The following is a 114622-nucleotide window of genomic DNA, read 5'->3' as shown; positions in this document are numbered from 1 at the left end:
GGAGATCGCCGCCGACCGGGCGGGCAGCGCCCAGGTCGATGTCGCGGTCCACCATCTCGCCGCCCAGGACCGGGCGTCGGCCCTCGCCGACCGGCTGCGGGGGCGGTTGCCCGGGCTCGCGGATCTGCATGTCAGCGAGGTCGGGGCGGTGATCGGGGCGCATACGGGGCCCGGGCTGCTGGGGGTCGTGGTTTCGCCGCGGTGAACGTTGCGGCGGGGGTGTTCCGCCGGGGTGACGCGGGATGAAGGCGCTCCTCTGAGGCGTGCCGGTGCTCCTGCGGTCACCCGTGTGAGTGGCGGAGTTGTCCACAAGCGGGGGGTTGTCCCCGGGAATCGACCAAGATCATCGCGGGTGGGGCGGAGTGTCCGATCCTCGTCGCATGGCACTTCGATCACGTTCACGCACAGCTACCGCGACCAGTGGGCCGGGCCGGGGGCCCGCGTCCGACGGACGCGTCCGTCACCGCCGCCACCGGCCGGTGAACCGTGGCCGGGGCCGGCATCCCTCCGGGGACGAGCTCCGCCGTCGGGCGGAGGCGATGTTCGGCGACCGCGTCGAGCACCTGGGGCGGTCCGGCCTCGGCGAACGGGTGGGGGAACGGCGGGAGTCGGGAGGAGAGCGGCGGGAGTCGGGGCAGGGGCCGCCCGGTCGTGGGGGCGGTGCCGGGGCCGGGCCGGAGCCCGGCGGCCATGGAGCGGTCGCGGAGACGCCCGCCGTCGCGCGGGTGGATGACGTGGGCTCCGCTGGAAGTCGCTCCGGGGGAGTCGGCTCCGGCGACGGCCTCGCGGCGGCAGCGGAGCGCGGTGACGGCCGTTCGGTGGAGGGGGACTGGCGGGAGCGGGCCGGGCTCGCGCTGCGGGAGCGCATGCCGCTGTGGCTGCAGACGAGGTGCGGCCTGGAGCGGCGGAACGTGCTCGCCCTGACGGTCGTGCTGGTCGTCGCCGCGGCCTTCGCCGTGCAGCACTTCTGGGCGGGCCGTACCCAGCCCGTGCGGCCGCCCGAGGTGGTGCGCGCGGCGACGCCGTACGGGGCGGAGCCTGCGCAGGACGACCGGGGCGGGGACGACCCGGGGGCGGCGGGGGCGGCGGGGGCGGCCACGACCGCCGGTACGGCCGGCGCGGCCGGAACCGCGGGTGCCTCGGGAGCGGCCGCCGAGATCGTCGTGGACGTCGGGGGCGAGGTCCGTGATCCCGGGATCCACCGGTTGCCCGCCGGTTCGCGTGTCGCGGACGCGCTGCGAGCGGCGGGCGGTGTGAAGCCCGGCACGGACACCGACGGTCTCAACCGGGCGCGCTTCCTGGTGGACGGCGAGCAGGTGATCGTCGGCGGCCCCGCTCCCGTCGCGGGGGCCGGAGCGGGCGGTCCGGGCGGAGCGGGCGGTGCGGCTTTGGCGGGCCCGGCCGGCGGGGCCGTGGGCGGAGGGGTGCCGGCAGGTCCCGTCTCCCTGAACACGGCCACCCTCGACCAGCTCGACACGCTGCCCGGTGTCGGACCCGTGCTGGCACAGCACATCGTCGACTACCGCACGCAGCACGGCGGTTTCCGTTCCGTGGACGAACTGCGCGAGGTGAACGGCATCGGCGACCGCCGCTTCGCCGACCTGCGCGACCTCGTACGGCCATGAGCAGCGCTCCCGGCACTCCGGCGCGACCCGACGAGACCGCTCCCGGACACCACCCCGCCCGGTCGCCCGTGCACGTCTCGTCCGGCAAACGGCTGGGCCTCGCCCGGCCACGGCAGGAGGGGCCCGCCGATCTGCGGCTCGTACCGCCCGCCCTCGCGGCCTGGGGCACGGCGGCCCTGGTGCCGGCCGTGCCGGCGGGCTGGGCCGTATGCCTGGTGACCGCCTGCCTCGCCGCGGTCGGGCTTCTGGTGCCGGCCCGGCGACGCGGCTCGGCGTCATGGCCGCGGGCCTCGGCCGCCGCGCTCCTGCTGTGCGTCGCGGCGGCCGCCGCATCGGCCGGGCTGCACACGGCGGATCTGCGGCGCGGCCCGATGCCCGGGCTGGCGCGGGAGTACGCGACGGTCACCGCCGAGGTGGAGCTCACCTCCGACCCCCGGCTCACCCGGCCCCGGGTCCGGGGCGATCGCCCGGCTCCGGCCGCCGTGCTGATCGACGCCGAGGTGCGGCGCGTCCACAGGGTGGGGACCGGAACCGTGGCGTCGCGGACGCCGGTGCTGATGATCGTCGACGTGGGACCGGCCGGCAGGGGCGGTGCAGACGGGCGGCCGGCCGCCGGAGGGGCGGTGCCGTCGGCCTGGCTCGGGCTGCTGCCCTCGACGCGGCTGCGGGTCGACGCGCGGGCGGCACCGGCGTCGGCGGGCGGTGACCGGGTGGCGGCCGTGCTGCGGGTGCGGGGCGAGGCGGGCCCCCAGGTGGTCGGGGAGCCCTCGGTGGCGCAGCGGCTCGCCGGGCGGTTGCGTGCCGGACTGCGGGAGGCGACCGACGGGCTGCCGCCGGACGCCCGGGCGCTGCTGCCGGGGCTGGTCGTCGGGGACACCTCGCGGATCACTCCGGAGCTGGAGGAGGCCTTCAAGGAAACCGACCTCACCCACACGTTGGCCGTGAGCGGGGCCAACTTCACGATCCTGCTCGCCCTGTTGCTCGGCCCGCCGGGTCTGGCCCAGCAGGCCGAGCGGCGGGGGCTCGCGCCCCGCCTCGGCATCTCGCTGCGGGGGACCGCGGTCCTCGGGGGCGCGCTCTCGCTCGGGTTCGTGGTGGTGTGCCGGCCGGATCCGAGCGTGGTGCGGGCGGCGGCCTGCGGAGCCGTGGCGCTGCTGGCCCTCGCGACCGGCCGCCGCAGGTCGATGATCCCGGCGCTGGCGACGGCGGTGCTGCTGCTGGTGCTCTACGACCCGTCGCTGGCGCGCAGTTACGGGTTCCTGCTCTCCGTCGTGGCCACCGGCGCCCTGCTCACGCTCGCGCCCCGGTGGAGCGCCGGGCTGCGGCGGCGCGGGGTGCCGCCCCGACTGGCCGAGGCGCTGGCCGCCGCTGCCGCCGCGCAGGCCCTGTGCGCGCCTGTCGTCGCCGTGCTGTCGGCGCGGGTGAGCCTGGTGGCGGTGCCGTGCAACCTGCTGGCCGAGATCGCGGTCGCGCCGGCGACGGTGCTGGGCTTCGCCGCGCTGGCCACGGCCCCGGCGGCGATGCCGGTGGCGCGGGCCCTGGCCTGGTGCGCCCAGTGGCCGGCCGGGTGGATCGCGGGCATCGCCCGGACCGGGGCGGCGCTGCCCGGCGCGGGAGTGGACTGGCCGGGCAGCTGGACGGGCGCGGCGCTGCTCGGTGCCGTGACCGTGCTCGCGGTGCTCCTGGGCCGGCGACTGCTCCGGCATCCCTGGTGGTGCGGAGTGTGCGGGGTGGTGCTCCTGCTGGCGGTGGTGCAGCCGCCGCCGCTGACCCGGACGATCACGGGCTGGCCGCCGCCGGGCTGGCGGCTGGTGATGTGCGACGTGGGGCAGGGGGACGCCCTGGTGCTCGCGGCGGGTGACGGGGCCGGGGTGGTGGTGGACGCGGGTCCCGATCCGCGGCGCGTCGACCGCTGCCTGCGCTCGCTCGGCGTGACCAGGATCCCGCTGGTCGTCCTCACCCACTTCCACGCCGATCACGTCGCGGGCCTGCCGGGGGTGCTGCGCGGACGGGCGGTGGGCGCGATCGAGACGACGGGCCTGGAGGAGCCCGCCGACCAGGCCGCGTTCGTGCGGAGACTGGCGGCGGCCCGGCGGGTTCCCGTGACGCGGGCGGCGGCCGGTGAGGAGCGGCGTGCGGGAGAGCTGTCCTGGCAGGTGGTGTGGCCGCCGCCGAGCCCGCCGGCTGGCGCGGCTCCGGGGGTGGTGCGGGCCCACCCGGTGCCGGAGGGGCCGAACGACGCCAGTGTCGCCCTGCTGGTCCGCTCGGGCGGGTTGCGCCTGCTGCTCCTCGGGGACCTCGAACCTCCGGCCCAGCGGGCGCTGGCGAGATCGCCGGCCGCCGAGGCGCTGCGCGCGGTGGACGTGCTGAAGGTCGCCCACCACGGCTCGGCCTACCAGGATCTGGGCCTCCTGCGCCGGACGGCCCCGCGGCTGGCCCTCATCAGCTGCGGCGAGGACAACCCGTACGGGCATCCGGCGCCCGGCACGCTCGCGGCGCTGCGGGCCGGGGGCGCGGCGGTGCTGCGCACGGACCGGGACGGCGCGCTGGCCGTCGTGGGAGGGGGTGGCCGGCTGGGGGTGGCGCGAGACTGAGGGCATGAATCCAGCACAGGTTGATGCCTATCTCCGTCGTCTGGGAGCCGAGCACCCGGCGTGGCCCACCGTCGACGCACTGCGCGAGCTGCATCTGCGCCATCTGCGGACGGTGCCGTTCGAGAACCTCTCGATCCACCTCGGCGAGGAGATCGCGCTGGAGGAGAAGCGGCTGCTGGACAAGGTGGTGGGGGCGCGGCGGGGCGGGTTCTGCTACGAACTGAACGGCGCGTTCGGGGCGTTGCTGACCGCGCTGGGGTACGACGTGGCGCTGCTCGCGGGCCGGGTGTACGGGGACGGGGAGCGGCTCGGGGTCCCGTACGACCATCTGGCGTTGCGGGTGCGGACGGTGGACGGGGGCGACTGGCTGGCCGACGTCGGGTTCGGGGCGCACAGCCATCTGCCGCTGGCGTTCGGGGAACGGGGGGAGCAGGAGGATCCGGCGGGCGTGTTCCGGATCGTCGAGTCGGGTCCGGACGCGGCCGGGGTGCGCGGCGGGCACGGCTCGGTGGAGGCGGCGGACCTGGACGTGTTCCGGGACGGCGCCGCGCAGTACCGGCTGGAGGTGCGGCCCCGGGCGCTCGGTGACTTCGTGGCCGGGGCGTGGTGGCACAGCACGTCGCCCCTCTCGCACTTCACGCGGTCGCTGGTCTGCTCGCGGGTCACGGGGGACGGCGGGAGGATCACGCTGAGCGGACGCCGGTTCACGACGACGGCGGCCGACGGGGCGCGCGAGGAGAGGGAACTGGGGACGGACGAGGAGGTGCTGGACGCGTACCGCGAGCGCTTCGGCATCGAGCTCGACCGGGTCCCGACGGTGCGGCCGCCCGGCTCCGTGCGGAACGGCGAGGCCGTCGAGCGGTCGGGGTGAGGGGCGTGGTGTCCGGGGCCGGGCGAGGGGCGAAGTGTTCCGGTTCGGGCGAGGGACGTGGTGCCCCGGTCCGGAGTGCGGCGGCGTGCCGACGGTACGGCAACCTTCCCTCCAGGCGGCCAGGCGGCCGGGCGCCCAGGTGCCCAGGCGCCCAGGCGGCCGGGCGGCAGGTCGGCGACACCGTCGAGCCGGCGGAGGGCGCGGGCCTGGAGGCGGGACGCGGCGTCCGGGCAGTTCCGGTGGTGGCGGACAATGTCCGGCGTGAGTGATGTGCGACATGTGCTGGTACTGCCCGACCGGGACGCCGCGGAGGAGGTGGCCGAGGCGCTGCGGGAGCGGTTCGGGGTCGTCGAGGAGCCGCAGCTGGTGCGGGACGCGCTGGCCGGGGAGGACGACGCCGAGGACGCGCAGTGGCTGGTCGTCCTGCGGGACGAGGAGGAGCGGCTGGACGCGGCGGAGCTGGACCGTTTCGCGGGCGAGTGGGAGGGCTGGCGGGAGGAGCCGTAGAGCCGCGGGCGGCCCGGTGATGTCAGTGGCGCGTGGGATGCTTGGCGCGATGCCCAGGAAGACTGCGAATGACGACCCTCTCGCCCCGGTGACGCTCGCCGTGGGCCAGGAGGAGCTGCTGCTCGACCGTGCCGTGCAGGAGGTGGTCGCCGCGGCGAAGGTCGCCGACGCCGACACGGACGTACGGGACCTCACCCCGGACCAGGTGCAGCCCGGCACGCTCGCCGAGCTGACCAGCCCGTCGCTCTTCGCGGAGCGCAAGGTCGTGGTCGTGCGCAACGCGCAGGACCTGTCGGCCGACACGATCAAGGACGTCAAGGCGTACCTCGGGGCGCCCGCCGATGAGATCACCCTCGTGCTGCTCCACGCGGGCGGGGCCAAGGGCAAGGGTCTGCTCGACGCCGCGCGCAAGGCGGGGGCGCGCGAGGTGGCCTGCCCGAAGATGACGAAGCCGGCGGACCGGCTGGCGTTCGTGCGGCAGGAGTTCCGCGTGACGGGCCGGTCCGCCACGCCGGAGGCCTGCCAGGCGCTCGTCGACGCGATCGGCAGCGATCTGCGGGAGCTGGCCTCGGCGGTGTCGCAGCTGGTGGCGGACGTCGAGGGGACGATCGACGAGGCGGTCGTCGGGCGGTACTACACCGGCCGGGCCGAGGCGTCGAGCTTCACGGTCGCCGACCGGGCGGTCGAGGGCAGGGCGGCGGAGGCGCTGGAGGCGCTGCGCTGGTCGCTGGCGACCGGGGTGGCACCGGTGATGATCACGAGCGCGCTGGCGCAGGGCGTCCGGGCGATCGGCAAGCTGTCGTCGGCGCGCGGGGGCCGGCCGGCGGATCTGGCCCGGGAGCTGGGGATGCCGCCGTGGAAGATCGACCGGGTGCGCCAGCAGATGCGCGGGTGGACGCCGGACGGTGTGTCGGTGGCGCTCCGGGCGGTGGCCGAGGCGGACGCGGGGGTGAAGGGCGGGGGCGACGACCCCGAGTACGCCCTGGAGAAGGCGGTGGTCACGATCGCGCGGGCGGCCCGCTCCCGGGGCCGGGCCTGACGAGCCGGACACCGACGCCCCGGCGGGGGATCAGTCCAGGGGCCGAACCGATCCCCGCGGAGTCCCGCCGCTGCCAGGGGGACCGGCACTGAAGCGCCGCGCCCGGTATGGGCCCGGCCTGCCGGCCTGGACGCGCGCCACGCCACGCCCCGACCAGGCCCGGCTCGCCGGCGCAGAAGTGCCGTGCCCCGTCCAGGCCCGCCCGCGTTGGAACGCCGTGCCCCGTCCAGGTCCCGTGCCGGGAGCCGGGGTGTCACGCGAGTCCCGGCCGGCACGGCCGTGTCGTCGGCGTCCGTCTCTCCCCGCCGCCGCGAGATGTGCCGAGGCGGTGTACCGGAGGGAGAATCGGAAGGGTCAGCCGTACATCGCCGAGCGACGGAGAGGTGGCGAGGGTCATGGCTGAACACCCGCACGCAGCGCTGGTCCGCAAGGGGTTCGAGGCCTTCTCCCGCGGTGACATGGACACCCTGCGCGGATTGATGGCGGGGGACGCCACCCACCACGTGCCCGGGAACCACCCGTTGTCGGGCGACTTCAAAGGGGTGGACTCGATCATCGAGATGTACGAGCGGCTCGGCGCCGAGACCGAGGGGACGATGCGCGCCGAACTGATCGGCATCGCTGTCGACGGCCGAGGTCACGCGGTCGGCATGACCCGCTTCACGGCCGAGCGGGGCGGCAGGCACCTGGACGACACCGGGTGCATCATCTTCCGGATCGTCGGCGACAAGGTCACCGACCTCGACGAGTGCGTCGAGGACATCGACAGGAACAACGAGTTCTGGTCCTGAACACGCCGAGGGCCGGGCGCCCTCCCATGGGGAACAGGAGGAGGCCCGGCCTACGGTTCGATCAGGTGGATCCGCGCCCGCGTGGCGAACGCAGGCCGCGCGCGGATCCGAGGGGTGCCGGACGGGAGCGGATGAGAGAGGGCCCGCTCGATTCCCTCCGGCGTCACATCAAACGTCAGCCCTTGAGCGCGGCGACCTTCTGAGCCAGCGCCGACTTCTTGTTGGCGGCCTGGTTCTTGTGGATGACGCCCTTCGAGACGGCCTTGTCGAGCTGGCGCGCGGCAGCGCGCTGGTACTCGGTGGCCTTCTCGACGTCACCCGCGGCAGCGGCCTCACGGGCCTTGCGGATCGCGGTCTTGAGGGAGGACTTGACGGCCTTGTTGCGCAGCCGCGCCTTCTCGTTGGTCTTGATCCGCTTGATCTGGGACTTGATGTTCGCCACGAATGAGCCTTTTCAGGTTCTGGCACGAGGCCGCACGAGGCCGCACGGATCGCACCGGGTGATTTCTTGAGGTCGTGTCCCGTGCGAGAGGGCATGAGACACAGCCACCCAGGCTACCAGCGGGTGCATTCCCGGCCCAAACCCGTCCATGGTCCCCGCCCGTGGGACGATGGAGGCTACGTATCGATCCGACCCGAGACCGCAGACACTGCGGACGCCTCAAGAATCAGGACCCTGCGTGCCCGCGATCCCCAGCCACGTGCCCGAGCCGAGCCGTACCGACCCGGCTCTGATCCGCAATTTCTGCATCATCGCGCACATCGACCACGGCAAGTCCACGCTCGCCGACCGGATGCTCCAGCTGACCGGAGTGGTCGAGCAGCGGCAGATGCGCGCCCAGTACCTCGACCGCATGGACATCGAGCGCGAGCGTGGCATCACGATCAAGTCTCAGGCGGTGCGTCTGCCGTGGGCCCCGACCCACGACAAGACCAACACGCACATCCTGAACATGATCGACACGCCGGGGCACGTCGACTTCACCTACGAGGTCTCGCGGTCGCTCGCCGCCTGCGAGGGCACGATCCTCCTGGTCGACGCCGCCCAGGGCATCGAGGCGCAGACCCTCGCCAACCTGTACCTGGCGATGGAGAACGACCTCACGATCATCCCGGTGCTGAACAAGATCGACCTGCCGGCCGCGCAGCCCGAGAAGTTCGCCGAGGAGCTCGCCCACCTCATCGGGTGCGACCCCGGGGACGTGCTCAAGGTCTCCGCCAAGACCGGGCTCGGTGTCGAGGCGCTGCTGGACAAGGTCGTGGAGCAGGTCCCGCCGCCGGTCGGGGTCAAGGACGCCCCGGCCCGCGCGATGATCTTCGACTCGGTCTACGACTCCTACCGCGGAGTGGTGACGTACGTCCGTGTCATCGACGGGCAGCTCAACAAGCGCGAGCGCATCAAGATGATGTCGACGGGCGCCACGCACGAGCTGCTGGAGATCGGCACCAACTCGCCGGAGATGCTCGGCGCCGACGGTCTGGGCGTCGGCGAGGTGGGCTACCTGATCACCGGCGTGAAGGACGTGCGCCAGTCCAAGGTCGGTGACACGGTCACCAGCCAGTCCAAGGGCGCCACCGAGGCGCTCGGCGGCTACAAGGACCCCAAGCCCATGGTCTTCTCGGGCCTGTACCCGCTGGACGGCTCGGACTACCCGGAGCTGCGCGAGGCCCTGGACAAGCTCCAGCTCAACGACGCCGCGCTGGTCTACGAGCCGGAGACCTCCGCCGCGCTCGGCTTCGGCTTCCGCGTCGGCTTCCTCGGGCTGCTGCACCTGGACGTGATCCGCGAGCGGCTGGAGCGCGAGTTCGGGCTCGACCTGATCGCCACCGCGCCGAACGTGGTCTACCGCGTGGTCATGGAGGACGGCAGCGAGCACACGGTCACCAACCCGAGCGAGTTCCCCGAGGGCAAGATCTCCGAGGTCTACGAGCCGGTCGTCCGGGCCACGATCCTGGCGCCGAGCGAGTTCATCGGCTCGATCATGGAGCTGTGCCAGACCCGGCGCGGCACCCTGCTCGGCATGGACTACCTCTCCGAGGACCGGGTCGAGATCCGCTACACGCTGCCGCTCGCCGAGATCGTCTTCGACTTCTTCGACCAGCTCAAGTCCAAGACCCGCGGCTACGCCTCGCTCGACTACGAGCCCACCGGCGAGCAGACGTCCAGCCTGGTCAAGGTCGACATCCTGCTGCACGGCGACAAGGTGGACGCCTTCTCGGCGATCACCCACAGGGACCAGGCCTACGCCTACGGGGTGCGGCTGGTCGCCAAGCTCAAGGAACTCATCCCGCGGCAGGCCTTCGAGGTGCCGGTCCAGGCCGCCATCGGCTCCCGGGTCATCGCCCGCGAGACCATCCGCGCCATCCGCAAGGACGTCCTCGCCAAGTGCTACGGCGGTGACATCTCCCGCAAGCGGAAGCTGCTGGAGAAGCAGAAGGAGGGCAAGAAGCGCATGAAGATGGTGGGTTCCGTGGAAGTTCCCCAGGAGGCCTTCATCGCCGTCCTGTCGAGCGATGACAGCGCGGGATCGGGCAAGGGCAAGAAGTAATCACGGATTACCGTGGGTTACACCCCAAACCGGGTGGAACAGGGGCCCGCCGTACGAAAGTGCGGCGGGCCCTGTGCGTCCGCGGGGTAGCTCTCTGTACGAAGTGACAGGCCGCGGCCCCTTACGCGGCGGCCGGTCGGCCTTTACTCTGATCCCTGCTCGATAGTTACTCACGAGTTAAACAACGGGGCGCGCGCTGCGTCTCGTGACGCCTCGTGAGTGCCCACCAGCCGCACCTGAGCCAGCCGCACTGTCGCGGGCCCCGGAGGATGTCGTGAGCGACACACAGACTTTGATCGAGAACCGTCCGCCGTCCGTGGCGGGCCTCTTCCTGGAGCGCGTGACGGCCACGCCGGACGCCGAGGCCTACCGGTATCCGGTCCCCTCGTCGTCCGGGCAGGGACCGGACGAGTGGAAGTCGCTGAGCTGGTCGCAGGCCGCCGAGCGGGTCTACGCCATCGCGGCCGGCCTGATCGAGCTGGGCGTGCAACCCGAGCAGCGGGTCGCCCTCGCCTCCAGCACCCGGGTCGAGTGGATCCTGGCCGACCTCGGCATCATGTGCGCCGGCGCCGCCACGACCACGGTGTATCCGCAGACCAACGCCGACGAGTCCGCGTACATCCTGTCGGACTCCGAGAGCCGCGTGCTCATCGCGGAGAACGCCGAGCAGCTGGCCAAGGCCAAGGAGAAGCGCGCCGAGCTGCCCGAGCTGACCCATGTCGTGGTGATCGACGCGGCCGGCGCCGAGACCGCCGACTGGATCCTGACCCTGGACGAGCTGGAGAAGCGCGGCGCCGCCCGGCTGGAGAAGGACCCCGACCTGATCAGGGAGCGGGTCGGCGCGATCACCAAGGACCAGCTGGCCACCCTCATCTACACCTCCGGCACCACCGGCCGCCCCAAGGGGGTGCGCCTGCCGCACGACAACTGGTCGTACATGGCGAAGGCGATCGCCGCGACGGGACTGGTCAGCGGCGACGACGTGCAGTACCTGTGGCTGCCGCTCGCGCACGTCTTCGGCAAGGTGCTCACCTCCGGCCAGATCGAGGTCGGGCACGTCACCGCCGTCGACGGCCGCGTCGACAAGATCATCGAGAACCTGCCGGTGGTGCAGCCGACGTACATGGCGGCCGTGCCGCGCATCTTCGAGAAGGTCTACAACGGCGTCGCCGCGAAGGCCCGGGCGGGCGGCGGGGCCAAGTACAAGATCTTCCAGTGGGCCGCCGAGGTCGCCCGCGAGTACGCCAAGGTCTCCCAGGACAACTTCCGCCGTACCGGCACCGCGTCCGTGCCGTTCGGGCTGAACGCCAAGCACAAGGTCGCCGACACGCTGGTGTACGCCAAGATCCGGGAGGCCTTCGGCGGCAACCTGCGGGCCTGCGTCTCCGGCTCGGCCGCCCTCGCGCCCGAGATCGGCTACTTCTTCGCCGGCGCCGGCATCCACATCCTGGAGGGCTACGGACTGACCGAGTCGTCGGCGGCGTCCTTCGTGAACCCGGGCGAGGCCTACCGCACCGGTACGGTCGGCAAGCCGCTGCCCGGCACCGAGGTGCGGATCGCCGACGACGGGGAGATCCTGCTGCGCGGCCCGGGCATCATGGAGGGCTACCACAAGCTGCCCGAGAAGACCGCCGAGGTGCTGGAGCCGGACGGCTGGTTCCACACCGGTGACATCGGCGAGCTGTCCGCCGACGGTTACCTGCGGATCACCGACCGCAAGAAGGACCTCATCAAGACCTCGGGCGGCAAGTACATCGCGCCGGCGGAGGTCGAGGGCCAGTTCAAGGCGGTGTGCCCGTACGTGTCGAACATCCTGGTGCACGGGGCCGACCGGAACTTCTGCACGGCGCTCATCGCGCTCGACGAGATCGCGATCACCGAGTGGGCCAAGGAGAACGGGCTGGAGGGCAAGCCGTACGCGGAGATCGTGGCGGCGCCGCAGACCGTCGAGATGGTCGACGGATACGTGAAGCAGCTCAACGAGGGGCTGCAGCGCTGGCAGACCATCAAGAAGTTCCGGCTGCTGCCGCGGGATCTCGACGTCGAGCACGGGGAGATCACACCGAGCCTGAAGCTGAAGCGGCCCGTCGTCGAGCGGGAGTACAAGCACCTGATCGAGGAGATGTACGAGGGGTCCCGCGAGGCGTGAACTCCCCGCGCCCCTACGGGACGTCACCCACCCGGCGCCGCAGTTCCCGGACCTCCGCCCTGAGGCGTTCCACCTCTCTGCCCTTGCGGTAGAGGTCCAGGAAGACGCTGACCTTGGCCCTGAGGACCCACGGGTCGAAGGGCTTGGTCACGTAGTCCGCGGCGCCGGTGGCGTAGCCGCGGAAGGCGTAGCCGGAGTCGTCGTCCGCGCCGGTCAGGAAGATGATCGGCACGTCCCGGGTCTGGGCCAGGCGTTTGATGTGGGCGGCCGTCTCGAAGCCGTCCATGCCGGGCATGCGGACGTCCAGCAGGATCAGGGCGATCGGCCGGCGCAGCAGGGCCTTCATGGCCTCCTCGCCGGAACGGGCGCGCACCAGCGGCTCGTCGAGGGAGGCGAGGACGGCCTGCAGGGCGGTCAGGTTGTCCTCCATGTCGTCGACCAGGAGGATTCCGGCGCGATCGTCGTGGATGCCCGCGTTGCTCATGCCTCTTCTTTCGCGCCGTCCGGGTCCAGCAGTGCGCACACGACCGTCAGCAGCCGGTCGATGTCCACCGGCTTGGGCACGTAGTCGTCGGCGCCCCGGGCGATGGACTTCTCCCGGTCGCCGGGCATCGCCTTGGCGGTCAGCGCCACGATCGGCAGGTCCGCCCAGCGGGGCGTGCGGCGGATGGCGGAGATGGTCTCGTAGCCGTCCATCTCCGGCATCATGATGTCCATCAGGATCAGTTCGACACCGGCGCTGCGCTCCAGCGTCTCGATGCCCTCGCGGCCGTTCTCCGCGTAGAGCACGGTCATGCCGACCCGGCCCAGGACATGCGTGAGGGCGAAGACGTTGCGGATGTCGTCGTCCACGATCAGCACCCGCCGGCCGGGCAGGATCCGGCCCGGCCGGCCGGACGTCCACGCCTCCAGCCTGGCCGGCGCGGGCCAGCCGTCGTCCTGCTCGTGCCCGTCCGGGCCAGTGGAGGGGTGGAGCGGCAGCGGCAGGGCCGCGTGCTCCTCCGGGACCGGCACGGGCACCGTGTGACCGGGGCTGACGACCGGGACGTACAGGGTGAAGGTGGAGCCCTTGCCGGGTTCGCTCTCGGCGACGATCCGGCCCCCGAGCAGGCCCGCGATCTCCCGGCTGATGGACAGGCCGAGCCCGGTGCCGCCGTACTTGCGGTTCGTGGTGCCGTCGGCCTGCTGGAACGCCTCGAAGATCACCGGGAGTTTCTCCGGCGCTATGCCGATGCCCGTGTCGGACACGGCGAAGGCGATGACGTCGCCGGGGTCGCGCAGTGAGCCGCTCTCGGCCTCGCCCGGGCGCGAAGACCCCCGTCGCTGCTCGGCGTCGTGCACGCGGTGCACCCGCAGCTCCACCTTGCCCGTCGCGGTGAACTTGATCGCGTTGGAGAGCAGGTTGCGCAGGATCTGCTGCAGGCGCTGCTCGTCCGAGTACATCTCGCGCGGCACGTCCTCGCCGACCGCCAGCTCGAAGGCCAGCCCCCGGTCGAGGGTGAGCGGGCGGAACGTGGCGTGCACATAGTCGAGCAGCTTGATCAGGGGGAGCCGCTTGGGCCGTACGTCCATCCGGCCGGCCTCGATCTTCGACAGGTCCAGGATGTCGTTGATCAGCTGGAGCAGGTCCGAGCCCGAGCGGTGGATCGTCGTCGCGAACTGCACCTCCTGGTCCGACAGGTGCCCGTCCGGGTTGTCGGAGAGCAGCCGGGCGAGGATCAGCAGGGAGTTCAGCGGGGTGCGCAGCTCGTGCGACATGTTCGCCAGGAACTCCGACTTGTACTGCGAGGACGTGGCCAGCAGGGCGGCCTTCTCCTCCAGTGCGGCGTTGGAGCGCTGCAACTCGCCCTGCTGCTTCTGCAGTTCGTCCGAGCGCTCCTGCAACTGCATGGCCAGGCGCTGGGACTCGCCGAGCAGGGACTCCGTGCGGGAGTTGGCGATGATCGTGTTGATGGCGACGCCGATGGTGTTGACGAACTGGTCGAAGAAGGCCAGGTGCACATCGGAGAAGCGGGAGAAGGAGGCGAGTTCGATGACGCCGAGGAGCTTGTCCTCGAAGAGGATCGGGATGATGACGATGGTGGTCGGCGCAGCCTCGCCGAGACCGCTGTTGATCTTGATGTAGTCGGGCGGGGCGCCCTCCACCAGGATCCGCTTCTTCTCCCGGGCCGCCTGGGCGACCAGGCCGTGCACGGGCAGGCCGCCGGTCTCGACGGTCGCGTCCTGGGCGGCTCCGTAGCCCGCGATGAACGCCAGCCCCTTGGTGGGGACCGCCGCTCCGTCCTCCTCGGGATCGGCCAGGTAGAACGCGCCGTACTGGGCGTTCACCAGCGGCGTCAGCTCTCGGAGTATGAGGTCGGCGACCTCCATCAGGTCCCGGTGGCCCTGCATCAGGGCGGCCAGGCGGGCCAGGTTGGACTCCAGCCAGTCCTTCGCGCGGGTCGTCTCGCGCAGGTTGGCCACCATCAGGTTGATGTTGTCCTTCAGCTCGGCGACCTCACCGCGCGCCTCCACCGTGATCGAGCGGGACATGTCGCCCTGCGCCACGGCCGAGGCGACCTCGGCGATTGCACGGACCTGGGTGGTGAGGTTGAGGGCCAGTTCGTTGACGTTGGTCGTCAGGCGCTTCCAGGTGCCGTAGACGCCCTCCACCCGGGCCTGGCCGCCCAGTTGCCCCTCGGAGCCGACCTCGCGCGCCACGCGCGTGACCTCCGAGGCGAAGGAGGAGAGCGTGTCGACCATGGTGTTGATGGTGGTCTTCAGCTCCAGGATCTCGCCCCGCGCGTCCACGTCGATCTTCCGCGACAGGTCGCCCTGGGCCACGGCCGTGGCGACCTGGGCGATGTTGCGCACCTGGGAGGTGAGGTTGTCCGCCATGTAGTTGACGTTGTCCGTCAGGTCCCGCCAGACGCCCGACACGCCCAGCACCTGGGCCCGGCCGCCGAGCCGCCCGTCCGTGCCGACCTCGCGGGCGACCCGCGTCACCTCGTCGGCGAAGGCGCGCAGCTGCTCCACCATGGTGTTGACGGTGTCCTTCAGTTCGAGGATCTCGCCCCGGGCGTCGACCGTGATCTTCTTCGACAGGTCGCCGTTGGCGACGGCGGTGGTGACCTGGGCGATGTTGCGGACCTGCGAGGTCAGGTTCAGCGCCATGAAGTTGACGTTGTCGGTGAGGTCCTTCCAGACGCCGGAGACGCCCCGGACCTGCGCCTGGCCGCCGAGGTTGCCTTCCGTGCCGACCTCGCGGGCGACGCGGGTGACCTCGTCGGCGAAGGCGGAGAGCTGGTCGACCATCGTGTTGATCGTCGACTTCAGCTCCAGGATCTCGCCCTTCGCCTCCACCGTGATCTTCTTGCCGAGGTCGCCCTGGGCGACGGCGGTGGACACGAGGGCGATGTTGCGGACCTGGGAGGTGAGGTTGTCCGCCATGAAGTTGACGTTGTCGGTGAGGTCCTTCCAGACGCCGGAGACGCCCCGGACCTGGGCCCGGCCGCCGAGGTTGCCCTCCGTGCCGACCTCGCGGGCGACGCGGGTCACTTCGTCGGCGAAGGCGGAGAGCTGGTCGACCATCGTGTTGATCGTCGACTTCAGCTCCAGGATCTCGCCCTGCGCGTCCACCGTGATCTTCTGGGATAGGTCGCCGTTGGCCACGGCCGTCGTCACCTGGGCGATGTTGCGGACCTGCGAGGTCAGGTTCGACGCCATGAAGTTGACGTTGTCGGTGAGGTCCTTCCACACGCCGGACACGCCCCGGACCTGGGCCCGGCCGCCCAGCCGGCCCTCCGTGCCGACCTCGCGGGCGACGCGGGTGACCTCGTCGGCGAAGGCGGAGAGCTGATCGACCATCGTGTTCACGGTCAGCTTCAGTTCGAGCAGCTCACCGGTGGCCTCGACGGTGACCGTGCGGGTCAGGTCGCCGCGCGCCACCGCCGTCGTCACGGCCGCGATGTCCCGCACCTGGGCCGTCAGCCGCGACGCCATCGTGTTGACGGCCTCCGTCACGTCCCGCCAACTGCCCGACAGGCCCTGCACCTTGGCCCGGCCGCCGAGCCGCCCCTCGGTGCCGACCTCGCGGGCGACCCGCGTCACCTCGCCGGTGAACAGGGACAGCTGGTCCACCATCTTGTTCACGGCCCGGCCCATGCGGCGCAGGTCGCCGCGCAACTGCCGGGTCCCGTCGTGCAGATCGACCCGCTGGGTCAGATCGCCGCCGGCCACCGCGTCCAGCACGCGCGTGGCGTTCGCCGCCGGGGCGACCAGGGCGTCGAGCAACTGGTTCACGTCGTCAACGCGGGACGTCCACAGGCCCTGCCCCGGGCTGGCCGACAGCCGCTCGTCGAGGCGGCCGTGGCGCACCAGCTCCCGTCTGACGCGCCGCACCTCGGTGGTGAAGTGGACGCTGCGGTCCATGATCTGGTTGAAGACCGCGGTGAGTTCGCCCACCGTTCCGTGGCCGGTTTCCGGCACCTTGGTGAAGTCGCCGTCGCGGGCGGCGGTCATGGCCGCGAGCAGGGGACGTAGATCGGATGCGCGAATCTGACCGTCTTCGTACCGGTCTTCGACCACAGGAGTAGCACGGTTCTCACTCATGGCGGCCCACTTCGGTAACTCGGCGCTTATGGGCGTGGCCAGTCTGTCACTCTGTCGGCATCGACTGTGGCGTATTCGTACGAACTGCCCGGGGAGCTGCCCATGGGGGCCATTCCGACGCAACGGGAGACCGCTTTCCGTGCCGTCCGTGCCTCAGCTGCGCCTGCACACGGTGGGGAGACGTCCGTGCCCGTTCAGGAGGGGTCCCTCGTCGGGGAACCCGTACCGGCCACGCGCCCGTGCGCGCGGGCGTACGCGACCCTGCCCGGCAGCCCGGTCGCGCCGGGAGCCGCCCGCGCCCTGGTGCGCGAGGCGCTCGCGGAGTGGACCGGGCTCGGCCTGCCCGGCGCCGAGCACGTCACCGACCGCCTGCGCGACGACGCCGCGCTCGTCGTCAGCGAACTCGTCACCAACGCCGTCGTGCACGCCGGCACCGACGTCGAGATGGAGTGCCGGCTGGAGGCCGACGCCCCGCGGACGGCCGCCCTCGTCGTCGAGGTCTGTGACCACCATCCCTCCCGGGCCCCGCGCGGCGGCGAGCCGGATACGCCCCACGACACCCCGGAGTACGGGCGCGGCCTGCGGCTCGTCGGCGCGCTCTCCGAGGCCTGGGGGATCACGTATCGCACGGGCCGGAAGACCGTGTGGGCGCGGCTGCCCGCCGTGGAGAGCGCGGCCGGGGAGCAGATCGAGGCGTACGCCGGGGAGCGCGCGCCGGCGCAGGGGTTACGGGTGGCCGGGATCCTCGCGCCGGAGCCGCCCCTCGCGCCGGAGCCGCCCCTCGCGCCGGAGCCGCCCCTCAGCACGGCGCCGCCTCCCGGTGACGAGGGAGCCGTACGGGAGGCACACCTTCCGCGCACCTTCCCCGATCAGCACAGCTTCCCCGACCAGCACGCCTCCCCGGATGCCCCGCCAGCCCCGCCCGCCCCGTCCGCCCTGCGGGACTGGAGCGATCTGCGGGACTGGCGGGACCGGTACGAGAACCGCGACGGGCGCGACGGGCCCGACGGCTCCTGGCTCGGCCGCGGCGTCCTGTCGTTCCTCGCGGAGGCCTCCGACCTGCTCGCCGGGCAGCTCGACGAGGACCTGGTGGCCGCCCTCGCCGGGCAGCTGATCGTGCCGCGGCTGGCCGACTGGTGCGCGGTCTGGCTGGAGGACGAGGCCACCGGCGGCGGGTGGGGCGGTGGCCCCGGCGGCCCCCGGCTGGCCCGGGTCTGGCACGGCAGCGAGAACCGCATCGAGGAACTGCGCCGGACCCTGGAGAAGGAACCGCCGCCCCCGTCCGACCCCGTGACGTCCGCGCCCGTCGCCTGCCCGTGGCCCGGCGAGGCGCTCGGCGACGCCCCCGGGGAGTCCGGCGCGGCCCTGGCGTACCGGCTGGCCGCCGGGGGACGCCCGCTCGGCACCCTGGTGATCGGGCGGTCCGGCACCGACCGCTTCCCCGACGAGATCACCGGCCTCGTCGAGGACCTCGGCCGCCGGGTGGCGCTGGCCATCGGCGCCGCCCGGCAGTACGCCCGCCAGGCCACCATCAGCGCCGTCCTGCAGCGCGGCCTGCTGCCTGGAGCCGTCGCGGAGATCCCCGGGATGCGCAGCGCCCTCGTCTACGAGCCCTGCGACCAGGGCGGCCCCAGCGGCGACTTCTACGACCTGTTCCCGGCCGGCGACGGCCGCTGGTGCTTCGCCGTCGGCGACGTCCAGGGCAAGGGCCCCGAGGCCGCCGTCGTCATCGGCCTGGCCCGGCCCTGGCTGCGGCTGCTGGCCCGCGAGGGCTACCGGGTCGCCGACGTCCTGGACCGCCTCAACCAGCTCCTGCTCGACGACGCCACGGAGGCCGCGGACGCGGCGGCCCGGGCCCTGGTGGCGGCGGGCGCGCGGCCGACCCCGCCCGGCGACGGGCCGCAGACGCGCTTCTTGTCCCTGCTCTACGGCGAGCTGGTCCCGTTCGACGGCGGGGTCCGCTGCACCGTCGCCTCCGCCGGGCACCCGCTGCCGCTGCGGCTCGGGGCGGGCGGCGAGGTCCACCCCTGCGCGCAGCCGCAGACCCTGCTGGGCGTCGTCGAGGACGCCACGTACACCAGTGAGACCTTCGAGCTGCGCTCGGGCGACACGCTGCTGTGCGTCACCGACGGCGTCACCGAGCGCCGCTCCGGCTCCCGCCAGTTCGACGACGGGGACGGGCTCGCGGCGGCGCTGGCCGGATGCGCGGGGCTCGACGCGGAGCTCATAGCCGAGCGGATCAAGCGGCTCGTGCACGAGTTCGGGGCGCGGCCCCCGGCGGACGATCTGGCGCTGCTGGTGCTCCAGGCGGAGTGAGCCCGCCGGTGCTGGACAATGGAAGGCATGCCTTCCGCTCTCCCCGACGGCGAGCCCGTCCCCGAGGACGGCGCGCTGCCCGCGTCCGCACTCGCCGGGGCCGCCGCCCGCCCGCTCGGGTTCTACCTGCACGTCCCGTACTGCGCGACCCGCTGCGGCTACTGCGACTTCAACACCTACACGGCCACCGAGCTGCGCGGCACCGGCGGGGTGCTCGCCTCCCGGGACAACTACGCCGAGACGCTCGTCGACGAGATCCGCCTGGCCCGCAAGGTCCTGGGGGACGATCCGCGTCCCGTCCGCACGGTGTTCGTGGGCGGCGGCACGCCCACGCTGCTGGACGCCGGTGATCTCGTACGGATGCTCCAGGCCGTGCGGGACGAGTTCGGGCTGGCGGCGGACGCCGAGGTCACGACGGAGGCGAACCCGGAGTCGGTCGACCCGGCCTATCTGGCGGCCCTGCGCGAGGGCGGCTTCAACCGGATCTCCTTCGGGATGCAGAGCGCGCGGCAGCACGTGCTGAAGGTGCTGGACCGCACCCACACGCCCGGGCGGCCGGAGGCGTGCGTGGCGGAGGCCCGGGCGGCCGGGTTCGACCACGTCAACCTGGACCTGATCTACGGCACGCCGGGGGAGTCGGACGAGGACTGGCGGGCCTCGCTGGACGCGGTGCTGGGTGCCGGGCCGGACCATGTCAGCGCCTACGCGCTGATCGTCGAGGAGGGGACGCAGCTGGCGCGGCGGATCCGCCGGGGCGAGGTGCCGATGACCGACGACGACGTCCACGCCGACCGGTACCTGATCGCGGACGAGGTGCTCTCGGGCGCGGGGTTCGAGTGGTACGAGGTGTCGAACTGGGCGACCTCCGCGGCGGGGCGCTGCCTGCACAACGAGCTGTACTGGCGGGGCGCCGACTGGTGGGGGGCCGGGCCGGGGGCGCACAGCCACGTGGGCGGGGTGCGGTGGTGGAACGTGAAGCACCCGGGCGCGTACGCGGCGGCGCTGGCGGCCGGCCGCTCGCCCGGGGCCGGGCGCGAGGTGCTGTCGGAGGAGGACCGGCGGGTCGAGCGGATCCTGCTGGAGCTGCGGCTGCGGGACGGGGTGCCGTTGGCGCTGCTGCGGGAGGAGGGGCTCGCGGCGTCGCGCCGGGCCTTGTCCGACGGGCTGCTCCAGGAGGAGCCGTATGCGCGGGGGCGGGCCGTGCTGACCCTGCGGGGGCGGTTGCTGGCCGACGGCGTGGTGCGCGATCTCGTGGACTGAGGCGTTCAGTCCGCGGGGGCGGTGACGAAGTCGATCAGTTCCTCCACCCGGCCCAGCAGCTCCGGCTCCAGGTCCTTGTAGGAGTGGACCCCCGACAGGATCCGCTGCCACGCCGCGCCCGTGTTCTCCGGCCAGCCCAGGGCCCGGCACACCCCTGTCTTCCAGTCCTGGCCCCTCGGGACGCGGGGCCAGGACGCGATGCCCAGGGACGACGGTTTCACCGCCTCCCAGATGTCGATGTACGGGTGGCCCACCACCAGCGCGTGCTCGCTCGTCACCGACCGGGCGATGCGCCACTCCTTCGAGCCCGGGACGAGGTGGTCGACCAGGACGCCGAGGCGGGCGTCGGGGCCGGGCGCGAAGGACTCGACGATCGACGGGAGGTCGTCCACGCCCTCCAGGTACTCCACCACCACGCCCTCGATGCGCAGGTCGTCGCCCCACACCTTCTCGACCAGCTCGGCGTCGTGCCGGCCCTCCACGTAGATGCGGCCGGCGCGGGCCACGCGCGCGCGTGCGCCGGGCACCGCCACCGAACCGGACGCCGTACGGGCGGGGCGCGCCGGGGCGCCGGACGCGGGGCGGACCAGGGTCACCACCCTGCCCTCCAGCAGGAAGCCGCGCGGCTCCAGCGCGAACACGCGGTGCTTGCCGAAGCGGTCCTCCAGCGTCACCGTGCCGGCCTCGCAGCGGACGACCGCCCCGCAGAAGCCGCTGCCGGGCTCCTCGACGACCAGGCCCGGTTCCGCCGGGACCTCGGGGACCGGCTTGGGCTTCTTCCACGGCGGGGTCAGATCGGTCGAGTACTGGCGCATTCGCATGACGATAGGGAAAGCCGCCGGACGGTCACGACGACACGCCGAAACGCGCCGCCAGCGCGTCCCGCTGGGCCCGGACGAACGCCGCGTCCACCACCGCTCCGTGACCGGGCACGTACAGCGCGTCCTCGCCGCCCAGCGCGAGCAGCCGGTCCAGCGCGGCCGGCCACCGCGCCGGCACCGCGTCCGGGCCCGCCTGCGGCTCGCCCGACTCCTCGACGAGGTCACCGCAGAACACCACCTCCGGATTGCCCGGCACCAGCACCGCCAGGTCGTGCCCGGTGTGGCCCGGGCCGACGTTCGCCAGCAGCACCTGCCGCCCGCCGCCCAGGTCGAGGGTCCACTCGCCGGAGACCAGGTGGCGGGGCGGGACCAGCCGGTCCGCCGACTCGCGCGCGACGGTCTCCGCCAGGCCGTTGCGCACCGCGTCCGCGCACAGCTCCGCGCGGTCCCGCGCCCGGGTCAGCACCGCGTCCACGCCGACCGCGCCGAACACCTCCGCGTCCGTGAACGCCGCCGCTCCGAAGACATGGTCGAAGTGCGGATGGGTCAGCGCGAGATGTGTCACACGGCGACCGGTGAGCGACCGCGCCTGCGCGCGCACCCGCGCGCCCTCGGCCGGGCTCGATCCGGCGTCGATCACCAGGACGGCGCCGGCGCCGGCGACCAGCCCCGCCGTGCAGTCCCACACCGGCAGCCGGCACCGGCCCACCCCGGCGGCCAGGCGCTCCCACCCGGCCTCTTCCCAAGTCACCGTCATACGGCGACGCTAGCGGTGCGGCCCGCCCGGGGCACGACGCCGCACGACCAGCCTTGCCGGAGGCGTACCCCACCGCCGTACACTGGGCCGGGGAACATTGGCACTCGCACGCGCAGAGTGCCAGGCCGTGAACGGCGGGCAACCGGCGGACGACTTCTGGAGGTGTGCGCGATGCTCAGTGAACGCAGGCTTCAGGTGCTGCGCGCCATCGTCCAGGACTACGTCGGCACCGAGGAGCCGGTCGGCTCCAAGGCCCTCACCGAGCGGCACAACCTCGGCGTCTCCCCGGCGACCGTCCGCAACGACATGGCGGCCCTGGAGGACGAGGGATACATCGCCCAGCCGCACACCAGCGCGGGGCGCATCCCCACCGACAAGGGCTACCGCCTGTTCGTGGACAAGCTCGCCGGCGTCAAGCCCATGACCGCCCCCGAGCGGCGCGCGATCCAGAACTTCCTGGAGGGCGCCGTCGACCTCGACGACGTCGTGGCGCGCACGGTACGGCTGCTCGCGCAGCTCACCCGCCAGGTCGCCGTCGTGCAGTACCCGTCGCTGACCCGCTCCACCGTGCGGCACGTGGAGTTGCTCTCCCTGGCGCCCGCGCGGGTGATGCTGGTGCTGATCACGGACACCGGGCGGGTGGAGCAGCGGGTGGTCGACTGCCCGTCGCCCTTCGGCGAGGCCTCGCTCGCGGATCTGCGCGCGCGCCTCAACAGCCGGGTGGCCAACCGCCGTTTCGCGGATGTGCCGAGTCTGGTGGAAGATCTCCCGGAGGCTTTCGAGCACGAGGACCGGGGTACGGTCTCCACGGTGCTCTCCACACTCCTGGAGACGCTCGTCGAGGAGAACGAGGAGCGGCTGATGATCGGCGGCACCGCCAATCTGACCCGCTTCGGTCATGACTTCCCCCTCACGATCCGGCCGGTGCTGGAGGCGCTCGAGGAGCAGGTCGTGCTCCTCAAGCTGCTCGGCGAGGCGAAGGATCCGGGCGTGACCGTCCGTATCGGTCACGAGAACGCCCACGAAGGACTCAACTCCACGTCCGTCGTGTCGGTCGGCTACGGTTCGGGCGGCGAGGCAGTCGCCAAGCTCGGCGTGGTCGGACCGACCCGCATGGACTACCCGGGAACGATGGGAGCGGTACGCGCAGTGGCACGGTACGTCGGACAGATCCTGGCGGAGTCGTAGTGGCCACGGACTACTACGCCGTACTCGGCGTGCGCCGCGACGCGTCGCAGGAAGAGATCAAGAAGGCCTTCCGGCGGCTCGCCCGCGAGCTGCACCCGGACGTCAACCCCGATCCGAAGACCCAGGAGCGGTTCAAGGAGATCAACGCCGCCTACGAGGTGCTCTCGGACCCGCAGAAGAAGCAGGTCTACGACCTCGGCGGCGACCCGCTCTCGCAGTCCGGCGGCGCCGGCGCGGGCGGCTTCGGAGCCGGCGGCTTCGGCAACTTCTCGGACATCATGGACGCCTTCTTCGGCACGGCGTCGCAGCGCGGACCGCGCTCGCGCACCCGCCGCGGCCAGGACGCCATGATCCGTATCGAGGTGGAGCTGGACGAGGCGGCCTTCGGCACGACGAAGGACATCCAGGTCGACACGGCCGTCGTCTGCAACACCTGCAACGGCGAGGGCGCCGCCCCGGGCACGTCCGCGCAGACGTGTGACATGTGCCGCGGCCGCGGTGAGGTCTCGCAGGTGACCCGGTCCTTCCTGGGCCAGGTCATGACGTCCCGCCCCTGCCCGCAGTGCCAGGGCTTCGGCACGGTCGTCCCGACGCCGTGCCCCGAGTGCGCGGGCGACGGCCGGGTGCGGTCCCGCCGGACGCTCACGGTGAAGATCCCGGCCGGCGTCGACAACGGCACGCGCATCCAGCTCGCCGGCGAGGGCGAGGTCGGCCCCGGCGGCGGTCCGGCCGGTGACCTCTACGTCGAGATCCACGAGCTGCCGCACGCGCAGTTCCAGCGCCGCGGCGACGACCTGCACTGCACGGTCACGCTCCCGATGACGGCGGCGGCCCTCGGCACGAAGGTGCCGCTGGAGACGCTCGACGGCCTGGAGGAGGTCGACATCCGCCCGGGCACCCAGTCCGGCCAGTCGATCCCGCTGCACGGCCGGGGCGTCACGCACCTGCGCGGCGGCGGACGCGGCGACCTCATCGTCCACGTCGAGGTCCAGACCCCGACCAAGCTCGACCCCGAGCAGGAGCGCCTGCTGCGCGAACTGTCCAAGCTGCGCGGTGAGGAACGCCCCACGGGCCAGTTCCAGCCGGGCCAGCAGGGCTTGTTCTCGCGGCTGAAGGACGCCTTCAACGGCCGCTGACGCGGCGGGCTCCGAGGGCGCGGAACGGGTAGTTCCTCTGGTCTGTGCCAGGCGGCGGGCCGGTTTCGGAGTTGTCCGGAGGACGTGACAACATGCGGTCATGTCCTCCGCACTGACCGATCTCTTCCCGCTCCCGATCGTGCAGGCCCCCATGGCGGGCGGCGTCTCCGTGCCGAAGCTCGCCGCCGCCGTGTGCGAAGCGGGCGGGCTCGGGTTCCTCGCCGCCGGGTACAAGACCGCCGACGGGATGTACCAGGAGATCAAACAGCTGAGGAGCCTCACCGGCCGCCCCTTCGGGGTCAACCTCTTCATGCCGCAGCCCGAGTACGCCGACCCCGCCGCCGTCGACGTCTACGCCCACCAGCTGGCCGGCGAGGCCACCTGGTACGAGGCCGAGCTGGGCGATCCGGAGAGCGGCCGGGACGACGGCTACGAGACCAAGCTCGCGGTGCTGCGCGACAACCCCGTGCCGGTGGTGTCGTTCCACTTCGGCGTCCCGCACCGCGAGGTGATCGACGCCCTGCACCGCGTCGGCACGTTCGTCCTGGCCACCGCCACCACCCCCGACGAGGCCCGGGCCGTCGAGCGGGCCGGCGCGGACGCCGTCATCGCGCAGGGCGTCGAGGCCGGCGGCCACCAGGGCACCCACCGGGACGTCCCCGAGACGGACGGTTCCGGGCTCGGCCTGCTGACCCTGGTCGCGCAGGTCCGGGAGGCCGTCGGCATCCCGATCATCGCCGCCGGCGGCATCATGCGCGGCGGCCAGATCGCCGCGGTTCTCGCGGCCGGCGCCGCCGCGGCCCAGCTGGGCACGGCCTTCCTCGCCACACACGAGTCCGGCGCGCACGCCCTGCACAAGCAGGCGCTGACCAACCCCCTCTTCGTGCGCACGGAACTGACCCGGGCCTTCTCGGGCCGCCCGGCCCGCGGGCTCGTCAACCGCTTCCTGCGCGAGCACGGCCCCTACGCGCCCGCCGCCTACCCCGAGATCCACCACCTCACCTCGCCGCTGCGCAAGGCCGCCGCCAAGGCCGGGGACGCGCAGGGCATGGCGCTGTGGGCCGGGCAGGGCCACCGGCTGGCGCGCGACCTGCCCGCCGGGCGGCTCACGGAGGTCCTGGCCGGTGAACTCGCCGCCGCCAGGACAGCGTTGTCGGGCGGGGCCGTCCCGGGCGGAGGCCTGCGATGACCGCGCCGGTGTTCGTCGTCGAGCACTTCGACGCGGGCGGCGGCGGCCGGTACGTCCTCGACGGTCCGGAAGGGCGCCACGCCGTCTCCGTGAAGCGGCTGCGGGCCGGGGAGGACGTGATCCTCACCGACGGGGCCGGGCGCTGGGCGGACTGCGTGGTGCTCGGCACCGAGGGCAAGGACCGGCTGATCGTCCAGCTGGACTCGGTGAGCGAGGAGCCGCCGGAGCAGCCGCGGGTGACCGTCGTGCAGGCGCTGCCCAAGGGCGACCGGGGGGAGCTGGCCGTCGAGACCATGACCGAGGTCGGCGTCGACGCCGTCGTGCCGTGGGCGGCGGCCCGCTGCATCACGCAGTGGAAGGGCGACCGCGGGGCCAAGGCGCTCGCCAAGTGGCGGGCCACCGCCCGGGAGGCCGGCAAGCAGTCGCGCCGGGTGCGCTTCCCGGAGGTCGCCGACGCGGCCACGACCAGGCAGGTCGCCGCGCTGCTGCGGGACGCCGACTTCGCCGCGGTGCTCCACGAGAGCGGCGAAGTCCCGCTGGCCACGGCCGCGTTGCCGGCCGCCGGCGAGATCGTCCTGGTCGTGGGGCCCGAGGGGGGTGTGGCGCCGGAGGAGCTGGCGCTGTTCGAGGAGGCGGGCGCCGGGGCGTACCGCCTCGGACGTAGTGTGCTGCGCACCTCGACCGCCGGGACGGCGGCCGCGGCCGTCCTCCTGGCCCGTACCGGCCGCTGGTCCTGAGCCCGCAAGGGCGGCGCACCCGGGAACGGAGCGCCCATCTCGAGGACCCCCAGGGCCACTTGACGGGGCTCCGGGAGGGGCTGCCGCTGCGCGGTTGACGCCTTTGCGCCCTACCGCGCCGCCCCCGTCGATGGCAGGCTGCCCTTCATGGGGGTTTCGAGGAGGTTTTCGCGGGGGCCGCGCGGGCGGCGGCCGGTCGTGGCAGCGGTGTTCGCGGTCGTCGCCGTGGGCGGCGCCGTCGCCTGCGAGCCGGGCGGCGGCATCAGTTCCGCGGCCGTGGCGTACACGACCGACGAGACCGTGACCCGGGAACTCGACCGCCAGAAGGCGGGCGTGCGATGGCTCAGCTGCACCGCCTCCTACGGCGACGGCGGCGGGAACGCGAAGTCGCCCTCGGCGAGCGAGAACACCGTCGCCACCGTCGACTGCCAGGGCGAGACCGACGACGGCAAGGACATCGACGTCGACGGCAAGGTCACCCACGCGGTCGACGGCGCCTGCGTGCGCGGGAACATCACCGCCAAGGTGGACGGCAAGGTCTGGTTCGAGGTCGACGGGCTCGGCGACTGCGACGCCACCAGCCCGCCCCCGGTGGGCGGTCCCACGAACGGCGGCCCGGCCCCCACCGTCACGGTGACGGTCACGCAGACGATCTGGTGCGACCGCTACCCGGACTGCCGCCCTGTCGAGGGCAAGTGATCCGAACCCTGTCCGCGCGGCGCCCGACCTGCATAGGGTGATCAGGTGACATCGCCTGCTTATCTCCGGTTCCCGCACGTGCACGGCGACCTGGTCGCCTTCACCGCCGAGGACGACGTGTGGCTCGCGCCACTCGACGGCGGCCGGGCCTGGCGGGTCAGCGCCGACAACACGCCGGTGACCCACCCCCGCGTCTCGCCCGACGGCACCACCGTCGCCTGGACCTCCACCCGCGACGGCGCCCCGGAGGTGCTCGTCGCCCCGGTCGACGGCGGTCCGGCCAAGCGCCTGACGTACTGGGGCAGTTCGAAGACCCAGGTGCGCGGCTGGACACCCGGCGGCGAGGTGCTGGCGATCAGCTCGCAGGGGCAGGCCAGCCTGCGCCGCACCTGGGCGCGTGCCGTCCCGCTGGACGGCGGCCCGGCCGCCGTCCTGCCGTACGGGCCGGTCGGCGACGTCGCGTACGGGCCGCACACGGTGCTGCTGTCCGCGCCGATGGGGCGCGAGGCGGCCTGGTGGAAGCGGTACCGGGGCGGTACCGCCGGGAAGTTGTGGATCGACCCTGAGGGAGACGGCGAGTTCGTACGGCTCCATGAGGGGCTGGACGGGAACATCGAGTACCCGCTGTGGGTGGGGGACCGGATCGCCTTCCTGTCCGACCACGAGGGCACCGGCGCGCTGTACTCCTCCCTGGCCGACGGCTCCGACCTGCGGCGGCACACCCCGCTCGACGGGTTCTACGCCCGGCACGCCACGACCGACGGCACCCGTGTCGTCTACTCCAGCGCCGGTGAGCTGTGGATCCTGGACGACCTCGACGGGGCCGAGCCGCGCCCGCTCGACGTGCGCCTCGGCGGGCAGCGCGCCGACCTCCAGCCCTTCCCGGTCAACGCCGCCCGCTGGTTCGGCTCCGCGTCCCCGGACCACACCGCGCGGGGCAGCGCCGTCTCCGTGCGCGGCACGGTCCACTGGGTCACCCACCGCTCCGGTCCGGCCCGGGCGCTGGCCGCCACGCCCGGCGTACGGGCCCGGATGCCGCGGACGTTCCGCGCCGACGGCGAGGAGTGGGTGGTGTGGGTGACGGACGCCGAGGGCGACGACGCCCTGGAGTTCGCGCCCGCCACCGGCCTCGCCCCGGGCGCCACTCCGCGCCGGCTCGCCGCCGGGCAGCTCGGCCGCGTGCTGGACCTCGCCATGGCCCCCGACGGCAGCCGGGCCGCCGTCGCCTCCCACGACGGGCGGCTGCTGCTCGTGGAGCGCGAGACCGGCGAGGTGCGGGAGATCGACCGCAGCGAGGACGGCGACGTGTCCGGGCTGGTCTTCTCGCCCGACTCGTCCTGGCTCGCCTGGTCCCACCCCGGCCCGCGGCCCCTGAGCCAGCTCAAGCTCGCCAACACCACCGACCTGTCGGTCACCGAGGCGACCCCGCTGCGCTTCCAGGACTACGCGCCCGCGTTCACGGCGGACGGCAAGCACCTCGCGTTCCTGTCGACCCGCTCCTTCGACCCGGTCTACGACGAGCACGTCTTCGACCTGGCCTTCGTCGAGGGCGCCCGGCCGCACCTCATCACGCTCGCGGCGACCACCCCGTCCCCGTTCGGGCCGCAGCGGCACGGCCGGTCCTTCGAGACGCCCGACCGGGAGGAGACCCCCGACAGCGAGGGCACCCCCACCACCCGGATCGACCTGGAGGGCCTCGCCGACCGCATCGTGCCCTTCCCGGTGGAGGCCGCCCGCTACTCCAACCTGCGGGCCGCCAAGGACGGCGTGCTCTGGCTGCGCCACCCGGTGGCCGGTGTGCTCGGCGCCTCCCGGGCCACGCCCGACGACCCCGAGCCGAAGACCGAGCTGGAGCGCTACGACCTGGCCCAGCAGCGCGTCGAGCATCTCGCCGCCGACGCCGACCACTTCGAGGTCAGCGGCGACGGCAAGCGGGTGCTGCTGTGGACCGACGGACGGCTGAAGGTCGTCCCCAGCGACCGGCGCGCCTCGGGCGACGACGACAGCGACAGCAACATCACCGTCGACCTGGGCCGGGTCCGGCAGATGATCGATCCCGCCGCCGAGTGGCGGCAGATGTTCGACGAGAACGGCCGCATCATGCGGGACCACTTCTGGCGGCCGGACATGAGCGGCGTCGACTGGGCCGGCGTCCTGGACCGCTACCGCCCGCTCGTGGAGCGGCTCGCCACCCACGACGACCTCGTCGACCTGCTCTGGGAGGTCCAGGGCGAACTGGGCACGTCCCACGCCTACGTCACCCCGCGCGGCGGCTCCGGCAACGGCCCCCGCCAGGGCCTGCTCGGCGCCGACCTCTCCCGCCACGAGGACGGCACCTGGCGCGTCGACCGCATCCTGCCCTCGGAGACCTCCGACCCGGACGCCCGCAGCCCGCTGGCCGCACCCGGCGTCGCGGTACGCCCCGGGGACGCCGTCGTGGCGGTCGCCGGGCAGCCCGTCGACCCCGTCACCGGCCCTGGCCCGCTGCTGATCGGCACGGCCAACAAGCCGGTGGAGCTGACCATCTCCCCGGCCGGCGGCGGCGAGCCGCGGCACGCGGTGGTCGTCCCGGTCGCCGACGAGGAGCCGCTGCGCTACCACGCCTGGGTCGCCGACCGCCGCGCCTACGTCCACGAGAAGTCCGGCGGCCGGCTCGGCTATCTGCACGTCCCGGACATGCAGGCGCCCGGCTGGGCCCAGATCCACCGCGACCTGCGCGTCGAGGTGGCCCGCGAGGGCCTGGTCGTCGACGTCCGCGAGAACCGCGGCGGCCACACCTCCCAGCTCGTCGTGGAGAAACTGGCCCGCCGTGTCGTCGGCTGGGACCTGCCCCGCGGCATGCGCGCCGAGAGCTACCCGCGCGACGCGCCCCGCGGCCCGGTCGTCGCCGTCGCCAACGAGTTCTCCGGCTCCGACGGCGACATCGTCAACGCCGCCATCAAGGCCCTCGGCATCGGCCCGGTGGTCGGCACCCGCACCTGGGGCGGCGTCATCGGCATCGACAGCCGTTACCGCCTGGTCGACGGCACCCTGGTCACCCAGCCCAAGTACGCGTTCTGGCTGGAGGGGTACGGCTGGGGCGTGGAGAACCACGGGGTGGATCCCGACGTGGAGGTCGTGCAGAGCCCGCAGGACCACGCGGCGGGCAGGGACCCGCAACTGGACGAGGCGATCCGGCTGGCCCTGGAGGCGCTGGAGGCCAGTCCCGCGAAGACGCCCCCGGCCGTGCCGACCCTGTAGGGGCCGGACCGCCCGCGCCCGACGACGATACGATGCCGACTGCGATCACACCGCCCAGACTTCGGAGGTAACCGAATGGCCGGGGAACCCCAGGACGACTGCCTGTTCTGCAAGATCGTCGCAGGCACCATCCCGGCGACGATCGTCCGCCAGACGGAGACGACGCTCGCGTTCCGCGACATCAACCCCCAGGCTCCCACCCACGTCCTGGTCATCCCCAAGGCGCACTACGAGAACGCCGGTGCCCTCGCCGCCGCCGACCCCGGCCTCACCGCGGACGTGCTCCGCGAGGCCCAGGCCGTCGCGGACGAGGAGAAGCTCGACAGCTACCGCCTCGTGTTCAACACCGGCGGCGGCGCCGGCCAGACCGTCTGGCACGTGCACGGGCACGTGATCGGCGGCCGCGGCCTCCAGTGGCCCCCGGGATAACGCCTTGTCCGTACGTGAACTCGTCGTCCTCGGCACGGCCAGCCAGGTCCCGACCCGGCACCGCAATCACAACGGCTACCTGCTGCGCTGGGACGGCGAGGGCATCCTGTTCGACCCCGGCGAGGGCACGCAGCGCCAGATGCTGCGCGCCGGGGTCGCCGCGCACGACCTGAACCGGATCTGCGTCACGCACTTCCACGGCGACCACAGCCTCGGCCTCGCCGGCGTGATCCAGCGCGTCAACCTCGACCGCGTCACACACCCGGTCACCGCCCACTACCCCCGCTCCGGGCAGCGCTTCTTCGACCGGCTGCGGTACGCCACGGCCTACCGCGAGACCGTCGGCATCACCGAGGCGCCGGTCGACGCCGACGGGCCCCTCGCCCGCACGGGCGGCTACACCCTGGAGGCGCGCAGGCTCTCGCACCCGGTGGAGTCCTACGGCTACCGGCTGGTCGAGCCCGACGGCCGCCGGATGCTGCCCGAGCGGCTCGCCGCGCACGGCGTCAGGGGACCGGACGTGGGCCGCATCCAGCGCGAGGGCTCCCTCGGCGGCGTCTCGCTGGAGGACGTCAGCGAGGTGCGGCGCGGGCAGCGGTTCGCCTTCGTCATGGACACCCGGCTGTGCGACGGCGTGTACGCGCTGGCCGAGGGGTGCGACATGCTCGTCATCGAGTCGACGTTCCTCGACGAGGACGAGCGACTCGCCGTCGAGCACGGCCACCTGACGGCAGGTCAGGCGGCGCGCGCGGCCCGGGAGAGCGGGGTGCGCCACCTGGTGCTGACCCACTTCAGCCAGCGCTACACCGATCCCGACCAGTTCGAGCGGCAGGCGCGGGCCGCCGGGTACGAGGGCGAGCTGACCGTCGCCCACGACCTCCTCCGGGTGCCGCTTCCGAAGCGTCGGTGAAACGCCCGTACGATGCATTGATGCCCATCCCCAAAGCCGAACTGCACCTTCACATCGAAGGCACCCTGGAACCGGAGCTCGCCTTCGCACTCGCCGCGCGCAACGGCGTCACGCTGCCCTACGCCGACACGGACGAGCTGCGCGAGGCCTACCGCTTCGAGGACCTGCAGTCCTTCCTGAACCTGTACTACGAGCTCATGGCCGTCCTGCGCACCGAGCGGGACTTCGAGGACCTGGCCGACGCCTATCTGGCCCGGGCCGCCGCGCAGGGCGTGCGGCACGCGGAGATCTTCTTCGACCCGCAGGCCCACACCGGCCGCGGTCTGGAGCTCGGCACGGTCGTCGAGGGGCTGTGGCGGGCGCTGGGGCGCAGCGAGGCGGACCACGGCGTCTCGACCCGGCTGATCCTGTGCTTCCTGCGCGACGAGTCCGCCGAGTCGGCCCTGGCGACCCTGGAGGCGGCCAGGCCGTACCTGGACCGGATCACCGGCGTCGGCCTGGACTCGGCGGAGGTCGGGCACCCGCCGGCGAAGTTCCGCGAGGTCTACGAGGCCGCCGCCGCGCTGGGGCTGCGCCGGGTCGCCCACGCGGGCGAGGAGGGGCCGCCGGAGTACATCACCGAGGCGCTGGACGTGCTCGGCGTCGAGCGGGTCGACCACGGGCTGCGCTGTGTGGAGGACCCGGCGCTGGTGGAGCGGCTGGTGCGGGAGCGGGTGCCGCTGACGCTGTGCCCCCTGTCGAACGTCCGGCTGCGGACCGTCGACACCCTCGCCGACCACCCGCTGCCCGCGATGCTGGACGCCGGCCTCATGTGCACGGTCAACTCCGACGACCCGGCCTACTTCGGCGGCTACGCCGGAGACAACTTCGACGCCGTGCGCGCGGCCCTCGGCCTGGACCGGGAGCGGCTGCGCGAGCTGGCCCGCAACTCCTTCCTCGCCTCCTTCCTGGAGGACGACGAGGAGCTGCGGACCCGATACCTCGCCGAGGTCGAGGCGTACACCTTCGCCTAGCCGGGCCTCACCGGGCCTCCGACCCCGCCTTGCCGTAGGCGCGCTGGGCGGGGACGGCCGGGGTCTCCACCGGGATCTCCACCACCGGCTGCTCCGGGGCGCCGATCTCGGGGATCGCGCCGGTGGGCGTGCCGGTGGCGGCGGCGACCAGGGCCGCCGGGTGTCCGCCGCGGCGGCGTATCGCGCCGGGCAGCAGCGGGCGCCCGCCGGTGTGCAGGGCGACGGCGGTCATCGGCAGCGCGATCACCAGCAGAAGGGCGCCGAGGACCAGGCCCATGACCGGGAACCCGGCCTGCGCCGACAGCACACTGCCGGTCAGCGGCCCCGCGGCCGTGCCCAGCGAGGACGCCGAGCCGACCAGCACCGCCCAGCGGCCGCGCGGGTCGAGCGAGGCGGCCAGCCCGATCAGGTACGACAGCACCACCGGGTACAGCGTGTTCCAGGCGATCTCGCCGGCCGCGAAGCCGCCGAGTCCGGTCGCGGAGGCGCTGACGGCGATGCAGCCGGCGATCAGGACCGTGCCCAGGCCGATCGGCACCGCGCGGCCGAGCCGGGCCCCGAGCGCGCCCGCGGCGAGCACCCCGGTCAGCCCGGCGCCCAGCGCCAGGGCGAAGACGGCACCGACGGTGGCCTCGCCCAGGTGGGCCTGCTCCCGCCCGATGCGTCCGCTCACGCCCCACAGGGCGTTCTGGGCGAGCGACCAGCAGACCATGGCGGCGGCCAGCACCAGACCGGAACGGGCGTGCGGCAGCCGGACCCGGTCCCGCCGGGCCGGTGCGGCGGGCGCGCCGGAGGGGAGACGGCCGGTCAACGGCCACACGGCCAGGGCCGTCAGGGCGATCGCGGCCAGCGGCAGGCCGTGCCCCGGGCCGAGGTGCGGAACCGTCAGGTACACGGCGCCCGCGAGGGCCGAGACGCCCAGCAGCCCGCCCGTGGAGGGCCGGTGCGGATCCGGCTGCGCGGCGATGAGGGTGGCGGCGACGGTGGTGGCCGCGCCGGAGCCGAAGCCGCCGGCCACCGCGCCGGCGACGACGGCAGGGACGGTGGTGGTCAGCGCGGCACCGCCGTAGCCGAGCACGGCCAGGGCGAGGCCGAGCCGGGCGAGGGTGCGGGCGCCGATCCGCTCGACCCGGGAGGCCAGGACGAATCCGGCGGCGGCCGAACTCAGCAGCAGCGCGCTGCCGACGGCCCCGGCCTGCGTGGCGGAGAGCGCAAGGGCCGTATCGAGCCTGCCCACGGTGGTCGGGAGCAGGTACGGGGCGAGGTACCCGGCCGTGAAAAGGGCGACGAGGGGCCAGGCAGTGGTGCGGGGGGCGAACACGGGCGTTCCCAGGGCATGCGAAAGGAGCGGCAGAAAAAGGGGGGAGAGGGGGCGACGACCGTCGACGGACAGGAACGCGCGGGCAATTTGTATCAAGCAAGCACTCGGGCACGGCAGCCCGGGGTGTGTGATGTGGAGCACATCGCGTTTGGGGTGGTGAAGTCCGGGTAAACGCGGGGGTTCGCGCTAACGCCAGTGCACCGATCCGGCGCCCCCCGGCACCGTCGCCTCGATCTTCGCCCGGACCTCCCGCATCACGGCGACGATGCGCTCCTCGTGCTCGGGGGTGAGCCGCGCGACGGGCACCGAGCAGCTGATCGCGTCCTGGGCCGGGGTGTCGTAGCGCAGCGCGAAGCCGAAGCCGACGATGCCGGGCACGCCCTCCTCGCGGTCCACGGACCAGCCGCGGTCCCGGATCCCGGCCAGGTCGGCCGCCAGGGACTTCCGGCTGGTGTGCGAGTTCGGGGTCAGCGCCTCGTACGGCCCCTCGGGCAGTGCCTCGTCGGGGCGTTCCGCCAGCAGCGCCTTGCCGAGCGCGCCGGCGTGCGCGGGCAGGCGCCGCCCCACCCGGCTGATCGTCCTCAGGTACTCGTGCGACTCGCGCGTCGCCAGGTACGCCACGTCCCGGCCGTCCAGCCGGCCGAGGTGGATGGTCTCGCCGAGCGCGTCGGACGCCTCGTCGAGATACGGCCGCACCACCCGGACCCGGGGGTCGGAGTCGAGGTAGCTCGTGCCCGTGAGCAGGGCGTGGATGCCGATGCCGTACAGCGAGCCGGTGACGTCGGTGCGGACCCAGCCGCGCGAGATGAGGGTCTGCAGCAGCGCGTACATCGAGCTGCGCGGCACGTCGAGCGCGTCGGCCAGCTCCTGGAGCCGGGCCGGGCGGTCGCCGCGCGCCGCGAGGAGTTCCAGCAGCTCGACCGTGCGGGCCGCGGACTTCACCTCGCGGACGCCCCCTGTGTCTGACATGGGCCGATGGTAATCGGCCCGCCGCGCCCGGTTGACGGCCCCTGTTCGCGTATCTAACCTTCATTCTCATACATGGACCGTGTCTACATAAGGAGATGACCGTGAGCGCTGGACCGGTGGCGGTAGCGCAGCGGCTGCGGGAGGGCATGGCGGGCGGCGTGCTGTCGTTCCCCCTGACCAGCTTCCGCGACGACGGCACCCTCGACCCGGACGGTTTCCGCGGCCACGTCGCCGGGCGGCTCGCCGCCGCGCCCGGAGCGGTCTTCCCCGCCTGCGGCACCGGGGAGTTCTTCTCGCTGGACGAGGACGAGTACCGGCAGGTCGTCACCATCGCCGTCGAGGAGGCGGCCGGCCGTGTCCCCGTCGTCGCCGGCACCGGCTACGGCTGGGCGCAGGCCGCCCGGTTCGCGCGCATCGCCGAGGACGCCGGTGCCGACGCGCTCCTCGTCCTGCCGCACTACCTCGTCGCCGCCCCGCAGGACGGACTGGTCGCCCAGCTGGAACAGCTCGCCGCCCGCACCACGCTGCCGCTGATCGCCTACCAGCGCGGCCAGGTCGCCTTCACCGCCGCATCGCTCCGGCGCGTCGCCGCCCTGCCGACCGTCATCGGCCTCAAGGACGGCCACAGCGACCTGGACCGGCTGCAGCGCCTCACGCTCGCCGCGCCCGAGGACTTCCTGTTCTTCAACGGGGCCGCCACCGCCGAGATCCAGGCCCGCGCCTACGCCGCCGTCGGCGTCCCGGCCTACTCCTCCGCCGTCCACGCCTTCGCCCCCGAGATCGCCGGCGCCTTCTTCGCCGCCCTGCGCGACGGCGACCACGGCACGGTCGACACACTCCTGCGCGACTTCTACGTCCCGCTCGTCGAACTGCGCGACCGCGTCCCCGGCTACGCCGTGTCCCTGGTGAAGGCCGCCGCCCGCCTGCGCGGCCACCCGGTGGGCCCCGTGCGCGCCCCGCTCACCGACCCCTCGCCCGCCGATCTGACCGCCCTCGGCACCCTCCTGCGCACCGGACTCGGCCTCGTGGGCGCCGCCCTGTGACCCCCCGTGCTCTGCGACCACCGAGCGCCTCGCCTCCGACGGCCGCGGGGGCGCGGTCCCCGACGCCCCCGGGCCCGGCGCGCAGTTCGAGCGGGAGGGACCGGCGTGCCGCACCGGCGGTGGCCGGACGGCGACGGTGCGCCGCGCGACCGCGACGACGCGGCGGCCGTGCGGGCCGCGGGCCCGGCGTGGCGGGCACCCGCGGCGCCGCGCTGGTGAGGCGCGTGTCCCCGGGGGGGCGTGCGCGGATCCGGCGCGAGCTGACGGGCCGGGTGGGCCGCGCGTGATCGGCGTCACGTCGTCGGTGCTGTGGTGCAGACTGGCCTGATCCGCACCACCTCAGGGAGCGCATCGTGATCGCGTCCACCGCCCCGGCCGGGAAGGGCCCGGCCGGAAAGGGATCGCACCGTCAGACCCAGGTCGATCCCCTCGCCCCCCTGCGCAGGCCGGACGACCCGCCCTGGGACGTCTACCTCACCGGCACCGTCTTCCTCGACATCGTCTTCACCGGCCTCGACTCCGCCCCGGTGCGCGGGACGGAGTCCTGGGCGCGCGGCATGGGGTCGAGCCCCGGCGGTGTCGCCAACATGGCCACCGCGCTCGCCCGCCTCGGCCTGCGCACGTCCCTCGCCGCGGCCTTCGGCGACGACCACTACGGCGACTACTGCTGGGACGCCCTGGAGCACGGCGAGGGCATCGACCTCTCCCCGTCGCGCACGGTCCCCGGCTGGCACTCCCCGGTCACCGTCTCCATGGCCTACGAGGGGGAGCGCACGATGGTCTCCCACGGCCACGAGCCGCCCCCCGAGGAACCGGCCCCCGAGTGCCCGCCCCGGGCCCGCGCCGCCGTCGCCTCCCTCGCGCCCGGCGTCGGCGCGCCCTGGATCGCCCAGGCCGCGGGCAAGGGCACCCGTGTCTTCGGCGACGTCGGCTGGGACGACACCGGCGCGTGGGACCTCTCCGGCCTGCCCGACCTGCGGCACTGCGAGGCGTTCCTGCCGAACGCGCAGGAGGCCATGCGGTACACGGGGACGGACTGCCCGCGGGCCGCCGCGCACGCCCTGACCGAGTACGTGCCGCTGGCCGTGGTCACGCTCGGGGCGGACGGGGCGTACGCGGTGGACCGGCGCACCGGGGAGACGGCGGAGGTGCCCGCGATCGAGGTCGAGGCGCTCGACCCGACCGGGGCCGGGGACGTGTTCGTCGCCGGGTTCGTGACCGGGACGCTGGCGGACTGGCCGCTGGCGGACCGGCTGGCCTTCGCCGGACTGACGGCGGCGCTGTCGGTGCAGGAGTTCGGCGGCTCCCTGTCGGCGCCGGGCTGGTCGGAGATCGCCGCGTGGTGGCGCAAGGTGCAGTCCGTCGAGGGGCAGTCGGCGGCGGCGCTGGAGCGGTACGGGTTCCTGGCCGACCTGGTGTCCGAGGAGCTGGTGCGGCCCTGGCCGCTGCGGCGGGCCGTCCCCACGATCGGCTTCCGCCGCTCGGCCTGACCGTGCGCCCGGGACGCCTCCTGCCCCCGCTCGCGACCTCGCCGCCAAAACCCCTACGGCGTTGTCACTCCCCCGTCGTACCCTGGGAATCGTGAGGCCGCCCTCAGCTGCGCGGCCGTGACGAGGAGGAACCGCAGGCCTTCAGCGCCGGCCCATGACTCAGACACCCACAGCTCACACCCCCGCGCAGGAGCAGGCGAGAGCACAGCTCACCGTCCCCGCCCAGCACCCCATGGTGACCGTTCTGGGGTCCGGCGACTCCCTCCTGCGCGTGATCGAGAAGGCCTTCCCGGCGGCCGACATCCACGTCCGGGGCAACGAGATCAGCGCGGTCGGCGACGCGACGGACGTCGCCCTCATTTCGCGCGTGTTCGACGAGATGATGCTGGTGCTCCGCACCGGGCAGCCGATGACGGAGGACGCAGTGGAACGCTCGATCGCCATGCTCAAGGCGAGCGACAGCGGCGAGAGCGACGGCCAGGAGACCCCGGCCCAGGTGCTCACGCAGAACATCCTGTCCTCGCGCGGCCGCACGATCCGCCCCAAGACGCTCAACCAGAAGCGCTACGTGGACGCGATCGACAAGCACACGATCGTCTTCGGCATCGGCCCCGCCGGAACCGGCAAGACCTACCTCGCGATGGCCAAGGCGGTGCAGGCCCTGCAGTCCAAGCAGGTCAACCGCATCATCCTGACCCGCCCGGCGGTCGAGGCCGGCGAGCGCCTCGGCTTCCTGCCCGGCACGCTCTACGAGAAGATCGACCCCTACCTGCGCCCGCTCTACGACGCGCTGCACGACATGCTCGACCCGGACTCGATCCCGCGCCTGATGGCGGCGGGCACGATCGAGGTCGCGCCGCTCGCCTACATGCGCGGACGCACGCTCAACGACGCCTTCATCATCCTGGACGAGGCCCAGAACACCAGCCCCGAGCAGATGAAGATGTTCCTCACCCGCCTCGGGTTCGACTCGAAGATCGTCATCACCGGTGACGTGACGCAGGTCGACCTGCCGGACGGGACGAAGTCCGGTCTGCGGCAGGTCCAGGACATCCTGGACGGCGTGGACGACGTGCACTTCTCCCGGCTGTCGTCCCAGGACGTCGTCCGGCACAAGCTGGTGGGCCGTATCGTCGACGCGTACGAGAAGTACGACACGAAGCACGGCACCGAGAACGGCGCGCACAAGGGCCGCGGCAAGTCCGGGCACAAGGGGAAGTAGACACACACAGCACCATGTCGATCGACGTCAACAACGAGTCCGGAACCGAGGTCGACGAGCAGGCGATCCTCGACATCGCCCGCTACGCGCTCGCGCGGATGCGCATCCACCCGCTCTCCGAGCTCTCGGTGATCGTCGTGGACGCGGCCGCCATGGAGCAGCTCCACATCCAGTGGATGGACCTCCCCGGCCCGACGGATGTCATGTCCTTCCCGATGGACGAGCTGCGCCCGCCGTCCAAGGACGACGACGAGCCGCCGCAGGGGCTCCTCGGCGACATCGTGCTGTGCCCGGAGGTCGCCGAGAAGCAGGGCAGGGAAGCGGAGACGCAGCACTCCATGGACGAGGAGCTCCAGCTCCTCACCGTCCACGGCGTGCTGCACCTGCTCGGCTACGACCACGAGGAACCGGACGAGAAGGCCGAGATGTTCGGCCTCCAGGCGGCCATCGTGGACGGCTGGCGCGCGGAGCGGGGCCTGACCGGCCCGTCCCCGGCGCCGACGGTCTCGTAACGCCCGCCGATGAGTCCCCAACTCGCTCTGGGCGCCATCGCCCTGGTCGTCGTGGCCTGGCTCGCCGCCTGCGCGGAGGCGGGCCTCGCGCGCGTCTCCAGCTTCCGCGCCGAGGAGGCCGTGCGCTCCGGCCGCCGCGGCAGCGCCAAGCTCTCCCAGGTCGCCGCCGACCCCACCCGCTACCTCAACGTGGCGCTGCTGGTCCGCGTCGCCTGCGAGATGGCCGCCGCCGCGCTGATCACGTACGGCTGCCTCAAGGAGTTCGACGGCACCACCGAGGCCCTGCTGATCGCCATCGCGGTCATGGTGCTGGTGTCGTACGTCGCCGTCGGGGTCTCCCCGCGCACCATCGGCCGCCAGCACCCGCTGAACACCGCGACGGTCTCCGCCTACGTCCTGGTGCCGCTGGCCCGGATCATGGGCCCGATCCCGTCGCTGCTGATCCTCATCGGCAACGCGCTCACGCCCGGCAAGGGCTTCCGGCGCGGCCCGTTCGCCTCCGAGGCGGAGCTGCGCGCGCTGGTCGACCTCGCCGAGAAGGAGTCGCTCATCGAGGACGAGGAGCGCCGCATGGTGCACTCGGTCTTCGAGCTGGGCGACACCCTGGTCCGCGAGGTCATGGTGCCGCGCACGGACCTGGTGGTCATCGAGCGCTTCAAGACCATCCGCCAGGCCCTCACCCTCGCCCTGCGCTCCGGCTTCTCGCGCATACCGGTCACCGGCGAGAGCGAGGACGACATCGTCGGGATCGTGTACCTGAAGGACCTGGTCCGCAAGACGCACATCAGCCGCGAGGCCGAGTCCGAGCAGGTGTCCACGGCCATGCGCCCGGCGTTCTTCGTGCCCGACACCAAGAACGCGGGCGACCTGCTGCGCGAGATGCAGAAGGAACGCAACCACGTGGCCGTCGTCATCGACGAGTACGGCGGCACGGCCGGCATCGTCACCATCGAGGACATCCTGGAGGAGATCGTCGGCGAGATCACCGACGAGTACGACCGGGAACTGCCGCCCGTGGACGAACTGGGCGAGGACCGCTTCCGGGTCACCGCCCGCCTCGACATCGGCGACCTGGGCGAGCTGTACGGCCTGGAGGAGTTCGACGACGAGGACGTCGAGACGGTCGGCGGTCTGCTCGCCAAGGCGCTGGGCCGGGTGCCCATCGCCGGGGCGTCGTCCGTGGTCGCCCTGCCCGACGGCCGGGAACTGCGTCTGACCGCGGAGGCCGCGGCCGGCCGCCGGAACAAGATCGTGACCGTGCTCGCGGAGCCGGTGGACCCGCCGGAGCCGCCGCAGGAGGAGAAGCCGGAGTGACCCCGAAGGAGCTGCGCGCGTTCTGCCTGTCCTTCAACGCGGCGGAGGAGGACTTCCCCTTCGGCCCGGAGATCTCGGTCTTCAAGGTGCGCGGGAAGCTCTTCGCCCTCTCGTCCCTGGACGCGCGCCCCCTGAAGGTCAACCTCAAGTGCGACCCCGACGAGGCGGTCCGGCTGCGCCGCGAGCACGAGGGGCTCGTCGTGCCGGGCTGGCACATGAACAAGCGCCACTGGAACACCGTCACCGCCGACGGAGACCTCCCCGACCGGTTGGTCAGGGAGCTGATCGAGGACTCCTACGACCTCGTGGTGGCCGGCCTGCCGCGTGCGGACCGCCTCCGCCTCGACCGTCCCTGACGCTTCCGTATGCTCGGATCATGACCGACAGCAGCGCGCTCGACCCCGAGGACCGCAAGATCGTCACCCTGGCCCGTTCCGCGCGGGCCCGCAACGGTGTGCCCGAGGGGGCGGCCGTGCGGGACGAGACCGGACGCACCTATGTCGCCGGCACGGTGTCCCTCGACTCGCTGCGGCTGAGCGCCCTGCGGACGGCGGTGGCGATGGCGGTGGCCTCGGGGGCGCGGTCGCTGGAGGCGGCGGCGGTGGTGACCGAGGCGGAGTCGGTGCCCGACGAGGACCGCGCGGCCGTGCGGGACCTCGGCAGCGCGCGCACGCCGGTCCTGCTGGCGGGACCCGACGGGACGGTCCGCGGCACGCTCACCGCCGGCTGAACTCCCGGGCCACCGGGCCCGTGCGCGTTCGGCCGGGGGGAGGCGGCCCCACAGCCCCTGACGGCGGGTGCGCGGACCCGCGGTGCGGAGGGGTCGGTTGGATCAGGGAGAATGGGCGGCATGAGCGTTCGCATGCAGTCATCCGAAGAGTCCGGCGAGACCGTCCACCGTGCCGGCTTCGCCTGCTTCGTGGGCCGCCCCAACGCGGGCAAGTCCACGCTGACGAACGCTCTGGTCGGACAGAAGGTGGCGATCACCTCGAACCGGCCGCAGACGACGCGGCACACCGTGCGGGGCATCGTGCACCGGCCGGACGCGCAGCTGATCCTGGTGGACACCCCGGGGCTGCACAAGCCGCGCACGCTGCTCGGCGAGCGCCTGAACGACGTGGTGCGCACCACCTGGGCCGAGGTCGACGTGATCGGCTTCTGCCTGCCGGCGAACGAGAAGATCGGTCCGGGCGACCGGTTCATCGCCAAGGAGCTCGCGGGCATCAAGAAGTCGCCGAAGGTCGCGATCGTCACCAAGACCGACCTCGTCGACAGCAAGGCCCTGGCCGAGCAGCTGATCGCCATCGACCAGCTGGGCAAGGAGCTGGGCATGGAGTGGGCGGAGATCGTCCCCGTGTCCGCGGTCGGCGACCGGCAGGTCGAGCTGCTGGCGGACCTGCTGATCCCGATGCTCCCGGAGGGCCCCGCCCTCTACCCCGAGGGCGACCTGACGGACGAGCCCGAGCAGGTCATGGTGGCCGAGCTGATCCGCGAGGCGGCCCTGGAGGGCGTCCGCGACGAGCTGCCGCACTCCATCGCGGTCGTGGTGGAGGAGATGCTCCCGCGCGAGGACCGCCCCGCCGACAAGCCCCTCCTCGACATCCACGCCAACCTCTTCATCGAGCGCCCCAGCCAGAAGGGCATCGTCATCGGCCCCAAGGGCAAGCGCCTGAAGGAGGTCGGCATCAAGTCCCGCAAGCAGATCGAGGCGCTGCTGGGCACCCCGGTCTTCCTCGACCTGCACGTGAAGGTGGCCAAGGACTGGCAGCGGGATCCGAAGCAGCTGCGGCGGCTGGGCTTCTGACGGCCGGCCCGCGTCACCTCGCCGCCCGCTGCGCGCGCAGCACCTTTCGGAACCACGCGTACGAGGCCTTGGGCGTCCGCTCCAGGGTCGCGAAGTCGACGTGGACCAGGCCGAAGCGGCGCGCGTAGCCCTCCGCCCACTCGAAGTTGTCGAGCAGCGACCACACGAAGTACCCGCGCACGTCGACCCCCGCCTCCATCGCCCGGTGCAGGGCCCGCAGATGGCCGTCCAGGTAGGCGATGCGGTCCTGGTCGTCCACGCCCGGGTACGAGCAGCCGTTCTCGGTGACGACGACCGGCGGGAGGCGGTCGCCGTAGCGGTCGCGGAAGGAGGTGAGGATCTCGGTGAGGCCCTCCGGTACGACGGGCCAGCCGAAGTCGGTGACCGGGTGGCCCTCGATCTCCCGCACGGAGAAGGGCAGTTCCGCCGGCATGGTGACCCCGCCGAAGTCGATCTCCGTGCCCTGCGGCGCGCCCACCCGGGTCGGGGCGTAGTAGTTGACGCCGTACCAGTCGAGCGGCTCGGCGATCACCTTCAGGTCGGCCCCGACGTCCCCGGGCAGCAGCGCCTCGATGCCGTCCGGGTAGCGGCCCAGCAGCAGCGGATCGGCGAACAGCCGGTTCAGCAGCAGGTCGTAGAAGTCGGCCGCCTCCACGTCTGCCGCCTCGGTCGAGGCCGCCCAGGTCGGGCCGTGGGAGTTGGCGATGCCGATGTCCCGGGCGCCCGCGGCGCGCAGGGCGCGGACGGCCAGGCCGTGGGCGAGCAACTGGTGGTGGGCGACCGGCAGGGCGTCGAACAGCAGCCGCCTGCCCGGCGCGTGCACCCCCAGGGCGTGGCCCAGCAGGGTGTGCTCGGCGGGCTCGTTCAGCGTGATCCACCGGGTCACGCGGTCGCCGAGCCGGCCCGCGACCAGCGCGACGTGGTCGGCGAAGCGCGCGGCCGTGCCCGGGTCGAGCCAGTCCAGGTCGGCCGGCAGGTCCCAGTGGAACAGCGTCGGCACCGGGCGCACGCCCGCCGCGCACAGGTCGTCCACCAGCCGGTCGTAGAAGTCCAGGCCGCCCTCGGCGCGCACGCGCGGCCAGGAGACGGAGAAGCGGTAGGCGTTCACGCCCAGGTCCGCCAGGAGCGCCACGTCCTCGCGGTGGCGGTGGAAGTGGTCGCAGGCGACGGCCGCCGTCGAGCCGTCCTTGACCCGCCCGGGCTCGGCCGTGAAGGCGTCCCACACCGACGGTTCGCGCAACTCGGCCGCGCCCTCGATCTGGTGGGCCGAGGTGGACACGCCCCACAGGAAGCCGGACGGGAAGCGGGGGATCGGGGTGCCTGCGTCAGTCGCCATGCGCCGGATCATCCGTACCGGGGGTAACGGAAGTCAACGGCCGGGCGCGAACCGGCCGTTACGCCCCCTCCTTCAGGACCCGCGAGATCAGCGCGCGCTGTTCCTCGGTCAGCCGCGGGTCGGCCGCGTACACCGTCCTGCCGTCCACGGTGATCTGGTAGGCGAACCCGTCCGGCACCCCGACCGGTGGCGTGGTCCGGCCGGCGGCGAGCGCCTGTTCGGCCAGCGCGTGCCACTCGGCGGCATCGAAGCGGCCGGAGGTGTCCACCTCGGCGTGCCGCTCGATGCCCGCGAATCCGCCCGTGCGCCTCACCTGAATACGCATGGCACCTGTCTAGTACGGAACTACAGCGTCCGCACCCCGACCCGCTCCCAGGCCTTCGACACGGCGTCGAGTTCCTCGCCGTCGCCGAAGCGCTCCCGGGCGGCCTTGACGGTGAGCGTGGCGAAGTCGGCGAAGAGCGCCTGTTCCTTCAGCTCGCCGCCGGTCAGCACGTCGTACCAGACCTGTCCCGCGCGCTCCCAGGCGTGGCCGCCGAGGGCGGTCGCGGCGAGGTAGAAAGCGTGGTTGGGGATGCCCGAGTTGATGTGGACGCCGCCGTTGTCGCGGCCGGTGCGGACGAAGCCGTCCATGGTCGCGGGCTGCGGGTCCTTGCCGAGCACGTCGTCGTCGTAGGCGGTGCCCGGTGCCTTCATGGAGCGCAGTGCCCTGCCCGTCACCCGTGGGGCGAGGAGCCCGGCGCCGATCAGCCAGTCGGCCTCGGCGGCGGTCTGGCCGAGCGTGTACTGCTTGATCAGCGCGCCGAAGACGTCCGACAGGGACTCGTTGAGCGCGCCGGGCTGGCCGAAGTAGGTGAGGTTGGCCGTGTACTGCGTGACGCCGTGGGCGAGTTCGTGGCCGATGACGTCGATCGGGAGGGTGAAGTCGAGGAAGATCTCGCCGTCCCCGTCGCCGAAGACCATCTGCTCGCCGTTCCAGAAGGCGTTGTTGTAGTCGCGGTCGTAGTGCACGGTCGCGTTCAGCGGCAGCCCGTCGCCGTCGATCGAGTCGCGTCCGAAGGCGCGCAGGAACAGGTCGAAGGTCGCGCCGAGCCCGGCGTAGGCGCGGTTGACGGTGGCGTCCGTGCCGGGGGCGTCGCCCTCGCCGCGGACCTTGTGGCCGGGCAGGTCGGTGCCGTGCCGGGCGTCGTGGACGGTGCGCCGCGGCCTGCCCTCGGGGGACGAGGGGACGGCCGGGGCGCCGAGGACGGTGGTCAGGCGGCGCTGGGTGCGCTCGAAGGCGTCGCGCTGCAGGGTGCGGCGGGCGGTTTCGGCGAGCGCGGGGTCCTCGGCCCGGGCGAGCCGGTCGAGGACGTGCGGCGGGACGATCGTGCAGAAGACGGGCTCGAAGCCCCCGTGGATGGTCATGTCCGGCACCCTTGCACTGCGTGACGACACTGTCACTAGTAGCCACCATGATTGGTGAAATACCGGGACAACGACCCTCACGCTCCGTGGCGACTGCTAGAGGGACGTGGGGTAGCGCACTTTTTGCCCTTTTTGTTCGACCGGTCCCGCATACTGATACGACCCCACGCGCAGAGGAAGGGCTCGGCTAGCATGCTGCGCATCATGCGTTTCGGGCTGCTTCTCCTTAGCTGCCGCGGCGAGGGCCTGTAGTCGAGGCCGACTCCCTCCCCGCGGAGCTTGGTGCTGCGTCGTCGGCCGTCCTTCCGGACACCCTCTGAGGAGCCCACAGCATCATGGCCAACCGCCAGCAGCCCAGTTCCATGCCGATCCACAAGTACGGCCGCTACGAGCAGGTCGACATCCCGGACCGCACCTGGCCGGAGAAGCGCGTCACCACCGCCCCCCGCTGGCTCTCCACCGACCTGCGCGACGGCAACCAGGCCCTGATCGACCCCATGTCGCCCGCCCGCAAGCGCGCGATGTTCGACCTGCTGGTCAAGATGGGCTACAAGGAGATCGAGGTCGGGTTCCCGGCCTCGGGCCAGACGGACTTCGACTTCGTACGCTCCATCATCGAGGAGCCCGGGGCCATCCCCGACGACGTCACCATCTCCGTGCTGACCCAGGCCCGCGAGGACCTGATCGAGCGCACGGTGGAGTCCCTGAAGGGCGCCAAGCGCGCGACGGTCCACCTGTACAACGCCACCGCGCCGGTCTTCCGCCGGGTCGTCTTCCGCGGCTCCAGGGACGACATCAAGCAGATCGCCGTCGACGGCACCCGCCTGGTCATGGAGTACGCGGAGAAGCTGCTGGGCCCCGAGACCGAGTTCGGCTACCAGTACAGCCCCGAGATCTTCACCGACACCGAGCTGGACTTCGCGCTGGAGGTCTGCGAGGCGGTCATGGACGTCTGGCAGCCCGGCCCGGGCCGCGAGATCATCCTCAACCTGCCCGCCACCGTCGAGCGCTCCACGCCCTCCACGCACGCCGACCGCTTCGAGTGGATGGGCCGCCACCTCTCCCGCCGCGAGTACGTCTGCCTGTCGGTCCACCCGCACAACGACCGCGGGACCGCCGTCGCCGCCGCCGAGCTGGCCCTGATGGCGGGCGCCGACCGCGTCGAGGGCTGCCTGTTCGGGCAGGGCGAGCGCACCGGCAACGTCGACCTGGTCACCCTGGGCATGAACCTCTTCTCCCAGGGCGTCGACCCGCAGATCGACTTCTCCGACATCGACGAGATCCGCCGTACGTGGGAGTACTGCAACCAGATGGAGGTCCACCCGCGCCACCCGTACGTGGGCGACCTGGTCTACACGTCCTTCTCCGGCTCCCACCAGGACGCCATCAAGAAGGGCTTCGACGCCATGGAGGCCGACGCGAAGGCCAAGGGCGTCACCGTCGACGACATCGAGTGGGCCGTGCCCTACCTGCCCATCGACCCCAAGGACGTCGGCCGCTCCTACGAGGCCGTCATCCGGGTCAACTCGCAGTCCGGCAAGGGCGGTATCGCCTACGTCCTGAAGAACGACCACAAGCTGGACCTGCCGCGCCGGATGCAGATCGAGTTCTCCAAGCTCATCCAGGCCAAGACCGACGCCGAGGGCGGCGAGGTCACGCCGAAGGACATCTGGGCCGTCTTCCGGGACGAGTACCTGCCCAACCCGGACAACCCATGGGGCCGGATCCAGGTCAAGAACAACCAGTCGACCACCGACACCGACGGCGTGGACACGCTGCAGGTGGAGGCCACGGTCGACGGCCGGGACACCGTCCTCACCGGCTCCGGCAACGGCCCGATCTCGGCGTTCTTCGACGCCCTGCAGTCCATCGGCATCGACGTACGCCTGCTGGACTACCAGGAGCACACGATGAGCGAGGGCGCCTCCGCGCAGGCCGCCTCCTACATCGAATGCGCCATCGACGGCAAGGTCCTGTGGGGGATCGGAATCGACGCGAACACCACGCGCGCCTCGCTGAAGGCCGTCGTCTCGGCCGTCAACCGCGCGACGCGCTGACCAGCCTCGCAGGCGGTTTGAGGGCTCCGCCCGCCGATGTCCGGCGGGCGGAGCCCCGTCACATACCGGCCAATTGCTGTGCGGGTCACGGAAAGGTCTCCTCCGGGGTGCTGACTCCTCCTCGCGGATGTGGCTAACATCACGCAAGCGCGGCGACGTTGCCGCGCGGCGTGACGGAGGTGCGACGTGCTGCCAGGACGGGGACGAAACGGCCGTGCCGCCGGGCTTGCCCGCATCCTGGGCACCCGTACCGCGTGGACGGCCGCCGGCGACGGGGAGTTCTTCTGCCCCGGCTGCGGCGGTGACCGCAACTACCAGCGGCTGGCCGGACAGCGCCGCTTCACCCTGCTCGGCGTGCCCGTGCTGCGGCGCGGCGAGACCGGCCCGGTCGTGGAGTGCGCCGCCTGCCGCCGCCACTTCGGCACCGACGTGCTCGACCACCCGACCACCGTCCGCTTCTCCGCGATGCTCCGCGACGCCGTGCACACCGTCGCCCTCGCGGTGCTGGCCGCGGGCGGCACCGGATCCCGTACGGCCCTGGAGTCCGCCGTGCTCGCCGTGCGCGCGGCCGGCTTCGACGACTGCACCGAGGAGCAGCTGGCCGCCCTCGTCGAGGCGCTGGAGGCGGACACCGGCCGCATCACCGGCGAACCCTGCGGCGCCGGGCTGGCCATAGAGCTGCACGAGGCCCTCGACCCGCTCAGCCCGCACCTCGCCGGCGTCGGCCGCGAATCGATCCTGCTGCAGGGCGCGCGCATCGCCCTGGCGGACGGGCCGTACACGCCGGCCGAGCGGGACGTCCTGGCGACGGTCGGGGCGGCGCTCACCCTCTGCTCCGACGACGTGACCCGCCTGCTCGCGGCGGCGGCCCGTACACCGTCGTAGTCACCGCCGGCCCGCGTCCCCGCCGCCCGCTCCGACGCCGGGGAGCTCTAGAGCAGCCCGGCCGCTGCCAGGTACTTCCCCACCCGCTCCACCTCGCCCGGCGACAGCGGCACCTGCGGCTCGGCCGTCGCCGGGCAGTCGATCACGCCCCGCAGGTGCAGCGCGGCCTTGAAGGCGCCGATCGCCGCGGAGCCCGGGCCCATGCGCGCCGGGTCCCCGACGGACACCATCCCGAACAGGGCGCACAGGCGCTCCTGTTCGGCCCGGGCCTCCTCGGCGTCCCCGGCCCGGCACAGGCGCACCAGCCGGACGTAGCCGTGCGGGTCGACGTTGCCCAGCCCGGGCACCGCGCCGTCCGCGCCGACGGCGAGGGCCGCGTCGACGATCAGCTCGGAGCCGGTCAGCACACGGAAGCCGCTGATGCCCGGGTGGTCGCGGACACCGGTCACGACCTGCCGGAAGGCGGCCAGATCACCGCTGGAGTCCTTCAGTCCGGCCAGGACGCCGTCGGCGGCCAGCTCCAGGACGACGTCCCCGGGCAGCTTCGTGTGGACGGCGACCGGGATGTCGTAGGCGATGACCGGGACCGGGCTCGCGGCGGCGACCGCACGGTAGTGGCGGGCGATCTCCGCCGGGTGGGTGCGGGCGTAGAACGGGACGGTGACGACGACCGCGTCCGCGCCCGCCGCCGTCACCGCGGCGACGTGGTCGAGCACGCGCGGCGTGGTCATGTCGATCGCCCCGGCCAGCACCGGCAGCTGCCCCCCGGTGTGGCGCACGACCGTCTCGACCACCAGCCGGCGCTGCGCGTCCGTGAGGTAGGCCGCCTCCGAGGTGGAGCCGAGCACGAACAGGCCGTGCACCCCGCCGGCCACCAGATGGTCGACGAGCCTGAGCAGCGAGGGGACGTCCACCTCGCCGTCCGGTGTCAGGGGTGTGCACAGCGGCGGGATGACACCGGTCGGCGCGGTGATCGTCATGGGGCCTCCATCGGGTCGCTCCGGCGGACGAGGTCGCGGGTCGACTCGTCCTCCTGGACAGGATGGTGGCAGCGGAAGCGGTGTGCGGGCGCCGACGCGGCGGAGAAACCCGGCATCTCGTCCGCGCAGCGGTCGTCCGCCTTCCAGCAGCGGGTGCGGAACGGGCAGCCGCTCGGCGGCCGGGTCGCCGAGGGGACGGGACCGGCCAGCGGGATCGGCTCGATCGGGTCGAGCAGCCCGGGCGTGGCCGAGAACAGGGCGCGGGTGTACGGGTGCCGGGCCCGGTCGGTGACCAGGGCGGCCGGGCACTCCTCGACGATCCGGCCCAGGTACATGGTGATCACCCGGTCGCTCATCCGCCGCACCGTCTGGATGTCGTGCGAGACGAACACCAGGGCCAGGCCCAGGCGTTCCTTCAGGTCGAGCAGGAGGTTGAGGATCTGCGCCCGGACCGACACGTCCAGGGCGCTGGTCGGCTCGTCCGCCACGACCAGGTCCGGGTCGAGCGCCAGGGCCCGGGCGATCGCGACGCGCTGGCGCTGCCCGCCCGACAACTGCCCGGGCAGGGCGTCGGCGAGGGCCCGGTCCAGACCGACCAGGGACATCAGCTCCCGCACCCGCTCCTCGCGTCCGGCGCGGGTGCCGCGGTCGTGCACGTCCAGCGGGTCGCGCAGGATCCGCCGGACGGGCAGCCGGCGGTTCAGGGCCGTCGAGGGGTCCTGGAAGATCATGCCCGTGCTCGCGCCGACGGTCCTGCGGCGCTCGGCGGCCGGCATCGACCACAGGTCCCGCCCGCGGAACGACACCGTCCCGCGGGTCGGCCGCTCCACCCCCACCAGCACCTTCGCCAGGGTCGACTTGCCGCAGCCCGACTCGCCGACCACACCGACCGTCTCACCGGGCGCGACGGCCAGGTCCGCGCCGGTCAGGGCGTACACCCGGTCCCGGGTGAACACCCCGCCGCTGCGGGCCCTGTGGACGACGTGCGCGCCGGACAGTTCCACCACGGCGTTCACGACACGGCCTCCGTCTCCGGCGCGGCCGGCGCCGTGGCCGGGTGATGGCAGGCCACGGTGTGCGCCGGGGCGCCGGTCAGGAGGGGGGCCGTCGTGCGGCACACGTCGCTCACGCGCGGGCACCGGTCGGCGAAGCGGCAGCCGGCCGGGAAGCCGGCCGGGGACGGCACGACGCCCCTGATCTGCGTCATGCGCTCCTGCGCCGTCTCCAGCGACAGCACGCAGCCGAGCAGGCCGCGCGTGTAGTGGTGGGCCGGGGCCTCCACCAGGTCGGCGGTGACGCCCGTCTCCACGATCTGCCCCCCGTACATCACCGCCACCCGGTCGGTGACGTCCGCGACCAGCGCCAGGTCGTGCGAGACCAGGACCAGCGCGAAGCCGAGCTCCTCGCGCAGCCGCAGCAGCAGTTCCATCACCTGCGCCTGCACGGTGACGTCGAGCGCGGTCGTCGGCTCGTCGGCCACGATCAGCTTCGGGCCGCGGGACAGGGCCAGCGCGATCAGGACCCGCTGGCGCTGCCCGCCGGACAGTTCGTGCGGATAGCTGCGCAGGGTGCGCTCGGGGTCCAGGCCGACCATCGTCAGCAGCTCGGCGGGGGTGCGCCGCCCGCCGCGCCGTACGACCTGCTTGAGCTGGGCGCGGATCGTCATGGCCGGGTTGAGGGAGGACAGCGCGTCCTGGTAGACCATCGCCATCTCGTGGCCGAGGAGCCTGCGGCGGACGCGCATCGGCTCGGCGAGCAAATCCCGCTGGTGGAAGCGGACCTGGCCGCGCACCCGGGCCTCCTTCGGCTGGAGCCCCATGACCGTCAGCGCGGTCAGCGACTTGCCGCAGCCCGACTCGCCGACCAGGCCCAGGACTTCACCGGGGTGCACCTCGAAGCTGATGCCGTCCACGACGTCCACGCCGCCGTGCCGCCGGTCGAAGCCGATGGCGAGGTTCTCCACCGCCAGCACCGGCTGCCCGTCCCGGGGGACGTGCCGGGCCCGGGCCCGCAGCCTGCGGGCCGCCTCCGCCAGACCGGGCAGCGCCACGACCTCCCCGCCGCCGGGCCCGGGCGCCTCCCGCCGGTCGTCGCCCGGCGCCTCCACCTCCCGGGCCGAGGGGGCCGCCCACGCGTCGGAGACGCCCTCGGACAGGACGTTCAGGGACAGCACCGTGACGAGCATCAGCAGCCCGGGGAACACCGTCGCCCACCAGCCCCCGGAAAGGACCATGTTCTTGCCGTCGGCGATGACGCTGCCCCAGGACGGGTCGGGCGGCCGCACCCCCGCCCCGATGAAGGACAGCGAGGCCTCGAAGACGATCGCCTCGGCGACCTGGACCGTGCAGAACACCAGGACGGGCGCGGCGCAGTTGACCGCCACGTGCCGCAGCACGATGTGCGGGGTGCGGGCGCCGATGACCCGTTCCGCCGTCACGTAGTCCTCGCCGTACTGGGCGAGGACGTTGGCCCGGACCACCCGGGCCACCGGCGGTGTGAACAGGAAGGCGATCGCGCAGATCAGCACCGTGATCCCGCCGCCGAACACGGCCACCAGCACGGCCGCGAGCGCGATGCCCGGGAACGCCATCACCACGTCCAGGCAGCGCATCAGCGTCTCGTCGACCGCCTTGCGGGAGGTCGCGGCGATCGCCCCGAGCAGCGCGCCGGCCACCAGGGCGAGCCCGGTCGCGCCCAGCCCGATCGCGAGCGACCAGCGCGCCCCGTACATCAGCCGGCTCAGGATGTCCCGGCCGAGGCTGTCCTGGCCCATCACGTGCCCGGCGGACGGGTGGCCGGTGCCGTCGACGGGCGGCTGCTGGTCGAGCGGGTCGTGCGGGGCGAGCAGCGGCGCGAGCAGGGCCATCAGGGCGACGACCGTCAGGAAGCACAGGGCGGCCTTCGACAGCGGCGGCAGCCGGCGCGGGCCGCGCAGCCGCACTCCGGGCCGGGACAGGGCCGTGGCGAGACGCTTGCGGGTCGTCATGGGGCCGCATCCCTCAGTCGCGGGTTGACCAGCAGGTACAGGATGTCGATGACGAGGTTCACGACGACGAATCCCGCCGCCGTGGTCAGCACGACGCCCTGGACGACGGCCGGATCACCGTTCTTCACGGCGTCGATCATCAGCTTGCCCATGCCGGGCAGCGAGAAGATCGTCTCGATGACGACCGCACCGCCCAGCAGGTAGCCGACGCGCAGCCCGAGCACGGTGAGCGGGTTGATCAGCGCGTTCCGCAGCACGTTGCGGCCGACGACCACCCGGGGCGGCAGCCCGCTGCCGATCGCCGTCCGCACGTAGTCCTTGTCCAGTTCCTCCACCACGGACGTCCGCACGATCCGGGTCAGCTGCGCCGCCACCGGCAGGGACAGGGCCAGGGCGGGGAGCGCCATCGTCCTCAGCCAGCCGGTGACGGAGTCGGCCGGGTTGATGTAGCCGCCGGTCGGGAACCAGGCCAGGTCGACCGCGAGGTACTGGATCATCAGCAGCGCCAGCCAGAAGCCGGGCGCCGCGACCCCGGTCAGCGACACGACCCGGATGATCTGGTCGGGCAGCCGGTCCCGGTGGATCGCCGCCGTGACCCCGCCCAGCAGGGACAGCACGACCGCGATGCCGAGGCCCAGGAAGGTCAGCTGGAGGGTGAGCGGCAGCGCGGTGGTCACCTGGTCGATCACCGGGGCCCGGGTCAGCGCGCTCGTGCCCAGGTCGCCGTGGAGCAGGTCGGCGACGAAGGCGGCGTAGCGCACGGGCAGCGGGTCGAGCAGGCCGTGTTCCTCGCGGAAGTCGTGCAGCTGTCGCGGCGTCGGGTTGGCGCCCTGGAAGAACGCGGACGCCGGGTCGACGTCGGAGAACCGCATCACCAGGAAGACGAACAGCACGATGCCGAGCATCAGCGGGACGAGCAGAGCGACGCGACGGAGCAGGATCCGCAGGACGGCCGTCATGCCGCTAGGCCCACTTGGCCCAAAGGAGGTTGATGCCCGGGTAGGGCTGGGCCCTTATGCCGCTGAGCCGCTTCGGGTCCCAGGCCGTCATCAGCTCGTTGTGGACCACCGGGTAGAGCACGGCCTGTTCGGCGACGACGTCGATGTAGTCCTGGATCATCGTCTTCTTCCTGGCCGGGTCGGGCTCCCGGGTGGCCCGGTCCATGTCCTTGAACAGCCGGCGGGCCACCGGGTCCGAGGCCCACCGGGTGTACTGCATCCAGAGATTTCGCGGGCCGTAGTTGTAATGCATGATCAGGTCCGCGTCGACGCCGAACTGGTTGGGGTTCGAGGCGGCGGCGACGACCTGGTAGTCCCGCTTCTGGTCCAGCTTCGTGAAGACGGCCGTGGTCTCCTGCGGGGACAGGGTGGTGCGCACCCCGATCGCGTCCCAGGAGGACTTGATGGTGGGCAGGCAGTCGACGATCCAGCTGACGTTCACCGCCAGGATGTCGATGCTCAGGTCCTTGACCCCGGCCTCCCTCAGCAGCGCCTTCGCCCGGTCCGGGTCGTGGTCGTAGACGGTCCTGGCCCGGCGGTAGGAGGGGTTGGCCTCGTCCAGGAAGGAAGTGGACGGCCTGCCATGGCCCTTGAGGGCGACCTCCACCATCTTCCCGGTGTCGACGGCGTAGTGCAGGGCCTGGCGCACGCGGACGTCGTCGAAGGGCTTGTGCCGCGTGTTGAACATCAGGAACAGGTTGTTCATCCCGGCTCCCCCGGCCACCGTGAGTCCGCCGGCCTCCAGGCGGCCGATGTTGGCGTACGGGATGTTGTCCGCGATCTGCGCGCCCGCGCCGGACCCGGAGATCTTCGCGACGCGGGAAGCCGCGTCCACGATCGTCAGCCAGTTCATCCTCCGGAAGGCGGGCGCGCGCGGCCCGTTGTAGCCCCCGAAGGCCTCGAAGGCGGTGTTCGACTTGGGGTGGTGCGCGGTCTGCCGGTACGGGCCCGAGCCGATCGCCTTGCCCTTGATGGCCTCGTCCCAGCCGCCGGGCCGCCCGAACACGTGCCTCGGCATGATCTTGGCGAGCGTCAGCCGCGCAAGCCCGTCCGGGAAGGGGAACTTGAGCACCAGCTCGACGCGCCGGGCGTCGAGCTTGCGGACCTCCTTCAGCCAGCCCGCGAAGAAGCCCTTGGCGAGGGTCTGGGTGTCCGGGTCGAGGATCCGGTCGAAGACGAACAGCACGTCGTCGGCGGTGACCGGCCTGCCGTCGTGGAAGGTGGCGCCCTCCCGCAGGGTGAACGTCCAGGACGTGCCGTCCGGGTCCTTCGGCACCTCCGTCGCCAGGGCCGCGTACGGCTCCCGGGAGATCGGGTCCGTGTCCAGCAGGCCCTCGTAGATGTGGTGGTTGGCGGCCATGCAGAACGCGGACGCCGTCTGCGTGGGGTCCCAGCTGCCGTCGTTGCCGTAGCCGATCACCGCCGTCAGGGTCCGGTCCGGCCCGCTGCCGCCGTCGCCGGTGTCGTTGGTGGACTCGGGCCCGGACGAACAGGCCGACAGGGACGCGGAGACGGCGGCCGCCGCGCCCAGCGCGCCGGTGTGCTTCAGGAACGACCGGCGGCGCAGCGCCGGCACGTCAGGGGTCACGTCGCGCACGGGTCCTCCAGCGAGCGGTCCGGGGGATTGAGGGCTGGATACGGAGATACGACGTCCTACGTCCTGCGGTCAGCGCGACCATAGGAGGGGCCGTGGGGCCGGTCAAGGGATCGCACACGAATGGCCCAGCCCGCAGAGCCGGGAGCGGCCGCGGGGGATGATGGCGGGCGTGAGCGATCTGTGGAGCGAGCACGACGACGGCGTCCTGCGCCTGCCCTCCGGCCGGACGGTGCGCGGCCGGGGCCTGCGCCACCCCCTCGACCCCACCGCGCCCCTGCCCTCCTACGGCGTCTACCTGCTGGGCCGCCGCCCGCCCGCGACGCCCTGGGAGTCGGAGTGGATCCGCTGGCCCGACTTCCGGCTCCCGGCCGACCCGGAGGCCGCCCGCGCGATCCTGGCCCGGGCGTGGGAGCGGGCCGCCGGGGAGCGGGTGGAGATCGCCTGCGGGGGTGGACGGGGCCGGACGGGCACGGCCCTGGCCTGCCTCGCGGTCCTGGACGGCGTACCGGCGGACGGGGCCGTGGGGTACGTCCGCCGGCACTACGACCGGCGGGCGGTGGAAACGCCCTGGCAGCGGCGGTACGTACGCCGGTTCGCCCGGGGGTGAGCCCGCCCTGCGGTCCGGCGGATCGTCCCGCGGCCGCGCCCGCGCGGAGCGGCGGCCGGCGCCGGGAGCCGCGCGAGGCGGAGCGTACGACGGCCCGCCGCCACGGGGCAGCGGGCCGTCGCCGGGCGGCAGGCCGTCGCTGGTGTCACGCGCAGTACAGGTCGGATCCGGGCCGCTCGCCGGTGGCGAGGAAGCGGGAGACGGTCCGGTCGCCGCAGGCGTTGCCGTTGGCGAGATAGGCGTCGTGGCCCGTGGAGTTCACGGTGACCATGACGGCCCGGTCACCCAGCGCCCGGCGGAGCCTCAGGGCGCCGCTGAGCGGGGTGGCGACGTCCCGCTCGTTCTGCACGAGCAGCACGTTGGACGGCCCGCGGTCGGTGATCCGCACGGCCGGTTCCCGCGGCTCGTACGGCAGGGCGGCGCACGCCATCGGCCCGCGCGGCATGCCCGCCGTGAGCGGGAAGGCGACCCGGCTGACGTCGACGTCCTTCTGGTAGGCGGCCGCGGAGTCCGGCCAGTCGACGTCGTTGCAGATGGTGCCGACTCCGACCGCGGCGACGTTCTGCAGGACCGACTCGGGCGGGGACTGGGGCACGGGCGGCACGGTGCCCTTGCGGGCCGCCAGGATCGTGCGGGCCAGGACCGGATAGTCGTCGGGGTCGTAGAGGCTGGTCAGCATGGTCTGGCGGAGCACGTTGCCGTCCAGCCGCTCCGGTTCGGCGCCCGGCCAGGGGAGGGGATCGCGGTCCAGCCGCGCGGCCAGGCGCAGGAACCCGGAGCGCACCGCGTCGGCGGTGGGGGCCAGCCGGTACGGATTGCCCGGGCGCGACGCCCAGGCGGCGAACTCGGGGAAGTTGTCCTCCACGCCCCGCTCGAAGGCGGCGAGCCAGCCGCGGGTCACCCGGGTGGGGTCGGGGTCGTTGTTGCTGTCCAGCACGACGCGGTCGGTGCGGTGCGGGAACAACTGGCTGTAGACGGCGCCGACGTACGTGCCGTACGACACGCCCCACGCGGAGATCTTCCGCTCCCCGAGCGCGGCCCGGACGCGGTCCAGGTCGCGGGCCTCGTTGGCGGTGCTGATGTGCCGGATCAGCTCACCGCCGTTGCGGCCGCAGGCCTCGGCCATGCGCCGGGCGGTGGCCATGTTCCCGGCGACCGAACCGTCCGGGGCGGGCCAGGGCAGCAGCTTGGTCCTGCTGAGGTCGGCGGGGTCGAGCTTGCAGTCGACGGCGGTGGAGGGTGCCATGCCGCGCGGCGCGAAGCCGATGAGGTCATAGGCGTCACGCACCTTCTGCGGCAGCTTCTGCCCCTTGCCGGAGGGGTCGGAGAGGCTGTCCCCGCCGGGGCCGCCGGGGATGAGTAACAGGGCGCCGCGGCGGGCGGAGGGCTTCTCGCTCGGAATGCGGGAGACGGCGATCTCGACGGTCCGGCCGTCCGGGTCGGAGTAGTCCATCGGGACTTCGACGGTGGCGCACCGCTGTCTGGGGTCGAGGCTCTCGCCCCGGCAGACGGACCAGGCGAGCGGCTCGGCGGAGCCGGGGGTGCCGGCGGACGCGGTCAGCGGGACGGCGAGGGAGAACAGCACCGCGGAGGCCGCGGCGACTGAGGCATGACGCGTGATCTGCTTCAAGCTCATGCGCCGATCCTGACGCGTCCCGACCCCGCCCCACATCCGGGCAACTCCCTCATTCCGCCGGGGGATTACCCCCGCTTCCCGCCGGGGGGCGGAGCATGAGGACGTCCGTCGCGTCCTCGCTCTCCACCCGGAAGCCGTGACGTTCGTACAGGCGGCGCGCGGGGCTGCCCCGCAGGACGTCGAGACGGACGGCGGTGCCGGTGGCGTCCGTCCCGCTCAGCAGCGTGCGCAGCACCGCCGAGCCGAGGCCCCGGCCCTGGACGCCGGGCGCGAGGTAGAAGTGCTCCAGCCAGTGGCCGTCCTCCGCCGGGCGCAGGGCGACGCTGCCCGCGAAGGCGCCCGCCACCAGGACGACCGACGTGTGCTCGGGACGGAAGCCGTCCCGCAGGCGCCGGCGCACCCGGTCCGGGTCGTAGCGGCCCAGCCTTTCCAGATCCGGGCGCATCACCACCGCCCGCAGTTCCGCTATCGCCTCCACATCGGCCGGTTCCGCGGCGCGCAGGGACCATTCCCGGTCCGTTCGCGGCGCCGGCGCTGTCCCGGGCGGCCTCCCTGTCGTATTCACGATTCGATCATGCCCGAACCCCTTTGTCGCGCCCCGCAGTTGTACGGCACAGAGCCTTCCCGAGTGTAGACGCGGAGAGTCACCGGAAAGATGCGAAGAGTGAAACTCCGAAAGGAAGGGGAGGCCGGTGGAGGCACGACACTCGGCGCTCTGCGCCGAAGAAGCGGAGGACGCGGTGAAAGAATTGCGGGCAGAAATCGCCAAGGCCGGAATTTCCCAGCCCTCACCGGGAATCGCCCCGGTGAATGTCGTGCGGGAAGCTCCCAGCCCGCTCACGATTTCGGTCCGGCCTTCCCTCCGGTCGGCCCGCCCGGCCGCGGCGGTGGTGCGATGAAGCCCCCCGTCGGCGCCTATGTCGTGGACACCCGCAGCGGACGCATCGGCATCGTCATGGGGCATGAGGGGCCCTATGTGCAGTTGCGGCCGTACGGGGGCGGAAAGGAGTGGGACGCCGATCCCGGCGCGGTCCGGCACGCCACCCCGGCCGAGCGGCTGCGCGCGGCGACCGCCTACGCCAACGCCCGCAGCAGGGGCGAGGTCCCTTGACGCGCTGACCCTGCGAGAATGGCGCCATGAGTCTGTTCCGCGACGACGGCATCGTGCTGCGCACCCAGAAGCTGGGTGAGGCGGACCGGATCATCACGCTGCTCACGCGCGGTCACGGGCGGGTACGCGCGGTGGCCCGGGGCGTGCGCCGGACCAAGTCCAAGTTCGGCGCGCGCCTCGAACCCTTCTCCCACGTCGACGTGCAGTTCTTCTCCAAGGGCAGCGAACTGGTCGGCCGCGGGCTGCCGCTGTGCACCCAGAGCGAGACCATCGCGCCCTACGGCGGCGGCATCGTCACCGACTACGCCCGGTACACCGCCGGCACCGCCATGCTGGAGACCGCCGAGCGGTTCACCGACCACGAGGGCGAGCCGGCCGTGCAGCAGTACCTGCTGCTCGTCGGCGCCCTGCGCACCCTGGCCCGCGGCGAGCACGCGCCGCACCTCGTCCTCGACGCGTTCCTGCTCCGCTCCCTCGCCGTCAACGGCTACGCCCCCACCTTCAGCGACTGCGCCAAATGCGGCATGCCCGGCCCCAACCGGTTCTTCTCGGTCGCCTCGGGCGGCTCCGTCTGCGTGGACTGCCGGGTGCCCGGCAGCGTCGTACCCTCGCCCCAGGCCCTGGAACTCCTCGGCGCGCTGCTTACGGGAGACTGGGAGACCGCCGACGCCTGCGAGGCGCGCTACGTCCGGGAGGGCAGCGGACTGGTGTCCGCCTACCTGCACTGGCACATGGAGCGCGGCCTGCGCTCGCTGCGCTACGTCGAGAAGTGACCGAAGCAAGCACGTACGAGGAGACGAGACACACATGGCCGTACGCGGAATCCTGGGGCGCCAGCGCCGGGAGTACAGGACGCCGGAGCCGCACCCGTCCGGCGCGCGGCCGCCGAAGCTCCCCGGGGAGCTCGTACCGCAGCATGTGGCGATCGTCATGGACGGCAACGGCCGCTGGGCCAAGGACCGCGGCCTGCCCCGCACCGAGGGGCACAAGGTCGGCGCCGAGCGCGTGCTGGACGTGCTGCAGGGTGCCATCGAGATGGGCGTGGGCGCCATCTCCCTGTACGCCTTCTCCACCGAGAACTGGAAGCGCTCGCCCGACGAGGTGCGCTTCCTGATGAACTTCAACCGGGACTTCATCCGCAAGACCCGCGACCAGCTCGACGAACTGGGCGTGCGCGTGCGCTGGGTCGGGCGGATGCCAAAGCTGTGGCGGTCCGTCGCCAAGGAGCTCCAGATCGCCCAGGAGCAGACCAAGGGCAACGACCGGCTGACCCTGTACTTCTGCATGAACTACGGCGGCCGGGCCGAGATCGCCGACGCGGCGAAGGCGCTCGCCGAGGACGTGCGCAGCGGCAGGCTCGACCCGTCCAAGGTCAACGAGAAGACCTTCGCCAAGTACCTGTACTACCCGGACATGCCGGAGGTGGACCTGTTCCTGCGCCCGAGCGGCGAGCAGCGTACCTCCAACTACCTGATCTGGCAGAGCGCCTACGCCGAGATGGTCTTCCAGGACGTGCTGTGGCCGGACTTCGACCGGCGTGACCTGTGGCGCGCCTGCCTGGAGTTCGCCTCGCGGGACCGGCGCTTCGGCGGGGCCATCCCGAACGAGGAGCTGCTGGCCACGGAGGGCAGGCAGCCGTAGCCCTCCCCGGCGAGGGGGCCGCGCCGGCGGCGCGGCCCCCTCGGGCGTGGCCCGGGAGGCGGCCGCGGACCGGGGAAGGGTCTGGTTCCCGGCCGGGCTGGTGCCGGTCTGCGAGGCCGTGCTGCTGGTGGCCGCCGGTACGGTGGCGCTGCGGCGGCACGGCACGCAGGCCGCCGCGGCCGCGGGCCAGGACCACGCCGTCATCGCGCTCGTCGCGCCGGCCACGGGTGCGTGCCTCCACCGCGCTGCGCGGGATGCCGGCGACGCAGCGGCCGGCGCGGACGCGCTGCTCGTCGTCGCCGCGGCCGTGCTGCTGCTCGCGGCCGTGACGTCGGCCCGGCCGCCGCGGGCGGAACAGACCGGAGCGGGCCGGTCGGCGGCTGGCGGTGCGTCCGGCTGCCCACCTGGCGGTCGCCGCGCCCCGGAGCGGGCCGGTCGGCGGCTCGCGGTGTGGCCCGCCTGCCTACTTCGTGGTCGCCGCGCAGTCCGCGCAGGTGCCGAAGATCTCGACCGTGTGGGCCACGTTCACGAAGCCGTGCTCGGCGGCGATGGCCTCGGCCCACTTCTCCACGGCCGGGCCCTCCACCTCGACGGCCTTGCCGCAGCCGCGGCACACGAGGTGGTGGTGATGGTCGTCGGTGGAGCAACGGCGGTAGACGGACTCGCCGTCGGCGGTGCGCAGGACGTCGACCTCACCGGCGTCGGCGAGGGACTGCAGGGTGCGGTAGACCGTGGTGAGCCCGACCGAGTCGCCCTTGTGCTTGAGCATGTCGTGCAGTTCCTGCGCGCTGCGGAACTCGTCGACCTCCTGCAGGGCCGCCGCCACAGCGGCCCGCTGCTTGGTGGCGCGGCCCTTCACGGACGGTCCAGCGGTCGTCACCGTTGCCTCCTCACGTCTGCCTTGCCCGGGCCATTGTGCCAGCCCGGCGCGGGGGCGGTCAGACGCCGACCTCGTCGGCCGACCGCCTGCTGCCCGGGATCGCGCACTCGGTGGGGTCGCCCGCGGTGTCCAGGGCGGCCCGGGCCCGGGCGCGGCGGCGGGCCAGCGGTGCGGCGAGCGCCGTCAGCACGATGAACGCGCCGATGGTCAGCAGCACGATCGTCGCGCCGGGCGGCACGTCCTGGTAGTACGAGGTGACCGTGCCGCCGATCGTCACGCTCACCCCGATGGCGACGGCGACCACGAAGGTCGCGGCGAAACTGCGGGCGATCTGCTGGGCGGCGGCAACGGGCACCACCATCAGCGCGCTCACCAGGAGCAGCCCGACCACGCGCATCGCCACGGTCACGGTGACGGCCGCGGTGATCGCCGTCAGCAGGTTCAGGGCCCGCACCGGCAGGCCCGTCACGCGCGCGAACTCCTCGTCCTGGCTCACCGCGAACAGCTGGCGCCGCAGGCCCAGGGTGACCAGCACGACGAAGGCGGCCAGCACGCAGATCGCCGTCACGTCCGACTCGGACACCGTCGACAGGGAGCCGAACAGGTACGAGGTGAGGTTGGCGTTGGAGCCCGTCGGCGCGAGGTTGATGAACATCACACCGCCGGCCATGCCGCCGTAGAAGAGCATCGCGAGGGCGATGTCGCCGCGGGTCTTGCCGTACCAGCGGATCAGCTCCATGAGGACCGCGCCGAGGACGGAGACCAGGGTCGCCATCCACACCGGGGACCAGGTCAGCAGGAAGCCGAGGCCGACGCCGGTCATCGCCACGTGGCCGATGCCGTCTCCCATCAGGGCCTGGCGGCGCTGCACGAGGTAGATGCCGACGGCCGGGGCGGTGATGCCGACCAGGACGGCGGCGAGCAGGGCCCGCTGCATGAAGGCGTAGTCGAGGAAGTCCATCAGCTCAGCAGTCCCGTGCGGATCGGTTCGGCGCCCGCCGGTGCGTGCGGGTGTACGTGGTCGTGGCCGGGCAGGGCGTGCTGCCCGACCGCCTTCGGGGGCGGGCCGTCGTGGACGACGCAGCCGTCGCGCAGGACGACCGCCCGGTCGATGAGGGGCTCCAGGGGGCCCAGTTCGTGCAGCACGAGCAGGACCGTCGCGCCCTGGGAGACCTGTTCGGTGAGCGTGTGGGCGAGGACCTCCTGGCTGGCGAGGTCGACGCCCGCCATCGGCTCGTCCATGATCAGCAGTTCGGGCTCGGAGGCGAGGGCGCGGGCGATCAGGACGCGCTGGTGCTGCCCCCCGGAGAGGGCGTCCACCGGGTCCTTGGCCCGGTCGGCCATGCCGACGAGCTCCAGGGCGCGCCGCACGGCCGCGTGGTCGGCCTTGCGCAGCACGCCGAAGCGGGCCCGGGACAGCCGGCCGGAGAGCACCACCTCGGTCACCGTGGCGGGCACGCCGGACGCGGCCGTGGTGCGCTGCGGGACGTAGCCGACGCGGTGCCAGTCGCGGAACCGCCTGCGTTCCGTGCCGAACAGCCGGATCTCGCCGGCGGCGGGCTGCACCTGGCCGATGACGCTGCGCACGGCCGTGGACTTGCCCGAGCCGTTGGCGCCGAGCAGCGCGACGACCTCACCGCGGCGCACGGTGAGGTCGATGCCGCGCAGCACGGGGCGCGAGCCCAGGTCCGCGCGGACGCCGCGCAGGGATACGACGGGCTCGGTCATGCCGTCCTCCGATGGGTCGATCACTTGGCTCCCAGGGCCTTCTGCAGGGCCTTGAGGTTGGCTTCCATGACCTGGAAGTAGTCGTCGCCGCGGGACTTGTCGGTGATGCCCTCCAGCGGATCGAGGACGTCCGTCTTCAGGTTCGCGTCGCGGGCGAGGGTCTTCGCGGTCTTGTCGGAGACCAGTGTCTCGTAGAAGACGGTGGTGACGCCGTCGGCCTTGGCCTCCTCCTGGAGCTCGCGCACCCGGGCGGCGCTGGGCTCGCTCTCGGGGTCGAGGCCGGAGATGGCCTCCTGGGTGAGGCCGTAGCGCTCGGCGAGGTAGCCGAAGGCGGCGTGGTTGGTGAAGAAGACCTTGGTCTTCGTGTTCTTCAGGCCGTTGTCGAACGTGCCGTTCAGGTCGTTCAGCTTTCCGACCAGGGCCGCGGTGTTCTTCTTGTAGTCGGCCGCGTGGTCCGGGTCGGCCTTCTCGAAGGCCTTGCCGACGCCCTCGGCGACCTCGGCGTACTTCACCGGGTCGAGCCAGATGTGCGGGTCGCGGGCGTGCTCCTCCTCCTCGGCGTGACCCTCCTCCTCGGCGTGGCCCTCCTCGGCGTGGCCCTCCTCGCCCTCGTGGCTGTGGCCGCCGGTGCCGTGGTCCTCGAGCGTGGTGAGCGTGGCCGCGTCGATCTTCGTCTTGATGCCGGTCTGGGCGACGGCCTCGTCGACGGCGGGCTGCAGGCCCTTGAGGAAGAGGGCCGCGTCGGCCTCCTCCAGCTGCGCCCGCTGCTGGGTGCTGATCTCCAGGTCGTGCGGTTCCTGGCCAGGTTCGGTCAGGCTCGTGACGTTCACGTGGTCGCCGCCGATCTGCTCGGCGAGGAACGCCATCGGGTAGAAGGAGGCGACGACGTCGAACTTGTCCGTGTTGCCCGTCGCCGCGCTGTCGCTGGAGCAGGCGGTCAGGGCGCCCAGGCCGAGAGCGGAGGCGAGGGCGGCGGGTATGAGGCGTCGTCGTACGTTCATGACACTCATTTTCAACAAATATGGAAACCGTTGTCAACAAACGCCCTGACCGGGACCTTGAGGGCAGCGGAGGGGGAGCGATTTGATTGAGGGGGCGCCCCCGCCGGTAACCTGAGTCATTCGCTGGAAGCATCTCGCTTCGCCCGCCCGTCTCCCGACCACCACCCCTCATCGAGGCCGCTTCCGCGCCGCACCGTCAGTATTCGTCGTCGTAATGAAGAGAGCACCGTGGCCGCCGACAAGATCGACACCATCGTCAGCCTGAGCAAGCGCCGTGGCTTTGTATTCCCCTGCAGTGAGATCTACGGCGGTCAGCGCGCCGCTTGGGACTACGGCCCGCTCGGTGTCGAGCTCAAGGAGAACCTCAAGCGCCAGTGGTGGCGCTACATGGTGACGTCCCGCGAGGACGTCGTGGGCATCGACTCGTCCGTGATCCTGGCCCCCGAGGTCTGGGTCGCCTCCGGCCACGTCGCCACCTTCACGGACCCGCTGACCGAGTGCACCTCCTGCCACAAGCGGTTCCGCGCGGACCACCTGGAGGAGGCCTACGAGGCCAAGCACCACCGCCTGCCGGAGAACGGCCTGGCCGACGTCAACTGCCCCAACTGCGGCAACAAGGGCCAGTTCACCGAGCCCAAGCAGTTCTCGGGCCTGCTGTCCACGCACCTCGGCCCCACGCAGGACTCCGGCTCCGTCGCCTACCTGCGCCCCGAGACCGCCCAGGGCATCTTCACCAACTTCTCGCAGGTGCAGACCACCTCGCGCCGCAAGCCGCCGTTCGGCATCGCCCAGATGGGCAAGTCCTTCCGCAACGAGATCACGCCCGGCAACTTCATCTTCCGCACCCGCGAGTTCGAGCAGATGGAGATGGAGTTCTTCGTCAAGCCGGGCGAGGACGAGAAGTGGCAGGAGTACTGGATGGAGCAGCGCTGGAACTGGTACACCGGCCTTGGCCTGCGCGAGGAGAACATGCGGTGGTACGAGCACCCGAAGGAGAAGCTCTCCCACTACTCCAAGCGCACCGCCGACATCGAGTACCGCTTCCAGTTCGGCGGCAGCGAGTGGGGTGAGCTGGAGGGCGTGGCCAACCGCACCGACTACGACCTCGGCGCCCACGCCAAGGCCTCCGGCCAGGACCTCACCTACTTCGACCAGGAGGCCGGCGAGCGCTGGACCCCCTACGTCATCGAGCCCGCGGCCGGTGTCGGCCGCGCGATGCTGGCGTTCCTGCTGGACGCCTACGTCGAGGACGAGGCGCCCAACGCCAAGGGCAAGATGGAGAAGCGCACGGTGCTGCGCCTGGACCACCGCCTCGCCCCGGTGAAGGTCGCCGTCCTGCCGCTGTCCCGCAACCCGGAGCTGTCCCCGAAGGCCAAGGGCCTCGCCCAGGCGCTGCGCCAGCACTGGAACATCGAGTTCGACGACGCCGGCGCCATCGGCCGCCGCTACCGCCGCCAGGACGAGATCGGCACGCCGTTCTGCGTGACCGTCGACTTCGACACGCTGGAGGACAACGCGGTCACCGTCCGCGAGCGCGACTCGATGAAGCAGGAGCGCGTCTCCCTGGACCAGATCGAGGGCTACCTGGCGGCCCGCCTGGTCGGCTGCTGACGCTTCCTCTCCGTACGACGGTGCCGGGTCCCTCCCAGGAGGGGCCCGGCACCGTCGTTCTGCGCGCGTGAGTGGTCCCGCAACGGCGAGGGGGGATTGGTCCTGTTGCCGCCGGCCGGGCCGCACCAGGGTGGGGTCATGAGCCTCGCCTTCCTGCTGACCACCCTGATCGTCGTCGCCACGCCCGGCACCGGTGTCGTCCACACCCTCGCCGCGGCGCTCTCCCGGGGCCGCCGCGCCGGTGTCGTCGCGGCCGTCGGCTGCACCCTCGGGATCGTGCCGCACCTGCTGGCCACGGTGACCGGTGCGGCCGCCCTGCTGCATGCCAGTGCGACCGCCTTCCAGGTGCTGAAGTACGCCGGGGTCGCCTACCTGCTCCACATGGCCTGGGCCACCCTGCGCGACAAGGACGCCCTCGGGGCCGGGGAGCAGCAGGGCGCGCCGCCCTCCGCGCGGCAGGGGGTCGTGCTGGGCGTGCTGATCAACCTCCTCAACCCGAAGCTGACGGTCTTCTTCTTCGCGTTCCTGCCGCAGTTCGTGACCCCGGGGCAGCCGCACGCGGTGGCGCGGATGGCCGGGCTGGGCGGGGTGTTCATGCTGGCCACCTTCCTGGTGTTCGCCGGCTACGGGCTGCTGGCCGCGTCGGTGCGCGGCCGGGTGCTGGGCCGGCCGCGGGTGATGGCGTGGCTGCGCCGGGGTTTCGCCGGGTCGTTCGTGGCGCTGGGCGCGAAGCTGGCGGTCACCACCCGGTGATCCGGCGCAGGTGGCTGACAAGTATTGAATGACAGATATTGAAATCTGTCAGCTGTCATGTCATCGTGGAGGGCATGACGATGCGAACCCGATCCCTCGGCACCACCGGCCCCCAGGTCTCCGCCCTCGGTCTCGGCTGCATGGGCATGTCCGCCCTGTACGGCGAGGCGGACCGGGCCGAGTCCGTCGCGACGATCCACGCGGCGCTCGAAGCGGGCGTCACCCTGCTCGACACCGGCGACTTCTACGGCATGGGCCACAACGAGCTGCTGATCGGCGAGGCCCTGCGCGCGGCCCCCGCCGCCCGGCGCGAACAGGCCCTGGTCAGCGTCAAGTTCGGCGCCCTGCGCGGCCCGGACGGCAGCTGGTCGGGCTACGACGGCCGGCCCGCGGCCGTGAAGAACTTCGCCGCCTACTCGCTGCAGCGGCTCGGCGTCGACCACATCGACGTCTACCGCATCGCCCGGCTCGACCCGGACGTGCCGGTCGAGGAGACGGTCGGCGCGATCGCGGAACTGGTCGAGGCCGGCTACGTACGGCACATCGGCCTGAGCGAGGTCGGCGCCGCCACCGTCCGCCGGGCCGCCGCCACCGCCCCGATCTCCGACCTCCAGATCGAGTACTCCCTCATCTCCCGGGGCATCGAGGCCGAGATCCTGCCCACCACCCGCGAGCTGGGCATCGGCGTCACCGCCTACGGGGTGCTCTCCCGCGGCCTGATCTCCGGCCACTTCACGGCCGACCGGCAGCTCGGTGCCGGTGACTTCCGGGCGATGTCCCCGCGCTTCCAGGGCGACAACCTCACGCACAACCTCGCACTCGTCGAGGCGCTGCGGAAGATCGCCGAGCAGAAGGGCGTCACCGTGGCGCAGATCGCCATCGCCTGGGTGCTCAGCCGCGGCGAGGACATCGTGCCGCTGGTCGGCGCCCGTCGCCGCGACCGGCTCACCGAGGCGCTCGGCGCCCTGGACGTGACCCTGGACGCGGCCGACCTCGCCGCGATCGAACAGGCCGTGCCCGCCGGGGCCGCCGCGGGCGACCGCTACCCGGCGGCGCAGATGGCGCACCTCGAGGCGTGAACCGGGCTCCGGGTACGGTCAGGGCATGGCACCGACCAGCGAGACACTGACCGCCGAGCGCATCCTCGAGGCCACCGAGGAGGTGCTGCGCCGCCACGGACCGGCCAAGGCCACCGTGGTGGACGTGGCCCGCGCGCTCGGCGTCAGCCACGGCAGCGTCTACCGGCACTTCCGCACGAAGGCCGCGCTGCGCGAGGCGGTCACCAAGCGCTGGCTGGACCGCACCTCCGGCGAACTGTCCGGGATCGCCGCCGGCGACGGCCCCCCGGAGGCCCGGCTGCGCGACTGGCTCACCGCGCTGTTCGCCGCCAAGCGCCGCAAGGCGGGCGCCGATCCGGAGCTGTTCGCCACGTACACGGTGCTCACGGGCGAGAACGGCACGGCGGTGAGCGAGCACATCGACGACCTGACCGCCCAGTTGACCCGCATCGTCCAAGACGGCGTGCGGACCGGCGACTTCACCGCCGTCGACCCGGAGGCCACCGCCCGCGCGGTCTTCCAGGCCACGGGCCGCTTCCACGACCCCTGTCACGCCCGTGCGTGGGAGGAACCGGGGGCGGAGGCGGACTTCACGGCGGTCGTCGACGTGCTGGTGCGCGGGCTCAGGGCCTGACGGCGGCCGTCCGCGCGAGCCGGTCCCGCCGTGGCGCGGTCGGGTCCACCGTCGCCTGATGGGCCTGGGTCAGGTGTTCCTCCGCGGTCAGCCAGGGCAGGAACGGGGCTCCTCTGCGCCAACCGCAGGTGCCGCACGCGAGCGTGCGCCGCCCACCGGTACGCCACACCCGCACCACGTGTTCGCGGCCGTGCTGGTCCCAGCGGCGGACCTTGCTCGTGTCGTTGTGCGCCATGACGCCTCCCGCGTTCCCGGATCCGGCCGGTTCCTCCCCGCCCGCCACCGGCGGTGTGCGACGGGACCGACATCAACGGGATTACCCCGGGATCGCGTTGTCAGGCCGGGAGCGAGCCGTCGCGCGAGCAGAAGGTGCGCGGCGCCCCCCAGGTGCCCGAGCGGCTCGGCCGGCGTCGGGGCGGGGGACGTCGTCCTCCGGGCCGACGCGGTCCGGCAGTTCGCCGGAGGCCGCCCGCGCGCGGGGACGCGGCGTGGGGCGCGCCCGGCGGGCAGCGGGGCTGAGCCGGCGTCAGGCCCGTTCCGCCGTCACCGCCGCGTCCCGGACCTCCGGCGACGACAGTCGCCCGGCCGTGCGCTCGGCGGTCCCCCGCGCCCAGCGCCCACTGGTGACGGCCCCGAGCGCCAGCACCGCGAACCCGCACGCCGCGAGGATCCACCAGCCCGGCCGCGCGGCGGACACGAACGCCGCCCGGTACGAGGACGCGCCCACGCCGGACGCGAGCACCGCCCCCACCACCGCGACCCCCAGCGTCTGCCCGAGCTGCCGGCTCGTCGAGGCGACCGCCGCCGCCACGCCCGCCTGGGCACGCGGCATGCCGGAGACCGCCGTGTTGGTGATCGGCGCGTTGACGAAGCCGAAGCCGACGCCGAACAGGACGTAGCCGAGGAAGAGCGTGACGTTCGACGTCTCGGCCTCGAACGCGGCGAAGAGGACACCGCTCGCCGTCATCGCCACCCCCGCGATCACCAGGGGCAGCCGGGGTCCGCGCGTGCCGACCAGCCGGCCGGACAGCGGGGCGCACAGGAACGTGGGCACCGCCATGGGCAGCATCCACAGCCCCGCCTCCAGGGCACCCAGCCCCCGCACGTTCTGCAGGTACAGCGTCGACAGGAACAGGAAGCCGCCGAGCGCCGCGAACGCGCTGACGGCGATGACCGTCGCCCCGCTGAACGGAGCCGAGCGGAAGAAGCGCAGGTCGATCAGGGGCTCGGCGCGGCGCGGTTCGTACCGCAGCAGGGCCGCCAGGGCCGCGGCGGCCAGGACCACGAACGGGGCCAGGGAGGCGAAGGACGTGCTCGGGGCCTCGATGATCGCGTACGTCAGCGAACCGAACAGCGCGATCACCAGCACCTGCCCGACCGGGTCCGGGCGGCGGGCCCGGGGCGCGCGGGACTCCGGGACGAAGCGCAGGGTGAGCAGCAGGGCGGCCAGGCCGACCGGCAGGTTGATCCAGAAGATCGAGCGCCAGCCCACCGACTCCACCAGCAGACCCCCGACCAGTGGGCCGGCGGCCATGGAGATGCCGACGACGGCTCCCCAGGCGCCGATCGCCCGGGCCCGCTCGCGCGGGTCGGTGAAGGTGTTGGTGATGATCGACATGGCGACCGGGTTCAGCATCGAGCCGCCCACCGCCTGCATCATCCGGAAGACGACCAGTGCCTGGAGGTTCGGCGCGAGGGAGCACAGGACCGAGCCGAGGGTGAAGACGACCAGACCCGCCATGAACACGCGCTTGCGGCCGATCCGGTCGGCGGTGGAGCCCGCGAGCATCAGCAGCGAGGCCAGGACCAGCGTGTAGGCGTCGATCGTCCACTGCAACCCCGACGTACTGGCGTGCAGGTCCTGTTGCATGGACGGCAGGGCCACGTTCAGGACCGTGTTGTCCAGGCTCACGATCAGCAGGCTCATGCAGCAGATCGCGAGCACCAGCATGCGGCGGCGGGGACTGGGTTCGGGCATGGGTTCCATCGTACGCCGATGTCGATAGTGTGGCTAACTAATGAATTTTGCCAGGTCATTGCACGGCACAATGGAGGCATGTCCACGCCCCTGCAGATCGGCCCGCACACCGTCCAGCCGCCCGTCGTCCTGGCCCCCATGGCCGGGATCACCAACGCGCCCTTCCGCACCCTGTGCAGGGAGTTCAGCGGCGGCAAGGGACTGTTCGTCAGCGAGATGATCACCACCAGGGCGCTGGTCGAGCGCAACGAGAAGACCATGCAGCTCATCCACTTCGACGCCAGTGAGCGGCCCCGGTCGATCCAGCTCTACGGTGTGGACCCGGTCACCGTCGGCAAGGCCGTCCGCATGATCGCCGAGGAGGACCTCGCCGACCACATCGACCTCAACTTCGGCTGCCCGGTGCCGAAGGTCACCCGCAAGGGCGGCGGCTCCGCGCTGCCGTACAAGCGGAACCTGCTGCGGGCGATCCTGCGCGAGGCCGTCAGCGGCGCCGGCGAGCTGCCCGTGACGATGAAGATGCGCAAGGGCATCGACGACGACCACATCACCTACCTCGACGCCGGCCGGATCGCCGTCGAGGAGGGCGTCACGGCCATCGCGCTGCACGGCCGCACCGCCGCCCAGCACTACGGCGGCACCGCCGACTGGGAGGCCATCGCCCGGCTCAAGGAGCACGTCCCGGAGATCCCGGTGCTCGGCAACGGCGACATCTGGTCGGCCGGGGACGCCCTGCGGATGGTGCGCGAGACCGGCTGCGACGGAGTCGTGGTGGGCCGCGGCTGCCTGGGACGGCCCTGGCTCTTCGCCGACCTGGTCGCCGCCTTCGAGGGCCGCACCGAGGACATCGCCCGCCCCACCCTGCGCGAGGTCGCCGACGTCATGGTCCGGCACGCCACCCTGCTCGGCGAGTGGATCGGCGACGAGTCCCGCGGCGTGATCGACTTCCGCAAGCACGTCGCCTGGTACCTCAAGGGCTTCGCGGTCGGCTCCGAGATGCGGGGGCGCCTGGCGATCACCTCGTCCCTGGAGGAGCTGCGCGCCGGCCTCGACGAGCTGGACCTCGACCAGCCCTGGCCGGCCGGCGCCGACGGGCCCCGCGGCCGTACGTCCGGCAACAACCGGGTGGTGCTGCCGGACGGCTGGCTCAAGGACCCCTACGACTGCGCCGGGGTCGGCGTGGACGCCGAACTCGACACCTCCGGCGGCTGATCAGCCCTTCGAGGGGTGCGGCGTCGAGCCGTAGGCCTTCAGGAAGCGGTCGCGGAAGGAGTCCATCCGCCACACCGGCGCGTCGGAGGCGGGCCTGAGGCCCTCCGTCCAGTTCCAGCCGTCGATCTTCTCCAGGACTTCCGGGTCCTTGGCGACCAGGGACACCGGCACGTCCCGGGAGGCGCGGGGGCCGCTGACCCGGGCGATGGGCTGGTGGTCGCCGAGGAAGACCAGGACGGTGTCGCCGGTGCCGTAGCGCCGAAGCCACTGGGTCAGGCTGGTGACCGAGTACCGGATCGACTTCCCGTACTCCTCGCGGGACTTCGTGGTGTCGGTGAGGACGTCCGAGGCCTTGTTCCCGGCTTTGTGGATCGCGTCGAAGACCGAGCCGTCGCCGAGGTCGTCCCAGCCGACCATCCTCGGGATCGGGGCCCAGGGCTGGTGACTGGAGGTCAGGATGACGAACGACATCAGCGGCTTGTCGCGCTTCTTGCCGTGCACCCGGCGCTGGAACGCCTCCAGCGCGTACTGGTCGGGCATGGTCGACCAGCTGAACTTCGGCCCCCGGTAGCCCAGGTCCCGGGAGTCGTAGAGCTTGTCGAGGCCGTACCACTCCTCCTCCGGCCAGCCCTTCTGCACACCCGGCATGACGCCGACCGTGTCCCAGGCGCCGGTCTTGCGGAACGCCTTGGTGAGGGTCAGGTGGTCGCCCGCGGTGACCGTGCGGTAGCGCCGCTGGTTGTCGATCCACAGGCCGGACATGGTCGTGGAGTGGCCGAGCCAGCTGCTGCCGCCGAAGGTCGCCGAGGTCAGCCAGCCGCTGCGGGCGTGGAACCCGGCCTCGGCCAGCTCCTCGGTGGCGGTGTCCAGGGTCCGTCCGACGCCGGGGGCCGTGACCGGGTCCTCCAGCGCGCTGCGGCCGTAGCTCTCGATGAACGTGAAGATCACGTCCTTGCCGCGCAGGTCGGGCAGGAGCTGGCCGGGCGGGGTCGCGCCGAAGCTGTCCGCCTTCGCCTGCTGTTCGAACGCCGCCTCGTCCCGCAGCGAGTCCACCGTGCGCTGGGCGTGCACCCTGAGGGCGCCGGCCGCCCGTTCGGAGGCGATCGGCCCGCCGAACAGCGTGAGCCCGAGGGCGGAGCAGGTGACCCAGACGGTGCCGGCGGCCACCACGCCCCGGGTCGCCCGGACCCGGTGGCGGGCCAGCGTCTCCGCGAGCCGGACCGTGGCCGCGACCAGGACGGCGGCGAGCAGCAGGATCAGCACCACCGCGCCGGCGGCGGCCGCGGTCGCCACGGTGCCGCCCAGCGTGTCCGCCACGTACGCCTGGGCGTCGGGCAGCAGGTCCCAGTCGAGCGCGGCGTTGAAGCCCCGGCCCAGGTACTCGTTGAAGCCCATGTCGAGCAGGTTCACGGCCGTCAGCACGGTGAGGCCGAGCCCGTAGAGCACCGCGGCGGCCAGCCGGGGCCGGCGGGGCAGCACCAGCACCACGACGGCGCCGATGACCGCCTCCGCCGGGACGCGGGCGAAGCTGCGCGGCGCGAGCGCGGGGAGCGTGCCGGGCAGCAGCAGGGCGCCGAGGACCAGGGCGGCCGCGAGGGCGGTGGTGGTCAGGCGCAGGGCGCGGGCGGCGCGGGGGTGACGGGTGCGCCAGGCGCGCAGGTGCGCGAGCCGGGACGCGGGGGCGGCGGCGCCCGCCTCCGCCGTGCGGAGGTCCTCGACGAGGGGCTGCGCCGACGGCGACTGACGCAGGCGTGTGAAGACAGGCACCCGGAGGTCCTTCCCGTACGAAACCCGGCGAAGTGGCGGACCCGCGTGGGGGGACGGGTCCGCCTCCGTTCCGTACGGGGCGCCCGGCGGGTGCGTTCAGCCCGCCGGGCCGACGCTCGGCAAACACCCGGCAAACGAACGCCCAACCCGCCGCTCAGGCGCCGCCGACCGCCGTGAGCAGCGCCAACGGGGCCGCCGCCGACCGGGACTCGCGCACACAGGCGTGCGGGTAGGGCACCGGTTCCGGATGCGTGTCGCGGCCGTACCCGGCGAGCACCTCCGGCAGCCGGTGCCCGGTCACGGCCGCCGCGTCCACCAGGCCGTGGGCGACCGCGCGGGCCTCGTCGTGCAGTCCGTAGCGGGCCAGGCCCAGGGCGATCAGCGCGTTGTCGTGCGGCCAGACCGAACCCCGGTGGTACGACAGCGGGTGGTACGCCGGCTGCCCGGCGGCCAGCGTGCGCACGCCCCAGCCGGAGAAGAAGTCCGGCCGCAGCAGGCGCCGCCCGACCTGTTCGCCGTACTCCTTGTCCAGCAGGCCCGACCACAGCAGGTGCCCGGCGTCGGAGGCGAGCGCGTCGACACGGTCGCCGCGGCCGTCGAGCGCGAGCGCCGGGAAGGAGTGCTCCGGCATCCAGAAGTCCCGCTGGAACCGGTCGCGCAGATCGGCGGCCGCCTGCTCCAGCAGGTCCCCGTAGGTCCCGTCCTGCCAGACCGTGCGCGCCAGCCACGCCGTGCGGCGCAGCGCGTCGTAGGCGTAGCCCTGGGCGCCCGCCGCCGTGACCGGGCCGTGCGGGCGGGTGCCGTCGGCGGAGCAGATGGCGCCGGGGGAGTCCTTCCAGTTCTGGTTGGCGAGGCCGCCCCGGTCGGCGCGGTAGACGAGGTAGCCGCGTGAGGTGAGGCCGCCGTGGTCGAGCATCCAGCCGACGGCGGCCCGGGCGTGGGGTTCGAGGCGGCGGGCCAGGGCCGTCTCGCCGGTGTGCTCGGTGTACGCGCCGAGCAGGACCAGGAACAGCGGGGTGGCGTCGACCGAGCCGTAGTAGCGGCGGTAGGGGACCTGGCCGAAGTGGGCCAGTTCGCCGTGCCGTACCTCGTGCACGATCTTCCCCGGCTGGGCGACCTCGTCGGCACCGGTCCGGGTGGCCTGGGTCGCGGCCAGCGCGGGCAGGGTCGCGGCGGCCAGGCCGGGCCGGTAGGGCAGGGCGAACAGGGAGGTCAGCAGGGCGTCCCGGCCCAGCAGGGTGAGGAACCAGGGGGCACCGGCGGCCGGGACGCGCAGCTCCTCGCCGTCCGGGCCGGTGGCCGGGACCTGGAGTGCGGCCAGGTCCGCCAGGCCCCGCGCGCAGGCCGCGGCCAGCTCCGGCCAGCCGCTCGGGAACGCCACCCCCGCCATGAACGCGCCCTCGCGGGCGATGAGGTGCCGCTGGACGGCGGCGGGGGAGCGGGGCACGCGCAGGGCGCGCCGGTCGCCGTGCGGGCGGGCGATGACCCGCAGGACCAGCTCGGCGGTGCCGTGCGGGGCGAGATCCACCGTCCACACCAGGCGGCGGGCGCCGGTGCCGGTCTCCTCCACGGCGTCCGGCCGGGGCTCGGCCGTCACGCTGGTCACCGAGCGCCACTCGCCGCGCCGGTAGACGAACTCCACGCCGTGGCCGAGGACCTGGCGGGAGCGGACGGCACCGGCCTTGGTGTAGGTGCGGTGGTCCGGGCGCAGCTCGAACTGGTCGGTGAAGTCGGCGTCGGCCGTGACCGCCAGGCGCACCGTCGTCGGCACCGGGCGGTTGCTGGTGACGCGCAGCGACTCCACGAACGAGGCGTCCCCGACGGCCTGTTCGCGAAAGAGCGTGTACGCGGGCGGTTCGTCGCGCCCGCCGCGCGGCACGAGCACGCAGCGCGCGGTGTCCCCGTCGGCCACCGGGGTCAGCGTCTCCGGCACGGCGCCGTCGACGGTGAGCTGCCACCGGCTCAGGTGCCGCGCGTCCCGTACGAACAGGCCGTCCGGGGCGCTGCCGCCCCGATAGCCGCTGATGTCACCGCGGTCGCCCACGGCGGCGAACGTCTGGCCGTGCACGAGCAGATGATGCCGGTCCGTCATCCCCGGTCCCCTCCCTTGATCGCCGTGAGGCCGTTGTGGTCCGCTGCGCGCCGGTCGTGCAGCAGGTCCAGGGTGAGCGCGGCGGTCCAGCCGAAGCCGGTGGCGCCGCAGGCCCGTCCCGTGTACGGGTCGACGTACTCCGCGAAACCGGAGGCGCCGGCGGTGTGCAGGATGCCCCGGCGCAGCGCGTCGGCCCGGCCGCGCTCGCCGTGCAGCCGCAGCCCGCGCTCCAGCAGCCAGTTGGTGTTGAACCAGGCCGGGCCGCGCCAGTAGCGGTGCGGGTCGAAGGCCTCGTCGAGCAGGTCGTGGCTCGGCACCAGGCGGGTCGTGGAGCCCAGGCCGAAGTGCGGGCCGTGCACCGTGCGCACCAGGGCGGCCACCAGGTCGCGCGGCAGGTCGGGCAGCAGCAGCGGGATCAGCCCGGAGACCCCACGCGCGGGGATCGGCTCCCCGGCGCGCACGTCCCGGCACAGGAACATCCCGGCGGCCGGCTCCCACAACCGCTCCACCAGCGCCGCCGTCAGCCGCGCGGCACGGGCGGCCGGCTCCCGGGCGGGTGCGCCCAGCTCGCCGGCGATCCGGGCCAGGGCGTACTCGGAGGCGATCAGCAGTGCGTTGAAGGCGGGGTCCTCCACGGCGAACGCGCCCCGGCCGTCGGCGTATCGGCCGTCCCGGTAGTCGGCCGCCAGTCGCACGTAGCGCCCGTAGTCCAGGTCCGTCGGCCGGTCCTCGGGCGCGCCGTGGGCGAGGTCGGCGCGGCGGAAGGAGCGGGCCGGGGCCGGAGCGACCCGGGACAGCGGACGGTCCCAGCAGGGGCTGTTGTCCATACCCTGTTCCCAGGGGTGCACGACGGACACCAGGCCGCCGCCGCCCAGGTCGCGCCGGTGCAGCAGGTACCGGTGCCAGGCGGCGAGCCGGGGGTGGGCCCGGCGCAGGAAGCCGCGCGCCCTGGACAGGCCCGGGTCGGCGAGGTGCACCAGCCACACGGCCAGCGCGTGGACCGGTGGCTGCACGAGGCCGGAGGTCTGTACGGTGCGCGGGGCGCCGGCGGTGCGCCCGGCGGCCGACGAGCGCCAGAAGTCGGGGCTCGGGAAGTACGCGCCCAGCGGGACGGAGGGGTTGAAGACGATGTGCGGGATCCGCCCGTCGCCCCACTGCGCCGCGAGCAGCGTCTCCAGCTCCGTCTGGGCCCGTAACGGCGACAGGTGCCGCAGGCCGATCGCGATGAACGCCGAGTCCCACGACCACTGGTGCGGATACAGGCCGCGCGAGGGCACGGTGGACCGGCCCGTCCAGTTGCCCTCCAGCACCTGTGCCGCTGCGGCCGGCAAGGAGGGCGGCGCGGCGTCCGGGCCGTGCGCGGACCCGCGCCCCGCGGGACGCGTGGCGAGCCGGGCGGTGCGCTCCACTCGGGGCTCTCCCACAGCCGTACTCCTGACCAGGATCGACAGGGCTACCGTAGAGTTACGTCTATTTAACACGCAAAACCCAATATGTATTGCAGAGTTGGGAAACACAAGGGGGTGCGCATGACGGGACGTGGCCAGGCCAGCGCCGGCGATCTGCTCGAACTGGTGCGCAGCCGCCGCGCCACGACCCGGGGCGCGCTGCAGCAGGCGACCGGACTGTCCCGGGCGACCGTCGGGCAGCGCCTCGACCGGCTGTTCCGCGCGGGCTGGCTGCGCGAGGGAGCGGGGGGGCCGGTGGACTCCCCGCTGGGCGGACGGCCCTCCATCACACTGGAGTTCGACGACGAGCACGCGGTGGTGCTGGCCGCCGACCTCGACACCCGGCACGCCCGGGCGGCCGTGCTGTCGCTGAGCGGCGAGATCCTCGCCGAGCACTCGGGCACCCTGGTCGTCGAGGACGGCCCGGACGTGGTGCTCGGCGAACTGGGGCGCTGGTTCGCCGAGTTGCTGGAGAAGGCCGGGCAGGGGGCGCAGGCGGTGTGCGGGGTCGGGCTCGCGGTGCCCGGGCCGGTCGACAGCGAGACCGGCCGCGTCGTCCAGCCGCCGATCATGCCCGGCTGGGACGGCTACGACATCAGGGGCCGCACGGCCCGCGCCCTGACCGAGCACACGGGCGCGGACCCGGTTCCGGTCCTGGTGGACAACGACGCCAACCTCATGGCGTACGGCGAGCAGCGCACCGGCTATCCCGACTGCTCCGCGCTGGTGCTGGTCAAGGTCTCCACCGGCATCGGCGCCGGGGTCGTGGTCGACGGCTCGGTGTTCCGCGGCGTGGACGGCGGGGCCGGGGACATCGGGCACATCCGGGTGCCCGAGGGCGCCCGGGCGCTGTGCCGCTGCGGCTCCTACGGCTGTCTGGCCGCCGTCGCGAGCGGCGGCGCGGTCGCGCGGCGGCTCGCGGAGGCCGGGGTGCCGGCCGCCTCCGGCTCGGACGTGCGCGACCTGCTGGCCGCGGGGCATCCGGAGGCGATCGGGCTCGCCCGGGAGGCCGGACGGCGCGTCGGGGACGTCCTCGCGACCGTCGTGACCCTGCTCAATCCGGGCGTACTGATGATCGCCGGAGATCTGGCCGGAACCCCCTTCCTGACGGGCGTGCGCGAGCTGCTCTACCAGCGGGCGCTGCCCCGCTCCACCGCCCGCCTCGACGTCGTCACCGCGCGGCTGGGCGAGCGGGCCGGGCTGGTGGGGGCCGGTGCGATGGTCGTGGAGCACCTCTACGCGCCCGAGCGGGTCGAGGAGCGGCTGCGCGCGCTCGGCGTGTGACGGGCGGGTTCCGGTCCCGTGACGCGTCCGCATGGTGAAATCCGGTCGGCTGTGGCAGCGTGATTCTCGCCACCCTTGATAAGGGTTCCGCTCAGATGAGCGGATCTTGAGCGGCTGCACTTCTCCAAGGGGTGGCACTGAGTGCCACCCTTTGATCGTTCATCGAGCGAAATCAAATGTGCGGAAACTCCGCTCACATGAGCGCTCGACGGGGTTCGAGGAGGTTCTTGCGTTCAAGAGGTGAAAACATGCGGCTGTGATCGCTTGCCGAGCCTTGACTTTCGATCCGCTGGCGGACGAGTGGTTACAGGCGCATGACGCGCGAGTGGACCTCCCCAGACGCCTTTGATCTGGGTATGTTCCTCGCCGTCAGGGCAGCCACCGCGTCCTCGAGGAGTCGAGACCCGTGTCGGAAAACAAAGATCCCCACGTAGCTGAGCACGGTAAGAGTGTTGAGGGCGTGAAGTTCGTTTACGACTTCACCGAGGGCAACAAGGACCTCAAGGACCTCCTCGGTGGCAAGGGTGCGAACCTCGCCGAGATGACGAACCTGGGCCTTCCGGTCCCGCCCGGCTTCACCATCACCACCGAGGCCTGCAAGGTCTACCTGGACAGCGGCGAGGAGCCGGCGGCACTGCGTGACGAGGTGAGTGCGCACCTCGAGGCGCTGGAGGCCCGCATGGGCAAGAAGCTCGGCCAGGCCGACGACCCGCTGCTGGTGTCGGTGCGGTCGGGCGCCAAGTTCTCCATGCCCGGCATGATGGACACCGTCCTCAACATCGGACTCTCCGACAAGTCCGTGCAGGGCCTGGCCGCGCAGGCCGGCGACGAGCGCTTCGCGTGGGACTCCTACCGCCGCCTGATCCAGATGTTCGGCAAGACCGTCCTGGGCGTGGACGGCGAGCTGTTCGAGGACGCGCTGGAGGCGGCGAAGGCGGCCAAGAAGGTCACGGTCGACACCGAGCTGGAGGCCGCCGACCTCAAGAAGCTCGTCACCAAGTTCAAGAAGATCGTCAAGACCGAGGCCGGCCGGGACTTCCCGCAGGACCCGCGCGAGCAGATGGACCTCGCCATCAAGGCCGTCTTCGACTCCTGGAACGGCGACCGGGCCAAGCTCTACCGCCGCCAGGAGCGCATCCCGCACGACCTGGGCACGGCCGTCAACGTCTGCTCCATGGTCTTCGGCAACCTCGGCCCCGACTCCGGCACCGGCGTCGCCTTCACCCGCGACCCCGCCTCCGGCCACCAGGGCGTCTACGGCGACTACCTGCAGAACGCGCAGGGCGAGGACGTCGTCGCCGGCATCCGCAACACCGTGCCGCTCGCCGAGCTGGAGCGCATCGACAAGAAGTCGTACGACCAGCTCATGCAGATCATGGAGACCCTGGAGAACCACTACAAGGATCTCTGCGACATCGAGTTCACCATCGAGCGCGGCGTGCTGTGGATGCTGCAGACCCGCGTCGGCAAGCGCACCGCGGGCGCGGCCTTCCGCATCGCCACCCAGCTGGTGGACCAGGGCCTGATCGACGAGGCCGAGGCGCTCACCCGTGTCACCGGCGCCCAGCTGGCCCAGCTGATGTTCCCGCGCTTCGACGAGAGCGCGAAGGTCGCGACGGTCGGCCGTGGCATCGCCGCCTCCCCGGGCGCGGCCGTCGGCAAGGCCGTCTTCGACTCCTACACGGCCGTCAAGTGGTCCCGCTCCGGCGAGAAGGTCATCCTGATCCGCCGCGAGACCAACCCCGACGACCTGGACGGCATGATCGCCGCCGAGGGCATCCTGACCTCCCGGGGCGGCAAGACCTCCCACGCGGCCGTCGTCGCCCGCGGCATGGGCAAGACCTGTGTCTGCGGCGCCGAGGAGCTGGAGGTCGACACCAAGCGCCGCCGGATGACCGTCCCCGGCGGGCACGTCGTCGAGGAGGGCGACGTCGTCTCCATCGACGGCTCCACCGGCAAGGTCTACCTCGGCGAGGTCCCGGTCGTGCCGTCGCCGGTCGTGGAGTACTTCGAGGGCCGGATGCACCCCGGCGCCGACGACGCCGACGAGCTGGTCGAGGCCGTGCACCGCATGATGGCCTTCGCCGACCGCAAGCGCCGGCTGCGCGTGCGCGCCAACGCCGACAACGCCGAGGACGCGCTGCGCGCCCGCCGCTTCGGCGCCCAGGGCATCGGCCTGTGCCGCACCGAGCACATGTTCCTCGGCGACCGGCGCGAGCTGGTGGAGCGGCTGATCCTGGCCGACACGGACGCCGAGCGCGAGGAGTCCCTCAAGCAGCTGCTGCCGCTGCAGAAGCAGGACTTCGTGCAGCTCTTCGAGTCGATGGACGGCCTGCCGGTCACCGTCCGCCTGCTCGACCCGCCGCTGCACGAGTTCCTGCCGGACATCACCGAGCTGTCCGTGCGTGTGGCGCTGGCCGAGTCCCGCCAGGAGCCGCACGAGAACGAGCTGCGCCTGCTGCAGGCCGTGCACCGGCTGCACGAGCAGAACCCGATGCTCGGTCTGCGCGGTGTGCGCCTCGGCCTGGTCATCCCCGGCCTGTTCACCATGCAGGTCCGCGCGATCACCGAGGCCGCGGCCGAGCGCAAGGCCGCCAAGGGCGACCCGCGCGCCGAGATCATGATCCCGCTCGTCGGCACGGTCCAGGAGCTGGAGATCGTCCGCGAGGAGGCCGACGCGGTCATCGCCGAGGTCGAGGCCGCCTCGGGCGCGCAGCTGAACCTGTCCATCGGCACGATGATCGAGCTGCCGCGCGCCGCGCTGACCGCCGGCCAGATCGCCGAGGCCGCGCAGTTCTTCTCCTTCGGCACCAACGACCTCACCCAGACGGTGTGGGGCTTCTCCCGGGACGACGTGGAGGCGAGTTTCTTCACCGCCTACCTGGAGAAGGGCATCTTCGGTGTCTCCCCGTTCGAGACGATCGACAAGGACGGCGTCGGCTCCCTGGTGAAGCTGGCCGCCGAGGCTGGCCGCGCGACCCGGCCCGACCTCAAGCTCGGCGTCTGCGGCGAGCACGGCGGTGACCCGGAGTCGGTCCACTTCTTCCACGAGGTCGGGCTCGACTACGTCTCCTGCTCCCCGTTCCGCATCCCGGTCGCCCGCCTGGAGGCGGGCCGGGCGGCCGTCCAGTCCCAGGGCAGCGACCACCGCTAGCCGGGACCACCTGCCCGGAGCCGCCGACGGTCCCCGACCCTCACCGATCGCGGCGGTTCCGGTCCACGAAGGGAGCGGGCCCCTCCTGTGCGGAGGCGGGGCCCGCTCCCGCGTTCCGTTCCGGTGGGGCGGGTGCGCCGCAGCTCCGGCGGGAGCGGGGCATCGCCGGGCGCGGCCGGGCGGCGCGCGGCAGTCACCGCGGCAGGCCCTCCCGCAGCTGGACGACGGTGCCGGTCAGGGCCGCGGTGTGCAGGGCGGTGAGGGAGGGCAGCGGGGGCAGCAGGGCGGTGGAGCCGAGCTCGTCGAGGGCGAACAGGCCGTGGTCGTCGTGCTCGCCGCTGCGCCGGACGGCGGGGGCGGCGGGGAGCCGGCCGCCGTAGTAGTAGAAGTCGATCACCGGGCCGGTGCCCTTGACGTCGGCCCGGTGGTCGTAGCCGATGAGCCGGGGCGTGCCGTCCAGCTCGATCCCGGTCTCCTCGTGCACCTCCCGGCAGGCGGCGCCGAGCGGGTCCTCGCCGTGGTCGAGCATGCCGCCCGGCAGTCCCCAGAGCCCGGCACCGGGCTGGCCCGCGGCGTAGCGCAGCAGCAGGACCCGGTCCTCCGGGTCGAGCAGCAGGACGCAGGACGCGACGACGGTCTGCGGCAGCGTCTTGACCCATTCGGCGCGCGGCAGCACGCGCGGTACGTCGGTGGCGGGCGCGGTCGTGTCCACGGTGAGGTCCCTTCCGTCGGCAGGACAGCCCGGACGAGCTGCCCAAACGGAGGAACGGCCGAACCCGCCGATGGTCACCGGCTCCGGCTTCCCGGTGCCGCGAACGGGGCCGGGGTCATACGCGGAACGGGCCCCGGACCTCGTACGTGATGCCGCCCGCGGAGGTGCCGCTGGTGCCGCGCTGGCTGGAGAAGTACAGGCGGGTGCCGTCCGGGGAGAAGGCCGGGCCCGTGATCTCCGAGGCGGACTGGCCGTCGACGCGCAGGAACGGGGCGACCACGTCGTCGGGGGTGATGACGCAGATCTCCATGCTGCCGCCGTCCTCGGCAACGAAAAGGTCGCCGGAGGAGGAACCGGTGACGTTGTCCACGCCGGTGAGCGGGGCCGTGCCGGACGTGACCAGGGAGTCGTCGTAGGCGAGTTCGATCGTCTGGGCGGCGGCGTCGTACCGCCAGACGCGGTTGTCGCCCTTGGTGGTGAACCAGCAGGTGTCGTTCGCGTAGTAGCAGCCCTCGCCGCCGTTGAAGCGCTTGGCGCCGGAGACCTGGTTGCGGGTGGCGGTGGCGCCGGACGGGTCGGGCACGCGCGCCCAGCTGACCGGTCCGCTCGTGCCGCTGCCCGCCACCAGGACCTCCAGGGTGCCGGCGGACAGGTCGCCCCAGGTCGTCGGCCGGAAGCGGTAGAAGCAGCCGTCGGTGACGTCCTCCGTCAGGTAGACGACCCGGCGCACCGGGTCGGCCGCGGCCGCCTCGTGCTTGAACCGGCCCATCGCGTCCCGGCGCACGGCCGCCTTCACACCCCAGGGGTCCGTCTCGTAGACGTAGCCCCGGTCGACCTCCTCGCAGGACAGCCAGGTGTTCCACGGGGTCTTGCCGCCCGCGCAGTTGGTGCGGGTGTTCGCCAGGATGCGGTACGCCCCGGTGATCGCGCCGGTCGACGAGAACTTCACCGCGCTCGCGCCGCCCGAGGGGCTGATCTCGGAGTTGGAGACGTAGATCCAGCCGGTGCCGTCGGCGTAACAGGCGCCGCCGTCCGGGGCGTTGTGCCAGGTGTACGAGGTGCTGCCGACCCGCTGGCCGGAACGGGCGATGACCCGGCTCGTGAAGCCGCTCGGGAGTCTGATGCCGTTGGCGTCCGGGGCGCCCAGCGCCCCGTAGGGGCCGGCGCCGGGCTGGGCCGGGGCCGCGTACGCGGCCCCGCGCCACAGCGTTCCGCCCAGCGCGGCGGAGGTGCCGCCGAGGACGGCCGCACGCAGGAGGCTACGACGTTCCACTCTCACTCCAGAGGTGCCGTACCGCCCTGCCGCCGGTCGACGGCAGGGTCGTGCGTGGGGGGAGGCGAGAGGGAACGCTAACGGGCCCGGATTGACGGAGCATGGACAAACGGTGGCCGTGCGACGGCCCGCGGCCTACAGCGGCACGGCCACCGCGTCGAAGGTCGTCTCGGGCGTCTGCGGGCTGGTGAAGCGGGCGTTGACGAGGTAGAGGCGGTCGCCCCAGCGGGCCGCCGTCGTCGGCACGTCGAAACGCGGGTCGGTGATCGTCCGGGTGAGCGTGGCGGTGGTGGCCCGCCGGTCGAGGCCGAAGACGGTGACCTTGTTCAGGCGGTTCTGCACGACGTACAGCGTGCGGCCGACCCGGACCAGGCCGTCGCCGCCCGCCACGTCGGCCGCCCCCTCCAGGGCGATCACGGCGGCGTGACCGGTCCGCAGGGACACGCGGTACAGCCGGCCCGCGTTGACGACGATCAGCGCCCTCCCGTCGGGGGTGGCGACCAGCCCGTTGGCGCTGTTGGTCCCGGCGGGCGCCTGCACCCACGCGCCGCCGATCGGCAGGGCGCGGACCCGGCCCGGGCGCCCGCGCGGGACGCCATGCAGGACCGCGGCGCGGGAGTCGGTGAACCAGGCGCGGTCCTCGTGCAGCACCACGTCGTTGACGAACGGCGCGGCGTCGTCGGTGAGCCGGTGGGTGGCGAGCAGCTCGCCGGTGCGCGCGTCGACGATCCGCGCGGTGCCGCCGCCACCACCGGCCACGTACAGCAGCCCGTCGCGGTCCAGCTTCAGCCCGATGGACGCGAGCCCCGTGCCGCCCGCGTGCACCACCCGGCCCCGGCCGGTGCGCAGATCGGCGCGGTACACGGCGCCGTTCGCGCGGGAGCCCAGGTACGCGTACGGCCCGCCGCCGATCGTGATGCCCTCGGGCAGCCACCCGTCGGGCAGCGGGAACGAGGTGGGCCAGCCGCCGTGAGCGGCCTGCGCGGTGTCGGCGGCCGTGGCGAGCGCGGCGGCGACGGCCCCGCCGAGCACGGTGCGCCGGGACGGCCGGGTGTGGTTCCGGGTCATGGTCGTGCCTCCGTGAAGGTGGGGGTGTGACGCGACGCATCCGATGAAACGCGACGCACCCCCGCACGCGAACCCGGCCGGCGGAACCCGACAGCAACTCGACAGCGTGCGCGGCGCCGGCCCAGCCCTCTAGGCGGTCCGCACCCGGTACGCCGTCACCCGTACCGCCTCGTCGTCCAGGCACTGGCCGGAGGCCAGGTCGAAGCGCTGCTTCAGCAGCGGGGAGGCGACGAAGGGGCGGCCCCGGTGGGTGCCCGTCAGGCCGCGGGAGAGGACGGCCGCGCCGGTGAAGGGGTCGCGGTTGTCGAGGGCGAACAGCTCGCCGGTGCGGTCGCGGAAGATCGCCGCCTGGCGGCCGCCGGGCAGCAGCGCCGCCACCCCGCGGCCCGGGAGCAGCGTGCTCAGGTCGCAGACCGTGAACCAGTCGCCGTCCAGGGAGAGCTGGACCTTCAGGTCGGTGGTCTCGGGTGCCAGGGTCATCGCTGGGCGCTTCCTTCCAGAACGTCGGCGGGTCGCATGCCGATGGACAGCAGCGGCAGGTCGGGCTTCATCTGGTCGCGCTCGGGCACGAACGCGACGACCGGGTCGGGGGTGTCCGGCGCGTTCACGAACGACACGAACCGGGCGAGCTTCTCGGGGTCGTTGATCGTCTCGGACCACTCGTCGCGGTAGTGCGCGACGTGCGCCCGCATCAGCTGCTCCAGCTCGTCGCAGATGCCGAGCGAGTCGTGCACGACCACGTCCCGCACGTGGTCCAGGCCGCCCGGGATCCGCTCCAGCCAGGTCGAGGTGCGCTCCAGGCGGTCGGCCGTGCGGATGTAGAACATCAGGAACCGGTCGATCAGGCGGACCAGTTCGGCGTCCGAGAGGTCCTGCGCGAGCAGGTCCGCGTGGCGCGGGGTGGCGCCGCCGTTGCCGCCGACGTACAGATTCCAGCCGTTGGCGGTGGCGATCACGCCGAAGTCCTTCGACTGGGCCTCGGCGCACTCGCGCTGGCAGCCGGAGACCGCCGACTTCAGCTTGTGCGGGGAGCGCAGGCCCCGGTAGCGCAGCTCCAGGTCGATCGCCATCTTCACGGAGTCCTGGACGCCGTAGCGGCACCAGGTGGAGCCGACGCAGGACTTCACCGTGCGCAGCGACTTGCCGTAGGCGTGGCCGGACTCGAAGCCGGCGTCCACCAGGCGGGCCCAGATCAGCGGCAGTTGCTCGACGCGCGCGCCGAACATGTCGATCCGCTGACCCCCGGTGATCTTCGTGTAGAGGCCGAAGTCGCGAGCGATCTCCCCGATGACGATCAGCTTCTCCGGGGCGATCTCGCCGCCGGGGATCCGGGGCACGACCGAGTACGAGCCGTTCTTCTGCAGGTTGGCCAGGAAGTGGTCGTTGGTGTCCTGCAGGGCGGCCTGCTCGCCGTCCAGGACGTAGCCGCTCGCGCCGATCGTCGGGGCGAGGGAGGCGATGATCGAGCCGACGGCCGGCTTGCAGACCTCGCAGCCGTCGCCGCCCCGGGCCTCCTCGCGGCCGTGCCGGTCCAGCAGGTCCTGATAGGAGGTGACGCGCAACGCCAGGACGATCTCGTACAGCTCCTCGCGGGTCTGCGCGAAGCAGCCGCACAGGCCCTTGTCGACCTCGACGCCGGACGCCTCCAGCTCGGCGTTGACCAGCTGGCCGAGGACCTTGACGCAGGAGCCGCAGCCGGTACCGGCCTTGGTGCACTTCTTGACCTCGGGCACGGTCGTGCACCGGTGGTCGGTGACCGCGCCGCGGATCGTGCCCTTGGTGACGTTGTGGCAGGAGCAGACGACCGCGTCGTCCGGCAGCGCGGACGGGCCGAGCTGGACGGACTCACCGGCCCCGGCGGGCAGCACCAGCGACTCGGGGGAGACCGGCGGGACGGAGCCGGTGAACGCCTTCAGCGTGCCGTAGGCCTCCGCGTCACCGACCAGGATGCCGCCGAGCAGGGTGCCGTCGCGGCCGATGACCAGTTTCTTGTACAGCCCCGAGCGGGAGTCGGAGTAGACGACGTCCAGGCAGTCCTCGGCGGTGCCGTGCGCGTCCCCGAAGGAGGCGACGTCCACGCCGAGCAGCTTCAGCTTGGTGGACAGGTCGGCGCCGGTGAACGCGGCCTCGTCCCGGGCGATCGTCGCGGCGGCGGTCTCCGCCTGCTCGTAGCCGGGCGCGACCAGGCCGTACACCCGGCCGTCCGCGGCCAGCGCGCACTCGCCGATCGCGAACACCCGCGGGTCGGCGACCGAGCGGCACTGCTCGTCGACCGCGATGCCGCCGCGCTCGCCGACGGTCAGACCGCAGTCGCGGGCCAGCTGGTCGCGCGGGCGGACACCGGCGGAGAACACCACCATGTCGGTGGCGAGTTCGGAGCCGTCGGACAGTTTCATGCCGGTGACGGCACCGTCCTCGCCGACGACGATCTCCTGCGTGCCGACGCCGGTGTGGACGCTCAGGCCCATCTCCTCGATGGTGCGCAGCAGGGCCGCGCCACCGCCCTCGTCCACCTGGACGGGCATCAGCCGGGGCGCGAACTCCACGATGTGCGCGTCGAGTCCGAGTCCCTTCAGCGCCCCCGCGGCCTCCAGGCCGAGCAGCCCGCCGCCCACCACGGCACCCGTGGTGGCCCTGCTCGCGGCGTACTCCTCGATGGCGAGCAGGTCCTCGATCGTGCGGTAGACGAAGCAGCCCTCGGCGTCCTTGTTCGGCACCGGCGGCACGAACGGGTAGGAGCCGGTGGCCAGGACCAGCACGTCGTAGCCGACGACGAGCCCGGAGCGGGCGGTGACCCGGCGGGCCTCGCGGTCGATCGTCTCGGCCGGGTCGCCGATGTGCAGCTCGATGCCGTGGTCCTCGATGAACCCCATGTCCGTCATGGACAGGTCGTCCGGGGTGCGGCCCGAGAAGTACGAGGTGAGCTGGACCCGGTCGTAGGCCGGACGCGGCTCCTCGCAGAGCACGACCACGCGGTGCGTGGCGGTCAGGCCGCGCTCGGCGAGCGCTTCGAGGAAGCGCTGGCCGACCATGCCGTGGCCGACGAGCACGATCGTGGGGCGGGCCCCGGGGGTGGCCGTCATCAGAAGCCTCCATCGTTGGTGAGCAGGTGGAGCAGCGGGCCGCCGTCGGAGGGGAGCGGCTCTGCTCCCTCCCAGGCGCGGGCGAGCGCGCCGACGGTGCCGAGTTCGCCGACGAGGACCCCGCCGACCAGGCGGTCGTCGCGGACGACGACCTTGCGGTAGGTGCCGCGGGTGGCGTCGGCGAGCTGGACGACGTCGTCGCCCGGGAGCGCCTCGGTCTCGCCGAACGCGGCGAGGTCGAAGGGGCTGTCGTGCCCGTTCAGCGTGAGCCGGGTCAGGGAGCGGGTGCCGGTGTAGCGGGCGGTCGCGTCGCCGGCCAGCAGGGCGGCGAGGGCGTCGGCCTGTTCCAGCGCGGGGGTGGCCAGGCCGTACAGGACGCCGTCGTGCCGGGCGCAGTCGCCGATCGCGTGGATGTACGGGTCGGAGGTGCGCAGCTCGTCGTCGACGACGACGCCCTTGCGGACGTCGAGTCCGGCGGCCTGCGCGAGACCGACCCGGGGACGGACCCCGCAGGCGACGACCACCAGGTCGGCGTCCAGGGCGTAGCCGTCGGCCAGCTCCACGGAGCGCACCGCGCCGCCGACGCAGCGCACGTCCCGCACCCGGCACTCGGTGTGCACCTCGACGCCGAGGCCGGTCAGATGGCGCCGCACCAGCCGGGAGGCGGCCGGGTCGAGCTGGCGCTCCATCAGCCGCTCGGACTGCTGCGCGAGCACCACCTGGGCGCCGCGCAGGGCGAGCGCCCGGGCCGCGGAGACGCCGAGGAGACCGCCGCCGATGACGACGGCCTTCGCGCCCGGCCGGACCGCCTCGGACAGGCCCAGGCAGTCGTCCATGGTGCGGAACGCGTGGACGCCCTCGGGCAGTTCGCGGTCCTCGGTGAACAGCCCGCGCAGCGGCGGCAGCACCGGGTTGGAGCCGGTCGCCAGGACCAGCCGGTCGTATGCGATCACCGAACCGTCCGCGCAGGCGACGCTGCGCCGCTCGCGGTCGATCCCGGTGACCCGGGCGCGCACCACCCGCGCGGGTGCCGGCAGGGCGATCACCTCGGGGCTGTACCGTCCGGCCAGCACCTCGGCGAGCAGCACCCGGTTGTAGGGCCGGTGCTCCTCCTCGCCGATCAGGGTCGCGGGCGTGCCGAGTTCACCGAGCCGCCGGGCGAGCCGTACGCCCGCGAGGCCGGTGCCGATCACCACCACACGCTCATTCGAGGTCATGCCGTCGAGCGTGCGATGCCGGTGTTACCCGGCAGCATCACCTCTGTTTCCCACGGGGAACGCTGCCCTCAGCAACGGCGGGGGGTGGGTGTGAGGGTCCGGGATGCGGGCGGCGACCAGCGGTGAGGCGCGCCTGGCATAGGGTCACGATCATGCCCGACATATCGCTGACCATGATCGTCCTGCTCTGTCTGGCGGCCCTCGCCGCCGGCTGGATCGACGCCGTGGTCGGCGGCGGGGGCCTGGTGCTGCTGCCGGTGCTGCTGCTGGGCCTGCCGTCGCACACGCCCGCCGCGCACGCCCTCGGCACCAACAAGGCGGTCGCCATCGTCGGCACGACGGGCGCGGCCGTGACCTACGCCCGCAAGGCCCCGGTGGACGTGCGGACCGCCGTCCGCATCGGACTGGCCGCCCTGGCCGGCTCCTCGGGCGGGGCGTTCTTCGCGGCCGGGATGAGCACCGAGGTCCTCAAGCCGGTGATCATGGTGGTGCTGCTCGGCGTCGCCGCGTTCGTGATCCTGCGGCCCGCCTTCGGCACGGCCCCCGCGGCCGGCCCGGCCACCCGCCGGCGGATCCTCGCCGCGATCGGCCTCGCCGGTTGCGGCATCGGCTTCTACGACGGTCTCGTCGGCCCCGGCACCGGCACGTTCCTGGTCCTCGCCCTGACCGCCGTCCTCCACCTCGACCTGGTCACGGCCTCCGCCACGGCCAAGATCGTCAACTGCTGCACCAACGCCGGCGCCCTGGCCACCTTCGCCTGGCAGGGCGCGGTCCTGTGGCAGCTGGCCGCCCTGATGGCCGTCTTCAACCTCGCGGGCGGCACCCTCGGCGCCCGCACCGCCCTGAAGAAGGGCAGCGGCTTCGTCCGGGTCGTGCTGCTGACGGTGGTGTTCGCGCTGGTGGGCAACCTGGCCTACGAGCAGTGGATCGCCTAGGAGCGGTCGCGCAGATCGAGCAGTTCGATCATCCCCGTCCCGTCCTCGTCCCCGTGCCCCTGCGCCACCCGCCTGCGCATCAGCTCCAGGTACGGCGTCAGCAGCTCGGGGCTGACCCGCTGCTCCTCGGCCGTGCGCAGGAACGTGGGGACGCCCGCCGCCTGCATCGCGAGGCTGGACACGACGCCCTTGGTGTAGTCGCCGCCCTGCAACTGCTCGGCGGTCTGGTGGACGGCCGGGGCCATCGCGGTCAGCCAGCCGGCGAGCAGCGGCGCGAAGTCCTTCGGAGCGATGTCCTCCGGGCGGACAAGGGCGAAGGCGTGGAGCATGCCCGCGAACATGCCGTTCATGGCGCTCAGCAGCGCCACGTCGTGCAGGGCGGCGAAACCGGGATCGGTCCCCACCCAGCGGGTTCCGGCCGGGACGGCGAGGGTGGCGCGGTGCTCGTCGAACAGGGCGCGCGAGCCGCTGTAGAAGACGTAGCCGCCGGAGTCCGGCACCCCGATCATCGGCGGCACGGCCATGATCCCGCCGTCCACGAACCGCGCGCCGCGCGCCTCGGCCCAGGCGGCGCGCGCACGGCCCTCGCCCGGGGTGCCGGTGGTCAGGTTCACCAGGTCCCGCCCGGTGAGGTCGGCCCCGTCCAGGGCCGCGCCCACCGAGGCGTCGTCCAGCAGGCAGGCGATCACCAGACGGCTCGCGGCGACGGCCGCGGCGGCGCTGGGGGCGACGGCCGCGCCCTCGGCGGCCAGGGCCTCGGCGCGGGCCGGGGTGCGGTTCCAGACGGTCACCGGATGCCCGGCGGCGAGCCAGGCCCGGGCCAGGGCGGTGCCCATGGCGCCGGTGCCGAGAAGGGTGACGGGGGTACGGGAGGCAACGGTGCTGTCGGTCATGGTGTTCAGGCTCGTCGCGGCGAACCGCCTGCTCAAGTACGCACTTGGAAGTGGGTGGTTACCGTGGGGGAAGGATCCAGGCAGTGGCACGGTGAGGAGCGCGGCATGGGGACGACGGGACGGCGGCCGGGGGCGTACGTGTGCGGGATCGACGCCGCGATGGACGTCATCGGCGGCAAGTGGAAGGTGCTCGTGCTGTGGGCGCTGCACCAGCGGCCGTGTCGCTTCGGCGAGCTGCGCCGGGAGCTGCCGGGCATCACCGAGAAGGTGCTCGCCTCGCACCTGCGCGAGATGGAGGCCGACGGGCTGGTGCACCGCGAGGCGTACGACGAGGTGCCGCCGCGCGTGGAGTACTCCCTCACGCCGCGGGGCGTGTCCCTGAACGAGGCGCTGGAACCGCTGGGGGCCTGGGGCAGGACCCACGTCCTGGGCGGATCACCGGCTCCCGGTCAGGTGCGCGAAGACGACGACGTTGCCCTGGTAGCCGGTGGCGCGTGAGTAGCCGCCCCCGCAGGTGATGACCCGCAGCTCCGGGCGGCGGGCGGCGCCGTAGACCCGCGCGTCGGGGAAGTCCCGCGCGGCGTACGCCTCGACGGCGTCCACGGTGAACACCGCGACACTGCCGTCGCGCCGGTCCACCTCGATCGTGCTGCCCTTCGTCAGGGCACCGAGGTCGTAGAAGACGGCCGGGCCGTCGGCGTTGTCGACGTGGCCCGCGACGATCGCCGTGCCCCGCTCGCCGGGGGTGGTGCCGGCCTCGTACCAGCCGGCGAGGTTCCGGCGCGCGGCCGGGGGCACGTCGAGGCTGCCGCTCGGGGTCAGGCCCAGGCCGGTCAGCGGCGCGTCCACCCGGATCGCCGGGATGCGGATGCGGGCGGGCGGCGAGGGCGGCAGCGCCGGCGCGGCGGGCCGCCCGGCCTCACCGGCCCGGCCGTCCAGACCGCCCTGGCCCGCCCGCCCGTCCTGCCCGGCACGGGCCTGCGCGGCGGACGGCTGCGGCGGGGCGTGCGTCCCGGCGGCGTCGCGCAGCAGCCACACCCCGGAGCACAGGGCGAACACCGTCACGGCCGCCATGGCCGCGTTCGCCGGGTTGCCCACCGGGCGGCCGGACCTGCGGAACCTGCGCATACCCACCCTTTCCTGATCTGTCGCCCCGTGCCCCCTCCGGGCCGCGAGGGGCGTCGGACCCGGAGGGGGAGGGGACATGCGGTACCGGCGACGGACAGCGGAGGGTGTCCGTCAGATCCCGTCGCCTCTCGCCCGGCGATGCAGGAGCCAGGTACCGCCCGCGGCGGCGACGGCGAGAGCCGCCACACCGGCCGCGGTCTGCACGGGGTCGGGGCCCAGGGCGCCGCCGACCCCCGTCTTCACACTCCCCCGGGGGTACACCTGCTCGTGCCCGGCCGTCAGCGTGACCACCAGGTCCCCGGTGACCCGTCGGCCGCTCCCCGCGCACGTGGCGGTGATCTCGTACGTCCCCGGCTGCGCGCTCGGCGGCACCCGGAACCGCCCGCTCGCCGCCGTCTCGTACCGGCCCGGCGCCAGCGTGAACGCCCCGGCCCCGACCGCGCTGGCGTCACCGGCCGCCGTGCCGTCCCGCCCGCAGGCCGCGGTGCGCACCGTGACGTGCGCGCCGGGCTCGACCGAGGCGGGGGTCAGCCGCAGGTCACCGGCCGGGGCGCCGTGCGCGGGGGCCGCGGCGAGCGCGGCGGCGGCGACGGCGAGCGCGGTGGCGGTCAGCGGCCGGGCGGTACGTCGCATCGGTGCTCCTTCGAGCTGTTCGGTCGTGCACCTGCCCTTCCGAGGTAACGGCGGGCGCGGTCACCGCGCTTTCTGAGAGCCCGTCAGAATTGGGGTGAACGGGTGTCGGGGGCGACCGGCCCGACGGTCCGTCAGACATCGTTTCGCCAGGTCACACGTCGTGCGTCGGCCCGGTGCGGAAATTCGCGGCCGGCGCGGGTGAACGGGTGACCCGCGGGCGCGGGGGCCGCGCTTGACCTGAACCAAGGTCGAGGTACGAGGCTGTGGCGCATGAAGACAACAGCTGACGCACCCTCCGCCGAGCAGACCGAGACCCTCCGGGTGACCCTGGTCGTCGGCAGCAACCGCCACGGCCGCTTCGGCCCGATCGTCGCCGACTGGCTCCTGGACCGGCTGCGGGGCCGCGACGACCTGGTCGCCGAGGTCGTCGACGTCGCCGACGCCGACCTGCCGACCTCCCTCGAACCGACGCCTGCGGCCACCGCCGTGCTGTCCGGCATCACCCCCAAGCTGGCCCGCGCGGACGCCTTCGTCGTCCTCACCCCCGAGTACAACCACTCCTTCCCGGCGGGCCTGAAGAACCTCGTCGACTGGCACTACGCCGAGTGGCGGGCCAAGCCGGTCGCCCTCGTCTCCTACGGCGGGCTGGCCGGCGGCCTGCGGGCCGTGGAGCACCTCCGCCAGGTCTTCGCGGAGCTGCACGCCGTGACGGTGCGCGACACCGTCTCCTTCCACAACGCCGGCGCGTCCTTCGACGACCGGGGCGCACTGCGGGACCCGTCCGGCCCGGACGCGGCGGCGAAGACCATGCTGGACCAACTGGTGTGGTGGGGACGGGCCTTGAAGGAGGCGAGGGCAGAACGCCCGTACGCGGCCTGACCCGGCCCGGTCGGAGAGGCGGCGCACGGCAACACACCCCGCCAGGGGCGCGGGGAACGGCGCGAGCAACCACAACGGACCCGCACCCTGCTCACGATCCGCGCCCCGCCAGGGGCGCGGGGAACGGCGCGAGCACGCCCCACGGGCCGCAGCCGATGCCCGCCCGGCGGCAGCGCGGTCTCGGCGCGAGCAACCACAACGGACCCGCACCCTGCTCACGATCCGCGTCCCGTCAGGGGCGCGGGGAACTGCGCGAGCAACCACAACGGACCCGCACCCTGCTCATGATCCGCGTCCCGTCAGGGGCGCGGGGAACTGCGCGAGCAAGCGGCACCGGCCCGCACCGGGCACACGACCCGCGCCCCTCCCGCCTCCCCCCGGGGGGGCTCTATCCCCGCCCCCGCCACTCCCCGCCCTCGATCCGCCGCCCGGCCCCCCTCAGCCGCGCGGCCACGTCCTGCCCCGCGACATACACCCAGGCCCGCACACCCGCCCCGTCCGCCTCGCGGACGACCTTCCGCTCCACCCGCACGTACAGGCTCCGCGGATCCCCCGGCACGTACTCCTCCAGCCGGTCCAGCTCCGCGAGCAGCGCCCCGTACGCCTCCGGCCGCGCGGTCACCAGCTCCCCGCGCACCGCACCGCCCCCCGGCTCCTCCACCGCGTACGGATACCCCGGCCCCTCGTACAGCACCGCGTCCGCGAGCACCCCTGGTTCCGCCGAGCGGACGCGGCCGCGCAGGAAGAGGCCGTGGTTGACCTCGCCGGGACGCAGGGTGCCGTAGACGAAGAAGGGCAGGGTCACAGCAACCATTCTGGCGCGCGGCCGGCGTCAGCCCGCCCGATCCTCTCCGACCGCCTCCAGCCGCACCGCGCACGCCTTGAACTCCGGCATCCGCGAGGTCGGGTCGAGCGCGGGGTTGGTGAGGGAGTTGGCGCGGCCCTCGCCCGGCCAGTGGAACGGCATGAACACGGTGTCGGGCCGGATGGCGGTGGTGATCCTCGCGGGCGCCACGGCCCGGCCCCGCCGGGACACCACAGCCACCGGATCGCCCTCGGCCGCCCCGAGCCGGGCCGCCAGCCGGGGGTGGATCTCCACGAACGGCCCGGGCGCGGCGGCGTTCAGCTCCGCCACGCGCCGGGTCTGCGCACCGGACTGGTACTGGGCCACGACCCGGCCGGTGGTGAGCAGCACCGGGTACTCGTCGTCGGGCTCCTCGGCGATCGCGCGGTGGGACACCGGCACGAACCGGGCGCGGCCGTCGGGCGTGGCGAAACGGTCGAGGAAGAGGCGGGGCGTGCCCGGGTGCGCGGTGGGCGTCCGCCAGGCGGGTGTCTCCCCGGCGGGTGTCTCCCCGGCGGGATCGTCGGGCAGCGGCGCGTCGAGCAGCGCGTCCTCGCCCCCGTCCGCCGGTTCCGGCAGGGAGCCCGCCGGCTCCTCCACGGCCGGGCAGGGCCAGAAGACCCCGTTCTCCTCCGCCAGCCTGCGGTAGGTGATCCCCGAGTAGTCCGCCGGGCCGCCCGCGCTCGCCCGCCGCAGTTCCTCGAAGACCTCCTCCGGGTCCGTCGGGAAGCCCTTCTCCACGCCCAGCCGGGCGGCGAGTTCGTGCAGGACCTCCAGGTCGCTGCGGACCCCGTCCGGCGCGGTGATCGCCCGGCGGCGCAGCAGGACCCTGCCCTCCAGGCTGGTCGTGGTGCCCGTCTCCTCCGCCCACTGCGTGACCGGCAGGACGACGTCCGCGAGGGCCGCCGTCTCCGACAGCACCACATCGCACACCGCCAGGAAGTCCAGCGCCCTGATGCGCTCCTCGACATGGGCGGCCCGCGGCGCCGACACCACCGGGTTGGACGCCATCAGCAGCAGCGACCTGATGTCCGTGCCCAGCGCGTCCAGCAGCTCGTACGCGCTGCGCCCCGGCCCGGGCAGGCTGTCCGGGTCGACGCCCCACACCTCGGCGACGTGCGCCCGGGCCGCCGGGTCGTCGAGCTTGCGGTAGCCCGGCAGCTGGTCGGCCTTCTGGCCGTGCTCGCGCCCGCCCTGCCCGTTGCCCTGCCCGGTCAGACAGCCGTACCCCGACAGCGGGCGGCCCGCCCGGCCGGTCGCCAGGCACAGGTTGATCCAGGCGCCGACGGTGTCCGTGCCCTTGGACTGCTGCTCGGGGCCGCGGGCGGTGAGGACCATCGCCGACTCCGGCTCGCAGAACAGCCGCACGGTCTCGCGCAGTTCGGGAACGGACACCCCCGTGATCCGCTCCACGTACTCCGGCCAGTGCGCCATCGCGGCGGCCCGGGCGTCCTCCCAGCCGGTCGTGCGCTCGCGGACGTACTCCTCGTCCACCCGCCCCTCGGCGATCACCAGGTGCAGCAGGCCCAGGGCGAGGGCCAGGTCCGTGCCCGGGCGCGGCGCCAGGTGCAGATCGGCCTGCTCGGCGGTCCTCGTCCGCCGCGGGTCGATCACGATCAGCGTGCCGCCGTTCTCCTTCAGCTCGGTGAAGAACCGCAGCGAGGGCGGCATGGTCTCCGCCGGGTTCGACCCGACGAGGATCACACAGCCCGACTTCGGGATGTCCTCCAGCGGGAACGGCAGCCCGCGGTCCAGCCCGAACGCCTTGATGCCGGCGGCGGCCGCCGACGACATGCAGAAACGGCCGTTGTAGTCGATCTGGGAGGTGCCGAGCACGACCCGGGCGAACTTGCCGAGCGTGTACGCCTTCTCGTTGGTCAGGCCACCCCCGCCGAACACCCCGACCGCGTCCGGCCCGTGCGCGGCCCGCGTCCGGCGCAGCTCCCCGGCGATCCGGTCCAGGGCCTCGTCCCAGGACGCCGGAACCAGCGTGCCGCCCGCGTCGCGCACCAGCGGCGAGGTCAGGCGGACGTTCCTCGCGAGCAGCGCGGGAGCCGTGCGGCCCTTGCCGCACAGCGCGCCCCGGTTCACCGGGAAGTCCGCGCGCTCACTCACCTCGACGGTCCCGTCCGGTGTGGGCGTGAGGTTCATCCCGCACTGCAGGGCGCAGTACGGGCAGTGCGTCGGCGTGGCGGTGTTCTGCATGCCGTCCAGCGTGCTTCGGCCGTGTTACGCCCGGCACGGCTCCCTGTTACACGGCCGGGACGGGGACCTCCCCGCCGCCGTCCCGCCCGCGTGAGGCCCGCTCACCCGGCGCTCGCCAGCGCCCGCTCCACGCCCGGCTCCCGGGGCCCGAGGAACCGCGGGTCGGGCCGGAACGCCGCGTCCAAGGCGGCCTTGCCGGCGGCGAGGACCTCCCGGGCGCCCCCGTAGTACCAGGTCACGTCGTGCACGGCGTCCACCCCGACGCCGTACGACGCGATCCCCGCCGCCCGGCACAGCGCCACCGCCCGCCGGATGTGGAAGCCCTGGCTGATCAGCACGGCCTCGTCCACCCCGAAGATCTTCTTCGCCCGCACGCAGGAGTCCCAGGTGTCGAACCCCGCGTAGTCGCTGACGATCCGCCGGCCGGGCACCCCGTGCCGGGTCAGATAGCCGCGCATCGCGTCGGGCTCGTCGTAGTCCTCGCGGCTGTTGTCCCCGGTGACGAGCACCACCTCGACCCGCCCCCGCCGGTACAGCTCCGCCGCCGCGTCCAGCCGGTGCGCGAGGTACGGCGACGGCTCGCCGTCCCACAGCCCGGCCCCGAACACCACGGCCACGTCGGTGCGCGGCACCTCGTCCGCCGTCCGCAGCCGGTCGCCCGTCGTGGTGTACATCCAGGCCGACGGGGACAGCGCGAGCACACACCCGGCCATCACGGCCTGCACCAGCCGCCGCTGTCCCCGGCGGGTCCGCGGCCACCGCGGTCGCAGCGTCACACGACGCATCGAACGTCCCTCCCCAGGTCGCCCCTCGACAGTCAGGGACGTCCCACCGGGCCGCCGGGTTCATCCGCCGGCACGTGAGCAGCTTCACGCCCTCGGAGGAAACCGCAGGTCACCACCGCTCACACACCCCCTGCCCCGGACCGTGAACCGCTGGTAAACACCCGTGACGCCGCCGCAACGGGGAGGCAACGTGGCGCCGCGACCATCGACGCATGCCCAGTCAGCTCAGCCTCGTCCCGCCGCCCGCCACGCGCCGCCCGGCCGCGCCCGCCCTCGTCGTCGTGGCCCACGGCAGCCGCGACCCGCGCGCGCTGAGCACCGTCCGCGCGCTCCTGGACCGCGTGCGCGCCCTGCGCCCCGACGTGCCGGTGCACCTGGGCCACATCGAACTCAACGCCCCGCTGCTCCCCGACACCCTCGCCGCCCTGGGAGACGCGGAGGCCGTCCTGGTCCCTCTGCTCCTGAGCCGCGGCTACCACGTCAAGCGGGACATCCCCGAGATGGCGGCGGCCGCCCCGGCCCGCGCCCGGGTGGCGGCCCCCTTGGGCCCGCACCCCCTCCTCGTCGACGCCCTCCAGGACCGCCTCACGGAGGCCGGCTGGGGCACGACCTCCCGCGGCGACAGCGCCGTCGTCCTCGCCGCCGCGGGTTCCCGCGACCCCGACGCGAAGACGGACACCGCCCGCACGGCCCACCTCCTGGCGGCCCGCCTCGGCGTCCCGGTCCTGCCCGCCTACGCCTCGGCCGCGACCCCCACGGTCCAGCAGGCCGTGCGCACCCTCCTCGCCCGGGGCCGCCGCCACATCGCCCTGGCCTCCTACTTCACGGCCCCCGGCCGCTTCGCCACGGAGTGCGCCCAGGCGGCCCCCTGGATCGCCGCGGCCCCCCTCGCCACCCACCCGTCGATGGCCCACCTCGTCCTCCACCGCTACGACGAGGCCCTCCGGACATCCCCCTCCCTCCCCCACCTCGCCTCAGCCTGAGACAAACAGCGCGATACCCCCGAAAGGGGCGCGGGGAACAGCGCGACAAGCCCCCACGCTCCCGCACCCGCCGAACACCCCGAACCGGGCACACGCTGCGCCCTTCAGGGGCGCGGGGAACGGCGCGAACAACCCCCACGCTCCCGCACCCGCCGCACACCCGAACCGGGCACACGCTGCGCCCTTTAGGGGCGCGGGGAACTGCGCGAGCAACCCGAACGCTCCCGCACCCGCCACACACCGGAACCCGGCACACGCTCAGGGGCGCGGGGAACTGCGCGACAAGCCCAACGCTCCCGCACCCGCCGCACACCCCGAACCCGGCACACGCTCAGGGGCGCGGGGAACTGCGCGACAAGCCCCAACGCCCCGCACCCGCCGAACACCCGACCCCGGCACACACCCCACCCCCCACCCCACCCCTACCCGTACTGTCGACCCATGGCAGGCACCACGACGAACCCCACGGCCTACGACCCGACGTCAGTCGAACGCTGGGCCCCCGAACCCGACAAACGCCCCGGCCGCACCGCGTTCCAGCGCGACCGCGCCCGGGTCCTCCACTCCGCCGCCCTGCGACGCCTCGCCGGCAAGACCCAGGTGGTGACGCCCGGCACCCTCGGCCCCGCCTGGGACGCCAGCCCCCGCACCCGCCTCACCCACTCCCTGGAGTGCGCCCAGGTCGGCCGCGAGCTGGGCGCCGCCCTCGGCTGCGACCCCGACCTCGTGGAGGCCGCCTGCCTCTCCCACGACCTCGGCCACCCGCCCTTCGGCCACAACGGCGAACAGGCCCTCAACCAGTTCGCGGCCGACTGCGGCGGCTTCGAGGGCAACGCCCAGTCCCTCCGGCTCCTCACCCGCATCGAGCCCAAGCGGTTCACCCCCGAGGGCTCCGTCGGCCTCAACCTCACCCGCGCCGCCCTCGACGCCGCCACCAAGTACCCCTGGCCGCGCGGCGCCCACCCCACCGACCCGGGGTCGCGCAAGTTCGGCGTCTACGAGGACGACCGCCCCGTCTTCGACTGGGTCCGCAAGGACGCCCCCGGCACCCGCACCTGCTTCGAGGCGCAGGTCATGGACTGGTCCGACGACGTGGCCTACTCGGTGCACGACGTGGAGGACGGCCTGCACGCCGGGCACATCGACCCCAACTGCCTGCACGCCGACCCCGAACGCGCCGAGATCTTCCAAGTCGCCCTCGGCCGCTACGTGCCCGCCGGCACCGACCCCGCCGAACTCGCCGAGGCCCTCGACCGGCTCCTCGCCCAGGAGTGGTGGCCGCACGGCTACGACGGTTCCGCCGTGGCCCAGGCCCGCCTGAAGGACGCCACCAGCCAGCTCATCGGCCGGTTCTGCCTCGCCGCCGAGACCGCCACCCGCGCCGCCTGGGGGACCGGCCGGCTCACCCGGTACGTCGCCGAACTGGTCGTCCCGCGCGAGGCCCGCCTGGAGTGCGCCGTCCTCAAGGCCGTCGCCGACCTCTACGTCATGCAGCGCGCCGAACAGGAGCGGCTCCGCGCCGACCAGCGGATCGTCGTCGCCGAACTGGCCGAGGCACTCACCGCCCGCGCCCCCGACGGCCTGGACCCGCAGTTCCGCGCGATGTTCGACCGGGCGCCGGACGACCGCGCCCGCAAGCGGGTGATCGTCGACCAGATCGCCTCCCTCACCGACACCTCCGCCCGGTCGCTGCACGCCCGGCTGACGGGGCACCCGTGAGACGGGCGGGAGACGAGGGACGCCGGGACGCCCGAATGTGACCCTCCGTGGCCTGATCGGGTCACTCCCTCTTCCCGCATCACGCTCCGTGCGGGACGCTCGCAAGGGGCGACATCCTGACGAGGAGGCATCACGTGGTCGACGCGGATCAGACATTCGTCATCGTCGGAGGCGGCCTGGCCGGCGCCAAGGCGGCCGAGACGCTCCGCGCGGAGGGCTTCACCGGCCGGGTGATACTGATCTGCGACGAACGCGACCACCCCTACGAGCGTCCGCCCCTGTCCAAGGGCTACCTCCTCGGCAAGGAGGAACGCGACAGCGTCTTCGTGCACGAGCCGGCCTGGTACGCGGCGAACGACATCGAGCTGCACCTCGGCCAGACCGTCGACGCGATCGACCGCTCGGCGAAGACGGTCCGCTTCGGCGACGACGGCACGGCCGTGCGCTACGACAAGCTGCTCCTGGCGACCGGCGCCGAGCCCCGCCGCCTCGACATCCCCGGCACCGACCTGGCCGGCGTCCACCACCTGCGCCGCCTCGCCCACGCCGAGCGCCTCAAGCACGTCCTGACCAACCTCGGCCGCGACAACGGCCACCTCGTGATCGCCGGCGCCGGCTGGATCGGCCTGGAGGTCGCGGCGGCGGCCCGCGAGTACGGCGCGGAGGTCACCGTGGTGCACCGCGGTCCCACCCCGCTGCACTCCGTCCTCGGCCCCGAGCTGGGCCAGCTCTTCACCGAACTGCACCGCGAACACGGCGTCCGCTTCCACTTCGGCGCCCGGCTCACCGAGATCACCGGCCAGGACGGCATGGTCCTCGCGGCCCGCACCGACGACGGCGAGGAGCACCCGGCGCACGACGTGCTGGCCGCGATCGGCGCCGCCCCCCGCACCCACCTCGCCGAGGCGGCCGGCCTGGAGATCGCCGACGCGGCGTACGGCGGCGGCATCGTCGTCGACGAGCGGCTGCGCACCTCCGACCCCGACATCCACGCCGCCGGCGACGTCGTCTCCTTCCCGCACCCCCTGCTCGGCGCCCGGCTGCGCGTCGAGCACTGGGCCAACGCCCTCAACGGCGGCCCGGCGGCGGCGCGCGCCATGCTGGGCCGGGACGTGACGTACGACCGGGTGCCCTACTTCTTCTCCGACCAGTACGACCTGGGCATGGAGTACTCGGGCTGGGCACCGCCGGGCAGCTACGACCAGGTCGTCATCCGGGGCGACGCGGGCAAGCGCGAGTTCATCGCCTTCTGGGTGAAGGAGGGCCGGGTGCTGGCCGGGATGAACGTGAACGTGTGGAACGTCACGGACAAGATCCAGCGGCTGATCCGCGGCAAGGCCCGGGTGAACACCGAGAACCTCGCGGACCCGCACGTTCCGCTCGAAAACCTCGCACCGTGAGTGTCGGTCCGCCCCCGTAGACTTCACGCGTGGCAGGACGGATCAACGACGAGGACGTGAAGGCGGTACGGGACGCGGTCCCGATCGACGCCGTGGTGTCCGAGTACCTCCAGCTGCGCAGCGCGGGCGGCGGCAACCTCAAGGGTCTGTGCCCGTTCCACGACGAGAAGTCGCCCTCCTTCCAGGTCAGCCCCGCCAAGGGCCTGTTCCACTGCTTCGGCTGCCAGGAGGGCGGCGACACCATCACGTTCGTGATGAAGATCGACCACCTCACGTTCTCCGAGGCGGTCGAGCGCCTGGCCGGCCAGGCGGGCATCACCCTGCGCTACGAGGAGGGCGGCTACAACCCCTCCCACCAGCGCGGCGAGCGCATCCGCCTGGTCGAGGCCCACAAGATCGCCGCCGAGTGGTACGCGGAACAGCTCGCGACGAGCCCGGAGGCCGACACCGGCCGCCAGTTCCTCGCCGAGCGCGGCTTCGACCAGGCCGCCGCCCACCACTTCTCCGTCGGCTACAGCCCCCAGGGCTGGGACCACCTCACCCGCTACCTGCGCGGCAAGGGCTTCACCGACAAGGAGCTGCTGCTCTCCGGCCTCTCCCAGGAGGGCCGCCGCGGCCCCATCGACCGCTTCCGCGGCCGGCTGATGTGGCCCATCCGCGACATCGGCGGCGACGTGGTCGGCTTCGGCGCCCGCAAGCTCTACGAGGCGGACAACGGCCCCAAGTACCTCAACACGCCCGACACGGCGATCTACAAGAAGTCCCAGGTGCTCTACGGCATCGACCTGGCGAAGAAGGACATCGCCAAGGCCTCCCGCGCGGTCGTCGTCGAGGGCTACACGGACGTCATGGCCTGCCACCTCGCCGGTGTCACCACCGCCATCGCCACCTGCGGCACGGCCTTCGGCACCGACCACATCAAGATCCTGCGCCGCCTCCTGATGGACAACGGCTCGGCCCGCGTCATCTTCACCTTCGACGGCGACGCCGCCGGCCAGAAGGCCGCCCTGCGCGCCTTCGAGGACGACCAGAAGTTCGCCGCCGAGACGTACATCGCCATCGCCCCCGACGGCATGGACCCCTGCGACCTGCGCCTGGCCAAGGGCGACGAGGCCGTCGCCGACCTGGTCGAACCCCGCACCCCGCTCTTCGAGTTCGCGCTGCGCCAGATCGTGAGCCGCTACGACCTCGACACCCCGGCCGGCCGCGCCGCCGCCCTGGACGAGGCCGCCCCCGTCGTCGCCCGCATCAAGAACAGCGGCGCCCAGCACGAGGTCGCCGTGCAGCTCGCCGGCATGCTCGGCATCCTCGACACCCAGTTCGTGGTCAAGCGCGTGGCCCAGCTGGCCCGCTGGGCCCGGGACCGCGGCGGCAAGGGCCCCGCCCCCGACCGGCACGCCCCCCGGCAGTACACCGACGCCCAGCCGCCGCCCGCCGCCCCCCGCGGCCCGGCCCTCAACCTCCGCAACCCCGTCTACGCCACCGAACGCGAACTGCTCAAACTCGCCCTGCAGCGCCCCGAGCTGGTCTCCCCGGCCTTCGACGCGTACGGCGTCGACGAGTTCACCGCCCCGCCCTACGCCGCCGTGCGCCAGGCCGTCCTGGACGCGGGCGGCGCCGAGCTGGGCGTCGCGGACCCCCAGGACTACCTGGTCCGGGTGCGCGAGGCCGCCCCCGACGACGCGGTCCGCGCCATGGTGACGGAGCTGGCCGTCGAGGCGATCATGCTGCCCAAGGGCGTGAAGGGCGCCGACGAGAACTACGCGGGCGCCCAGCTCGTCACGGTCCGCCGCCGGGCCGTGGAGCGCCGCATCCGCGACATCACCGGCCGGCTCACCCGCCTGGGCACCCACGGCGACCCGGCCGAGCTGGCCGCCGTCCAGAACGAACTGTGGGTGCTCCAGCAGTACGACCAGGCCCTGCGCGAGCACGGCGCCGCCGCGCTCTGACGCCGGTCACCCCTCCTCGAAGGCCGGCGCCACCGCCCGCACCAGCCGCTCGGCGAACGCCCGCTCGTCGTCCCGGAACCGCGGATACTCGGTGACGAAGTGGTTCCACTCCACGTACCCGACCGCCTCCACGACGTGCTCCAGCAGGATCTTCTCCTGGTAGGGGCAGGGCCACTCGCCCGACAGCCGGAACACCTCGTGCAGCAGCGCGCGGTCCGGCGGCTGCCGCTCGGCCAGCAGCACCGCGTCGTACAGGTCCTTGCCCTGGGCGTGCGCGTCGGTGATCAGCCACATCAGCTTCCACGCCAGAGACAGCCCCGGCGTCGCCGCCTGGACGATCGACCCGCCCGGCAGCTCCACCGGCTCGGGCTCCTCGGGCAGCCGCTCGTTGAAGACGAAGTCCAGCTGGACATGGCCGCCGGGCAGCCCGGGCGCGCCCCAGGGCAGCACCATGCGCCGGCCCGGCACCCGGTCGTAGGTCCAGATGTCCTCCACGACCGCGCCCCGGGCCGAGACGCCGACCCGCCGGCCGCGCGCGTCGGCCAGCTCCTGCGCCGCCTCGGCGATCGAGGCCAGCATCCGGTCCGTACGGCCGTCCTCCATCCGCCAGGTGTGCGGCACCACGACGAAGTCCAGGTCACCGGGCTCGCGCGCGGCCTGTCCGAACCACACCGACATCAGCACACTGCCCCGCAGCACCAGCGCGTCCACCCACGGCGAGCCGGCGATCGCCGCCAGCACCAGCTCCAGCGCCTGCCGCCGGGCCGCCCGCCACGCCTCGCCCCGCTCCGGGTCGCCGAAGCACGGGTCGGTGGCCCGGTAGGCGTTCGGGTACTGCTTCAGGGCCGGGTCGAAGACCGGGCGCTGCACCACGTCGTCCCCCGGCACCGGCAGCAGCGTCCTCGGCAGCTGCTCCGCCCTGCGGGTGGCATCGTCCAGCGGTTCCCGGGGGATCTCCCGGGACGCCCACCCGAAGCCCTGCCACGACTGTTTCATTCCGACACCCCCACCGGCTCGGCGAGCCATCCGTCGTCCACCGTCACGTCGCTGTCGTGCAGGACGAACTCCCGCTCCACGCCCAGCACTTCACAGTCGCCGAGGGCGGCGAGCAGCCGCTCCAGCGCCCGGCCCGCGCCCGCGGCGTCCACCGCCCGGCACCGCTGGGTCACGAACCGCTCGTGCCGCGCGCCGCGCACCCGCCGGGCGTTCCACGACAGATGGGCGCCGTGCGGCACGACCCGCGCGGCGAGCGCCGCCAGGTCCGTCTCCGCGGGCAGCAGCAGCTTCACGTGGTGCTCGAAGTACCGTCCGTCGCCGCACGGTTCGCGCGGCACCTCCGGTGCCCACGGCGACGACTCGATCTTCACGCGCACCGGATCGAAACCGTCCGCGCGCAGCCGCGCCGCCACCGCGCGCACCCGTGCCGCCTCGTCGGCGTACGACGGCGAACCGGACAGCGTGAGCATCGGCTGGTCCCGCATCCGGCCCCGGGCCAGCACGATGTGCGTGAGCTTGAACCCGCCCGCGGCCGCCCAGCGGCGCAGCCGCGCCGACTCGTCGGGACCGGAGCAGCGGACCGTCACGTGCGCTTCGTACAGGGAGGCGGACATCGGCCGATCGTCGCAGACCAGGGGCTGGTGGGGCATCCGGGTTTCGGGCGGGGGCGAGCACGCGGTGACGGACCGGAAGCAAAAAGTCATCGCACGCCCCTCGTGGCGACGATGTGTCTTCCCCCACACTGGGTTCCGGTGCCTGAGTCTCACGACTCCGCCCCCGAAGTACCGCTGCAGCCCCCCTGGCAGCGATCATCCTGGAGGTCGCCCCCGTGCAGACCCGGACCCTCACCCAGACCGACGTCCGCGGTGCCCTCGGTACCGTCGGCGCGGCGCCGGAAGCGGAGGCCGCCGCCCTGTCCGCGGTCCCGGTCCAGAGCCGCGTCGTGCACCACCCGGAGACGGAGACGGAGACGACGATGGAGGCGGAGCCGGAGGAGCCGCCCGCCGAGGCCATCGCGACGGCCGAGGCCCCCGAGGCCGTCGAACCGCCCCCGGCCCGCGCCGACACCGGCGCCGGCCCCTCCTCGGACCTGTTCCGCCAGTACCTGCGGGAGATCGGCCGCATCCCCCTGCTGACCGCGGCCGAGGAGGTGGAACTCGCCCGCCGCGTCGAGGCCGGGCTGTTCGCCGAGGAGAAACTGGGCAACACCCCCGATCTGGACAGCGAGTTGGCCCTGGATCTGGACCGGCTCGTCGTCATGGGCCGGATGGCCAAGCGCCGCCTCATCGAGGCCAACCTGCGCCTGGTCGTCTCCGTCGCCAAGCGCTACGTCGGCCGCGGCCTGACCATGCTCGACCTGGTCCAGGAGGGCAACCTCGGACTCATCCGCGCCGTCGAGAAGTTCGACTACGCCCGCGGCTACAAGTTCTCCACGTACGCGACCTGGTGGATCCGCCAGGCCATGTCCCGCGCCCTGGCCGATCAGGCCCGCACGATACGGGTCCCGGTGCACGTCGTGGAGCTCATCAACCGGGTCGTCCGGGTCCAGCGGCGCATGCTCCAGGAGCGCGGCTACGAGCCGACGGCCGAGGAGGTCGCGGCCCACTTGGACCTGCCGCCCGAGCGGGTCGGCGAGGTGCTGCGCCTCGCCCAGGAGCCGGTGTCGCTGCACGCGCCCGTCGGCGAGGAGGACGACGTCGCCCTCGGTGACCTCATCGAGGACGGCGACGCGGCCTCGCCGGTGGAGTCGGCCGCGTTCCTGCTGCTCAAGGAGCACCTGGAAGCGGTGCTGTCGACGCTGGGGGAGCGGGAGCGGAAGGTGGTCCAGCTGCGCTACGGCCTGGCGGACGGCCGCCCGCGCACCCTTGAGGAGATCGGCAGGATCTTCGGCGTCACGCGGGAGCGGATACGGCAGATCGAGTCCAAGACCCTGAACAAGCTGCGGGACCACGCGTTCGCGGACCAGCTGAGGGGCTATCTGGACTGACGCCGCCTCCCTGCGCCCCGTCAGGGGCGCGGGGAACTGCGCGACCGGCCCCCACCGGCCCGCAGCCGCCCCGCGACCCCCTCGGCACCGCAGAACGCGACTCAGTCCACCTCCGCAACCGCCTGCGCGAACTGCGCCTGGTACAGCCGCGCATAAGCCCCACCGGACGCCAGCAACTCCTCGTGCGCGCCCTGCTCCACGATCGCCCCGTTCTCCATGACGAGGATCGTGTCCGCGTCCCGGATCGTCGACAGCCGGTGCGCGATGACGAACGAGGTCCGCCCGTGCGCCAGTTTGGCCATCGCCTTCTGGATGAGCACCTCCGTGCGCGTGTCGACCGAGCTGGTCGCCTCGTCCAGCACCAGGATCACCGGGTCGGACAGGAACGCCCGCGCGATGGTGACGAGCTGCTTCTCACCCGCGCTGACGCCCGTGCCCTCGTCGTCGATCACGGTGTCGTACCCGTCCGGCAGCGTCCGGATGAACCGGTCCGCGTGCGCGGCCCGGGCCGCCTCCTCGATCTCCCCGCGGGTCACCTCCCGGGACGCCCCGTAGGCGATGTTCTCCGCGATCGTGCCGCCGAACAGCCAGGTGTCCTGCAGCACCATGCCGATGCCGGCCCGCAGTTCGTCCCGGGACATCCGGGCGATGTCGACGCCGTCGAGGGTGATGCGCCCGCCGGTGACGTCGTAGAACCGCATGAGCAGGTTGACCAGGGTCGTCTTGCCCGCGCCGGTCGGGCCGACGATGGCCACCGTCTGGCCCGGCTCGACCTTCAGCGACAGGTCCTCGATGAGCGGCTTGTCGGGGTCGTAGCGGAACGACACGTGCTCCAGCGCCACCCGCCCGCGCAGTTCCTCGGGCCGCACCCCCGGCACCGGGTCGGCGCCCTGCTCGTCCGCGTCGAGCAGTTCGAAGACCCGCTCCGCCGACGCCACACCCGACTGCACCAGGTTCGCCATGGACGCGACCTGCGTCAGCGGCATGGAGAACTGCCGTGAGTACTGGATGAACGCCTGCACGTCGCCGATGGACAGCGAGCCGGACGCGACCCGCAGCCCGCCGACGACCGCGACGAGCACGTAGTTGAGGTTCGACACGAACATCATCAGCGGCTGCATGACCCCGCTGTTGAACTGCGCGCGGAACCCCGCCTCGTACAGCGCGTCGTTCTGTTCGGCGAACTGCTTCGCCGACTCCTCCTGCCGCCCGAACACCTTCACCAGGGTGTGCCCGGTGTACATCTCCTCGATGTGGGCGTTGAGCGTGCCCGTGGAGCGCCACTGCTGCACGAAGTGCGGCTGCGACCGCTTGCCCACCCGCGTGGCCACCACGAACGACAGCGGCACCGTCACCAGCGCGACCAGCGCCAGGATCCAGGAGACGTAGAACATCATCGCGAGCACGCCGACGATCGTCAGCACCGAGTTGATGAGCTGCCCCATCGACTGCTGCAGCGTCTGCCCGATGTTGTCGATGTCGTTCGTCGCCCGCGAGAGCACCTCGCCGCGCTGGCGCCGGTCGAAGTAGGACAGCGGCAGCCGCGACAGCTTGGTCTGCACGTCCTCGCGCATCCGGAACATCGTCCGGTTCACGGCCCGGTTCACCAGCCGCGTCGCCACCGCCATCAGCAGCCCGGCCACCGTGAACACGCCCAGCGCGAGCAGCAGCACGTGCCCGACGGCCGTGAAGTCGATGCCCTCGCCGGGGGTGAAGTCGGTGCCGCGCAGCATGTCGGCGACGTCACCGTCCCCGCGCTCGCGCATCTGCTCAAGGACCTGCTCCTTGCTCGCCCCCTCGGGCATGCCCCGCCCGACGATGCCCGCGAAGACCAGGTCGGTGGCCTTGCCGAGGATCTTCGGCCCGACGACGTTCAGGCCGACGCTGAGCACCACGCACGCCAGCAGCACCCAGATGGTCACCCGCTCGGGCCGGAACCGGGCGACCAGCCGCTTGCCCGATCCCTTGAAGTCCAGCGAGCGCTGGTCGGGGCCGCCCCCGGCCATCATCCGCCCCATGGGCCCCGCCATCAGGCCGCCTCCGCTTCCGTCAGCTGGGAGAGCACGATCTCCCGGTAGGTCTCGTTGTCCGCCATCAGCTCGTGGTGCCGCCCGGTGCCCACGACCCGGCCCTCGTCCAGGACGACGATCCGGTCGGCGTCCCGGATGGTCGCCACCCGCTGGGCGACGATCACCACGGTGGCTTCGGCGGTCTCCTGCGCCAGGGCGGCCCGCAGCGCGGCGTCCGTGGCGTAGTCGAGCGCGGAGAAGGAGTCGTCGAAGAGGTAGATCTCCGGGCGCTGCACCAGCGTCCGGGCGATCGCGAGCCGCTGCCGCTGCCCGCCGGAGACGTTGGTCCCCCCTTGCGCGATGGGGGAGTCGAGCCCGCCCTCCAGCCGCTCCACGAACTCCTTGGCCTGCGCCACCTCCAGCGCGTGCCACAGTTCCTCGTCGGTGGCGTCGGGATTGCCGTAGCGCAGGTTGGTCGCCACCGTGCCCGCGAACAGGTACGGCTTCTGCGGCACCAGCCCGACGGTCCGCGCCAGCAGCTGCGGCTCGATGCCGGCGACCTCCACCCCGTCGATGAGGACCTGCCCCTCGGTGGCGTCGAACAGCCGGGGCACCAGCCCCAGCAGGGTCGACTTGCCGCTGCCGGTGGAGCCGATGACGGCGGTCGTCTCGCCCGGCCGGGCCACCAGGTCCACGCCTCGCAGCACCGGCTCCTCGGCACCCGGATAGCGGAAACCGGCTCCGCGGATCTCCAGGTGCCCGTGCCGGCGCAGCTCGCGCACCGGTGCCGTCGGCGGCACGACGCTGGAGGAGGTGTCCAGCACCTCCTGGACGCGCTCGGCGCACACCTCCGCGCGCGGCACCATCATGAACATGAAGGTGGCCATCATCACGGACATCACGATCTGCATCAGATAGGCGAGGAACGCGGTCAGGTCGCCGATCTGCATCCCGCCGCTGTCGATGCGGTGCGCGCCGAACCACACCACGGCGATCGACGACAGGTTCACCACCGTCATCACGATCGGGAACATCAGCGCGAGCAGGTTGCCGGTGCCCAGCGCCATGTCGGTGAGGTCGGTGTTGGCCTTGCGGAAGCGCTGCTGCTCGTACTCGTCGCGGACGAAGGCCCGGATGACGCGGTTGCCGGTGATCTGCTCGCGCAGCACCCGGTTCACCGTGTCCAGCCGCTCCTGCATGGAGCGGAACAGCGGCCGCAGCCGCCGCACGATCAGCGTCACGCAGATGCCCAGCAGCGGCACGACCGCCACCAGCACGCCCGACAGGGGCACGTCCAGGCCCAGCGCCAGCACGATGCCGCCGACGCACATGATGGGCGCCGACACCATCAGCGTGAACGTCATCAGCGCCAGCATCTGCACCTGCTGGACGTCGTTGGTCGTCCGCGTGATCAGCGACGGCGCCCCGAAGTGACCCACCTCACGCGCGGAGAACGACTGCACCCGGTCGAACACGGCCGCCCGCACGTCCCGCCCGAGCGCCGACGCCGTACGGGCGCCGTAGTAGACGGCACCGATGTTGCACACGACCTGGATCAGCGAGATGCCGATCATCAGGGCGCCGTAGCCCATGATGTAGCCGGTGTCGCCGTTCACCACGCCCTGGTCGATGATGTCGGCGTTCAGTGTGGGCAGGTAGAGCGTGGCGCAGGTCTGCAGGAACTGCAGCAGCACCAGCAGGGTGATGGGTCTCTTGTAGGGCCTGAGGTAGGTCCGCAGAAGTCGTATGAGCACGCTGCTTCTCTCGGGGTGGTCGACGGGGCGGCTGGTTGCCCCTGGCCCCTATCGTCGAACACTCCACCCGCGTTACCTCAACCGAATTAACCCAACAGGCGGTCAAGCCGTCAGAACGCCCCGGGGTGCGTCTGCTCCCTGACCGCCACGAACTGCTGGCGCACCGCCTGCCCCACGGCCAGCTCCTCACCGGGCTCCAGCACCTGCGCGACGGCGCCCTGCCACAGCGGCGGCATCCGGGTGTCGAGCGTGCCCTGTGACACCCCGAGCGCCCAGGCCGCCTGCCGGGCGGCGCCGATCGCCGCGTAGTCCGCGGGCTGCGGCACCACGACCTGCGTCCCGAACAGCATGGGCGCCGCGGCCTGCACGGCGGGCAGCTCGGCGGCCGGCCCCAGCAGGAAGACCCGCCGCACCTCCACGCCCCGGCCGCGCAGCACGTCCAGCGCGTCCGCGAGCCCGCACAGCATGCCCTCGAACGCGGCCCGCGCCAGGTGCTCCGCCTTCATCGACTCGCGCCTGAGCCCCGCCAGGGTCCCGGCGGTGTGCGGCAGGTTCGGCGTCCGCTCGCCCTCCAGATAGGGCAGCAGCACCAGCCCGTGCGCTCCCGGCGTCGACTTCATCGCCAGGTTGGACAGGCTCTCCAGATCGGGCAGCCCCAGCAGCTCCGCCGTCCCGCGCAGGGTCCGGACGGCGTTCAGCGTGGTGACGACGGGCAGGTGCATGCCGGTCGCGTCGGCGAGCGCGGTGATCATCCCGGAGCCGTCGACCAGCGCCTCGGGGTGCACGGCCATCACGGACCCGGACGCCCCGAGCGAGACGACCGCGTCGCCGAGGCCGATGCCCAGACCGAACGCCGCCGCCATGGTCTCGCCGGTCCCCACCGAGATCAGCAGCCCCTCCGGCGTGGTCCCGGCCGCGTCCGCCGGGCCGATCACCTCCGGCAGCATCACCTGGTGGCCCAGGGCCAGCTCGACCAGGTCCGGCCGGTAGGCGCCGGTCGCCGCCGACCAGTACCCGGTCCCGGAGGCGCCGCCCCGGTCGGTCGTCCTCCTGACGGGCCTGCCCAGCAGCTGCCAGACCAGCCAGTCGTGCGCCTGCAGCAGGATCGCCGTGCGCTGCGCGTTCTCCGGTTCGGTCCGCGCCAGCCAGCGCAGCTTCGTCACCGGCTGCGGGGCCTGCGGCACACAGCCCACGGCCTGCGCCCACGCCTCGCGCCCCCCGAGCGCGTCGACCAGATCGGCGGCGGCGACCTGGGTCCGCTTGTCGCCGCCGACCATCGCCGGGCGCACGGTGTTGCCCTGCGCGTCCAGCGGTACGACCGCGTTCTGCTGCGCCGAGACGCCGATCGCCTGCACGCCCTCCAGCAGCCCGCCGCCCGCGGCCTCGCCCAGGGACAGCAGCCAGGCCTGCGGGTCGACGTCGGACGGCCGGCCGCCGTCGGGGCTCTCCACCGGATGCGGCGCATATCCCTGCCTGAGCACGGCTCCGGTGTCCGCGTCACAGACGACGATGCGAGTGAAATCGGGCGAACTGTCCAACCCGGCGACTATCCCCATGTCCAAAATTCTGCCGTACGGCTGCGCCGGGCCGGGCCGCGGGCGCCGCGGGAGGCGTGCCGGGTGCTGACCGCGGGTCTCGTCGGTCAGGTGTTGCTCGTGCCCCAGTCGTCCTGGCCGCCGTTGTGGGTGGCGCGCTCCTTGAGGTGGCGGACGCGGTCGGCCACGGAGTCCGGGACGCGGTCGCCGACCTTGTCGCTGACCACGTGGTACGCCTTGCCCGCGAACTCGCGCCCCTGCTGGGCCGCCGTCTCCGCGGTGTTGCGGACGGCGGGGTTCTGCGCGAACTGACGGGCCGACTTCTTCAGCTGTTCGTAGCGCTCGCGTCCGGCCCTCGTGCCCAGCACGTAACCCAGGACGACTCCGGCGACGAACGTGAGCCGGTAACGCATGGCTGCCACCCTTCTCTTGCGTGAGTATCCGGTGCGGCGTCGGCGCCGGGGAGTACCGATTGGCGGAGCACCCCCCTGCTTGCGCTAATGTATGTGTCGCAGCGAGCGCGCGCCCCCTGGCGAATACCCAGGTAGGTACGTTCGATGCAACGAGACCTTCCTCGGTAGCTCAATTGGCAGAGCAGCCGGCTGTTAACCGGCAGGTTACTGGTTCGAGTCCAGTCCGGGGAGCTCGGTCCTCCGTAGCTCAATTGGCAGAGCAGCCGGCTGTTAACCGGCAGGTTACTGGTTCGAGTCCAGTCGGGGGAGCACGGTGAACGAGGACCCCTCAGGGGTCCTTTTTCATGTCCGGTGGAACCGTCCGGCCCGGGGCGGAGTCATCAAGGTCACGAACGCCGTGGCCGAGCCGACCATCCGAAGCAGGAGATCGTATGAGCGGCTATGCTGCGGCAGACGGCGCGCACACATGTACGCGACACGCCGCTATGGGGCGGTAGCTCAGCCGGTTAGAGCAGCGGACTCATAATCCGTCGGCCGTGGGTTCGAGTCCCACCCGCCCCACCATTACAGGGCTGTGACCTGCGGAGACGTCTCTTCCTGGTAGGGAGATCAGGAACTCTGACTCAACGGAGGGAATCCGCTGCTCAGGGGCGATGTCGGAAGCCGCAGGCCGTGACCTGACTGATCTAGGCATGGCTCCTACTTGCAGTGATGCGAGGGGTCGGGCGCGCTGCCGTGTGTGGTGAGCGTGTCCAGCAGCGCGGCGTCGAGGTGGTCGACAGCAGCCGTGCGGTCCACGGCACCCGTGGCGGACCTGGCCCGCCCTCCGGCGTTACGCCGGGGGCATCACACCGTGGATCCGCGACAGTGTGAACACCCGCTCCGCATTGCGTAGTTGACACCAGGCGTACAGATACGGGGGGTCGAGGTCGAGGCCGCTGATGGTGCGGATCGTGCGGCTGCCTGTTGTGGCGACGTACTCGATGGTGACCGCCGTCCCGCTGTCAACGGCGTGGGCGAGTTGACGGACGTCGGCGTGGGGGATCTGGATCGCATGTCCGGCGACGATTTCTTCCGTATCGGTGGCGAAGGGGACGCCGTTGTACGGGTCGGGGGCGGGATGGGCTAGTGGGGCGCCCGCCAGTCGGGCGGCCAGCGTGGTCAGCTCGGCCTGCTTCGAGGTGGTGGTCGTACGGGATGGGGTGCTGGACCTGACCGCACTGCGCGGGGGTGGTACCGGCGCGGGCGCCCGGTGTCTGCGGGGTCGTTCGACGCGCACGGTTCCGTCGGCCGTCTCCGCGACTGGCGCGTACCCCTCGGTCCGCAGTGCGGCGAGAGCCTTCTCCAGCGGGGTGCGGCTGACGAGGACGGTGGGGGCGAGGTGCCGCAGACCCAGTTCGGAGAGTTTGCGGTGGGCGGCGATCTCGGTGAGGAGGGCGGGTTCCTCACTGTGGATGACGCAGGCGGCCGAGGCGATACGGATCCGCCCATGGCCGCGCGCCGTGTCCGTGATCAGGTAGGACAGAGGCTGGGGCAGCGGGTTGGTGGCGACGGCGGCCAAGTCAGCCTCGATGGAGTCCGGGCTACGGCCTGTGTCCAGGGCGCGGCGGACGCTCGCCGGGCTGAACCGCCACACCGAGGCGGTGCCGCTGGTCTCCCGAATGGCGACCGAGTCCAGCAGCGTGACCAGCCGCGTGGCGGGTGTGCCGGTGACGACGGCGGTCAGGTCGCTGCCGAAGCGGACCGTAGTGGTGGCGGCGGGAAGGAGACGGTGGCAGGCGGCGGCCAGTCCCTCGGTGCTGTCGGCCAGCAGAGCGGCGCCGATCGGAGACAGGACGCCGCGAGCGAGGACCCCGAGCAGTTCCGCCTCCCGGATCACGGTGGCGAACGGCGTCGCGTCCTGTGGCAGCACCTCGGCGAGCGGCCGTGACCAATGGGTGAGAGGACCCAGTTCGGCCGAGTTCTTCGCGCCCTGCCCGGCCGGCAGACGGGAAGCGGCGGCGAGCAGCCCCTGCCGGGCCTGGAGGCAGCCGGTGCAGGGCGGTGTCCCGGCCAGGGCGGGCAGCGCCTTGTTGTCGTCGTCCCGGGCCTGCGAGGCGGTGAGCCCAAGTGCCCACCAGGCGTGCAGCAATACTGGCAGCCGCTCTGGGGGCTCCGAATCGGCCCAGGCGCCGTAGGCGTCCGTCGTCGCGACCCGGTCACCGTCACGGGCCATGAGACCGGCCTTGTACGCCGTCTCGAGGGTCAGACGTACGACGGTCTCCTCGCAGCGTGCCGCCCTGCCGACCCTGGCCAGTTCGCGTGCTCCGACGCCGCCGGACTTCAGCTGGGCGGGCGGAGCCGTCGCGCACACCGACAGGACCGAGACGGCGTGGGCGGCGAACGCCGTGGCCGCGGCGGACGCCTCACTGTCGACCTCCGCCGGAGGGACGGGTACGAGGGGTGTGATGGGCGGCGCCGGGTCGAACGGGGCGTGCCAGCCTGGCCCGCGCAACGCGAGCGCCACCTCGGCGGGCATCCGAACAGGGCCGTAGCCGTGTCGACCCTGCACCAGCAGTCCCCGCTCCAGCGCCCAGCGCGCACCCGGTCCGGGGGTGGACTGGCCCCCGATGAGGACGAATGCCTGTGGCCGGTGCGCGGGGTCCGCCCTGCGGTCCAGTAGTTTCCGGGCGTCGGCCGGTGCCTGTGCGACCACCGCGGCGACACGTGCCGGGTCGCTGTGGTGGTCCACGAGCGCCGCGAGGCGCTGCGGTTTGCTGCCGGGAGGCCGCACGCCCAGAGCCGTGAGCATGCGGCGCAACTCCTCGGAGGTCGTGTCCTCCAACAGCGTCGCCAGCGGCTGGTCCAGTCCGAGCGGTGTGTCCCACGCCTGCCGCAGGGGCGCGGCCATGCGCAGTGATCCCTCGCTGTCCGGCCAGACCAGCGCGTGCGTGGACAGGGTCTGGAGCGCCGTTGTCAGACCGCGTGCGGCCTCGTCCTCCGCCGCGTCCAGCAAATCCGCCAGGACATCCCGAGAGGCCGGCGCACTCAGTGCCGCCAGTGCTTCGGCTGCCTGCAGGGCGGGCAGCGAAAGCCGGGGCAGCGCGAGCGCGACCGAGCCCGGGCGTTGTAGGCGTTCGGCCAGTTCGCTCACCGAGCGGGGCTCCGGCGGAGACACTGCGTCGGGCCGTGCAGCGAGTACCTTCTCCAAGCCTTCGGCGTTGAGGCGGTGGAGCCATGCCGCGAGGGTCGACTTGCCGGACTTCACTGATCAGTGCACCTCGTTGAGGGAAACGCCACGCGTCGCGCCAGCAGCCGGGCGAGACGGGCTGTGCCGTACGGCCTCCCAGCATGGCGCATCCGGCGGGCGTCGTTGGTGCCGTCGTCAGAGCTTCGCGGACGGCGGGGCAGTTGTGAACGGCGAAGGCCCCTGGCCGATACCGGAACCAGATGCTTGGCGCACAAGGCGCACCCACCAGAATTCACTGCGCTGGAGAGCAGGCGCCACCCTCAAGGGCCGGCGCCTGCTGTGGAGAGTCTGCCGCAGTGCCAACCGCGCCACCGCGATCGTCGAGGCCGTCCTCGTCCCTTCACGTTCCAATGTCAGGCTTGGAAAAGGATCACTGTCTGAGGTCGATCGTGCGTACTGGCTGTCCCGTGGTCCGGGCGATGGTCTCGAAGTCGCGGTCGTAGTGGAGCAGGGTGAGGCCCGCTTCTTCGGCGGCGGCTGCGACGAGGAGGTCGACCGGGCCCGCGCTGCGGTGTTCCCCCTTCGCGGTGAGCTGCTCCTGGACCACGCGGGAGCGGCGGTATATGCCGTCCGGCATCGGACACCCGACGTAGTGGGCGTCGAGTGCCGCCTTCAGCCGAGCGCGGTCCGCGGAAGAGCGGGCAGTGTAGAGGACCTCAAGTTCCGTGAGGTCGCAGATCGCGACGAGGCCGGCGGCGATCCTGTCGTCCCACTCGGCCGTGTTCTGGGCGAGAAGGACGCGGGCGAGGGCGGAGGTGTCGATGAGGTAGTCGGCGACGGTCACGGCCGGTACTGGCTCTTGTCCAGGAGGATGTTGATGTCCAGGGCTCCGTCGGCCACCAGTTGCCGGGATTCCTCAAGCGCGCGCAGGCGCCGGTAGCGAGCGGTGACCTCGCGCAGGGCGGTGTTGATCGTGTCGCGCTTGGTGGTGGTGCCGAGTTCCCTGGCGGCTGCCTCCAGTGCCTCGTCGTCGAGGTCGATGACAGTTCGGCTCACTGCGACTCCCTGTGTATACGGCGATGTATATCAGTATACCTGCTCCGCTGTATATCGCGGGTCGGGCTCCA

At 73.0% G+C, this 114622-nt stretch carries 95 protein-coding genes, 3 tRNA genes and 1 pseudogene (1 of these 99 only partly in view); 52 read left to right on the top strand and 47 right to left on the bottom strand.

The genetic code is table 11. From position 1 onward, the window contains the following. From ACIGAN_RS31305 to ACIGAN_RS31275, 7 genes are all read left to right on the top strand, one after another. Window positions 1–205: the final stretch of a DegV family protein gene (locus ACIGAN_RS31305; protein ID WP_399862603.1), read on the top strand. Its footprint begins 641 nt before the window's first position; only the last 205 of its 846 coding nucleotides appear in the window; its start codon lies beyond the left edge, outside the window; its stop codon occupies window positions 203–205. Between the two features lie 175 nt (window positions 206–380). After that, window positions 381–1625 carry a helix-hairpin-helix domain-containing protein gene (locus tag ACIGAN_RS31300; protein ID WP_399862601.1) on the top strand — a complete coding sequence of 415 codons (1245 nt, stop codon included), beginning with the start codon at window positions 381–383 and terminating at the stop codon, window positions 1623–1625. Further along, window positions 1622–4219 carry a ComEC/Rec2 family competence protein gene (locus tag ACIGAN_RS31295; RefSeq protein ID WP_399862599.1) on the top strand — a complete coding sequence of 866 codons (2598 nt, stop codon included), beginning with the start codon at window positions 1622–1624 and terminating at the stop codon, window positions 4217–4219. The genes ACIGAN_RS31300 and ACIGAN_RS31295 overlap by 4 nt, the downstream gene beginning before the upstream one ends. 4 nt (window positions 4220–4223) lie before the next feature. Beyond that, window positions 4224–5090 carry an arylamine N-acetyltransferase family protein gene (locus ACIGAN_RS31290; RefSeq protein WP_399862597.1) on the top strand — a complete coding sequence of 289 codons (867 nt, stop codon included), beginning with the start codon at window positions 4224–4226 and terminating at the stop codon, window positions 5088–5090. 261 nt (window positions 5091–5351) lie between these two features. Further along, complete coding sequence (locus tag ACIGAN_RS31285; protein WP_365087945.1) at window positions 5352–5597, top strand: hypothetical protein; 246 nt, start codon at window positions 5352–5354, stop codon at window positions 5595–5597. A gap of 49 nt (window positions 5598–5646) precedes the next feature. Next, window positions 5647–6636 (top strand): DNA polymerase III subunit delta, encoded by a 990-nt coding sequence (gene holA / locus ACIGAN_RS31280; protein WP_399862594.1) that lies wholly within the window; start codon window positions 5647–5649, stop codon window positions 6634–6636. A 395-nt stretch (window positions 6637–7031) separates the two neighbouring features. After that, a complete protein-coding gene (locus ACIGAN_RS31275) occupies window positions 7032–7427 on the top strand; it encodes a nuclear transport factor 2 family protein (protein WP_399862592.1) in 396 nt (131 codons plus the stop codon). A 175-nt stretch (window positions 7428–7602) separates the two neighbouring features. On the opposite strand, the gene rpsT is transcribed toward ACIGAN_RS31275, so the two are convergent. Beyond that, the gene (gene rpsT / locus ACIGAN_RS31270; RefSeq protein ID WP_010042013.1) at window positions 7603–7869 is read right to left on the bottom strand and encodes a 30S ribosomal protein S20; all 267 of its coding nucleotides are present in this window, start codon (window positions 7867–7869) and stop codon (window positions 7603–7605) included. A gap of 238 nt (window positions 7870–8107) precedes the next feature. Here rpsT and lepA point away from each other — a divergent pair, with 238 nt between their 5' ends. Next, a complete protein-coding gene (gene lepA / locus ACIGAN_RS31265; RefSeq protein ID WP_365736840.1) occupies window positions 8108–9976 on the top strand; it encodes a translation elongation factor 4 in 1869 nt (622 codons plus the stop codon). A 274-nt stretch (window positions 9977–10250) separates the two neighbouring features. Further along, on the top strand, window positions 10251–12125 hold the full coding sequence (locus ACIGAN_RS31260; protein WP_365087949.1) for an AMP-dependent synthetase/ligase: 1875 nt from the start codon (window positions 10251–10253) through the stop codon (window positions 12123–12125). A gap of 13 nt (window positions 12126–12138) precedes the next feature. Here ACIGAN_RS31260 and ACIGAN_RS31255 read toward each other — a convergent pair whose 3' ends face one another. Both ACIGAN_RS31255 and ACIGAN_RS31250 read right to left on the bottom strand, forming a co-directional pair. Next, a complete protein-coding gene (locus ACIGAN_RS31255; RefSeq protein WP_399862590.1) occupies window positions 12139–12609 on the bottom strand; it encodes a two-component system response regulator in 471 nt (156 codons plus the stop codon). Next, window positions 12606–16715 carry a HAMP domain-containing protein gene (locus tag ACIGAN_RS31250; protein ID WP_399862588.1) on the bottom strand — a complete coding sequence of 1370 codons (4110 nt, stop codon included), beginning with the start codon at window positions 16713–16715 and terminating at the stop codon, window positions 12606–12608. The genes ACIGAN_RS31255 and ACIGAN_RS31250 overlap by 4 nt, the downstream gene beginning before the upstream one ends. A 102-nt stretch (window positions 16716–16817) precedes the next feature. Here ACIGAN_RS31250 and ACIGAN_RS31245 point away from each other — a divergent pair, with 102 nt between their 5' ends. Together ACIGAN_RS31245 and hemW are read left to right on the top strand one after the other, a co-directional pair. Continuing rightward, entirely contained in the window at window positions 16818–19031 is a 2214-nt protein-coding gene (locus tag ACIGAN_RS31245; protein WP_399862586.1) for a SpoIIE family protein phosphatase, read from the top strand. A 27-nt stretch (window positions 19032–19058) separates the two neighbouring features. Next, window positions 19059–20291 (top strand): radical SAM family heme chaperone HemW, encoded by a 1233-nt coding sequence (hemW, locus tag ACIGAN_RS31240; protein WP_399862584.1) that lies wholly within the window; start codon window positions 19059–19061, stop codon window positions 20289–20291. Window positions 20292–20296: 5 nt separating this feature from the next. Here the strand turns inward: hemW and ACIGAN_RS31235 are convergent, their stop codons facing one another. Continuing rightward, window positions 20297–21106 (bottom strand): DUF3097 domain-containing protein, encoded by an 810-nt coding sequence (locus ACIGAN_RS31235; RefSeq protein ID WP_399862582.1) that lies wholly within the window; start codon window positions 21104–21106, stop codon window positions 20297–20299. 31 nt (window positions 21107–21137) lie between these two features. Next, complete coding sequence (locus ACIGAN_RS31230; protein WP_399862580.1) at window positions 21138–21869, bottom strand: MBL fold metallo-hydrolase; 732 nt, start codon at window positions 21867–21869, stop codon at window positions 21138–21140. 171 nt (window positions 21870–22040) lie between these two features. On the opposite strand from ACIGAN_RS31230, the gene hrcA reads away from it, so the two are divergent. The 9 genes from hrcA (at window position 22041) to ACIGAN_RS31185 (ending at window position 32410) form a co-directional block, all read left to right on the top strand. After that, the gene (hrcA, locus tag ACIGAN_RS31225; protein ID WP_365087954.1) at window positions 22041–23057 is read left to right on the top strand and encodes a heat-inducible transcriptional repressor HrcA; all 1017 of its coding nucleotides are present in this window, start codon (window positions 22041–22043) and stop codon (window positions 23055–23057) included. Next, entirely contained in the window at window positions 23057–24193 is a 1137-nt protein-coding gene (gene dnaJ, locus ACIGAN_RS31220) for a molecular chaperone DnaJ (protein ID WP_333930651.1), read from the top strand. Before hrcA ends, dnaJ begins: the two co-directional genes overlap by 1 nt. Before the next feature lie 100 nt (window positions 24194–24293). Then, complete coding sequence (locus ACIGAN_RS31215) at window positions 24294–25382, top strand: nitronate monooxygenase (protein WP_365087955.1); 1089 nt, start codon at window positions 24294–24296, stop codon at window positions 25380–25382. Next, entirely contained in the window at window positions 25379–26119 is a 741-nt protein-coding gene (locus tag ACIGAN_RS31210; protein ID WP_365736825.1) for a 16S rRNA (uracil(1498)-N(3))-methyltransferase, read from the top strand. The genes ACIGAN_RS31215 and ACIGAN_RS31210 overlap by 4 nt, the downstream gene beginning before the upstream one ends. Before the next feature lie 147 nt (window positions 26120–26266). Beyond that, on the top strand, window positions 26267–26818 hold the full coding sequence (locus ACIGAN_RS31205) for a hypothetical protein (RefSeq protein WP_365736823.1): 552 nt from the start codon (window positions 26267–26269) through the stop codon (window positions 26816–26818). Between the two features lie 90 nt (window positions 26819–26908). Further along, window positions 26909–30058, top strand: a complete 3150-nt coding sequence (locus ACIGAN_RS31200) for a S41 family peptidase (RefSeq protein ID WP_399862617.1) — start codon at window positions 26909–26911, stop codon at window positions 30056–30058. Between the two features lie 75 nt (window positions 30059–30133). After that, window positions 30134–30487, top strand: a complete 354-nt coding sequence (locus ACIGAN_RS31195) for a histidine triad nucleotide-binding protein (protein WP_365087958.1) — start codon at window positions 30134–30136, stop codon at window positions 30485–30487. 4 nt (window positions 30488–30491) lie between these two features. After that, complete coding sequence (locus tag ACIGAN_RS31190; RefSeq protein ID WP_399862572.1) at window positions 30492–31397, top strand: ribonuclease Z; 906 nt, start codon at window positions 30492–30494, stop codon at window positions 31395–31397. Window positions 31398–31417: 20 nt separating this feature from the next. After that, a complete protein-coding gene (locus ACIGAN_RS31185) occupies window positions 31418–32410 on the top strand; it encodes an adenosine deaminase (protein WP_399862571.1) in 993 nt (330 codons plus the stop codon). Between the two features lie 7 nt (window positions 32411–32417). Here ACIGAN_RS31185 and ACIGAN_RS31180 read toward each other — a convergent pair whose 3' ends face one another. Then, window positions 32418–33731, bottom strand: coding sequence for an MFS transporter (locus ACIGAN_RS31180; protein ID WP_399862570.1), 1314 nt, complete (start codon window positions 33729–33731; stop codon window positions 32418–32420). A gap of 186 nt (window positions 33732–33917) precedes the next feature. After that, window positions 33918–34700, bottom strand: a complete 783-nt coding sequence (locus ACIGAN_RS31175; RefSeq protein ID WP_365736815.1) for an IclR family transcriptional regulator — start codon at window positions 34698–34700, stop codon at window positions 33918–33920. A 95-nt stretch (window positions 34701–34795) separates the two neighbouring features. On the opposite strand from ACIGAN_RS31175, the gene ACIGAN_RS31170 reads away from it, so the two are divergent. The 8 genes from ACIGAN_RS31170 (at window position 34796) to era (ending at window position 42085) form a co-directional block, all read left to right on the top strand. Then, window positions 34796–35743, top strand: a complete 948-nt coding sequence (locus ACIGAN_RS31170; protein WP_399862568.1) for a 5-dehydro-4-deoxyglucarate dehydratase — start codon at window positions 34796–34798, stop codon at window positions 35741–35743. 353 nt (window positions 35744–36096) lie between these two features. Then, complete coding sequence (locus tag ACIGAN_RS31165; protein ID WP_399862566.1) at window positions 36097–37233, top strand: carbohydrate kinase family protein; 1137 nt, start codon at window positions 36097–36099, stop codon at window positions 37231–37233. A 154-nt stretch (window positions 37234–37387) separates the two neighbouring features. Then, on the top strand, window positions 37388–38455 hold the full coding sequence (locus tag ACIGAN_RS31160; protein ID WP_365736811.1) for a PhoH family protein: 1068 nt from the start codon (window positions 37388–37390) through the stop codon (window positions 38453–38455). Window positions 38456–38469: 14 nt separating this feature from the next. Further along, window positions 38470–38967, top strand: a complete 498-nt coding sequence (gene ybeY / locus ACIGAN_RS31155; RefSeq protein ID WP_365087966.1) for an rRNA maturation RNase YbeY — start codon at window positions 38470–38472, stop codon at window positions 38965–38967. 9 nt (window positions 38968–38976) lie between these two features. After that, window positions 38977–40281 carry a hemolysin family protein gene (locus ACIGAN_RS31150; protein ID WP_399862564.1) on the top strand — a complete coding sequence of 435 codons (1305 nt, stop codon included), beginning with the start codon at window positions 38977–38979 and terminating at the stop codon, window positions 40279–40281. Further along, window positions 40278–40637, top strand: coding sequence for an MmcQ/YjbR family DNA-binding protein (locus ACIGAN_RS31145; RefSeq protein ID WP_399862562.1), 360 nt, complete (start codon window positions 40278–40280; stop codon window positions 40635–40637). Before ACIGAN_RS31150 ends, ACIGAN_RS31145 begins: the two co-directional genes overlap by 4 nt. Window positions 40638–40657: 20 nt before the next feature. Continuing rightward, window positions 40658–41011, top strand: coding sequence for a cytidine deaminase (locus ACIGAN_RS31140; protein WP_365087969.1), 354 nt, complete (start codon window positions 40658–40660; stop codon window positions 41009–41011). Between the two features lie 120 nt (window positions 41012–41131). Further along, complete coding sequence (gene era / locus ACIGAN_RS31135) at window positions 41132–42085, top strand: GTPase Era (RefSeq protein WP_365087970.1); 954 nt, start codon at window positions 41132–41134, stop codon at window positions 42083–42085. A gap of 13 nt (window positions 42086–42098) precedes the next feature. Here the strand turns inward: era and ACIGAN_RS31130 are convergent, their stop codons facing one another. Genes ACIGAN_RS31130 through ACIGAN_RS31120 form a run of 3 tightly spaced genes read right to left on the bottom strand, consistent with a single transcriptional unit; the run spans window position 42099 to window position 44828 of the window. Beyond that, complete coding sequence (locus ACIGAN_RS31130) at window positions 42099–43421, bottom strand: GH1 family beta-glucosidase (RefSeq protein WP_399862560.1); 1323 nt, start codon at window positions 43419–43421, stop codon at window positions 42099–42101. Between the two features lie 58 nt (window positions 43422–43479). Beyond that, complete coding sequence (locus ACIGAN_RS31125) at window positions 43480–43746, bottom strand: protealysin inhibitor emfourin (RefSeq protein ID WP_365736804.1); 267 nt, start codon at window positions 43744–43746, stop codon at window positions 43480–43482. Window positions 43747–43766: 20 nt separating this feature from the next. Beyond that, on the bottom strand, window positions 43767–44828 hold the full coding sequence (locus ACIGAN_RS31120) for a M4 family metallopeptidase (RefSeq protein WP_399862557.1): 1062 nt from the start codon (window positions 44826–44828) through the stop codon (window positions 43767–43769). Window positions 44829–45163: 335 nt separating this feature from the next. On the opposite strand from ACIGAN_RS31120, the gene leuA reads away from it, so the two are divergent. Both leuA and ACIGAN_RS31110 read left to right on the top strand, forming a co-directional pair. Continuing rightward, window positions 45164–46885, top strand: coding sequence for a 2-isopropylmalate synthase (gene leuA / locus ACIGAN_RS31115; protein WP_365087974.1), 1722 nt, complete (start codon window positions 45164–45166; stop codon window positions 46883–46885). A gap of 186 nt (window positions 46886–47071) precedes the next feature. Then, on the top strand, window positions 47072–47770 hold the full coding sequence (locus ACIGAN_RS31110) for a TerB family tellurite resistance protein (protein WP_399862555.1): 699 nt from the start codon (window positions 47072–47074) through the stop codon (window positions 47768–47770). Window positions 47771–47817: 47 nt separating this feature from the next. On the opposite strand, the gene ACIGAN_RS31105 is transcribed toward ACIGAN_RS31110, so the two are convergent. From ACIGAN_RS31105 to ACIGAN_RS31085, 5 genes are read right to left on the bottom strand one after another with little or no spacing between them, the layout of a single operon-like run. Next, window positions 47818–48750, bottom strand: a complete 933-nt coding sequence (locus ACIGAN_RS31105; RefSeq protein ID WP_365736798.1) for a dihydrodipicolinate synthase family protein — start codon at window positions 48748–48750, stop codon at window positions 47818–47820. Then, window positions 48747–49766, bottom strand: coding sequence for an oligopeptide/dipeptide ABC transporter ATP-binding protein (locus ACIGAN_RS31100; protein ID WP_399862553.1), 1020 nt, complete (start codon window positions 49764–49766; stop codon window positions 48747–48749). Before ACIGAN_RS31100 ends, ACIGAN_RS31105 begins: the two co-directional genes overlap by 4 nt. Continuing rightward, a complete protein-coding gene (locus ACIGAN_RS31095; RefSeq protein WP_399862551.1) occupies window positions 49763–51736 on the bottom strand; it encodes a dipeptide/oligopeptide/nickel ABC transporter permease/ATP-binding protein in 1974 nt (657 codons plus the stop codon). The genes ACIGAN_RS31100 and ACIGAN_RS31095 overlap by 4 nt, the downstream gene beginning before the upstream one ends. Next, window positions 51733–52695, bottom strand: coding sequence for an ABC transporter permease (locus ACIGAN_RS31090; protein WP_399862549.1), 963 nt, complete (start codon window positions 52693–52695; stop codon window positions 51733–51735). Before ACIGAN_RS31090 ends, ACIGAN_RS31095 begins: the two co-directional genes overlap by 4 nt. 4 nt (window positions 52696–52699) lie before the next feature. Then, complete coding sequence (locus ACIGAN_RS31085) at window positions 52700–54331, bottom strand: ABC transporter substrate-binding protein (protein WP_399862547.1); 1632 nt, start codon at window positions 54329–54331, stop codon at window positions 52700–52702. Window positions 54332–54491: 160 nt separating this feature from the next. Between ACIGAN_RS31085 and ACIGAN_RS31080 the strand changes: the two genes are divergently transcribed. Further along, window positions 54492–54938, top strand: a complete 447-nt coding sequence (locus tag ACIGAN_RS31080) for a protein-tyrosine phosphatase family protein (RefSeq protein WP_399862615.1) — start codon at window positions 54492–54494, stop codon at window positions 54936–54938. A 145-nt stretch (window positions 54939–55083) separates the two neighbouring features. On the opposite strand, the gene ACIGAN_RS31075 is transcribed toward ACIGAN_RS31080, so the two are convergent. Continuing rightward, on the bottom strand, window positions 55084–56574 hold the full coding sequence (locus ACIGAN_RS31075) for an alpha/beta hydrolase (RefSeq protein WP_399862545.1): 1491 nt from the start codon (window positions 56572–56574) through the stop codon (window positions 55084–55086). 49 nt (window positions 56575–56623) lie between these two features. Continuing rightward, window positions 56624–57139, bottom strand: coding sequence for a GNAT family N-acetyltransferase (locus tag ACIGAN_RS31070; protein WP_399862543.1), 516 nt, complete (start codon window positions 57137–57139; stop codon window positions 56624–56626). Window positions 57140–57469: 330 nt separating this feature from the next. Here ACIGAN_RS31070 and ACIGAN_RS31065 point away from each other — a divergent pair, with 330 nt between their 5' ends. From ACIGAN_RS31065 to ACIGAN_RS31055, 3 genes are read left to right on the top strand one after another with little or no spacing between them, the layout of a single operon-like run. Beyond that, the gene (locus ACIGAN_RS31065; protein WP_086599578.1) at window positions 57470–57685 is read left to right on the top strand and encodes a hypothetical protein; all 216 of its coding nucleotides are present in this window, start codon (window positions 57470–57472) and stop codon (window positions 57683–57685) included. Between the two features lie 26 nt (window positions 57686–57711). After that, window positions 57712–58458 (top strand): DNA repair protein RecO, encoded by a 747-nt coding sequence (gene recO, locus ACIGAN_RS31060; RefSeq protein WP_351353484.1) that lies wholly within the window; start codon window positions 57712–57714, stop codon window positions 58456–58458. Between the two features lie 34 nt (window positions 58459–58492). Beyond that, window positions 58493–59326 carry an isoprenyl transferase gene (locus ACIGAN_RS31055; RefSeq protein WP_399862540.1) on the top strand — a complete coding sequence of 278 codons (834 nt, stop codon included), beginning with the start codon at window positions 58493–58495 and terminating at the stop codon, window positions 59324–59326. A gap of 463 nt (window positions 59327–59789) precedes the next feature. Here the strand turns inward: ACIGAN_RS31055 and ACIGAN_RS31050 are convergent, their stop codons facing one another. The 4 genes from ACIGAN_RS31050 to ACIGAN_RS31035 are packed head-to-tail and all read right to left on the bottom strand — an operon-like array spanning window position 59790 to window position 62935. Then, window positions 59790–60206, bottom strand: coding sequence for a Fur family transcriptional regulator (locus ACIGAN_RS31050; protein WP_365087985.1), 417 nt, complete (start codon window positions 60204–60206; stop codon window positions 59790–59792). Between the two features lie 58 nt (window positions 60207–60264). After that, window positions 60265–61167: a metal ABC transporter permease gene (locus ACIGAN_RS31045; RefSeq protein ID WP_399862538.1), complete on the bottom strand. Its 903-nt coding sequence runs from the start codon at window positions 61165–61167 to the stop codon at window positions 60265–60267. Further along, complete coding sequence (locus ACIGAN_RS31040) at window positions 61167–61934, bottom strand: metal ABC transporter ATP-binding protein (RefSeq protein WP_399862536.1); 768 nt, start codon at window positions 61932–61934, stop codon at window positions 61167–61169. The genes ACIGAN_RS31045 and ACIGAN_RS31040 overlap by 1 nt, the downstream gene beginning before the upstream one ends. Window positions 61935–61954: 20 nt before the next feature. Next, window positions 61955–62935 carry a metal ABC transporter substrate-binding protein gene (locus ACIGAN_RS31035; RefSeq protein ID WP_399862534.1) on the bottom strand — a complete coding sequence of 327 codons (981 nt, stop codon included), beginning with the start codon at window positions 62933–62935 and terminating at the stop codon, window positions 61955–61957. A gap of 228 nt (window positions 62936–63163) precedes the next feature. On the opposite strand from ACIGAN_RS31035, the gene ACIGAN_RS31030 reads away from it, so the two are divergent. From ACIGAN_RS31030 to ACIGAN_RS31015, 4 genes are all read left to right on the top strand, one after another. Continuing rightward, the gene (locus ACIGAN_RS31030; protein WP_365087989.1) at window positions 63164–64546 is read left to right on the top strand and encodes a glycine--tRNA ligase; all 1383 of its coding nucleotides are present in this window, start codon (window positions 63164–63166) and stop codon (window positions 64544–64546) included. Between the two features lie 138 nt (window positions 64547–64684). Beyond that, complete coding sequence (locus ACIGAN_RS31025) at window positions 64685–65299, top strand: LysE family translocator (protein ID WP_399862532.1); 615 nt, start codon at window positions 64685–64687, stop codon at window positions 65297–65299. 74 nt (window positions 65300–65373) lie between these two features. Beyond that, window positions 65374–66378: an aldo/keto reductase gene (locus ACIGAN_RS31020; protein ID WP_399862530.1), complete on the top strand. Its 1005-nt coding sequence runs from the start codon at window positions 65374–65376 to the stop codon at window positions 66376–66378. Between the two features lie 25 nt (window positions 66379–66403). After that, on the top strand, window positions 66404–66991 hold the full coding sequence (locus ACIGAN_RS31015) for a TetR family transcriptional regulator (protein ID WP_399862528.1): 588 nt from the start codon (window positions 66404–66406) through the stop codon (window positions 66989–66991). Here the strand turns inward: ACIGAN_RS31015 and ACIGAN_RS31010 are convergent. Further along, window positions 66981–67226 carry a hypothetical protein gene (locus ACIGAN_RS31010; RefSeq protein WP_399862526.1) on the bottom strand — a complete coding sequence of 82 codons (246 nt, stop codon included), beginning with the start codon at window positions 67224–67226 and terminating at the stop codon, window positions 66981–66983. The two genes, ACIGAN_RS31015 and ACIGAN_RS31010, sit on opposite strands and share 11 nt — an antisense overlap. Before the next feature lie 291 nt (window positions 67227–67517). Next, window positions 67518–68969: an MFS transporter gene (locus ACIGAN_RS31005; RefSeq protein ID WP_399862524.1), complete on the bottom strand. Its 1452-nt coding sequence runs from the start codon at window positions 68967–68969 to the stop codon at window positions 67518–67520. Window positions 68970–69047: 78 nt separating this feature from the next. Between ACIGAN_RS31005 and dusB the strand changes: the two genes are divergently transcribed. Next, window positions 69048–70181, top strand: a complete 1134-nt coding sequence (dusB, locus tag ACIGAN_RS31000) for a tRNA dihydrouridine synthase DusB (protein ID WP_365087995.1) — start codon at window positions 69048–69050, stop codon at window positions 70179–70181. On the opposite strand, the gene ACIGAN_RS30995 is transcribed toward dusB, so the two are convergent. From ACIGAN_RS30995 to ACIGAN_RS30985, 3 genes are all read right to left on the bottom strand, one after another. After that, entirely contained in the window at window positions 70182–71948 is a 1767-nt protein-coding gene (locus ACIGAN_RS30995) for a CDP-alcohol phosphatidyltransferase (protein WP_399862521.1), read from the bottom strand. A 154-nt stretch (window positions 71949–72102) separates the two neighbouring features. Continuing rightward, window positions 72103–74040: an amylo-alpha-1,6-glucosidase gene (locus tag ACIGAN_RS30990; RefSeq protein WP_399862519.1), complete on the bottom strand. Its 1938-nt coding sequence runs from the start codon at window positions 74038–74040 to the stop codon at window positions 72103–72105. After that, window positions 74037–75449: an MGH1-like glycoside hydrolase domain-containing protein gene (locus ACIGAN_RS30985; RefSeq protein WP_399862613.1), complete on the bottom strand. Its 1413-nt coding sequence runs from the start codon at window positions 75447–75449 to the stop codon at window positions 74037–74039. Before ACIGAN_RS30985 ends, ACIGAN_RS30990 begins: the two co-directional genes overlap by 4 nt. Window positions 75450–75569: 120 nt before the next feature. On the opposite strand from ACIGAN_RS30985, the gene ACIGAN_RS30980 reads away from it, so the two are divergent. Beyond that, window positions 75570–76772 carry an ROK family protein gene (locus ACIGAN_RS30980; protein WP_399862517.1) on the top strand — a complete coding sequence of 401 codons (1203 nt, stop codon included), beginning with the start codon at window positions 75570–75572 and terminating at the stop codon, window positions 76770–76772. Window positions 76773–77178: 406 nt separating this feature from the next. Continuing rightward, complete coding sequence (ppdK, locus tag ACIGAN_RS30975; protein ID WP_399862515.1) at window positions 77179–79926, top strand: pyruvate, phosphate dikinase; 2748 nt, start codon at window positions 77179–77181, stop codon at window positions 79924–79926. A gap of 193 nt (window positions 79927–80119) precedes the next feature. Here ppdK and ACIGAN_RS30970 read toward each other — a convergent pair whose 3' ends face one another. The 6 genes from ACIGAN_RS30970 to ACIGAN_RS30945 form a co-directional block, all read right to left on the bottom strand. Next, window positions 80120–80638: an NUDIX hydrolase gene (locus ACIGAN_RS30970; RefSeq protein WP_365087999.1), complete on the bottom strand. Its 519-nt coding sequence runs from the start codon at window positions 80636–80638 to the stop codon at window positions 80120–80122. A gap of 115 nt (window positions 80639–80753) precedes the next feature. After that, window positions 80754–81911, bottom strand: a complete 1158-nt coding sequence (locus tag ACIGAN_RS30965) for an alkaline phosphatase PhoX (RefSeq protein WP_399862513.1) — start codon at window positions 81909–81911, stop codon at window positions 80754–80756. A 135-nt stretch (window positions 81912–82046) separates the two neighbouring features. After that, window positions 82047–82979 carry an SMP-30/gluconolactonase/LRE family protein gene (locus ACIGAN_RS30960; RefSeq protein WP_399862511.1) on the bottom strand — a complete coding sequence of 311 codons (933 nt, stop codon included), beginning with the start codon at window positions 82977–82979 and terminating at the stop codon, window positions 82047–82049. Window positions 82980–83108: 129 nt separating this feature from the next. Continuing rightward, a complete protein-coding gene (nirD, locus tag ACIGAN_RS30955; protein ID WP_365088002.1) occupies window positions 83109–83459 on the bottom strand; it encodes a nitrite reductase small subunit NirD in 351 nt (116 codons plus the stop codon). Further along, window positions 83456–86062: a nitrite reductase large subunit NirB gene (nirB, locus tag ACIGAN_RS30950; RefSeq protein WP_399862509.1), complete on the bottom strand. Its 2607-nt coding sequence runs from the start codon at window positions 86060–86062 to the stop codon at window positions 83456–83458. The genes nirD and nirB overlap by 4 nt, the downstream gene beginning before the upstream one ends. Beyond that, complete coding sequence (locus tag ACIGAN_RS30945) at window positions 86062–87279, bottom strand: NAD(P)/FAD-dependent oxidoreductase (protein ID WP_399862507.1); 1218 nt, start codon at window positions 87277–87279, stop codon at window positions 86062–86064. The genes nirB and ACIGAN_RS30945 overlap by 1 nt, the downstream gene beginning before the upstream one ends. A gap of 152 nt (window positions 87280–87431) precedes the next feature. Between ACIGAN_RS30945 and ACIGAN_RS30940 the strand changes: the two genes are divergently transcribed. Continuing rightward, on the top strand, window positions 87432–88214 hold the full coding sequence (locus ACIGAN_RS30940; RefSeq protein ID WP_399862505.1) for a sulfite exporter TauE/SafE family protein: 783 nt from the start codon (window positions 87432–87434) through the stop codon (window positions 88212–88214). On the opposite strand, the gene ACIGAN_RS30935 is transcribed toward ACIGAN_RS30940, so the two are convergent. Further along, on the bottom strand, window positions 88211–89107 hold the full coding sequence (locus ACIGAN_RS30935; protein WP_399862503.1) for an NAD(P)-dependent oxidoreductase: 897 nt from the start codon (window positions 89105–89107) through the stop codon (window positions 88211–88213). The genes ACIGAN_RS30940 and ACIGAN_RS30935 overlap by 4 nt on opposite strands. A 105-nt stretch (window positions 89108–89212) precedes the next feature. Here ACIGAN_RS30935 and ACIGAN_RS30930 point away from each other — a divergent pair, with 105 nt between their 5' ends. Continuing rightward, window positions 89213–89605 carry a winged helix-turn-helix transcriptional regulator gene (locus ACIGAN_RS30930; RefSeq protein WP_365736753.1) on the top strand — a complete coding sequence of 131 codons (393 nt, stop codon included), beginning with the start codon at window positions 89213–89215 and terminating at the stop codon, window positions 89603–89605. Here ACIGAN_RS30930 and ACIGAN_RS30925 read toward each other — a convergent pair. Beyond that, window positions 89543–90235 carry a class F sortase gene (locus tag ACIGAN_RS30925; RefSeq protein ID WP_365736751.1) on the bottom strand — a complete coding sequence of 231 codons (693 nt, stop codon included), beginning with the start codon at window positions 90233–90235 and terminating at the stop codon, window positions 89543–89545. The genes ACIGAN_RS30930 and ACIGAN_RS30925 overlap by 63 nt on opposite strands. A 111-nt stretch (window positions 90236–90346) precedes the next feature. Then, on the bottom strand, window positions 90347–90868 hold the full coding sequence (locus ACIGAN_RS30920; protein WP_365736749.1) for a hypothetical protein: 522 nt from the start codon (window positions 90866–90868) through the stop codon (window positions 90347–90349). A gap of 270 nt (window positions 90869–91138) precedes the next feature. Between ACIGAN_RS30920 and ACIGAN_RS30915 the strand changes: the two genes are divergently transcribed. Further along, a complete protein-coding gene (locus ACIGAN_RS30915; protein ID WP_399862500.1) occupies window positions 91139–91747 on the top strand; it encodes an NADPH-dependent FMN reductase in 609 nt (202 codons plus the stop codon). 388 nt (window positions 91748–92135) lie between these two features. On the opposite strand, the gene ACIGAN_RS30910 is transcribed toward ACIGAN_RS30915, so the two are convergent. The 3 genes from ACIGAN_RS30910 to ACIGAN_RS30900 form a co-directional block, all read right to left on the bottom strand. After that, a complete protein-coding gene (locus ACIGAN_RS30910) occupies window positions 92136–92552 on the bottom strand; it encodes a gamma-glutamylcyclotransferase family protein (RefSeq protein ID WP_365088011.1) in 417 nt (138 codons plus the stop codon). A 27-nt stretch (window positions 92553–92579) separates the two neighbouring features. Next, window positions 92580–94796, bottom strand: coding sequence for a molybdopterin oxidoreductase family protein (locus tag ACIGAN_RS30905; RefSeq protein WP_399862498.1), 2217 nt, complete (start codon window positions 94794–94796; stop codon window positions 92580–92582). A 101-nt stretch (window positions 94797–94897) separates the two neighbouring features. After that, window positions 94898–95581: a vancomycin high temperature exclusion protein gene (locus ACIGAN_RS30900; protein WP_399862496.1), complete on the bottom strand. Its 684-nt coding sequence runs from the start codon at window positions 95579–95581 to the stop codon at window positions 94898–94900. Window positions 95582–95793: 212 nt separating this feature from the next. On the opposite strand from ACIGAN_RS30900, the gene ACIGAN_RS30895 reads away from it, so the two are divergent. The 4 genes from ACIGAN_RS30895 to dnaG all read left to right on the top strand — a co-directional run bounded on the left by ACIGAN_RS30895 (window position 95794) and on the right by dnaG (window position 101632). Beyond that, a complete protein-coding gene (locus tag ACIGAN_RS30895) occupies window positions 95794–96564 on the top strand; it encodes a sirohydrochlorin chelatase (RefSeq protein ID WP_365736739.1) in 771 nt (256 codons plus the stop codon). A gap of 441 nt (window positions 96565–97005) precedes the next feature. Then, entirely contained in the window at window positions 97006–98283 is a 1278-nt protein-coding gene (locus tag ACIGAN_RS30890) for a deoxyguanosinetriphosphate triphosphohydrolase (RefSeq protein WP_365088015.1), read from the top strand. Window positions 98284–98417: 134 nt separating this feature from the next. Further along, window positions 98418–99683, top strand: a complete 1266-nt coding sequence (locus tag ACIGAN_RS30885; protein WP_399862494.1) for an NAD(P)/FAD-dependent oxidoreductase — start codon at window positions 98418–98420, stop codon at window positions 99681–99683. Between the two features lie 29 nt (window positions 99684–99712). After that, a complete protein-coding gene (gene dnaG / locus ACIGAN_RS30880; RefSeq protein WP_399862492.1) occupies window positions 99713–101632 on the top strand; it encodes a DNA primase in 1920 nt (639 codons plus the stop codon). A 6-nt stretch (window positions 101633–101638) separates the two neighbouring features. Here dnaG and ACIGAN_RS30875 read toward each other — a convergent pair whose 3' ends face one another. Next, window positions 101639–102628 (bottom strand): nucleotidyl transferase AbiEii/AbiGii toxin family protein, encoded by a 990-nt coding sequence (locus ACIGAN_RS30875; protein ID WP_399862490.1) that lies wholly within the window; start codon window positions 102626–102628, stop codon window positions 101639–101641. Further along, complete coding sequence (locus ACIGAN_RS30870; RefSeq protein WP_399862488.1) at window positions 102625–103242, bottom strand: hypothetical protein; 618 nt, start codon at window positions 103240–103242, stop codon at window positions 102625–102627. The genes ACIGAN_RS30875 and ACIGAN_RS30870 overlap by 4 nt, the downstream gene beginning before the upstream one ends. A gap of 111 nt (window positions 103243–103353) precedes the next feature. On the opposite strand from ACIGAN_RS30870, the pseudogene ACIGAN_RS30865 reads away from it, so the two are divergent. Continuing rightward, window positions 103354–104615 (top strand): annotated as a pseudogene (locus tag ACIGAN_RS30865) (RNA polymerase sigma factor). A 101-nt stretch (window positions 104616–104716) separates the two neighbouring features. Here the strand turns inward: ACIGAN_RS30865 and ACIGAN_RS30860 are convergent. The 4 genes from ACIGAN_RS30860 to ACIGAN_RS30845 form a co-directional block, all read right to left on the bottom strand. Next, window positions 104717–106645, bottom strand: coding sequence for an ABC transporter ATP-binding protein (locus ACIGAN_RS30860; RefSeq protein WP_365736729.1), 1929 nt, complete (start codon window positions 106643–106645; stop codon window positions 104717–104719). After that, window positions 106645–108378 (bottom strand): ABC transporter ATP-binding protein, encoded by a 1734-nt coding sequence (locus ACIGAN_RS30855; protein WP_399862486.1) that lies wholly within the window; start codon window positions 108376–108378, stop codon window positions 106645–106647. Before ACIGAN_RS30855 ends, ACIGAN_RS30860 begins: the two co-directional genes overlap by 1 nt. A 110-nt stretch (window positions 108379–108488) precedes the next feature. Next, on the bottom strand, window positions 108489–109934 hold the full coding sequence (locus ACIGAN_RS30850; protein WP_399862484.1) for an FGGY family carbohydrate kinase: 1446 nt from the start codon (window positions 109932–109934) through the stop codon (window positions 108489–108491). 86 nt (window positions 109935–110020) lie between these two features. Continuing rightward, on the bottom strand, window positions 110021–110326 hold the full coding sequence (locus ACIGAN_RS30845) for a YtxH domain-containing protein (RefSeq protein WP_311685211.1): 306 nt from the start codon (window positions 110324–110326) through the stop codon (window positions 110021–110023). 158 nt (window positions 110327–110484) lie between these two features. On the opposite strand from ACIGAN_RS30845, the gene ACIGAN_RS30840 reads away from it, so the two are divergent. The 3 genes from ACIGAN_RS30840 to ACIGAN_RS30830 all read left to right on the top strand — a co-directional run bounded on the left by ACIGAN_RS30840 (window position 110485) and on the right by ACIGAN_RS30830 (window position 110890). Continuing rightward, window positions 110485–110557, top strand: a tRNA-Asn gene (locus ACIGAN_RS30840). Between the two features lie 5 nt (window positions 110558–110562). Next, window positions 110563–110635, top strand: a tRNA-Asn gene (locus tag ACIGAN_RS30835). Window positions 110636–110813: 178 nt separating this feature from the next. Beyond that, window positions 110814–110890: transfer RNA gene (locus ACIGAN_RS30830), tRNA-Ile, on the top strand. 268 nt (window positions 110891–111158) lie between these two features. Here ACIGAN_RS30830 and ACIGAN_RS30825 read toward each other — a convergent pair. The 3 genes from ACIGAN_RS30825 to ACIGAN_RS30815 form a co-directional block, all read right to left on the bottom strand. Further along, entirely contained in the window at window positions 111159–113573 is a 2415-nt protein-coding gene (locus tag ACIGAN_RS30825; RefSeq protein WP_399862482.1) for a helicase-associated domain-containing protein, read from the bottom strand. A gap of 352 nt (window positions 113574–113925) precedes the next feature. After that, on the bottom strand, window positions 113926–114339 hold the full coding sequence (locus tag ACIGAN_RS30820; protein ID WP_399862481.1) for a PIN domain nuclease: 414 nt from the start codon (window positions 114337–114339) through the stop codon (window positions 113926–113928). After that, the gene (locus ACIGAN_RS30815) at window positions 114336–114551 is read right to left on the bottom strand and encodes a type II toxin-antitoxin system VapB family antitoxin (protein ID WP_365736720.1); all 216 of its coding nucleotides are present in this window, start codon (window positions 114549–114551) and stop codon (window positions 114336–114338) included. The genes ACIGAN_RS30820 and ACIGAN_RS30815 overlap by 4 nt, the downstream gene beginning before the upstream one ends. Window positions 114552–114622: the final 71 nt, after the last annotated feature.

It is taken from the genome of Streptomyces sp. NPDC085931 (assembly GCF_044540565.1).
Taxonomy (GTDB): domain Bacteria; phylum Actinomycetota; class Actinomycetes; order Streptomycetales; family Streptomycetaceae; genus Streptomyces.
The sequence above is the reverse complement of the archived record's forward strand: the minus strand, read 5'-3'. Positions and strand labels throughout refer to the sequence as shown.

Bases quoted from the DNA above. Each gene is read 5' to 3' on its own strand.
- ACIGAN_RS31300 (WP_399862601.1), top strand. From the start codon at position 381: ATGGCACTTCGATCACGTTCACGCACAGCTACCGCGACCAGTGGGCCG.
- ACIGAN_RS31295 (WP_399862599.1), top strand. From the start codon at position 1,622: ATGAGCAGCGCTCCCGGCACTCCGGCGCGACCCGACGAGACCGCTCCC.
- ACIGAN_RS31290 (WP_399862597.1), top strand. From the start codon at position 4,224: ATGAATCCAGCACAGGTTGATGCCTATCTCCGTCGTCTGGGAGCCGAG.
- holA (WP_399862594.1), top strand. From the start codon at position 5,647: ATGCCCAGGAAGACTGCGAATGACGACCCTCTCGCCCCGGTGACGCTC.
- ACIGAN_RS31275 (WP_399862592.1), top strand. From the start codon at position 7,032: ATGGCTGAACACCCGCACGCAGCGCTGGTCCGCAAGGGGTTCGAGGCC.
- ACIGAN_RS31255 (WP_399862590.1), bottom strand. From the start codon at position 12,609: ATGAGCAACGCGGGCATCCACGACGATCGCGCCGGAATCCTCCTGGTC.
- ACIGAN_RS31250 (WP_399862588.1), bottom strand. From the start codon at position 16,715: ATGAGTGAGAACCGTGCTACTCCTGTGGTCGAAGACCGGTACGAAGAC.
- ACIGAN_RS31245 (WP_399862586.1), top strand. From the start codon at position 16,818: ATGGGGGCCATTCCGACGCAACGGGAGACCGCTTTCCGTGCCGTCCGT.
- hemW (WP_399862584.1), top strand. From the start codon at position 19,059: ATGCCTTCCGCTCTCCCCGACGGCGAGCCCGTCCCCGAGGACGGCGCG.
- ACIGAN_RS31235 (WP_399862582.1), bottom strand. From the start codon at position 21,106: ATGCGCCAGTACTCGACCGATCTGACCCCGCCGTGGAAGAAGCCCAAG.
- ACIGAN_RS31230 (WP_399862580.1), bottom strand. From the start codon at position 21,869: ATGACGGTGACTTGGGAAGAGGCCGGGTGGGAGCGCCTGGCCGCCGGG.
- hrcA (WP_365087954.1), top strand. From the start codon at position 22,041: ATGCTCAGTGAACGCAGGCTTCAGGTGCTGCGCGCCATCGTCCAGGAC.
- ACIGAN_RS31215 (WP_365087955.1), top strand. From the start codon at position 24,294: ATGTCCTCCGCACTGACCGATCTCTTCCCGCTCCCGATCGTGCAGGCC.
- ACIGAN_RS31210 (WP_365736825.1), top strand. From the start codon at position 25,379: ATGACCGCGCCGGTGTTCGTCGTCGAGCACTTCGACGCGGGCGGCGGC.
- ACIGAN_RS31205 (WP_365736823.1), top strand. From the start codon at position 26,267: ATGGGGGTTTCGAGGAGGTTTTCGCGGGGGCCGCGCGGGCGGCGGCCG.
- ACIGAN_RS31195 (WP_365087958.1), top strand. From the start codon at position 30,134: ATGGCCGGGGAACCCCAGGACGACTGCCTGTTCTGCAAGATCGTCGCA.
- ACIGAN_RS31185 (WP_399862571.1), top strand. From the start codon at position 31,418: ATGCCCATCCCCAAAGCCGAACTGCACCTTCACATCGAAGGCACCCTG.
- ACIGAN_RS31175 (WP_365736815.1), bottom strand. From the start codon at position 34,700: ATGTCAGACACAGGGGGCGTCCGCGAGGTGAAGTCCGCGGCCCGCACG.
- ACIGAN_RS31170 (WP_399862568.1), top strand. From the start codon at position 34,796: ATGACCGTGAGCGCTGGACCGGTGGCGGTAGCGCAGCGGCTGCGGGAG.
- ACIGAN_RS31160 (WP_365736811.1), top strand. From the start codon at position 37,388: ATGACTCAGACACCCACAGCTCACACCCCCGCGCAGGAGCAGGCGAGA.
- ybeY (WP_365087966.1), top strand. From the start codon at position 38,470: ATGTCGATCGACGTCAACAACGAGTCCGGAACCGAGGTCGACGAGCAG.
- ACIGAN_RS31150 (WP_399862564.1), top strand. From the start codon at position 38,977: ATGAGTCCCCAACTCGCTCTGGGCGCCATCGCCCTGGTCGTCGTGGCC.
- ACIGAN_RS31140 (WP_365087969.1), top strand. From the start codon at position 40,658: ATGACCGACAGCAGCGCGCTCGACCCCGAGGACCGCAAGATCGTCACC.
- era (WP_365087970.1), top strand. From the start codon at position 41,132: ATGAGCGTTCGCATGCAGTCATCCGAAGAGTCCGGCGAGACCGTCCAC.
- ACIGAN_RS31130 (WP_399862560.1), bottom strand. From the start codon at position 43,421: ATGGCGACTGACGCAGGCACCCCGATCCCCCGCTTCCCGTCCGGCTTC.
- ACIGAN_RS31125 (WP_365736804.1), bottom strand. From the start codon at position 43,746: ATGCGTATTCAGGTGAGGCGCACGGGCGGATTCGCGGGCATCGAGCGG.
- ACIGAN_RS31120 (WP_399862557.1), bottom strand. From the start codon at position 44,828: ATGACCATCCACGGGGGCTTCGAGCCCGTCTTCTGCACGATCGTCCCG.
- leuA (WP_365087974.1), top strand. From the start codon at position 45,164: ATGGCCAACCGCCAGCAGCCCAGTTCCATGCCGATCCACAAGTACGGC.
- ACIGAN_RS31105 (WP_365736798.1), bottom strand. From the start codon at position 48,750: ATGACGATCACCGCGCCGACCGGTGTCATCCCGCCGCTGTGCACACCC.
- ACIGAN_RS31095 (WP_399862551.1), bottom strand. From the start codon at position 51,736: ATGACGACCCGCAAGCGTCTCGCCACGGCCCTGTCCCGGCCCGGAGTG.
- ACIGAN_RS31090 (WP_399862549.1), bottom strand. From the start codon at position 52,695: ATGACGGCCGTCCTGCGGATCCTGCTCCGTCGCGTCGCTCTGCTCGTC.
- ACIGAN_RS31080 (WP_399862615.1), top strand. From the start codon at position 54,492: ATGGCGGGCGTGAGCGATCTGTGGAGCGAGCACGACGACGGCGTCCTG.
- ACIGAN_RS31075 (WP_399862545.1), bottom strand. From the start codon at position 56,574: ATGAGCTTGAAGCAGATCACGCGTCATGCCTCAGTCGCCGCGGCCTCC.
- ACIGAN_RS31065 (WP_086599578.1), top strand. From the start codon at position 57,470: ATGAAGCCCCCCGTCGGCGCCTATGTCGTGGACACCCGCAGCGGACGC.
- recO (WP_351353484.1), top strand. From the start codon at position 57,712: ATGAGTCTGTTCCGCGACGACGGCATCGTGCTGCGCACCCAGAAGCTG.
- ACIGAN_RS31055 (WP_399862540.1), top strand. From the start codon at position 58,493: ATGGCCGTACGCGGAATCCTGGGGCGCCAGCGCCGGGAGTACAGGACG.
- ACIGAN_RS31045 (WP_399862538.1), bottom strand. From the start codon at position 61,167: ATGGACTTCCTCGACTACGCCTTCATGCAGCGGGCCCTGCTCGCCGCC.
- ACIGAN_RS31040 (WP_399862536.1), bottom strand. From the start codon at position 61,934: ATGACCGAGCCCGTCGTATCCCTGCGCGGCGTCCGCGCGGACCTGGGC.
- ACIGAN_RS31035 (WP_399862534.1), bottom strand. From the start codon at position 62,935: ATGAACGTACGACGACGCCTCATACCCGCCGCCCTCGCCTCCGCTCTC.
- ACIGAN_RS31025 (WP_399862532.1), top strand. From the start codon at position 64,685: ATGAGCCTCGCCTTCCTGCTGACCACCCTGATCGTCGTCGCCACGCCC.
- ACIGAN_RS31020 (WP_399862530.1), top strand. From the start codon at position 65,374: ATGACGATGCGAACCCGATCCCTCGGCACCACCGGCCCCCAGGTCTCC.
- ACIGAN_RS31015 (WP_399862528.1), top strand. From the start codon at position 66,404: ATGGCACCGACCAGCGAGACACTGACCGCCGAGCGCATCCTCGAGGCC.
- ACIGAN_RS31010 (WP_399862526.1), bottom strand. From the start codon at position 67,226: ATGGCGCACAACGACACGAGCAAGGTCCGCCGCTGGGACCAGCACGGC.
- ACIGAN_RS31005 (WP_399862524.1), bottom strand. From the start codon at position 68,969: ATGCCCGAACCCAGTCCCCGCCGCCGCATGCTGGTGCTCGCGATCTGC.
- dusB (WP_365087995.1), top strand. From the start codon at position 69,048: ATGTCCACGCCCCTGCAGATCGGCCCGCACACCGTCCAGCCGCCCGTC.
- ACIGAN_RS30990 (WP_399862519.1), bottom strand. From the start codon at position 74,040: ATGACGGACCGGCATCATCTGCTCGTGCACGGCCAGACGTTCGCCGCC.
- ACIGAN_RS30980 (WP_399862517.1), top strand. From the start codon at position 75,570: ATGACGGGACGTGGCCAGGCCAGCGCCGGCGATCTGCTCGAACTGGTG.
- ACIGAN_RS30960 (WP_399862511.1), bottom strand. From the start codon at position 82,979: ATGACCCGGAACCACACCCGGCCGTCCCGGCGCACCGTGCTCGGCGGG.
- nirD (WP_365088002.1), bottom strand. From the start codon at position 83,459: ATGACCCTGGCACCCGAGACCACCGACCTGAAGGTCCAGCTCTCCCTG.
- nirB (WP_399862509.1), bottom strand. From the start codon at position 86,062: ATGACGGCCACCCCCGGGGCCCGCCCCACGATCGTGCTCGTCGGCCAC.
- ACIGAN_RS30945 (WP_399862507.1), bottom strand. From the start codon at position 87,279: ATGACCTCGAATGAGCGTGTGGTGGTGATCGGCACCGGCCTCGCGGGC.
- ACIGAN_RS30940 (WP_399862505.1), top strand. From the start codon at position 87,432: ATGCCCGACATATCGCTGACCATGATCGTCCTGCTCTGTCTGGCGGCC.
- ACIGAN_RS30935 (WP_399862503.1), bottom strand. From the start codon at position 89,107: ATGACCGACAGCACCGTTGCCTCCCGTACCCCCGTCACCCTTCTCGGC.
- ACIGAN_RS30930 (WP_365736753.1), top strand. From the start codon at position 89,213: ATGGGGACGACGGGACGGCGGCCGGGGGCGTACGTGTGCGGGATCGAC.
- ACIGAN_RS30925 (WP_365736751.1), bottom strand. From the start codon at position 90,235: ATGCGCAGGTTCCGCAGGTCCGGCCGCCCGGTGGGCAACCCGGCGAAC.
- ACIGAN_RS30920 (WP_365736749.1), bottom strand. From the start codon at position 90,868: ATGCGACGTACCGCCCGGCCGCTGACCGCCACCGCGCTCGCCGTCGCC.
- ACIGAN_RS30915 (WP_399862500.1), top strand. From the start codon at position 91,139: ATGAAGACAACAGCTGACGCACCCTCCGCCGAGCAGACCGAGACCCTC.
- ACIGAN_RS30905 (WP_399862498.1), bottom strand. From the start codon at position 94,796: ATGCAGAACACCGCCACGCCGACGCACTGCCCGTACTGCGCCCTGCAG.
- ACIGAN_RS30900 (WP_399862496.1), bottom strand. From the start codon at position 95,581: ATGCGTCGTGTGACGCTGCGACCGCGGTGGCCGCGGACCCGCCGGGGA.
- ACIGAN_RS30895 (WP_365736739.1), top strand. From the start codon at position 95,794: ATGCCCAGTCAGCTCAGCCTCGTCCCGCCGCCCGCCACGCGCCGCCCG.
- ACIGAN_RS30890 (WP_365088015.1), top strand. From the start codon at position 97,006: ATGGCAGGCACCACGACGAACCCCACGGCCTACGACCCGACGTCAGTC.
- ACIGAN_RS30875 (WP_399862490.1), bottom strand. From the start codon at position 102,628: ATGAAACAGTCGTGGCAGGGCTTCGGGTGGGCGTCCCGGGAGATCCCC.
- ACIGAN_RS30870 (WP_399862488.1), bottom strand. From the start codon at position 103,242: ATGTCCGCCTCCCTGTACGAAGCGCACGTGACGGTCCGCTGCTCCGGT.
- ACIGAN_RS30860 (WP_365736729.1), bottom strand. From the start codon at position 106,645: ATGGCGGGGCCCATGGGGCGGATGATGGCCGGGGGCGGCCCCGACCAG.
- ACIGAN_RS30850 (WP_399862484.1), bottom strand. From the start codon at position 109,934: ATGGGGATAGTCGCCGGGTTGGACAGTTCGCCCGATTTCACTCGCATC.
- ACIGAN_RS30845 (WP_311685211.1), bottom strand. From the start codon at position 110,326: ATGCGTTACCGGCTCACGTTCGTCGCCGGAGTCGTCCTGGGTTACGTG.